The 114652-nt window shown below is 67.6% G+C and carries 113 protein-coding genes (2 of these 113 only partly in view); 61 read left to right on the top strand and 52 right to left on the bottom strand.

What is annotated here, in order from left to right:
- The 5 genes in view from NS1_RS08895 to NS1_RS08875 are tightly spaced (at most 31 nt apart) and all read left to right on the top strand, a layout consistent with a single transcriptional unit that may run on beyond the window.
- On the top strand, positions 1–960 hold the 3' portion of the coding sequence (locus tag NS1_RS08895; RefSeq protein WP_062983223.1) for an ABC transporter ATP-binding protein. The gene continues 162 nt to the left of window position 1, outside the view; 960 of the gene's 1122 nt are visible here — the last part of the coding sequence; the start codon falls outside the window, past its left edge; it ends in the stop codon at positions 958–960.
- Positions 961–991: 31 nt separating this feature from the next.
- Complete coding sequence (locus NS1_RS08890) at positions 992–2362, top strand: ABC transporter substrate-binding protein (RefSeq protein WP_157125135.1); 1371 nt, start codon at positions 992–994, stop codon at positions 2360–2362.
- The gene (locus NS1_RS08885; protein ID WP_062983218.1) at positions 2359–3216 is read left to right on the top strand and encodes a metallophosphoesterase family protein; all 858 of its coding nucleotides are present in this window, start codon (positions 2359–2361) and stop codon (positions 3214–3216) included. The genes NS1_RS08890 and NS1_RS08885 overlap by 4 nt, the downstream gene beginning before the upstream one ends.
- Positions 3217–4164 carry a carbohydrate ABC transporter permease gene (locus NS1_RS08880; protein WP_084503603.1) on the top strand — a complete coding sequence of 316 codons (948 nt, stop codon included), beginning with the start codon at positions 3217–3219 and terminating at the stop codon, positions 4162–4164.
- Complete coding sequence (locus NS1_RS08875) at positions 4154–4966, top strand: carbohydrate ABC transporter permease (RefSeq protein WP_062983216.1); 813 nt, start codon at positions 4154–4156, stop codon at positions 4964–4966. Before NS1_RS08880 ends, NS1_RS08875 begins: the two co-directional genes overlap by 11 nt.
- Positions 4967–4975: 9 nt before the next feature.
- Here the strand turns inward: NS1_RS08875 and NS1_RS08870 are convergent, their stop codons facing one another.
- The 5 genes from NS1_RS08870 to NS1_RS08850 all read right to left on the bottom strand — a co-directional run bounded on the left by NS1_RS08870 (position 4976) and on the right by NS1_RS08850 (position 9146).
- Positions 4976–5905, bottom strand: a complete 930-nt coding sequence (locus tag NS1_RS08870) for a LysR family transcriptional regulator (protein ID WP_062983214.1) — start codon at positions 5903–5905, stop codon at positions 4976–4978.
- Positions 5906–6012: 107 nt separating this feature from the next.
- On the bottom strand, positions 6013–6684 hold the full coding sequence (locus NS1_RS08865) for an O-methyltransferase (protein WP_062983213.1): 672 nt from the start codon (positions 6682–6684) through the stop codon (positions 6013–6015).
- Positions 6685–6771: 87 nt separating this feature from the next.
- Positions 6772–8493 carry an urease subunit alpha gene (locus NS1_RS08860; RefSeq protein WP_056810170.1) on the bottom strand — a complete coding sequence of 574 codons (1722 nt, stop codon included), beginning with the start codon at positions 8491–8493 and terminating at the stop codon, positions 6772–6774.
- The gene (locus NS1_RS08855) at positions 8490–8834 is read right to left on the bottom strand and encodes an urease subunit beta (protein WP_056810174.1); all 345 of its coding nucleotides are present in this window, start codon (positions 8832–8834) and stop codon (positions 8490–8492) included. The genes NS1_RS08860 and NS1_RS08855 overlap by 4 nt, the downstream gene beginning before the upstream one ends.
- Before the next feature lie 9 nt (positions 8835–8843).
- Positions 8844–9146 (bottom strand): urease subunit gamma, encoded by a 303-nt coding sequence (locus tag NS1_RS08850; RefSeq protein WP_056810177.1) that lies wholly within the window; start codon positions 9144–9146, stop codon positions 8844–8846.
- A gap of 250 nt (positions 9147–9396) precedes the next feature.
- Here NS1_RS08850 and NS1_RS08845 point away from each other — a divergent pair, with 250 nt between their 5' ends.
- Complete coding sequence (locus NS1_RS08845) at positions 9397–9969, top strand: 3'-5' exonuclease (RefSeq protein ID WP_062983211.1); 573 nt, start codon at positions 9397–9399, stop codon at positions 9967–9969.
- 298 nt (positions 9970–10267) lie between these two features.
- Here the strand turns inward: NS1_RS08845 and NS1_RS08840 are convergent, their stop codons facing one another.
- Positions 10268–10651: a PaaI family thioesterase gene (locus tag NS1_RS08840; protein WP_056815339.1), complete on the bottom strand. Its 384-nt coding sequence runs from the start codon at positions 10649–10651 to the stop codon at positions 10268–10270.
- 509 nt (positions 10652–11160) lie between these two features.
- Here NS1_RS08840 and NS1_RS08835 point away from each other — a divergent pair.
- On the top strand, positions 11161–11673 hold the full coding sequence (locus NS1_RS08835; RefSeq protein ID WP_235569300.1) for a L,D-transpeptidase: 513 nt from the start codon (positions 11161–11163) through the stop codon (positions 11671–11673).
- Here NS1_RS08835 and NS1_RS08830 read toward each other — a convergent pair.
- Positions 11628–12623, bottom strand: a complete 996-nt coding sequence (locus NS1_RS08830; RefSeq protein WP_063816104.1) for a MerR family transcriptional regulator — start codon at positions 12621–12623, stop codon at positions 11628–11630. The two genes, NS1_RS08835 and NS1_RS08830, sit on opposite strands and share 46 nt — an antisense overlap.
- Positions 12624–12693: 70 nt before the next feature.
- Between NS1_RS08830 and NS1_RS08825 the strand changes: the two genes are divergently transcribed.
- On the top strand, positions 12694–13299 hold the full coding sequence (locus NS1_RS08825) for a maleylpyruvate isomerase family mycothiol-dependent enzyme (RefSeq protein WP_062983209.1): 606 nt from the start codon (positions 12694–12696) through the stop codon (positions 13297–13299).
- 221 nt (positions 13300–13520) lie between these two features.
- Positions 13521–14558, top strand: a complete 1038-nt coding sequence (locus tag NS1_RS08820; protein ID WP_063816103.1) for an alpha/beta hydrolase — start codon at positions 13521–13523, stop codon at positions 14556–14558.
- 35 nt (positions 14559–14593) lie between these two features.
- Here NS1_RS08820 and NS1_RS08815 read toward each other — a convergent pair whose 3' ends face one another.
- Complete coding sequence (locus tag NS1_RS08815) at positions 14594–15292, bottom strand: hypothetical protein (protein WP_062983527.1); 699 nt, start codon at positions 15290–15292, stop codon at positions 14594–14596.
- Between the two features lie 110 nt (positions 15293–15402).
- On the opposite strand from NS1_RS08815, the gene NS1_RS08810 reads away from it, so the two are divergent.
- The 10 genes from NS1_RS08810 (at position 15403) to NS1_RS08765 (ending at position 26764) form a co-directional block, all read left to right on the top strand.
- Positions 15403–16449: a FecCD family ABC transporter permease gene (locus tag NS1_RS08810; RefSeq protein ID WP_062983206.1), complete on the top strand. Its 1047-nt coding sequence runs from the start codon at positions 15403–15405 to the stop codon at positions 16447–16449.
- An 11-nt stretch (positions 16450–16460) separates the two neighbouring features.
- The gene (locus NS1_RS08805; RefSeq protein WP_084503627.1) at positions 16461–17606 is read left to right on the top strand and encodes a FecCD family ABC transporter permease; all 1146 of its coding nucleotides are present in this window, start codon (positions 16461–16463) and stop codon (positions 17604–17606) included.
- Positions 17603–18427 (top strand): ABC transporter ATP-binding protein, encoded by an 825-nt coding sequence (locus tag NS1_RS08800; RefSeq protein WP_062983204.1) that lies wholly within the window; start codon positions 17603–17605, stop codon positions 18425–18427. The genes NS1_RS08805 and NS1_RS08800 overlap by 4 nt, the downstream gene beginning before the upstream one ends.
- A 62-nt stretch (positions 18428–18489) precedes the next feature.
- On the top strand, positions 18490–18879 hold the full coding sequence (locus NS1_RS08795; RefSeq protein WP_281220972.1) for a BlaI/MecI/CopY family transcriptional regulator: 390 nt from the start codon (positions 18490–18492) through the stop codon (positions 18877–18879).
- Between the two features lie 64 nt (positions 18880–18943).
- Entirely contained in the window at positions 18944–19882 is a 939-nt protein-coding gene (locus NS1_RS08790) for a M56 family metallopeptidase (protein WP_062983202.1), read from the top strand.
- Positions 19883–20137: 255 nt separating this feature from the next.
- Entirely contained in the window at positions 20138–21601 is a 1464-nt protein-coding gene (locus tag NS1_RS08785) for a DEAD/DEAH box helicase (protein WP_062983200.1), read from the top strand.
- Between the two features lie 120 nt (positions 21602–21721).
- Positions 21722–22582 carry a DMT family transporter gene (locus NS1_RS08780; RefSeq protein ID WP_169812759.1) on the top strand — a complete coding sequence of 287 codons (861 nt, stop codon included), beginning with the start codon at positions 21722–21724 and terminating at the stop codon, positions 22580–22582.
- A gap of 51 nt (positions 22583–22633) precedes the next feature.
- On the top strand, positions 22634–24070 hold the full coding sequence (locus tag NS1_RS08775) for a GuaB1 family IMP dehydrogenase-related protein (protein ID WP_062983198.1): 1437 nt from the start codon (positions 22634–22636) through the stop codon (positions 24068–24070).
- A 281-nt stretch (positions 24071–24351) separates the two neighbouring features.
- Positions 24352–25707, top strand: coding sequence for a hemolysin family protein (locus NS1_RS08770; RefSeq protein WP_062983521.1), 1356 nt, complete (start codon positions 24352–24354; stop codon positions 25705–25707).
- Positions 25700–26764, top strand: a complete 1065-nt coding sequence (locus tag NS1_RS08765) for a hemolysin family protein (RefSeq protein WP_056810214.1) — start codon at positions 25700–25702, stop codon at positions 26762–26764. The genes NS1_RS08770 and NS1_RS08765 overlap by 8 nt, the downstream gene beginning before the upstream one ends.
- Before the next feature lie 116 nt (positions 26765–26880).
- Here the strand turns inward: NS1_RS08765 and NS1_RS08760 are convergent, their stop codons facing one another.
- From NS1_RS08760 to NS1_RS08750, 3 genes are all read right to left on the bottom strand, one after another.
- The gene (locus tag NS1_RS08760; RefSeq protein WP_062983196.1) at positions 26881–27531 is read right to left on the bottom strand and encodes a TetR/AcrR family transcriptional regulator; all 651 of its coding nucleotides are present in this window, start codon (positions 27529–27531) and stop codon (positions 26881–26883) included.
- A gap of 106 nt (positions 27532–27637) precedes the next feature.
- Entirely contained in the window at positions 27638–28747 is a 1110-nt protein-coding gene (locus NS1_RS08755; protein WP_062983195.1) for an MBL fold metallo-hydrolase, read from the bottom strand.
- The gene (locus NS1_RS08750) at positions 28744–29598 is read right to left on the bottom strand and encodes an SDR family oxidoreductase (protein WP_062983193.1); all 855 of its coding nucleotides are present in this window, start codon (positions 29596–29598) and stop codon (positions 28744–28746) included. The genes NS1_RS08755 and NS1_RS08750 overlap by 4 nt, the downstream gene beginning before the upstream one ends.
- Positions 29599–29718: 120 nt before the next feature.
- Between NS1_RS08750 and NS1_RS08745 the strand changes: the two genes are divergently transcribed.
- Positions 29719–30693: an alpha/beta hydrolase gene (locus NS1_RS08745; protein ID WP_169812758.1), complete on the top strand. Its 975-nt coding sequence runs from the start codon at positions 29719–29721 to the stop codon at positions 30691–30693.
- A gap of 21 nt (positions 30694–30714) precedes the next feature.
- On the opposite strand, the gene NS1_RS08740 is transcribed toward NS1_RS08745, so the two are convergent.
- The 3 genes from NS1_RS08740 to NS1_RS08730 form a co-directional block, all read right to left on the bottom strand.
- Positions 30715–32367: an FAD-binding protein gene (locus NS1_RS08740; protein WP_062983191.1), complete on the bottom strand. Its 1653-nt coding sequence runs from the start codon at positions 32365–32367 to the stop codon at positions 30715–30717.
- A gap of 83 nt (positions 32368–32450) precedes the next feature.
- A complete protein-coding gene (locus tag NS1_RS08735) occupies positions 32451–33512 on the bottom strand; it encodes an NAD(P)H-dependent amine dehydrogenase family protein (protein WP_062983189.1) in 1062 nt (353 codons plus the stop codon).
- A 25-nt stretch (positions 33513–33537) separates the two neighbouring features.
- Positions 33538–34326 carry an SDR family oxidoreductase gene (locus NS1_RS08730; RefSeq protein WP_062983187.1) on the bottom strand — a complete coding sequence of 263 codons (789 nt, stop codon included), beginning with the start codon at positions 34324–34326 and terminating at the stop codon, positions 33538–33540.
- Positions 34327–34447: 121 nt separating this feature from the next.
- Here NS1_RS08730 and NS1_RS08725 point away from each other — a divergent pair, with 121 nt between their 5' ends.
- The 4 genes from NS1_RS08725 (at position 34448) to NS1_RS08710 (ending at position 37030) form a co-directional block, all read left to right on the top strand.
- Positions 34448–35116 carry a TetR/AcrR family transcriptional regulator gene (locus NS1_RS08725; protein ID WP_062983185.1) on the top strand — a complete coding sequence of 223 codons (669 nt, stop codon included), beginning with the start codon at positions 34448–34450 and terminating at the stop codon, positions 35114–35116.
- Complete coding sequence (gene arfB, locus NS1_RS08720) at positions 35101–35529, top strand: alternative ribosome rescue aminoacyl-tRNA hydrolase ArfB (RefSeq protein WP_056810250.1); 429 nt, start codon at positions 35101–35103, stop codon at positions 35527–35529. Before NS1_RS08725 ends, arfB begins: the two co-directional genes overlap by 16 nt.
- A 143-nt stretch (positions 35530–35672) precedes the next feature.
- Positions 35673–36002, top strand: coding sequence for a rhodanese-like domain-containing protein (locus tag NS1_RS08715; RefSeq protein ID WP_062983517.1), 330 nt, complete (start codon positions 35673–35675; stop codon positions 36000–36002).
- Positions 36003–36109: 107 nt separating this feature from the next.
- Entirely contained in the window at positions 36110–37030 is a 921-nt protein-coding gene (locus tag NS1_RS08710; protein WP_255284461.1) for a 3-methyladenine DNA glycosylase, read from the top strand.
- On the opposite strand, the gene NS1_RS08705 is transcribed toward NS1_RS08710, so the two are convergent.
- Positions 37020–38774 (bottom strand): BCCT family transporter, encoded by a 1755-nt coding sequence (locus tag NS1_RS08705; protein ID WP_084503601.1) that lies wholly within the window; start codon positions 38772–38774, stop codon positions 37020–37022. The genes NS1_RS08710 and NS1_RS08705 overlap by 11 nt on opposite strands.
- 338 nt (positions 38775–39112) lie before the next feature.
- On the opposite strand from NS1_RS08705, the gene NS1_RS08700 reads away from it, so the two are divergent.
- Together NS1_RS08700 and NS1_RS08695 are read left to right on the top strand one after the other, a co-directional pair.
- The gene (locus tag NS1_RS08700) at positions 39113–40660 is read left to right on the top strand and encodes an LVIVD repeat-containing protein (RefSeq protein WP_062983183.1); all 1548 of its coding nucleotides are present in this window, start codon (positions 39113–39115) and stop codon (positions 40658–40660) included.
- Positions 40657–41283 (top strand): DUF305 domain-containing protein, encoded by a 627-nt coding sequence (locus NS1_RS08695; protein WP_062983181.1) that lies wholly within the window; start codon positions 40657–40659, stop codon positions 41281–41283. Before NS1_RS08700 ends, NS1_RS08695 begins: the two co-directional genes overlap by 4 nt.
- 32 nt (positions 41284–41315) lie before the next feature.
- Here NS1_RS08695 and NS1_RS08690 read toward each other — a convergent pair whose 3' ends face one another.
- The 4 genes from NS1_RS08690 to NS1_RS08675 form a co-directional block, all read right to left on the bottom strand.
- Entirely contained in the window at positions 41316–42173 is an 858-nt protein-coding gene (locus NS1_RS08690) for an isocitrate lyase/PEP mutase family protein (RefSeq protein ID WP_174562635.1), read from the bottom strand.
- 73 nt (positions 42174–42246) lie between these two features.
- Complete coding sequence (locus NS1_RS08685; protein WP_062983177.1) at positions 42247–42903, bottom strand: GntR family transcriptional regulator; 657 nt, start codon at positions 42901–42903, stop codon at positions 42247–42249.
- Positions 42890–43621 (bottom strand): maleate cis-trans isomerase family protein, encoded by a 732-nt coding sequence (locus tag NS1_RS08680; protein WP_062983175.1) that lies wholly within the window; start codon positions 43619–43621, stop codon positions 42890–42892. The genes NS1_RS08685 and NS1_RS08680 overlap by 14 nt, the downstream gene beginning before the upstream one ends.
- Positions 43622–43649: 28 nt before the next feature.
- Positions 43650–44390: a maleate cis-trans isomerase family protein gene (locus tag NS1_RS08675; protein WP_056810269.1), complete on the bottom strand. Its 741-nt coding sequence runs from the start codon at positions 44388–44390 to the stop codon at positions 43650–43652.
- 86 nt (positions 44391–44476) lie between these two features.
- Here NS1_RS08675 and NS1_RS08670 point away from each other — a divergent pair, with 86 nt between their 5' ends.
- Together NS1_RS08670 and NS1_RS08665 are read left to right on the top strand one after the other, a co-directional pair.
- Positions 44477–45442, top strand: coding sequence for a D-2-hydroxyacid dehydrogenase (locus NS1_RS08670; RefSeq protein WP_062983173.1), 966 nt, complete (start codon positions 44477–44479; stop codon positions 45440–45442).
- Between the two features lie 12 nt (positions 45443–45454).
- The gene (locus NS1_RS08665) at positions 45455–46855 is read left to right on the top strand and encodes an amidase (protein WP_084503600.1); all 1401 of its coding nucleotides are present in this window, start codon (positions 45455–45457) and stop codon (positions 46853–46855) included.
- Between the two features lie 95 nt (positions 46856–46950).
- Here the strand turns inward: NS1_RS08665 and NS1_RS08660 are convergent, their stop codons facing one another.
- Both NS1_RS08660 and NS1_RS08655 read right to left on the bottom strand, forming a co-directional pair.
- Positions 46951–47445 (bottom strand): DUF3830 family protein, encoded by a 495-nt coding sequence (locus NS1_RS08660; RefSeq protein WP_062983171.1) that lies wholly within the window; start codon positions 47443–47445, stop codon positions 46951–46953.
- A gap of 80 nt (positions 47446–47525) precedes the next feature.
- The gene (locus tag NS1_RS08655; protein WP_062983170.1) at positions 47526–48767 is read right to left on the bottom strand and encodes an aspartate aminotransferase family protein; all 1242 of its coding nucleotides are present in this window, start codon (positions 48765–48767) and stop codon (positions 47526–47528) included.
- Between the two features lie 108 nt (positions 48768–48875).
- Between NS1_RS08655 and NS1_RS08650 the strand changes: the two genes are divergently transcribed.
- From NS1_RS08650 to NS1_RS08640, 3 genes are all read left to right on the top strand, one after another.
- Complete coding sequence (locus NS1_RS08650) at positions 48876–50393, top strand: NAD-dependent succinate-semialdehyde dehydrogenase (protein ID WP_174562634.1); 1518 nt, start codon at positions 48876–48878, stop codon at positions 50391–50393.
- 9 nt (positions 50394–50402) lie between these two features.
- A complete protein-coding gene (locus tag NS1_RS08645) occupies positions 50403–51476 on the top strand; it encodes a tartrate dehydrogenase (protein ID WP_062983169.1) in 1074 nt (357 codons plus the stop codon).
- A gap of 266 nt (positions 51477–51742) precedes the next feature.
- Positions 51743–52951, top strand: coding sequence for a molybdopterin-binding protein (locus NS1_RS08640; protein ID WP_255284460.1), 1209 nt, complete (start codon positions 51743–51745; stop codon positions 52949–52951).
- Positions 52952–53032: 81 nt separating this feature from the next.
- Here NS1_RS08640 and NS1_RS08635 read toward each other — a convergent pair whose 3' ends face one another.
- Both NS1_RS08635 and NS1_RS08630 read right to left on the bottom strand, forming a co-directional pair.
- Entirely contained in the window at positions 53033–54274 is a 1242-nt protein-coding gene (locus NS1_RS08635; RefSeq protein WP_062983167.1) for an SPFH domain-containing protein, read from the bottom strand.
- A 3-nt stretch (positions 54275–54277) separates the two neighbouring features.
- The gene (locus NS1_RS08630; protein ID WP_062983166.1) at positions 54278–54709 is read right to left on the bottom strand and encodes an NfeD family protein; all 432 of its coding nucleotides are present in this window, start codon (positions 54707–54709) and stop codon (positions 54278–54280) included.
- Positions 54710–54815: 106 nt separating this feature from the next.
- Between NS1_RS08630 and NS1_RS08625 the strand changes: the two genes are divergently transcribed.
- Together NS1_RS08625 and NS1_RS08620 are read left to right on the top strand one after the other, a co-directional pair.
- Positions 54816–55640 (top strand): DUF3097 domain-containing protein, encoded by an 825-nt coding sequence (locus tag NS1_RS08625; RefSeq protein ID WP_062983165.1) that lies wholly within the window; start codon positions 54816–54818, stop codon positions 55638–55640.
- A gap of 112 nt (positions 55641–55752) precedes the next feature.
- Positions 55753–56565: an Rv1486c family protein gene (locus tag NS1_RS08620; RefSeq protein WP_056810293.1), complete on the top strand. Its 813-nt coding sequence runs from the start codon at positions 55753–55755 to the stop codon at positions 56563–56565.
- A gap of 49 nt (positions 56566–56614) precedes the next feature.
- Here the strand turns inward: NS1_RS08620 and NS1_RS41260 are convergent, their stop codons facing one another.
- The 10 genes from NS1_RS41260 to NS1_RS08570 all read right to left on the bottom strand — a co-directional run bounded on the left by NS1_RS41260 (position 56615) and on the right by NS1_RS08570 (position 66109).
- Positions 56615–57112: a hypothetical protein gene (locus NS1_RS41260; protein ID WP_062983163.1), complete on the bottom strand. Its 498-nt coding sequence runs from the start codon at positions 57110–57112 to the stop codon at positions 56615–56617.
- A 90-nt stretch (positions 57113–57202) separates the two neighbouring features.
- Positions 57203–57598 carry a hypothetical protein gene (locus NS1_RS08610; RefSeq protein ID WP_062983161.1) on the bottom strand — a complete coding sequence of 132 codons (396 nt, stop codon included), beginning with the start codon at positions 57596–57598 and terminating at the stop codon, positions 57203–57205.
- Between the two features lie 86 nt (positions 57599–57684).
- Entirely contained in the window at positions 57685–58734 is a 1050-nt protein-coding gene (locus tag NS1_RS08605; RefSeq protein WP_062983159.1) for a ferrochelatase, read from the bottom strand.
- Positions 58734–59570, bottom strand: coding sequence for an NADH-dependent enoyl-ACP reductase InhA (gene inhA, locus NS1_RS08600; protein ID WP_056810305.1), 837 nt, complete (start codon positions 59568–59570; stop codon positions 58734–58736). The genes NS1_RS08605 and inhA overlap by 1 nt, the downstream gene beginning before the upstream one ends.
- A 180-nt stretch (positions 59571–59750) precedes the next feature.
- Positions 59751–60467, bottom strand: a complete 717-nt coding sequence (gene fabG1 / locus NS1_RS08595; protein ID WP_056810308.1) for a 3-oxoacyl-ACP reductase FabG1 — start codon at positions 60465–60467, stop codon at positions 59751–59753.
- An 85-nt stretch (positions 60468–60552) separates the two neighbouring features.
- Positions 60553–61557 (bottom strand): VWA domain-containing protein, encoded by a 1005-nt coding sequence (locus NS1_RS08590; protein WP_062983157.1) that lies wholly within the window; start codon positions 61555–61557, stop codon positions 60553–60555.
- Positions 61554–62510, bottom strand: coding sequence for a DUF58 domain-containing protein (locus NS1_RS08585; protein WP_062983155.1), 957 nt, complete (start codon positions 62508–62510; stop codon positions 61554–61556). The genes NS1_RS08590 and NS1_RS08585 overlap by 4 nt, the downstream gene beginning before the upstream one ends.
- Before the next feature lie 23 nt (positions 62511–62533).
- On the bottom strand, positions 62534–63694 hold the full coding sequence (locus NS1_RS08580) for an AAA family ATPase (protein ID WP_062983153.1): 1161 nt from the start codon (positions 63692–63694) through the stop codon (positions 62534–62536).
- A 176-nt stretch (positions 63695–63870) separates the two neighbouring features.
- Positions 63871–65310, bottom strand: a complete 1440-nt coding sequence (locus tag NS1_RS08575; RefSeq protein ID WP_062983151.1) for an NlpC/P60 family protein — start codon at positions 65308–65310, stop codon at positions 63871–63873.
- Between the two features lie 250 nt (positions 65311–65560).
- Entirely contained in the window at positions 65561–66109 is a 549-nt protein-coding gene (locus NS1_RS08570; RefSeq protein ID WP_062983149.1) for an Rv1476 family membrane protein, read from the bottom strand.
- 283 nt (positions 66110–66392) lie between these two features.
- On the opposite strand from NS1_RS08570, the gene acnA reads away from it, so the two are divergent.
- Positions 66393–69206 carry an aconitate hydratase AcnA gene (gene acnA / locus NS1_RS08565; RefSeq protein ID WP_062983147.1) on the top strand — a complete coding sequence of 938 codons (2814 nt, stop codon included), beginning with the start codon at positions 66393–66395 and terminating at the stop codon, positions 69204–69206.
- A 132-nt stretch (positions 69207–69338) separates the two neighbouring features.
- Positions 69339–69908 (top strand): TetR/AcrR family transcriptional regulator, encoded by a 570-nt coding sequence (locus tag NS1_RS08560; RefSeq protein WP_056810327.1) that lies wholly within the window; start codon positions 69339–69341, stop codon positions 69906–69908.
- Positions 69909–70014: 106 nt separating this feature from the next.
- Here NS1_RS08560 and NS1_RS08555 read toward each other — a convergent pair whose 3' ends face one another.
- Positions 70015–70515, bottom strand: coding sequence for a MarR family winged helix-turn-helix transcriptional regulator (locus tag NS1_RS08555; RefSeq protein ID WP_174562633.1), 501 nt, complete (start codon positions 70513–70515; stop codon positions 70015–70017).
- 65 nt (positions 70516–70580) lie between these two features.
- Here NS1_RS08555 and NS1_RS08550 point away from each other — a divergent pair, with 65 nt between their 5' ends.
- From NS1_RS08550 to NS1_RS08535, 4 genes are all read left to right on the top strand, one after another.
- On the top strand, positions 70581–71075 hold the full coding sequence (locus tag NS1_RS08550; protein ID WP_084503623.1) for a cupin domain-containing protein: 495 nt from the start codon (positions 70581–70583) through the stop codon (positions 71073–71075).
- An 86-nt stretch (positions 71076–71161) separates the two neighbouring features.
- The gene (locus NS1_RS08545; protein ID WP_062983145.1) at positions 71162–71581 is read left to right on the top strand and encodes an acyl-CoA thioesterase; all 420 of its coding nucleotides are present in this window, start codon (positions 71162–71164) and stop codon (positions 71579–71581) included.
- A gap of 289 nt (positions 71582–71870) precedes the next feature.
- Complete coding sequence (locus tag NS1_RS08540) at positions 71871–72290, top strand: hypothetical protein (RefSeq protein ID WP_062983143.1); 420 nt, start codon at positions 71871–71873, stop codon at positions 72288–72290.
- Positions 72291–72305: 15 nt separating this feature from the next.
- A complete protein-coding gene (locus tag NS1_RS08535; RefSeq protein WP_062983141.1) occupies positions 72306–73265 on the top strand; it encodes an MvdC/MvdD family ATP grasp protein in 960 nt (319 codons plus the stop codon).
- Positions 73266–73288: 23 nt separating this feature from the next.
- Here NS1_RS08535 and NS1_RS08530 read toward each other — a convergent pair whose 3' ends face one another.
- Positions 73289–73561, bottom strand: coding sequence for a helix-turn-helix domain-containing protein (locus NS1_RS08530; RefSeq protein ID WP_062983508.1), 273 nt, complete (start codon positions 73559–73561; stop codon positions 73289–73291).
- Between the two features lie 136 nt (positions 73562–73697).
- Entirely contained in the window at positions 73698–75329 is a 1632-nt protein-coding gene (locus NS1_RS08525; RefSeq protein ID WP_056810334.1) for an ABC-F family ATP-binding cassette domain-containing protein, read from the bottom strand.
- A gap of 123 nt (positions 75330–75452) precedes the next feature.
- Between NS1_RS08525 and NS1_RS08520 the strand changes: the two genes are divergently transcribed.
- Entirely contained in the window at positions 75453–76217 is a 765-nt protein-coding gene (locus NS1_RS08520; RefSeq protein WP_062983139.1) for an SDR family oxidoreductase, read from the top strand.
- A 66-nt stretch (positions 76218–76283) separates the two neighbouring features.
- On the opposite strand, the gene NS1_RS08515 is transcribed toward NS1_RS08520, so the two are convergent.
- Entirely contained in the window at positions 76284–78674 is a 2391-nt protein-coding gene (locus tag NS1_RS08515) for an MMPL family transporter (RefSeq protein ID WP_084503621.1), read from the bottom strand.
- A 329-nt stretch (positions 78675–79003) separates the two neighbouring features.
- Complete coding sequence (locus NS1_RS08510; protein WP_062983137.1) at positions 79004–80071, bottom strand: lycopene cyclase family protein; 1068 nt, start codon at positions 80069–80071, stop codon at positions 79004–79006.
- A gap of 110 nt (positions 80072–80181) precedes the next feature.
- Here NS1_RS08510 and ku point away from each other — a divergent pair, with 110 nt between their 5' ends.
- From ku to NS1_RS08485, 5 genes are all read left to right on the top strand, one after another.
- Positions 80182–81093, top strand: coding sequence for a non-homologous end joining protein Ku (gene ku, locus NS1_RS08505; RefSeq protein WP_062983135.1), 912 nt, complete (start codon positions 80182–80184; stop codon positions 81091–81093).
- A 15-nt stretch (positions 81094–81108) separates the two neighbouring features.
- Positions 81109–81645 carry a GNAT family N-acetyltransferase gene (locus NS1_RS08500; protein WP_062983133.1) on the top strand — a complete coding sequence of 179 codons (537 nt, stop codon included), beginning with the start codon at positions 81109–81111 and terminating at the stop codon, positions 81643–81645.
- A gap of 164 nt (positions 81646–81809) precedes the next feature.
- On the top strand, positions 81810–82679 hold the full coding sequence (locus NS1_RS08495; RefSeq protein WP_062983131.1) for a MetQ/NlpA family ABC transporter substrate-binding protein: 870 nt from the start codon (positions 81810–81812) through the stop codon (positions 82677–82679).
- Positions 82676–83689, top strand: coding sequence for a methionine ABC transporter ATP-binding protein (locus NS1_RS08490; RefSeq protein ID WP_062983129.1), 1014 nt, complete (start codon positions 82676–82678; stop codon positions 83687–83689). The genes NS1_RS08495 and NS1_RS08490 overlap by 4 nt, the downstream gene beginning before the upstream one ends.
- Positions 83689–84351: a methionine ABC transporter permease gene (locus NS1_RS08485; protein WP_062983128.1), complete on the top strand. Its 663-nt coding sequence runs from the start codon at positions 83689–83691 to the stop codon at positions 84349–84351. The genes NS1_RS08490 and NS1_RS08485 overlap by 1 nt, the downstream gene beginning before the upstream one ends.
- A 53-nt stretch (positions 84352–84404) precedes the next feature.
- Here the strand turns inward: NS1_RS08485 and NS1_RS08480 are convergent, their stop codons facing one another.
- From NS1_RS08480 to NS1_RS08470, 3 genes are all read right to left on the bottom strand, one after another.
- Positions 84405–84905 carry a DUF4189 domain-containing protein gene (locus tag NS1_RS08480; protein ID WP_084503599.1) on the bottom strand — a complete coding sequence of 167 codons (501 nt, stop codon included), beginning with the start codon at positions 84903–84905 and terminating at the stop codon, positions 84405–84407.
- A gap of 247 nt (positions 84906–85152) precedes the next feature.
- A complete protein-coding gene (ybiA, locus tag NS1_RS08475; protein ID WP_062983126.1) occupies positions 85153–85707 on the bottom strand; it encodes a riboflavin biosynthesis intermediates N-glycosidase in 555 nt (184 codons plus the stop codon).
- 71 nt (positions 85708–85778) lie between these two features.
- Positions 85779–87065 (bottom strand): PucR family transcriptional regulator, encoded by a 1287-nt coding sequence (locus tag NS1_RS08470; protein WP_084503598.1) that lies wholly within the window; start codon positions 87063–87065, stop codon positions 85779–85781.
- A gap of 156 nt (positions 87066–87221) precedes the next feature.
- Between NS1_RS08470 and NS1_RS08465 the strand changes: the two genes are divergently transcribed.
- A complete protein-coding gene (locus tag NS1_RS08465; RefSeq protein WP_062983124.1) occupies positions 87222–87845 on the top strand; it encodes a TetR/AcrR family transcriptional regulator in 624 nt (207 codons plus the stop codon).
- A 60-nt stretch (positions 87846–87905) separates the two neighbouring features.
- Here NS1_RS08465 and NS1_RS08460 read toward each other — a convergent pair whose 3' ends face one another.
- The 8 genes from NS1_RS08460 to NS1_RS08425 all read right to left on the bottom strand — a co-directional run bounded on the left by NS1_RS08460 (position 87906) and on the right by NS1_RS08425 (position 94880).
- Entirely contained in the window at positions 87906–88334 is a 429-nt protein-coding gene (locus NS1_RS08460; protein WP_062983122.1) for a DUF4189 domain-containing protein, read from the bottom strand.
- A gap of 177 nt (positions 88335–88511) precedes the next feature.
- Positions 88512–88937 (bottom strand): metal-sulfur cluster assembly factor, encoded by a 426-nt coding sequence (locus tag NS1_RS08455; RefSeq protein WP_062983120.1) that lies wholly within the window; start codon positions 88935–88937, stop codon positions 88512–88514.
- Positions 88934–89416: a Fe-S cluster assembly sulfur transfer protein SufU gene (gene sufU / locus NS1_RS08450; RefSeq protein WP_056810385.1), complete on the bottom strand. Its 483-nt coding sequence runs from the start codon at positions 89414–89416 to the stop codon at positions 88934–88936. Before sufU ends, NS1_RS08455 begins: the two co-directional genes overlap by 4 nt.
- A 3-nt stretch (positions 89417–89419) precedes the next feature.
- Positions 89420–90673 carry a cysteine desulfurase gene (locus NS1_RS08445; protein WP_062983118.1) on the bottom strand — a complete coding sequence of 418 codons (1254 nt, stop codon included), beginning with the start codon at positions 90671–90673 and terminating at the stop codon, positions 89420–89422.
- Between the two features lies 1 nt (position 90674).
- A complete protein-coding gene (gene sufC / locus NS1_RS08440; RefSeq protein ID WP_056810390.1) occupies positions 90675–91442 on the bottom strand; it encodes a Fe-S cluster assembly ATPase SufC in 768 nt (255 codons plus the stop codon).
- Positions 91443–91474: 32 nt separating this feature from the next.
- Positions 91475–92653, bottom strand: coding sequence for a Fe-S cluster assembly protein SufD (gene sufD, locus NS1_RS08435; protein ID WP_062983116.1), 1179 nt, complete (start codon positions 92651–92653; stop codon positions 91475–91477).
- Positions 92653–94089 carry a Fe-S cluster assembly protein SufB gene (sufB, locus tag NS1_RS08430; RefSeq protein ID WP_062983114.1) on the bottom strand — a complete coding sequence of 479 codons (1437 nt, stop codon included), beginning with the start codon at positions 94087–94089 and terminating at the stop codon, positions 92653–92655. Before sufB ends, sufD begins: the two co-directional genes overlap by 1 nt.
- Positions 94086–94880 (bottom strand): helix-turn-helix transcriptional regulator, encoded by a 795-nt coding sequence (locus tag NS1_RS08425; RefSeq protein WP_062983112.1) that lies wholly within the window; start codon positions 94878–94880, stop codon positions 94086–94088. The genes sufB and NS1_RS08425 overlap by 4 nt, the downstream gene beginning before the upstream one ends.
- A gap of 314 nt (positions 94881–95194) precedes the next feature.
- On the opposite strand from NS1_RS08425, the gene NS1_RS08420 reads away from it, so the two are divergent.
- The 9 genes from NS1_RS08420 (at position 95195) to NS1_RS08380 (ending at position 104142) form a co-directional block, all read left to right on the top strand.
- The gene (locus NS1_RS08420) at positions 95195–96145 is read left to right on the top strand and encodes a rhomboid family intramembrane serine protease (RefSeq protein ID WP_062983507.1); all 951 of its coding nucleotides are present in this window, start codon (positions 95195–95197) and stop codon (positions 96143–96145) included.
- Positions 96146–96234: 89 nt separating this feature from the next.
- Positions 96235–96921 carry a DUF3558 domain-containing protein gene (locus tag NS1_RS08415; RefSeq protein ID WP_062983111.1) on the top strand — a complete coding sequence of 229 codons (687 nt, stop codon included), beginning with the start codon at positions 96235–96237 and terminating at the stop codon, positions 96919–96921.
- Between the two features lie 129 nt (positions 96922–97050).
- On the top strand, positions 97051–98307 hold the full coding sequence (locus NS1_RS08410) for a hypothetical protein (RefSeq protein ID WP_062983109.1): 1257 nt from the start codon (positions 97051–97053) through the stop codon (positions 98305–98307).
- A complete protein-coding gene (locus NS1_RS08405; RefSeq protein WP_062983106.1) occupies positions 98304–98816 on the top strand; it encodes a hypothetical protein in 513 nt (170 codons plus the stop codon). Before NS1_RS08410 ends, NS1_RS08405 begins: the two co-directional genes overlap by 4 nt.
- Before the next feature lie 81 nt (positions 98817–98897).
- Entirely contained in the window at positions 98898–99428 is a 531-nt protein-coding gene (locus NS1_RS08400) for a hypothetical protein (RefSeq protein ID WP_062983105.1), read from the top strand.
- 170 nt (positions 99429–99598) lie between these two features.
- A complete protein-coding gene (gene mptB, locus NS1_RS08395; RefSeq protein WP_062983104.1) occupies positions 99599–101317 on the top strand; it encodes a polyprenol phosphomannose-dependent alpha 1,6 mannosyltransferase MptB in 1719 nt (572 codons plus the stop codon).
- Positions 101318–101390: 73 nt separating this feature from the next.
- Complete coding sequence (locus NS1_RS08390; RefSeq protein WP_062983103.1) at positions 101391–102323, top strand: ABC transporter ATP-binding protein; 933 nt, start codon at positions 101391–101393, stop codon at positions 102321–102323.
- The gene (locus NS1_RS08385; protein WP_062983102.1) at positions 102320–103102 is read left to right on the top strand and encodes an ABC transporter permease; all 783 of its coding nucleotides are present in this window, start codon (positions 102320–102322) and stop codon (positions 103100–103102) included. Before NS1_RS08390 ends, NS1_RS08385 begins: the two co-directional genes overlap by 4 nt.
- Before the next feature lie 68 nt (positions 103103–103170).
- Positions 103171–104142 (top strand): COX15/CtaA family protein, encoded by a 972-nt coding sequence (locus NS1_RS08380; protein WP_062983101.1) that lies wholly within the window; start codon positions 103171–103173, stop codon positions 104140–104142.
- A gap of 72 nt (positions 104143–104214) precedes the next feature.
- On the opposite strand, the gene NS1_RS08375 is transcribed toward NS1_RS08380, so the two are convergent.
- Complete coding sequence (locus NS1_RS08375) at positions 104215–104580, bottom strand: hypothetical protein (RefSeq protein WP_062983095.1); 366 nt, start codon at positions 104578–104580, stop codon at positions 104215–104217.
- A gap of 76 nt (positions 104581–104656) precedes the next feature.
- On the opposite strand from NS1_RS08375, the gene NS1_RS08370 reads away from it, so the two are divergent.
- Positions 104657–105619, top strand: a complete 963-nt coding sequence (locus NS1_RS08370) for a quinone oxidoreductase family protein (RefSeq protein ID WP_062983093.1) — start codon at positions 104657–104659, stop codon at positions 105617–105619.
- A gap of 42 nt (positions 105620–105661) precedes the next feature.
- Here the strand turns inward: NS1_RS08370 and NS1_RS08365 are convergent, their stop codons facing one another.
- The gene (locus NS1_RS08365; protein WP_062983091.1) at positions 105662–106264 is read right to left on the bottom strand and encodes a TetR/AcrR family transcriptional regulator; all 603 of its coding nucleotides are present in this window, start codon (positions 106262–106264) and stop codon (positions 105662–105664) included.
- A gap of 96 nt (positions 106265–106360) precedes the next feature.
- On the opposite strand from NS1_RS08365, the gene NS1_RS08360 reads away from it, so the two are divergent.
- Complete coding sequence (locus NS1_RS08360; RefSeq protein WP_062983089.1) at positions 106361–107839, top strand: FAD-dependent monooxygenase; 1479 nt, start codon at positions 106361–106363, stop codon at positions 107837–107839.
- Positions 107840–107937: 98 nt separating this feature from the next.
- On the opposite strand, the gene NS1_RS08355 is transcribed toward NS1_RS08360, so the two are convergent.
- Complete coding sequence (locus NS1_RS08355) at positions 107938–108873, bottom strand: heme o synthase (protein WP_235569431.1); 936 nt, start codon at positions 108871–108873, stop codon at positions 107938–107940.
- Positions 108874–109375: 502 nt separating this feature from the next.
- On the opposite strand from NS1_RS08355, the gene tkt reads away from it, so the two are divergent.
- The 4 genes in view from tkt to opcA are tightly spaced (at most 5 nt apart) and all read left to right on the top strand, a layout consistent with a single transcriptional unit that may run on beyond the window.
- Entirely contained in the window at positions 109376–111517 is a 2142-nt protein-coding gene (gene tkt / locus NS1_RS08350; protein ID WP_062983086.1) for a transketolase, read from the top strand.
- 5 nt (positions 111518–111522) lie between these two features.
- On the top strand, positions 111523–112656 hold the full coding sequence (gene tal / locus NS1_RS08345) for a transaldolase (protein ID WP_062983085.1): 1134 nt from the start codon (positions 111523–111525) through the stop codon (positions 112654–112656).
- 4 nt (positions 112657–112660) lie between these two features.
- Positions 112661–114232, top strand: coding sequence for a glucose-6-phosphate dehydrogenase (gene zwf, locus NS1_RS08340; protein WP_056810428.1), 1572 nt, complete (start codon positions 112661–112663; stop codon positions 114230–114232).
- A protein-coding gene (gene opcA, locus NS1_RS08335) for a glucose-6-phosphate dehydrogenase assembly protein OpcA (protein WP_174555374.1) crosses the window boundary here: on the top strand, positions 114229–114652 show its 5' end (the start). Its footprint extends 485 nt past the window's final position; 424 of the gene's 909 nt are visible here — the first part of the coding sequence; it begins with the start codon at positions 114229–114231; the stop codon falls past the right edge of the window. The genes zwf and opcA overlap by 4 nt, the downstream gene beginning before the upstream one ends.

Genomic DNA, 114652 nt, shown 5'->3' with positions numbered 1-114652 from the left:
CCGAGCGCGGGGCGGATTCTCGTGGGTGGCACCGATGTGACGGACGCGGCGCCGCAGCGGCGGGATCTGGCGATGGTGTTCCAGAGCTATGCGCTGTATCCGCATCTTTCGGTGGCCCGCAACATCGGGTTTCCGTTGCGGGCCCGGCGCAGACCACGGGCGGAGATCGCGCAGCGGGTGGCCGAGGTGTCGACGACGCTGGAGATCTCGGCGCTGCTCGAGCGTCGCCCGGTCGCGCTGTCGGGCGGGCAACGGCAGCGAGTCGCGCTGGCGCGCGCCATGGTTCGCGATCCCGGCGCGTTCCTGATGGACGAACCGCTGTCGAACCTCGACGCCAAACTGCGCAGCGCGACCCGCGCCGAACTGATCGCGCTGCACCAGCGCCTCGGTGCGACCTTCCTCTACGTCACCCACGACCAGGTCGAGGCGATGACGATGGCGACGCGCATCGCACTGCTCAACCAGGGCCGCATCGAACAGTGCGGTACCCCGGAGGAGCTCTACGACCGCCCGCGTTCGACCTTCGTCGCCGGCTTCCTCGGCTCGCCCCCGATGAACCTGTTCCCCGCCGTCGTCACCTCGAGCGACGGCCACATGAAGGTGATGGCCGACGGCATCGACGCCGCGCTGGACATCGCCGAGGATTCCGGCGGCGCCACCGCCGTCGTCGCCGGAATCCGTCCGGAACGCCTGCGGATCGACGACACCTCGACCGATGTCCGCGGCCGGGTACGGATGGTGGAGAACCTCGGCAGCGAGGAACTCGTGCACCTCGACTCCGGTCTGTGCGTGCGCGCGGCACGTCCGGCCGGTGTCCGGGTGGGCGAGGACATCGCCTGCCGCGTCGACCCCGCCGACATCCACCTGTTCGACCCCGACACCGGCCTGCGGCTCACGTGGCAAGCACCCCAGCCCCATTCGGACGCGGCCATCGACGCGGCCGCTGTTCCCGTCCCCTGATCTCGGCACCACCCCGATGAGGAGTTCCATCATGAAACGCACACTGCCCGCACTGGGCGTGGCGCTCACCACCGCCCTCGCACTCACCGGCTGCGGCCTCGGCACCACCGGGTCCACCGACACCACCTCCACCGCGCAGATCCCCGAACTGGCTGCCGACCAGCAGGTTTCGATCGTGTTCGAGTCCTACAGCTACGGCGTGGCCGGTGCCTGGACCGACACGTTCAACGCCCTGATCGCCGACTTCAGCGCCAAGCACCCCAATATCAAGGTCACCGCGCAGAAGCCCCAGGGCAACAGCCCCAACCCGGCGACCGACACCGTCTCCAGCATCCAGAACCAGATGGTGGCAGGCACTCCGCCCGATGTCGCCCAGCTCGGCTTCTCCGATCTGGACTTCACCATCAACCAGCTCAAGGCCAAGCCCCTCGACCAGCTGGTCGGCGCGCCGGCGGTGAAGCAGAACTTCGACGGCGCCCGCCACGCGTACGCACCGCGCGCCCGCACGCTCGACGACTGGGACGGCCACACCTATGGCGTTCCGTTCGTCTTCTCCACGCCCGTGCTGTACCTGAACGCCTCGCTGTTCACCGAAGCCGGTCTCGATCCCGCCAAGCCCCCCACCACGTGGGACGAGGTCACCACCGCCGCGAAGGCGATCGCCGACCGCACCGGCAAGGGCGGGGTCTACATCGACTGCCTGACCAAGACCGCCAAGGACTGGTGCTTCCAGTCGCTGGTGCGCTCGAACGGCGGTCGCGTGATCTCCGAGGACCGCAACTCCCTCACCTTCGCCGACGCGCCCGCCGTCGAGGTCGCCAAGATGGCACAGAACCTCGTGAACACCGGCAGTATGCCCAAGCTCAACCAGAAGCAGGGCTACGAGGCATTCGGCCGCGGCGAGATCGGCATGATGCTCGAAACCAGCGCGCTGCAGAGCATTTTCGTCACCGGCGCCAAGGGCAAGTGGGACCTGCGTTCGGCGCCGATGCCCGGCTTCGGCGCCAAGCCGGCCGTTCCGACCAATTCCGGTGCGGGCCTGCACATCCTGTCCAACGATCCCGCCAAGCAGCGGGCCGCGTGGGAACTGATCAAGCACCTCACCAGCGAGGATTCCTACAAGAAGATCGCGCAGAACATCGGCTACCTGCCGCTGCGGACCGGCCTGCTCGAGGAAGCGGGCGGCCTCAAGGAATGGGCCGATCAGAACCCGCTGCTGCGCCCGAACGTGGCGCAGCTGGCCAATATGGAGCCGTGGGTTTCCATGCCGGGCAACAACTATCTGCAGATGCGTGACGGCATGATGGACGCCGTCGAAGCCGTCGTGTTCCAGGGCGCCGACCCGCAGTCGACGCTCACCGCGGCCCGCACCGCGGGCACCGAACTCATGCCGAAGTCATGAGCGAACTCACGATCGTCCAGATCACCGACACCCACTTGCGGCCCGAGGGCGAACTGCTCCACGGCGTCGACACCGCCGCCAACCTGACGGCGGTGCTCGACCGGCTGCGCGAATTCGGGCAGCGCGTCGACGTGCTGATCTTCTCCGGCGATCTCAGCGACAACGGATCACCCGAGGCCTACCGGCGGCTGCGGGCCGCCGTCGAGCCCGTCGCGGCCGACCTCGGCGCCGAGATCGTCTACGCGATGGGCAATCACGACGAACGCACCGCCTTCGGCGTCGAATTGCTCGACCGCGACTCCGTGGACCCTGATCTCCCGCACGATCAGTGCGTCGAGGTCGCGGGAGTGCGGATCATCGTGCTGGACAGCACCACGCCGTTCCAGCACGACGGCAAGCTCGAGCCGGAGCAGCTGACCTGGCTGGCAGGCATTCTGCGCACCCCCGCCCCGCACGGCACCGTGCTGGTGGTGCACCATCCGCCGCTGCGCTCCCCCCTGGCCACCCTCGACTTCCTCCGGCTCAAGGATGCCGAACAGCTGGCTGAGGTCGTCGCGGGCACCGATGTCCGGATGATCCTGTGCGGACACAACCACCTCACCGGCGCGTCGGCGCTGGCCGGGATCCCGGTGTGGATCGGTCCCGCGATGGCCTACCGGGTGGACGCGATGGCACCGGCGGGCAGGCACCGTGGGTTCGTCGGATTCGGGTACAGCCGCATCGACGTCATGGAGTCGACGGTGCTGGCCACCGCGATCGACGCCGCCCCGGCGCCCACGGTCTACGACCGGCCGGAATCGGAGATGCTCGAGCAGATCGCCGCGATCGTCGCCGCCAGGGCGGCGGTGAAGTAGATGTTCGTCATCGATGCGCCGGCCCCGCCGACACCGCCGATCGAGGCGAAACCGGTGCGCCGCCCACTCACCCGACGCCGGGTTGCCCGGTTCGTCGCGCCGTATCTCTACCTGAGTCCGGCACTGTTCCTGCTGGTCGTGTGGACCTATCAACCGCTGGTGCAGGCCCTGCAACTGTCCACGTACTCGTGGAACCTGCTGCCGACGGCTCCGATGACACCGGTCGGTACCGCGAATTACGAACGGCTACTGGATCTTCCGGCGTTCTGGGGCGCTCTCGGGCGCACCGGGACACTGATCCTGGGTCTGCTGCCGTTCACGGTGGTCCTGCCGGTCGTCATCGCGATGGCGAGCAGGCGGGTCACCGGCCGGGCCCGCACGGTCTATCAGGCACTGGTGTTCGCGCCGTTCCTGGTCGCGCCGGTCGCGGCGGCCGCGGTGTGGCGCTGGTTGCTGCATCCGGGGTCCGGTTTCCTCGCCCAGGTCACCGGTTCCGACCGCAACTGGGTGTACGAGACCGCGACCGCGCAGGGCGTGATCATCGCGATCACCGCCTGGCACCTGATCGGCTTCGCGGTGCTCGTGGTGTGGGCGGGGCTGGCCGGAATCAGCGGCGACTACGACGAAGCGGCGAGGGTCGACGGCGCCTCACCCGGTCAGATCCGGCGCTGGATCACGCTGCCGCTGCTCTCGCCCACGGTGCTGTTCCTGGTCCTCACGACCGTATTGCTCAGTCCCACCCTGACTTTCCCGCTCATCGACTCGATGACCCAGGGCGGTCCGGCGCAGGCCACCACCAATATCTACTACCTGCTCTGGGACTACGCCTTCCACAGTTTCGACGCCGGTCTGAGCGCCGCGGCCGGTGTGCTGCTGTTCTTCGGCTTCGGCCTGGTGGCCGCACTGCTGGTCTGGATTTCGGAAAAGGTTGCTGTCCATGACGATTGAACGACTGCGCGGGGTGGGCAGCCATCTGCTTCTCGCCGCGACGGCACTGGTGTGCGTGTTCCCGATCTACTGGCTGTTCGCGACGTCGCTGCGCAGACCGGAAGACGTCACCTCGCTCTCCCCGATCCCGTGGCCGCTGTCGACGGCCAACTACCTCGACGCGGCGCAGAAGGTCGACATCGCCGGTCTGATCGCCAATACGTTCTTCGTCGCGGTGCTCTCGGCGGCAGGCCAGCTCCTCATCGCGCTGCTGGCCTCCTACGCGTTCGCCATCTACACGTTCCCGCTGCAGAACCTGCTGTATCTGGCGTTCGTCGGGGTGTGGCTGGTGCCGTTCCAGGTGACGATGCTGCCCAACTACATCCTGCTCAACCAGCTGGGCCTGATCAACACCCTGATCGGCGTCGTGCTGCCGACGCTGTGTTCGGCGCTGGCGGTCCTGCTGCTGCGCCAGCACATGTCGGCGTTCCCGAAGGAACTCATCGCCGCCGCGAAGATCGACGGGCGCTCGTCGTGGTCGATCCTGTGGACCGTGGTGGTGCCGAATCTGCGGCCCGCACTCGCCGCGCTCGGCATCCTGCTGTTCATCAACGCGTGGAACGAGTACTTCTGGCCCGCGGTCGTCCTGCGTCAGTCCAACAGTGTCCTGCAGCTCGGGCTGCGCAGTTTCATGGGCACCGAAGGCGATCAGTGGGGGCCGATGATGGCGCTGGCCGGCCTCGCCTGCCTGCCGGTGCTGCTGCTGTACCTGGTGCTGCAACGCCACATCGTCAACGCGTTCGTGCGGTCGGGATTGAAGTGAACGACGACCTCAGCCCGTCAAGACCTGGTCGTCGTCCAGGGCAGGTGCCGTGGACGCGAGGCAATCCAGAAACATCGCCACCGCCGGATTCTGCTCGTCGGCCCGCCACACCACGTGCAGATCCAGGGTCGGGACCGGATCGACCAGTTTCAGTGCGACCGCGTCGGTGCTCGCGGTGCCCATACCCGCCGACACCGCCCGTGGCAGCGAGGCGAAACCGACCAGTGGGCGCACCGACACGATGTGGGCGGTGGCGCCCGGATCATCGGCGATATGGGTGATGTTCAACGAGATCCGGGTCTGCGCGGCCGATCGCAGGATCGTGTCGTACATCGCCGGGCACTGCTCACGCGCGAACAGCACGCACTCCTGATCGCGCAGTTCGGCGAACGGCACGTGCGAGCGGTGGGCCCAACGGTGCTGTCGGCCGACCACCGCCACCAGCGGGATCCGGTGCAGCAGACGGCGGTACCGGAAATCGGCGGTGCTCGGGTGGCCGTAGACCATGGCCAGATCGAGGGACCCGTCGGCCAGGGCGGCCAGCTGCGGCCCGGTTCGCTTCTCCCACAACGACACCGAGATGCCGGGGTGGCGGTCGGTCAGCTGGGCCAGCGCCTCGGGCAGCACGTGTTTGCTGGCGGGCAGGTTGTAGCCGATGTTCAGGCTGCCCGCGCGCCCGGCGGCGGTGGCCTTCGCCGCCTTGGCGGCCCGGTCGAGCTGGGCGACGATCTGGCGGGCCTGCAGTTCGAACTCCCGGCCGGCGGGCGTGAGGCGCACCTCGTGCGAGTTGCGCGCGACCAGCTGCACTTCCAGGGATTTCTCCAGCTTCTGTAGCTGGGCGCTCAGGCTCGGCTGGGTCAGATGCAGACGTTGCGCCGCGCGCCCGAAATGCAATTCTTCGGCGAGCGCGATGAACGAGACGAGATGACGGAATTCCATGACGGCGGCTCCTGAAGTCGAACACTCCCACGCTAGCGGCAGCGAACAACACCCCCATGAATCCCGGGCGCCCGGCAATGACCATCCGCATTGCCGGGCGGTGAAGATCAGGAATTCGGACCGGTGACCACGGCGTAGGCGAAACCGTCCCACCCTTTGGCGCCGACGGTCTGGATGACGGTCGCATCGACGCTCGGTTCGGCGGCGAGCAATTCGATCAGGTCGCGGCTGGCCCGCGCGTTCGGGTCCTCGGTCTGCTCGTCGGCCACCGCGCCCGCGCGCACCACATTGTCGACGATGATCACCGAGCCCGGATGGGTCAGGCGCAGCGCCCACTGGACGTAGTTGGAGTTGTTGACCTTGTCGGCGTCGATGAAGACCAGATCGAACGGCTCGGTCAGATCCTCGGCGACGCCGGGCAAGTTGTCCAGAGCCGCGCCGACCAGGATCTCGACACGATCGCCCACCCCCGCCCGGTCCAGGTTCTCGCGGGCGACCTTCGCGTGGCGTGGTTCGAATTCGAGAGTGACGACGAGGCCGCCGTCGCCGACCGCGCGCGCCAGCCACTCGGTGCTGTACCCGCCGAGCGTGCCGATCTCGAGCACCCGGCGCGCTTTCGCGGTGCGGGCCAACAGGTTCAGCAACTTTCCCTGAGGTGGGGAGACATCGATGGCGGGCAGTCCCGCGTCGGCGTTGGCGGTGAGCGCGGGCACACCCTCGTCACCCACGAGGGTGGTGACGATATAGCTGTCGACATCGGTCCAATCGTTGGTCGTCATATCGGCAGTCTGCCACCGAGCGCGGCCCGACACCGGCAACGCCCGGGCGATGAGCGCCGGGGTGGCCTAGCCCACCCCGGCGCCGGTTCAGAAAAGGAAGTAGCGCTGGGCCATCGGGAGTTCGGTGGCGGGTTGCTCGGCCCAGACTTCGCCGTCGATGCGGACAGTGAAGGTGTCAGGGTCTACTTCGATGCGGGGCATGGCGTCGTTGTGGGGCATGTCAGCCTTGGTGACGCGGCGAGCGTTCTTGACCGGCACCAGCTTTCGGCGCACGTTCAAGCGGTTCGCGAGGCCGTCGTCGATGGCCTGCTCGGAGACGAAGTGCAGCGAGGTGGCCGCGGCGGCGGGGGCCGCGGCGCCGAACATGGGGCGCGGAAGTACCGGCTGCGGGGTGGGGATCGAGGCGTTGGCGTCGCCCATCGCGGCCCAGGCGATCATGCCGCCCTTGAGGACGGCGTGCGGGCGGACGCCGAAGAACGCGGGCTCCCACAGCACCAGATCGGCGAGTTTGCCGACTTCGATCGAACCGATCTCGTCGTCGAGCCCGTGCGAAACCGCCGGGCAGATCGTGTATTTGGCGATGTAGCGCTGCACGCGGGCATTGTCGGCCGCGCCGTCGCCGGGCAGGGCGCCGCGGCGGCGCTTCATCACGTGGGCGGTCTGCCAGGTGCGCATCACCACCTCGCCGATGCGGCCCATCGCCTGGGAGTCCGAGCCGATCATGGAGATGGCGCCGAGGTCGTGCAGGAGGTCTTCGGCGGCGATGGTGGACGGGCGGATCCGTGATTCGGCGAAGGCCAGGTCCTCGGGGATCGACGGACTCAGGTGGTGACACACCATCAGCATGTCGAGGTGCTCGTCGAGGGTGTTGACGGTGTGTGGCCTGGTGGGGTTGGTGGAGCTGGGCAGCACGTTCAGATGTGAAGCGACAGTGATGATGTCGGGCGCGTGACCGCCGCCCGCACCCTCGGTGTGGTAGGCGTGGATGCCGCGGCCCGCGATGGCGGCGAGGGTGTCCTCGACGAAGCCCGCCTCGTTCAGCGTGTCCGAGTGCAGCGCCACCTGCACGCCCGCCGCGTCGGCGACAGTCAGGCAGGCATCGATCGCCGCGGGGGTGGAACCCCAGTCCTCGTGCAACTTGAAACCCGATGCGCCGCCGCGCAATTGCTCCCACATCGATTCGTGGCTGACCGTGTTGCCCTTGCCGAGCAGCACGATGTTCATCGGCCAGTGATCCAATGATTCCAGCATCCGCGCCAGATGCCAGGAGCCCGGCGTGACGGTGGTGGCCTTGGAACCCTCGGCGGGGCCGGTGCCGCCGCCGATGAGGGTGGTGATGCCGCCGCCGAGCGCTTCGTCCATCAGCTGCGGGCAGATGAAGTGGACGTGACAGTCGATGGCGCCCGCCGTGAGAATGCGGCCGTTACCCGCGATGATCTCGGTCGACGGACCGACGACCAGGTCCCGGTGCACGCCCGACATCGTGTCGGGATTACCGGCCTTGCCGATGCCGCAGATCCGGCCGTCGCGGATGCCCACGTCGGCCTTGATGATGCCCCAGTGGTCGATGATGACGACACCGGTGATGACAGTGTCGGGGGCGCCGTCGGCACGAGTGGCGCGCGACTGACCCATCGACTCGCGCAGTACCTTGCCACCGCCGAACACCGCTTCCTCGCCGGCGAGACCCGGTCCGCCACTGCGGTCTTCGGTGATCTCGATGAGCAGGTCGGTGTCGGCCAGGCGAATACGGTCACCGGTGGTCGGCCCGAACAGTTCGGCATAGCGGGCGCGGCTCAGTTCGGTCATCGACTCTCTTCCGGACGTCGCGGTGAATTATCTGCATCCAACTGCCCCGGCGGGTTCATGCTGATGCCGTGGACCTCACGGGTTCCGCCGAGCGGAACCAGCGAGATCCGCTGCGGCAGACCGGGTTCGAAACGCACTGCGGTACCGGCCGGAATATCGAGCCGGTGCCCGTAGGCGGCCTCGCGGTCGAACTCCAGCGCGGCGTTGGACTGCGGGAAGTGCACATGACTGCCCACCTGAACGGGACGGTCACCGGTATTGACCACCTCGAGCTCGACGCGCACCGCGCCCGCGTTCAGCTCGATCGTGCCCTCGGCACAGAGATATTCACCGGGAATCATGCGCGTCGCCTATCCGATCGGGTGGTGCACGGTGACGAGCTTGGTCCCATCGGGAAACGTCGCCTCGACCTGCACGTCGTGAATCATCTCGGGCACCCCGTCCATCACGTCCGCACGGGTGAGCACCGACCGCCCCGAGGACATCAGTTCCGCCACGGTCCGCCCGTCCCGCGCCCCCTCGAGCACATGATCGGTGATCAACGCGATCGACTCGGGATGGTTCAGCTTCAGCCCCCGCGCCTGCCTCCGGCGCGCCAGCTCGGCCGCATAACTCAGCAGCAACCGTTCCTGCTCGTGCGGCGACAGGCGCATGCGTTCTCTCCTCGGCGGGTCGTGGTCGGTGAGCGACATTCTGGCACGTCCCGCGTTCACACGGCGACCGCCGCCGAGCACGACCGGGCACGACCCCGAGGTGGTTAACGAGATGTTAACGAAGGGCGCATCACTCGGCCAGAAAGCGCCCGCGTCACCGACGGAGCGCCAGCCACGCCCGCTCCGCTTGGCCAACGCCCCCGCGAATATCCGCTGGAATGCACCATCGCGCGCCCGTACCGTCGCATCTATGAACGAATGGACCGGCCTGCTCAACGTGGTCGATGTGGAAGCCACCTGCTGGGCCGGAGACCCACCGGCCGGGCAGACCAACGAGATCATCGAGATCGGGGTCACCGTGGTCGATCTCGCCACCCGAACCAGGGTGAGCAAACACGGGATCATCGTGCGGCCGACCCGGTCCACGGTGAGCGAATTCTGCACCGAGCTCACCACGCTCACCCAGGAGCAGGTCGATCAGGGTGTCGAGTTCGGTGAGGCGTGCCGCCTACTGGGGAGCGAGTTCGCGGCGGGCACGCGGCCGTGGGCGAGCTGGGGCGATTACGACCGCAAGCAGTTCCGCACCCAGTGCGCGGCGACCGGCGTCGAGTACCCCTTCGGCCCCGAGCACACCAACGCCAAACAGGTGTTCGCCGAGTCCTACGACCTGCGTCGACGACCGGGCATGGACCACGCGCTGCGAATCGCCGACATCCCCCTCGAAGGCACGCACCACCGTGGCGACGACGACGCGTGGAATATCGGCGCGCTGGTCGTGGATGTCCTCGGCCGTGGTGGTTGGCGGGTCACCACCGTCGACTGACGCGCAGTCCCGCCCTGTCGTGGACTGCGGCCCGCCACGAACGCCGAATCTGCATTCGAACCCCTCAGCCGTGACCCGTCGTTCGGACCGGTAATGCCGCGCGCCCAGCACCAGAGCGTCGAGTCGGGTGAAGTCGGCCCGAACGGATTCGATCGCGGTGCGGGTCTCGGCGATCGAGCTCAGATCGGCCCGTACGAAGTGCGCGCACAGTGACAACAACGTGCTTCACGGGAAGTCATCAGCGTCGTTCAGTGAATTGAACCGACAGGTTCACACCAAGGAAGTTCTCACCAGGGCGCTAGGCGGCGAGGTTCTGGAGGCGGACCTGGCCACGGGCGACAGTGCGACCATCGGCGTCGGTGATGACGACGACCCAGAGTTGCTGGCTACGGCCGCGGTGAATCGGGGTGGCCTCGCCGGTGAGGACGCCCTCACGGACGGCGCGCAAGAAATCGGTGTTGTTGTTGACGCCGACGACCGATCCACGCTCGCCGAACCAGACGCCGCCGCCGACGCTGGCGAGGGTTTCGATGATGGTGCAGTAGACGCCGCCGTTCTGGATACCGGCGGGCTGGTGCAGCTCCGGGCGCACCGTCCATTCACCGCGCACCCGGTCGGGGGTGACCTCGGTGTAGCGCAGGCCGATGAGATCGGTGAAGGTGCCTTCGCTGGCCTTGGTCATCAACTCGGGGGTGACATCGGCCAGGGACAGGGGCGTTTCGCTCATATGGTCCGGTTTACACCATCCGAAAACCTGCGCGGCAGCCGGTAAGACGTAGCGGCGAGCTCCGCTCGAAAACGGAGCCCGCCGCGGCAGGATGGCGGAGTCGACCGCAGCCCTCGGGACCACCGGCTCATCCGTACGCCGAGATCAGAGTAGGTCAGGCTTACCTAAGTAGTCAAGTCCCTGCCGTTCCGCGGCCGACGATTCGTCCGCGAACGACACCACCGGGTCACCGAGTACGCCCGGCGCGCACAGTCACTGAAGGGTCGTCAGACCGCGCCGCGCTGGCACGAATCGATCCTCGGCATGTGACGCGCCGGTAGCCGCGCCCAGGGCTTGCTCAACACGATCGCAATACTCCATGATCGCTGTACCTCCTATGTTTCCGAGGCTTGTGTCGATGGTGAAAGCTCATGTTCTGGGCGTACGACGACCAGGGGTGGGCGCGGCGAGAGAGGCAAGATTTCGTGAGTAGTAGTCGTATTCCCCGGTGGGCCGTGCAGGCGGCGATGTGTGTGGCCGTGGTCGGGGCCGCGGTCGCAGCACCCGTACAGGCCGAACCACTGTGGCCCGGCGGGCCCGATGTGCCCGGCGTGCCCGCCATCGTTCCCGCGCCGCCGCCGGAGCCCGTGGTGGCACCGTGCAGCGAGAAAGCGCGTGCGTGCCTGCAACTGTCGACCAATAACGCGTGGTTGATGGACAACGGCAAGGTCACCTTCGGGCCCAGCCCGATGTCGCACGGCCGTCCCGGCTACGAAACGCCCCCCGGGGTGTTCAAGGTGGCGTTCAAGAAGCCGTTCCACTGGAGCACCCTGCACAACGCCCCCATGGAATACGCGGTCTTCTTCAACGGCGACATCGCTTATCACATCGGACCCACCGAGGAGCAGTCCCACGGCTGCATCCGTTTGACCCCGGAAGGCGCGAAGGCGCACTACGAGTGGCTGGAACCGGGCGACATCGTCGAAGTTGTTCCCTGAGTTCTGTTTCGAGGAAGGGGAGGCCGGCTACCGGCCTCCCCTTTTTGCGTCACCGAGGTGGTCAGGGCGTCGAAGAGCCAGAGTTGGGCGGCGCCGGTGGTAACGGCGGCACCGGTGAAAGTTGTTGTCAGGTGCCAATATCGGCGGACTCGGCGATCTGCACCCGCGGCGTCGGTGAGGAGTTGGCGGCGGAAGGTCGGGGTGTCGCGGCGTCCGCGGGCGGTGGCGTGGATGCCGACGTAGTGGTCGAGTTCCGCGCCCGGATAGGGTCGGCGGCCCGCGGCGACGAGGGGCGCGACGGCCACGCAGGCATCGGCTACGTCGAACAGTAGGCGGCGTTCGTCGCGGGTTCCGGGGGTGCCGCGGTGGCGGATGGTGTCGTTCACGGCGGTGGCCATGTCCGGGTTCGATACGGCGGCAATCAGTTCCGCGTAAGCGACGAGGTGTTCGGGGTGTGCGTCGGCGATCAGTTCGGGGACGTTCATGCTGAGGAATCCGTCGATGGCCGAGGTCGGTAGCGGCGCGAGTTGGCGGCGCCAGAACGCGACCAGCACGTCGTGGGCAGCACGCGGATCGACCACGGCGGCAAGCAGATTCAAGTGTTCGCTGTGCCTGTCGGGGGCTGCCGATTCGACGGCGCGCAGTAGCGCCCGGCGACGGTTCAGTGCGTCGAGTTCGTAGTCGACAGCGACCCGTTCGGCGGTGATCACCTCCGCGATCGACCGGGTGCCGTCCAGAACGTCTTCGATCGCCGCGAGTCCGATGCCGAAGGAACGCAACCGGCGCAACAGCACGAGTCGATCGACCGCACCGGGTTCGAACACCCGGTGACCGGTGGGCGAGCGCGCCGCATCCAGCAGGCCCGCATCGCAGTAGTACCGGACCGTTCGCACCGCGACGCCGGTGCGGGCGGCGAGCTCGCCGATCGTCAGATATGTGATGTGGGTCACTTTCCCTGGCACCTCCACCTCGGTGGAACTCCTACGGTACCGAGGACGCCCACGCGAAGGAGACTCGACGATGACCGGACACGACACGATGAACGACACGATCTGGCAGGCGGTGGCCGAGGAGCGCGCCACCCTGGTCGCCTTGCTGCGCGAGCTGCCCGAATCGGCGTGGGACACCGAGACATTGTGCGAGGGGTGGCGCGTTCGCGACGTCGTGGCCCATCTCGTGTTGGCCACCCGGGTCACCATCGTCTCCTTGGTGGTGAACCTGATCCGCGCTCGCGGCAATACCGACCGTCTCATCCACGACACCGCCGTTCGGCTCGCCGATCGAACATCGACCGCCGAGTTGCTCGCCGCACTGCACGCCACGATCGACTCCAGGGCCATCCCGATCGGCACCACACCGATCGACCGCCTGATGGATCTGCTGGTACACGGGCAGGACATCGCCGTCCCGCTCGGAATCGAGCGGGTGATGCCGACGGCGGCGGCGCAGCTGTCGCTGGAGCGGGTCTGGACGAGAGGGGCACCGTTTCACGCGCGGACTCGACTCACCGGATACGCCCTCGCCGCGACCGATACCGGGTGGACGGCCGGTGCGGGTACCACGGTCAGCGGCACGGCCGCAGAACTACTCATGATCGTCACCGGCCGCACCACTCCCGAAAACTAGTGACCACTGAAATACACAGCGGTACTGCCGCATTCGGCAATGCAGTAGGCGACCCGAGGAGGATCGACAGCGTCGCGGACCGAATGGCGCGGAGATACGTCACTCGGATACAGAGCGGAAGAGTGAAACACCAGCTTGCCACACTTCCCCGGCGGGAGATAAGTTACCGGGATCACATTCGAAACCGCCGGTAATGACCACCTGAACAGGCTCGCAACACGATGAAGAACGTAATGCTCCGCGCGATCATCTCGGCCGTCTGTGCCGTGGCAGTCGCCTCGACGCCCGTCTTCGTAGACGCCACGGCATCGGCCGCCCCCGGCGCGCGGCTGGTGAGCCGGACGCAGGCCGACCGGGTCGCCGACATCAGCGTCTACTCCCCCGCGATGGATCGCACGATCGCGTTGCGGGTGCTGCAGCCGAGCGACACCTCGACGCCCGCACCGACGTTGTATCTGCTCAACGGCGCGGGCGGCGGCGAGGATTCGGCCAATTGGCCGGGTCAGACCGATGCCGGCGGGTTCTTCGCCGACAAGCATGTCAATGTCGTCATCCCGATGGAAGGCGCGTTCAGTTATTACACCGACTGGCGGCGACCGGACACGGGCCTGGCGAAGAACCTCGACAACAACGGCAACAACATGTGGACGACGTTCCTCACCGAGGAGCTGCCGCCCGTGATCGACGCGGCCTTCGGCACGAACGGCGTCAATTCCCTGGCCGGTATCTCGATGGCGGGAACCTCGGTCCTCGATCTCGCGATCCAGGCGCCCGAGCTGTACCGCAGCGTCTCCGCCTACAGCGGCTGCGCGATGACCAGCGATCCGATCGGCCGCGCCTTCGTCTCCCTCGTGGTGCGGATGGGCGGCGGGAACACCGAGAACATGTGGGGTCCCGATAACGACGCCGCATGGCGCGAGCACGATCCCTACGTGCAAGCCCATCGGTTGCCGAATATTCCGATCTACATCTCCGCGGGCACCGGATTGCCGGGTCCACACGACACGCTGTCGAATCCGCGCGTGCACATCAGCGGCAAGAACCCGACGTCGATTCTGACGAATCAGATGCTCGTCGGCGGCGGCATCGAAGCCGCGACGGCCTATTGCACGGCGAATCTGGCACAGCGGACGCGAGAACTCGGCCGCACGAACATCACCTACAATATCCGCCCGACCGGCACTCATTCCTGGGGCTATTGGGAGGACGACCTCCACGCCTCATGGCCGATGATGGCGACAGCCCTCGGCCTACCATGAAACCCTGGTGATCGCCTGTCCGAGTAGCGCTCTCGTCAGCGCTGCAGGCAACTGCTGCGGCGAACCGGGAGGCCGCCTTCCTCGAACGCGCCGAGCAGGAGTTGTCCGCGCCGCGCCCCCGCGGACACGTCGGCGCGCGCCAGATCGGGGACGTAAGTCGCTGCGCCGATGATGGATTCACCGACCAGGGTCCAGAAACGGCGAGCGGGCAGACCGGAGCAGCGGGTGAGAACCGACTGCAACGGGATCAGCGAGGAGGCACAGCGGTGGGCGAGCCAGACCGCCATGGCGGCTTCGCAGGGGAAGGCGACCGCGCCGGGTTCGGGGTCGCAGTCGACGACGCGAATCCTGGTGTCGGTCAACCCCGCCCAGTCGATGCCGCCGTCGTTGTCGTGGTGGATCCACAGGTTGTCGCGGCCGGGGTCCCAGGCCTGCGCGTCCATGACGAACAGGGCGGTGACCCGACCCGCGACGGCGTGGATGAGCGCGGTGGCCACCACTTCGGCGGCGATCTCGTCATTGATCATTTCCGCGGCGTGACGTCGGTACATCAGTTCGACGCGGCCCTCCGAGAGCCCGTTGGGCACATGCCACCATCGCCGTTTGCCCTGCCCGCTCATCGCCGCGACGGCATACACGCGCGGATGCTCGGGTTGCAGCGATTGCAACCTGGCACAGGCGCGGTCGAACACGGCGGTGGTGCGGGAAGTGGCGGTGGTGACGGGCTCGGACATCGAACCTCCTCGAACGTTGGTTCCCGTGACGATGATGTCTCGGAACATAGGTTAGGCTTACCAGACTTCACAAGTCATGTCCGGTTTCGAGGCAGGAGAAGTTCGTCGCCGTGATCCACCCTGGCACCGTCAGACGTCGTCGTCTGACCGGGCTTCTGCTGCTCGTTGTCTTGCTCACCGTGGCGGTGGTGGCGAGCATTGCCATCGGCACCCGCTCGCTCGCACCCACCACGGTGTTCGACGCCGTCACACACGCCCTCGGCTGCGTCGGCGGCCCGTTCCACTGCCCGGCCCGCTCCACCGCCGAGGAAATCGTGCGTGAGCTGCGTCTGCCGCGCACCGCATTGGCCCTGTTCGCCGGAGTGGCGTTGGGCGTCGCGGGCGCGCTCATCCAGGGGTATACCCGGAATCCGCTCGCTGATGCCGGATTGTTAGGACTGAATGCGGGCGCCGGTTTTCTCGCGGCGCTGAGCATCTTCCTGTTCGGGTTCACCGCACCCGCGCAATACATCTGGTTCGCCTTCGCCGGGTCGGCGATCGCGGGGGTGATCGTGTTCGGAGTCTCCTCGATCGGCGGGGGCAAGGCGAGTCCGCTGAGCCTGATCCTGGCCGGCGCGGCGGTGACCGCCTTCCTCCAGGCGATGACGAACGCGATCATCGTGCTCGACAACGCGGCGCTCGATACCTATCGGTTCTGGGTGGTCGGCAATGTGGCCGGGCGCGAAGCGGAAGTGTTCTGGGAGGTTCTGCCGTTTCTGGTGGTCGGCGTCGGCATGGCCGTGGCCGCGGCACCCAGCCTGAATCTGCTGAGCCTCGGTGACGATGTCGCCCGCGGACTCGGCGTCGACGTCACCCGGGCGCGGGCCTTCGGCCTGTTCGCGGTGGTGCTGCTCAGCGGCGGGGCGACCGCGGCGATCGGGCCGATCGCGTTTCTGGGGCTGGTGGTTCCGCACATGGCGCGGACCATCACCGGACCGGACAACAAGTGGCTGATCCCCTATTCCGGGCTGCTCGGCGGCCTGCTGCTGCTCGTCGCCGACGTCGTCGGACGGGTGATCGCGCGGCCCGGTGAACTCCAGGTCGGGGTGATGTTGGCCGCGATCGGCGCGCCGTTCTTCATCGCCCTGGTGCGTCGTAAGAAGTTGGTGTCGCTGTGAGTGAGGTCGAGATGGACAAGGCCGCCGACCAGGTGGCCGCCGAACCCGCGCACGCCGACCGAACGGATCGAGCGGTGACCGAGCTGCGCAAGGTGCGCCCCGCGCTGCGGGTCGGGCCGGTGTCGTTGGTGCTGCGGCCGGTCGTGTTCGGCATCGTGCTGGCGCTGGTGGTCACGGTGTTCGCACTGTTCTGCCTGGACATCGCGGTAGGCGATACCCATATCCCCCTGGGTCGCGTACTCGACGTGCTCGGCGGCGGCGGCACCCGATCGCAGCGCTTCATCATCATCGAATCGCGATTGCCGCGTGCGCTGACAGCCGTGGTCGTCGGGGCTGCGCTCGGCTTGTCGGGCGCGCTGATGCAGTCGATCCTGCACAACCCACTGGCCGGGCCGGACGTGCTCGGCATCACCACCGGCGCGAGCGTCGGCGCCGTCGCGGTGCTGGTCGGCAGCGGTGGTGCGACCACCGGACTGCTCGCGACCGTCGGAGCCCCGATCGCCGCGCTGACCGGCGGCCTGCTGACCGCGGTCGTCATCTATCTCCTGGCCTGGGGTCGTGGGGGCAGCGGCGAACACGGCGTCACCGGATTCCGGCTCGTACTCATCGGCATCGGCGTGAACGCGGTCCTGTTGTCGGTGATCAGCTGGCTGCTCACCCGCGCCAGCCTGACCGATGCCGCCCGTGCCCAGCTCTGGCTCACCGGCTCGCTCAACGGCGCCGATATGTCGAGGGTCGTGCCCGCTGTCATCGCCCTGTCGGTGGTGACCGTGGTGTCGCTGGTGTCGGCGCGCACGCTGGCCGCGCTGCGCCTCGGCGAGGACTCGACCCGGGTGCTCGGTGTGCGGATCCAGTCGCAGCAGGCACTGCTCATCGGCGCGTCGGTCGTGGCCGCCTCGGTGGCGACCGCCGCCGTGGGGCCGGTCGGATTCGTCGCCCTCGCCGCACCACAGATCGCGAGAATGGCGCTGCGGACCGCGGGCGAGCCCCTGATCGCCTCGGCGCTGACGGGCGCCGCTCTGGTCGCGGGCGCCGACGTCGTCTCGCGCGCGCTACTGCCCGTCGACCTGCCGGTCGGTATCGTCACAGCCGCGCTGGGTGGACCGTTCCTGCTCTACCTGCTCGTCCGCATGAATCGGAAGGCCACGCTCTCATGACCAGCCCCGCCCATCGCCTCGGCGCCGACGCCGTGTCCCTCGGCTACGGCGAACGGGTGATCGTCGACGAGCTCAGCCTCGACATCGCGCCCGGCGTGGTCACCACCGTCATCGGACCCAACGGCTGCGGCAAGTCGACACTGTTGAAGTCACTGGGCAGGCTGCTTCGCCCGCGCGAGGGCCAGGTGGTGCTCGACGGCAAGGCCATCTCGTCGATGAAGACCAAGGACGTGGCCAGGGTGATCGGCATGCTGCCGCAGACACCGGTCGCGCCCGAAGGACTCACGGTCGCCGACCTGGTCGCGCGTGGGCGTCATCCGCATCAGTCCTGGTTGCGGCAGTGGTCGGCCGACGACGAGACCGAGGTCGCCGCCGCGCTGGCCCAAACCGGCATCGCCGACCTGGCCGACCGCACCCTCGACGAACTCTCCGGCGGCCAACGTCAGCGGGCCTGGATCTCCATGGCGCTGGCCCAGGGCACCGACATCCTGCTGCTCGACGAACCCACCACCTACCTCGATCTCGCGCACTCGCTCGAGGTCCTCGACCTCGTCGACCGGCTGCACGCCGAGTACGGGCGCACGGTGGTGATGGTGCTGCACGATCTCAACCTCGCCATCCGCTACAGCGACGAGCTCGTGGTCATGCGCGCGGGCCGGATCGTCGCGCGCGGTAAACCGGCCGACATCGTCACCACCGACCTGCTGGCCGAGGTGTTCGGGCTCGAGGCCACGGTGCTCACGGATCCGGTCTCGGGGCGGCCGATGGTCGTCCCGATCGGCACCCGACATGTGTACGGCGCGGCCGACTATGACGAATGACACACAGCAAACACTCCGTTACGACAATCTGTAGTACGCATGTTTGTCGTTGAGGCCGTAAAATCGGTGGGATGGCAGGTCTCGGCGAACTCGAAAAAGCGGTCATGGACCAGTTGTGGTCGGCCGATGAGCCACTGACGGTGCGGCAGGTCCACGAAGCGCTGGCCGCGCGGCGCGAGCTCGCGTACACCACGGTGATGACGGTGCTCCAACGACTGGCGAAGAAAGATCTGGTCGTGCAGCGACGCGACGATCGCGCCCATCGATACGCACCGGTTCACACCCGCGACGAACTCGTCGCGAGCCTGATGGTCGACGCCTTGCAACAGGCCGACGCCGCAGGTAGTCGGGCTGCGGCGCTGGTGCATTTCGTGGAGCAGGTCGGCAAAGACGAGGCCGATGCCCTGCGCGAGGCACTCGCCAAGCTCGAATCCGACGAAAACAGCGGCTAGACTCCCTGGCGGCTCTCACAATGGAGTGAGCGCCCCTGGCCCCACAACGCAGTGAGCAGAGTCGATGAACGCAACCGCGGCAGTCTTTGCTGGTCTCGCCTTGCTTCTCGCAGGGCCGGTACCAGCGCTGCTCAGTCGCGCTACCTGGGTGCACCGCAGCCCGCGCGCGGCACTGGTGTTGTGGCAGGCGATCGCCTTGGCCGCCGTGCTCAGCGCCTTCGGATCCGGGCTCGCCATCGCCAGCCTGCTGCTCGTACCCGGCCCCGACGGTAGGCCGACCACCTCGCCCACCCAGGAGATCGACGCGCTCGGTCTGCCCCTGTGGACGCTGTATGTGCTGGTCTTCGCGCTGACTTTGATGGTCGGCGCCCGGCTGATGTTCTCGATCGTGCGAGTCGGTGTGCACACCCGGCGCCGCCGTTCCCGCCATCGCATGTTGGTCGACCTGCTCGATCAGAGCGGCCCGGTGCGCCGCGCCGCCGATATCCGCGTGCTGGCCGCCACCGAACCCATCGCCTACTGCCTGCCTGGCCTACGCCAGCGGGTCGTGATCAGCGAAGGCACGCTCACCAACCTCGACGACTCCGAGGTCACCGCCATCGTGAGCCATGAACGCTCGCATCTACGCGCACGCCACGATCTGGTGCTCGAGGCGTTCACGGCCGTCCACGAGGCGTTTCCCCGGGTGGTCCGCAGCAAGGCCGCGCTCGGCCAGGTGAAACTGCTGATCGAACTGCTCGCCGACGACTCCGCCGTGAAGGTGACCGGCCCCAAGCCCCTCGCCCGCGCTCTGATCGCCTGTGCCAAGTCCACCGCTCCGCAGGGCGCGCTCGCGGCGGGCGGACCGAGCACGCTCATCCGCATCCAACGGCTCGCGAGCACCACCGGAGACGTGAGAGTCGCCACCGCCGCCTACCTCGGCTCGGCCGCGATTCTGGTAGTGCCGACACTGGCCGTCGCGGTGCCGTGGCTGCAGGAACTCAACCGGCTCTTCCACGGCTGACCTGGCGATCAGCCACCACCGCAGCTCCGCGTTCGCGACGCGCCGACCACGCTGTCGGTCGGCGTCTCACAGCGGAACAAAGGTTGCCACAACCGCCGACCTGACCAGCCTGTTTACCCACCCGAGGCCGAACACGCCTATCCTGGGAGACCGGTCCTTCCTGCTGGGCCGCACCCCGCTCACGCCGAAGCGCGTATTCGGGTAATCGGCGCCGACCATCGTTCGGCGCGATTCGCAGCCCAACGAAAGGCCACCTTGACCAACTCTGCCGTGCCCAACGAACCGACCTTCGCCGAACTCGGCCTGCCCGTCGAACTGGTGCAGACCCTGCGCAACGCGGGCATCGACAAGCCCTTCCCCATCCAGGCCGCCACGATCGGCGACGCCCTCGCCGGGCGCGACGTGCTCGGCCGCGGCCCGACCGGCTCGGGCAAGACCCTGGCCTTCGGCCTGCCGATGCTGACCCGCCTGGCCCAGGGTTCGCCCTCCAAGCCGGGCCGCCCGCGCGGTCTCGTGCTGGTGCCGACCCGCGAACTCGCGACCCAGATCGAGAAGGCCCTCGAAGAGGCAGCCCGCGCGCTGGGCCTGCGCGTGGCCTCCGTCGTCGGTGGAGCGCCGATCAAGCGTCAGGCCGATCGCCTGGCGCGCGGTGTCGACCTGCTCATCGCGACCCCCGGCCGCCTCGACGACCTGATCAAGCAGCGCAACGCCGACCTGTCGGACGTGTCGATCACCGCGCTCGACGAGGCCGACCACATGGCCGACATGGGCTTCCTGCCCCAGGTCACCCGCCTGCTGGACCGCACCCCCAAGCAGGGCCAGCGACTGCTGTTCTCGGCCACCCTCGACGGTGACGTGGACAAGCTGGTCAAGCGCTACATGCACAACCCGGTGACCCACTCGACCGCGCCCGCCGAGGCGTCGGTCAGCACCATGACCCACCACCTGCTCTACGTGCGCGACAAGAACATCAAGCGCACCGTGGCCACCGAGATCGCCGCGCGTGAGGGCCTGACCATCATGTTCGTGCGCACCAAGCACGGCGCCGACCGCCTGGCCAAGCAGCTGCGCGGCTCCGGAGTCGACGCGGGCTCGCTGCACGGCGGCAAGGCCCAGAACAACCGTGTGCGTACCCTGGCGGCCTTCGCCGACGGGTCGGTGCCGGTGCTGGTCACCACCGATGTCGCCGCGCGCGGCATCCACATCGACGGCGTCTCGCTGGTCGTGCACTTCGACCCGCCCGCCGAGCACAAGGCCTACCTGCACCGCGCGGGCCGCACCGCGCGCGCCGGTGAAGACGGCGTCGTGGTCACCCTCGTCACCGACGAGGAGCGCAAGGACGTCGCCGCGATGACCCGCAAGGCGGGCGTGCGGACCGACGGTGTCGACGTTCGCCCCGGCGACCGGAACCTGGTGGAGATCACCGGCGCCCGCAAGCCCAGCGGTATCGCACTGGCCGCCCCGGTCGCACCCGCGCAGCCGACTCGGTCGGCGACCGGCGGCGGGCGCACCCGTCGTCCGCGCACCGGTGGCGCACCTGCCGCCGAGGCGGGACGTGGTGGCGCTCCGCGTCGCGAGCGTCCGGCACATGAGTCGCGTACCCGCAAGCCCGCGGGGGCCGGTGGACACGCCCGCAGTGGCGACACGCCGACAAATTCTCGTCGTCGCGCCGCGCGTCCGGCCTCTCCCGCCGTGACCCGCAACCGCACGGCAAACTGAGTTGTCGCGTGGCCGAACCGATTACGGTTCGGCCACGCGTCTGTTTCCGGGTGCGGCGAACACCGCGACTTCCCGTCGTGCATCAGCGCCCAGCAGGGCCGGATCCCGCACACTGACCCCGTGACGAACCATGAGATCGCCACCATCGTGTGCGCGCTGATCGCGGCCATGTTGATCGCGGTGGGCGCCGTAGCCCAGCAGCGGGCGGCCGCGGCGGTGCCCGAAGACGCGTCCCTCGTCGGCGGTCTGCTCCGCAGCCCACGGTGGTGGTCCGGAATCGTCGGCGATGTCGGTGGATACGGGATGCAGGTTCTCGCGCTGACCTTCGGCGCGGTGCTGGTGGTGCAACCGATCCTGGTGAGCGCCTTGGTGTTCGCGCTCCCGCTGTCGGCGCGACTGAACGGGCAGCGGATCACCGCGCGTGCCGCCACGATCGCCCTGATCCTCGTCACGGCGCTCGTGCTGTTCCTGATCGTGGGCGATCCGACCGCGGGCGAGGACACCGCGCCCTTCCGAGAGTGGTTGGTGCCCTTGGTGATTCTGCTCGGCGTCGTCATGGCCGCGACCGTCACCGGGCTGGTGATCAGCAGCCGATCAGGGCAGGCGCTCGCGCTCGGTCTCGCCGGTGGCGCCCTGTTCGGCATGGCCGCCGCACTCACCGACCGCGTAGTCACCCTGTTCGGCGACGGGATCGGCGCGGTGCTCGGCGGGTGGCAGACCTGGACTCTGGTCGCCGCGGGACTGCTCGGCGTATACCTGCAACAGCGCGCGTTCCAAGCCGGACCGCTGTCGGCCTCACTGCCCGCGGCGACCATCGCCGAACCGCTGGCCGCCGCGTTCCTCGGGCTCACCGCCCTCGACGAACACCTGCGCACCAACGGTTTCGGCCTGGTCGTCGTCGGTGTCTGCGTCGTCGTGATGTGCGCGGCGACCGTGGCCCTGTGTCAGACCAGGGCGGTCGCCGCCGAGCCCGCGCGCTGACACATCGCCGAGATTGCCCACCGCGGTGCTCACAGGGCTACTATCAATCAAGTGCGATTTCTTCCGGGACCCCAGCCGCCGTATGACCTGACCTACGACGACCTGTTCCTGGTCCCGAACCGGACCGAGGTCGCGTCCCGGTTCGATGTGGACCTGGCCAGCGTCGACGGGTCCGGTACCACCATCCCCCTCGTGGTCGCGAACATGACCGCGGTCGCGGGCAAGCGGATGGCCGAGACCGTCGCCCGCCGCGGCGGCATCGTGGTGCTCCCCCAGGACCTGCCGATCCCGGCGGCCGCCGACACCATCGCGTTCGTCAAGAGCCGCTCGCTCACCGCCGACACCCCTGTCACCCTCGATCCCGATCGTTCGGTGTCCGACGCGGTGGCGCTGATGCACAAGCGTGCGCACGGCGCCGTCGTGGTCGTCGAGGACGGTAAGCCGGTCGGTGTGGTCACCGAGGCCGCCTGCGCCGATGTCGACCGGTTCGCGCGCCTGCGCGAGGTCGCCTTCACCGATTTCGTCCAGGTGCCCGTCGAGGCGTCCCCGCGCGACATCTTCGACCGTCTCGCCGAAGCCCATGCCCAGCTCGCCGTGCTCACCAACCCCGACGGCACGCTCGCCGGCGTGATGACCCGCACCGGCACCGTCCGCGCGGGTATTTACACCCCCGCCGTCGACGAAGCGGGCAAGCTGCGCGTCGCTGCCGCCGTCGGCATCAACGGTGACGTCGCCGCCAAGGCGAAGGCGCTGGCGGAGGCGGGCGCCGACGTGCTCGTGCTCGATACCGCGCACGGCCACCAGACCAAGATGCTCGAATCGTTGCGCACCGTCGCCGATCTCGGCCTCGGGCTGCCCCTGGTCGCGGGCAACGTGGTCTCGGCCGAAGGCACCCGTGATCTGGCGGAGGCGGGCGCGACCATCATCAAGGTCGGTGTCGGCCCCGGCGCCATGTGCACCACCCGCATGATGACCGGCGTCGGTCGCCCGCAGTTCTCCGCCGTGGCCGAATGTGCCGCCGCCGCAAAGGAACTCGGCGTGCACGTCTGGGCAGACGGTGGCGTTCGGCACCCTCGCGACGTGGCCCTCGCGCTGGCCGCGGGTGCGTCGAACGTGATGATCGGTTCCTGGTTCGCCGGCACCTACGAGTCCCCCGGCGACCTGCGCGTGGACCGTGACGGCAACAAGTACAAGGAGAGCTTCGGCATGGCGTCCAAGCGCGCCGTCGCCGCCCGCACCGCCGCCGACAGCAGCTTCGACCGCGCCCGCAAGGCGCTGTTCGAGGAGGGCATCTCCAGCTCGCGGATGCGCCTGGATCCCGAGCGCCCCGGTGTCGAGGACCTCATCGACCACATCTGCTCGGGTGTGCGCAGTTCCTGCACCTACGCCGGTGCTCGCTCACTGCCGGAATTCCACGACAAGGCCGTGCTCGGCGTGCAGTCCGCGGCAGGCTTCGCCGAAGGTCGGCCGCTGCCCAGCGGCTGGTGAACCCCGCGCACGGCGGCCGATCGAGGGTTCGATCGGCCGCCGTCGCCGTGTCCGAGGCCGCGCCGCTGACACATCATGGGAGGGCACCGATTACTATGGAGTAGCCGATCACGGCACATGCTCGACTCCCGCCCCGAAAGGATCCAGTTGTCACCCGCGTCCAAGGGCGCCACACAGGAGGGCTCCTCTACGGAGCCGGGTGACAAACCCGGCGTCCTCCTTTCCGCAGCGTCCGTTCGATCTCCCGGTTTCCCTGTCGCACCCCTCGGGTGGTGCTGAGGATGTCCATCGTTCTGACCGTGCTCAGCCTGCTCGGCTTCGTCGCCCTCACCCTCGGAACGGCCCTGTTCGTCGCCGCCGAGTTCTCCCTCACCGCCCTCGAACGCAGCACCGTCGAAGCGGCCGCCCGCGAAGGTGACACCCAGTCACGGCTGGTGAAACAGGCTCATCACACCCTGTCCTTCCAGCTCTCCGGCGCCCAGCTCGGCATCACCATCACCACCCTGATCACCGGCTACATCGCCGAACCCGTGCTGGCCCGACTGCTCGACCCGCTGCTCGACGGCATCGGATTGAGCGAAAGCGCTGCGCACGGTGTCTCGTTGGCGCTGGCCTTGATCATCGCGACATCGCTGTCGATGATCTACGGCGAATTGGTGCCGAAGAACATCGCGATCGCCGAGCCGATGATGGTGGCCCGGGTCACCGCGGGTCCGATGATCGGGTTCTCCGCCCTGTTCAAATGGCTCATCCGTTTTCTCAACGGCGCCGCCAACTGGGTGGTTCGCAGGCTGGGCATCGAACCCGCCGAGGAACTGCGCTCGGCCCGCTCACCCCAGGAACTCGGTTCGCTGGTACGCACCTCCGCCATGCGCGGCGCGATGGATCAGCGCACCGCGCAGGTGATGGACCGCTCGCTGGAATTCGGTGAGCGCAGTGCCGAGGATCTGATGACGCCACGGGTGAAGGTCGAATCGCTGGACCGCGACGACACCATCGCCGATCTCATCGCCGCCGCCGCGCGCACCGGTTACTCCCGGTTCCCGGTGGTCGACGGCGACCTCGACAACACCCTCGGCGTGGTGCACGTCAAGCAGGCGTTCACCCATCCGGGCGAACTGCGCAAGCAGATCCCGCTCAGCAAGCTGGCCGTCGCGGTGCCGATCGTGCCCGCCAGCTTGGACGGTGACGAAGTCCTGGAGCGGGTCCGCGCCGACGGCATGCAGGTGGCACTGGTCGTCGACGAATACGGCGGCACCGCGGGCATGGTGACCATGGAGGACCTGATCGAGGAGATCCTCGGCGACGTGCGCGACGAGCACGACGAGGAGGAGCGCGATGTGCGCCGGGTCTCCGACGGCTGGGACTGCTCGGGCCTGATGCGCATCGACGAGGTGTCGCGCGCGACCGGCTACGACGCACCCGAGGGCGAATACGAGACCCTCGGCGGGCTGGTTCTGGCCCAGCTCGGCCGCATCCCGGTGACCGGTGACGAAGTGGTACTGCCCGCATCCCGCGGTTCCGGCGGCGGCTGGATCGCCCGCGTGGAACGAATGGACGGACGGCGCATCGACCGTGTTCGGCTGATCCCCGTCGACGCGGCCAACCTCTCGGCACGGGAGAACACTCATGGGTGACCTGTTCGGAATCTTGCTCACCGTCGTACTCCTGGCAGGCAACGCGTTCTTCGTCGCCGCGGAGTTCGCGCTCATCTCGGCCCGCCGTGACCGCCTCGAAGCCCTTGTCGCACAAGGCAAGAAGAAGGCACAGACGGTGATCGAAGCAGGCGAGAACCTGTCGATCATGCTGGCCGCGGCCCAGCTCGGCATCACCATCTGCTCGATCCTGCTCGGGCGAGTGGGCGAACCCGCGATCGCGCACCTGATCGAGCGGCCGTTCGAATTGCTCGGTCTGCCGGACCAATTGCTGCATCCGGTGGGCTTCACGCTGGCGCTGACCATCGTGGTGATCCTGCACATCCTGCTCGGCGAGATGGTGCCGAAGAACATCGCCCTCGCGGGCCCGGAACGGTCGGCGCTGCTGCTGGTGCCGATCCACCTGATGTGGTTGCGGATCGCCCGACCGCTGATCGCGCTGTACAACCTCGCCGCGAACATGACGCTGCGGATGCTGCGGATCGAGCCCAAGGACGAGCTCGACGCCACGGTCTCGACGCTGGAACTGGCCGAGATGATCGGCGAATCCCGTTCCGAGGGACTGCTCGACGAGGAAGAACACCGCAGGCTCACCCAGGCCCTCGGTACCTCCGAACAGATCGTCGGCGATGTGATGGTCCCGTTGGCCCAAGCCAGATCGGTGCCGCTGATCGGCAACGGAACCACCCTCGGCGAGGTGGAAGCGGCGGTCTCCGAAACCGGCTTCTCCCGCTATCCGGTCGCCGCCTCCGACGGCTCCCTGGTGGGCTACCTGCACATCAAGGACGTCCTCGACGAGGTCGCCGACGACAACGCGGGCCCCGACACCGTCATCCCCCGCACCGACATCCGCCCACTGCCCACCGTGAGCACCGGGACTCCGCTGTACGAAGCGCTGGCCCGGTTGCGCCGCACCAGCAGCCATCTGGGACGGGTGGTCGACAGTCGCGGCAACACCGTCGGCGTGGTCGCGTTGGAGGACCTGATCGAAGAGTTCGTCGGCACCGTGCGCGACGGAACCCACCGCCTCGCCGAATAGGACCTGCGCCAACCGATCTCACGCACGACACCACATGGTGACAGGGCCGCACACAGGCATACCGGGACACGGCTCGACCAACAGGTCGGGCCGTGTCCTGTGCGCAAGGTGCTCGACTACGACTGTTCGACGGGTAGGGGATCGAGGGTTCCGAGGCCGTGGATCAGGATGCTCACGGCGACGTCGATCAGATCGTCGAGCGGCAGCGGTGTGTCGGCCAGCGTCCAGTCCACCATCAGCTCGGTCATGCCGCCGGCGAACAGCATCGCCGCGATCGCCAGCCGCTCGGTGGCGGGAATGCGGAAATAGGCTTCGGCGAAACCGGCTATCAGCTGGGCGAATTCGTGCATGACCGCGCGGCGGTGTACCTCGAGTGCGGAACTGACTCCGACGACCTCGATGAAGATGACACGGGCACGACGAGGGTCCGCGGCCACGGTTCGGACGAAGGCCTCGACACTGGCGTGCGCCTGGGGAGCCAGCTCGGGTTCAGCGCTCGCCAGCGCCGCCAGGGTGGCGGTGCGGACCTGGTCGATCTCACCGTCGTAGACCGCGCTCAGCAATGCCTCGCGATGGGTGAAGGACTCGTAGAAGTACCGTTCGGTCAAACCCGCTCGATCGCAGATCTTCTTCACCGAGGACGCCGGATAGCCGATGGTGCCGAAGAGTTCCAGGCCGGCCGCCAGGAGAGCGGCTCGACGCTCAGCGCTTCGACTCGCCTTGTCCCGCCCGCCGTAACGGCGCGACGCGGTCTCGGTCTCGGTCACAATCCTCCCGCATCCGTCCACCCGACTTCCGGAGTCTCCATCCTATCCAGGCGCCCGATTCCGACATGAACCCTTACCAGAATCGGGCGAGGTAGCGAGCACCGCGTCAGACGGTGGCGCGCGGCGGTATCGTGATCGTCCCGTAGTCGAGTCCGCCGTGGGTGAAGGTCGGCACGACCGGCCACTGACGCTTCCAGTTCGCGCATTCCGACGACGGAACAACCTGCAGCCAGCGCGAATCGCGCGGCGACCGGGACGCCATGGTCTTCTCCTTGACCATGGAATCGTACTGATCCAGCGAGTCCTCGAGGGTATTCGCGTTGAGCACGACTTCGCGGCCGTAGAACGCGGCCTGCTGCCGGACCCCGGGGATCTTGGACAATTCCGGTTGCCAGCTGTCGGCCGCCATCCCGTTCTCCGAGGACACCCAGACGCCGTCGGGCGTGTTCACACACAGCGAGTGATTTCCGTCGGTGTGCCCGGGCGTCCACAGCAGGCTGACCCCGACGCCCAATTCGACGTCACCGTCGAGGATTTGCAGCCGCTCGGCGGGCACGCCGTCCATGCCGCCGTCGACGTACCATGCCCACTGCATCGGGTGCACCGATTCCAGCGTGCCGAGTTCCTTGCGCTGCACGAGCATCCGCGCGTTCGGGAACAGCGAGTCACGCGGGCCCGCCTCACCGTCGATGGTCCGGTCGCTACCCATGATCATGCGGACGTCCTGCACGTGCAGATGGTCGAAGCTGACGTAGTCGACATCCTCGTCGCGGAGACCGAGCCGGGGCAGCACCGCCTCGGGATCGTTGTAGTACTTGACGAACAGCGAGTCCGCGCGCAGCGTGCGCGAGAGTTTCTGCAGCTTCGCGTAGAACGGGGCCTTGCCCGACCCGGCCGCGACGGTGGGCTCCCAGACCAGCGTCCGCAGAGCGCCGTCGAATCCCTCGAATTGGACCACGAACATCCGGTTGATGATCGAGATCATCGGGTTGGGGCCGATCGAATAGCCCTGGAACGCGAACCGCTGCGGATACGGGGCGGCGGCGATGTCGAAGCTCTTGATCGCGCGCACCTGCCCCTGTCGGAGGAACCGCTCGCGGTAGCGGCGTGCGGCCTCGCGCACGGCTTCGAGGCGGTCGCCTCGCGGCCACACATCGTGGACCCCGGCGAACTCCGGAATCGGCCGGACATCGCCGCGAGCATCGGTTGTCGTCATCGCGAATTTCCTGAGGTAGGAGTGGAGGCAGGTTCATAGACCCGGTGTTCATAGTCGGACCGGCTCGACGAATCATGAACGGCAGCAACCTGATCCGGCACCATGGCGAGCAGCACACGATCCCGCAGGAAGGCCGGGAGCACGTTGACCAAGCGCAGTAGCGGTCCGATGTAGCCGGGGACGGTCACCTCGAATCGGGGGCGCTCGATCGCCCGCACGACCGCGCGAGCGACGTCGGCGGGCTGGAGCAATGCCACCCCGCCGTTGTCGGTGCCCGTCGCCAATTCGGTGTCCACCACCGTCGGCATGATCACCGAGAGGTCGACGCCGCTATCGCGCAATTCGGCGCGCACCCCGGTCAGGTAGCCGAGAATCGCGTGCTTGGTCGCGGCATAGGAAGACTCACCGGGCGGGGCGAGCTTCGACGCGGCGGAGGCCACGGTGACGATGTGCCCGGCGCCGCGGGCGCGCATGGCCGGTGCGGCGAGGGTCACCCCGTTGACGACGCCGTGCACATTCACGTCGAACTGTCGCCGCCGCACGGCCTCGGGTTCCCGGTCGAACGGGCCGACCCACATGACCCCGGCATTGTTGACGAGCACATCGAGCGGACCCCACCCCTGCTCGGCCGCGGCCAGAAACGCCGCGAACGACGCCCGGTCGGCGACATCGAGGTCGAATCCCCGCACCTGCGCACCCAGTTCGGCGGCGGTGGCGCGGGCTGCCGATCCGTCGATATCGCCGATCGCGACGCGCGCGCCCGCCCGTGCGAGCTGCGCGGCGATCTCCCTTCCGATCCCACGGGCACCGCCGGTCACCGCGATGACCCGCCCTGTTACTGGCCGTCGCATGTCAGCGATACCTCCGCGTCCTCAGTTTGACATGGTGTCATGTCAGCAACGTACAGGATCTCGACAAATTTTGACATGACTTCTTGTCAGTTGCCCCGTTGTCCGCGCATGATGTGCGCCATGGATCGATATCTCGACGCGACACCGTCGCGCGCCAGCCGGGCCGTGGCCGCGGTCATGCTGCTGACAGTGCGCCGATTGGGCTCGCTGCTTCCCGCGACTCGGGCAGGCACCCACATCGGACGATCGGCGATGCACGGGCTGCGCCTGGTCATGCCGTCGTGGACAGTGGCACGCTTTCCCGTGCACGAACGGGCAGACGCCGATGTCGCGGTGCGCGGCGAGTGGGTGAACGCACTACCCGAACCGAAGGAACCGATCGTCTACTACCTGCACGGCAGTGCGTACTTCTCGTGTTCGCCGGGCACCCACCGCGGCCTGATCTCGCGGGTGGGTCGCGCCTGCGGACGCCCCGTCTTCGCCCTGCGATACCGGCTCGCACCCGAACACCCCTTCCCCGCAGCGCATCAGGACGCGGTGCGCGGCTACCTCTGGCTGCTCGCCCGCGGACATCGACCCGCCGATATCGTCGTCGCGGGAGATTCCGCGGGCGGGCACCTGGCGCTGGCCCTCGTCGGCGAGCTCGCCCGCCGGGGACTTCCACAACCGTCGGGGCTGGTGCTGTTCTCGCCGTTGGCCGACCTCACCATGGGACTGGCCGCCACGAAGGAACCGGCCCTGCGTGACCCGTACGCCTCGGCCACCACCGCCCACCGGCTGATCGGCATGTACCTCGCCGGAGCCGACCTCGCCGATCCCCGCCTGGACGTCGCGGCCGGGATCGTCCCCGGATTTCCGCCGATGCTCATCCAAGTCGGCGGCCTCGAGATCCTGCAGGCCGACGCCGAACACCTCGCGGCGACCGCCCGCCGCGTCGGTGTGCACTGCGACCTGCAGGTCTGGGCCGGCCAAGTGCACGTCTTCCAGGCGGGATACCTGGCCGTCCCGGAAGCTGTCGCCGCCTTGGCGCAGGTGCGCGCGTTCGTCACCGCTCTCGATCGCGCCGACGGCCCGCCGCATCGGACGCTCGCGTGATCTCCGACGCCGGACCCGGCATCACCCGAGAGTGTTCACCTGCGCGGAAGCGGCTGGGGCACTGTGCATGCCCGCCCGCCGCCCGGAGAAGACGCAGTCGGCCAGCGACAGTCCACTGACGTAGGAGTTCGAGCAGATGCCGACCGCCGCGCGCCCCGCCGCGAAGAGTCCCGGAACGACTCCCCCGGTCTCGAGGCGCACTGCGCCGGTGTCCTCGTCCACCAGCAGACCACCGAGGGTGAGCATCGGCATGGGGTAGGTCAGCCGCGCCTTGAACGAGATGTCGAGCATGGTGAACGGTCCGGTACGAATCGGACGACGGATGTCGTCGGGCTTGCCCAACGGATCGGGCCGGTCCTGCTCGATAGCCCGGTTGTGCGCGTCGAGGGTTTCACGCAGCGCGGACTGGTCGATCCCGGCACGTGCGGCCACCTCCTCCACGGTGCTGCCGGTGACGCGCCCGATCCGGAGCAAACGCTCGGTCTGCATGCGCTGGAACCACACCGACTGCATGCCGATCTGCCTGCGCACCTCGGCCTCGAGGTCGGAGTCGATGAGCAACCAGGCGCGGTGACCAGGACTGGCGGCGATGGCCGCACCCAGCGCCGCGCCGTAGCGGGACTCGTCGATCATGCGCCTGCCGAGGGAGTTCACCGCGACAGCGCCGAAGAAGGCGCTGGGCGGGGCGATGAAACGCCACGTCGACAGCACGTCCATCTTGCCGCTCGCCGCGCCGATGTCGAGCGCCATGCTGATGCCGCTGCCGTCGTCGCCCGCGCTACCCAGCGGCAGTCCTTGCGACCACGGATATTCGGGGGCGTGCCGAGCGACCATCTCGCCATTGGCGATGAACCCACCCGTGGTGAGCACGACACCGGATCTCGCCTGGATCCTGACCTGCCGTCCGTACTTGCGCTCGATCCGGGCCAGGAGTACTTCCACCGCCCGGCGCAAACCCTGGTGGTACACACCGGGTTTCGCCGAGATGCGGGCGAGCGCGGCGAATCGGCGTCGCACCGCCGCGGGCGCACCGTCGATGGTGACCGCCTCGACGCCGGTCACCCGCCCCTCCTCTACGACGAGCCGCGCCGCCCTGGTGCCGGTCCGGACACGGACGTCATGCGCGGCCGCCGATTCGGCCAACGGCCCGAACAGCGCTTTGCCCGACACACCGGGACCGTGGACGCGGTGACCGCGCTGGCGCGGCTTCGCGAGATCCCGGTAGCGGCCGGAGTTTTCGCTGCCCGAGTAATACAGGTAGTAGTCATCGGTGGGGTACGACGTCTTGTACGGGCACAGCGACGCCTGGAAGGGCACGCCGTGCTCGGTGAGCCAGTCGATCATCGCCGCGGACTGTTCGCAGAATCGGCGCAGCGTCGAGGCGCTCACCGCGTCGCCGACCTCGGCCTCCAGGTACGCGATCATGTTGTCGACGTCGTCATCGATGCCCGCTTCGCGCTGCACCCATGTACCGCCGCCCGCGTACACGATGCCACCCGACAGTGTCGTGGCGCCGCCGCCCAGGTACCGGTCGAGGGCCAGGACCTCGGCGCCGGATTCCCGCGCGGCCAGCGCCGCGACCACTCCCGCACCGCCGTATCCGACGACCACGACATCGGCTGCATCGTCCCAGGCCCGCACTTGTCTCACCTTCCGAGCAGAGGCCGACCGCATCGCCGCCGCCTATAACGCGTTCTAGAAGACGAACTATAACGTGTTCTAGATTGTGGCGCGGCGAGTCATCGATCCGAGCCCTGCTACATCAGTCCGCGGCCGGTGGTGAGTGGAAGATCGGTGGCGGTCAGCAGGCCGGGGCGGGCTTCGACCACGGCGGCGACGGCGCTGACCAGGCGGGCGGCGGTACCGACCACGCCGGCGAGCGCGTGGTCGCCGTTGCTGGAGAGCTGTAGGTCCAGCTGATAATCCGGTTCGCCCTGGATCTCGACCCGGTAGCAACCCGTTCCAGTGGGCTGTGGCCAATCCGGAGCCAGGTCGGGGTGCAGGCGGGTGACGTGCTCGAGGGTCAGGACCTCGCGATCGGCACGGATGCCGTGCACCTGGAAGCGCAGCGCCGCCGCGGCGCCCGGCGCGATGGTGCGGTTGCCCACGGTGAGTTCTTCGGTGGCCGGTAGCCGTTCGAAATGTTGTGTCACGGCGTCGAGTTCGATATCGAGAGCGGCGGCGAGCTGTCGGACGACACTGCCCCAGGCCAGGGTCAGGACGCCGGGTTGCAGCAGCATGGGCAGGGCGTCGAGCTCGCTGCCGAACCCCATGATGTCGAAGACGACCTTGGGATTGTCATAGGTGGAGTAGTCCATGATCTCCGAGCAGATGATGCGGTCGATCCGCTCGGAGCCGCTGGAGAGCAGCAGCGGGAGCCAGTCGTTGGCCCAGCCGGGATCGATGCCGTTGACCCACAGGGACGCGCCGCCCTCCTCGGCGGCCGCGATGATCGGGGCGATCGCCTCATCAGGGAGAGTTCCGTACGGGTACTGCAGAAAGACTGGGCTACTGGAGACCACGTTGATCCCGGCGCGCAGGAACCGCTTCAGGTCCTCGACCGATTCCATCAGCCGGTCGTCGGCCATGGCGGTGTGCACGATGCAGTCGGGTTTCATGGCCACCAGGGCATCGGCATCAGTGGTGGCGGTAATGCCGGTTTCGACAGACAGACCGGCGAGTTCGCCCGCGTCCTTACCCGCTTTGGCGGAGCTCGACACCCAGACGCCGACGAGTTCCAGCTCGGGCCGGGCGATGATGGAACGCAATGCTCGCGCACCGACATTTCCGGTGCTCCATTGGATGACGCGGTAGGTCATGTCAGATCCTTTGTGTGGGCGTGGATCACAGGTCGGGCAGGCCGAGTTCGAAATTGGGGCTTTCGATGCCGCCGTCGATCTCCAGAATCTTGCCGGTGATGTAGCCGCCGGCGCGTGAACTGAGGTAGACGATGGCAGCCCCGATTTCCCAGGGTTCGCCGAGTCGGCCCAGCGGGGTCGCGCCTTCCATGGCCGCCTTGATTTCCGGTTGCCGCGCAACGACATCCAGCGCGGAGGTGAGTACCGAACCGACCGCGATGGCATTGACGCGGATGCGTGGGGACAGGTCCGTGGCGGCCAGCCGGGTCCAATGCGCGAGGGCGGCTTTGGCGGTGCCGTAGGCGAGGAAGCCACGGCCGGCGGTGCGCCCCATCATCGAGGAGATGTTGACGACCGATGCGCCGTCGGACTCCAGCAGGTACGGCACCGCGGCCTGGGTGAGGGCATGCGCGGTGGACACATTGAAGCGGAAGGCCTCCTCCAGAAACTCCGGGGAGGTGGTCATGAAGGTATTGGGCATGGTGCCGCCGACATTGTTGACCACGATGTCGATGCGGCCGAGTTCGGCAGCGGCGGTATCGGCGAAGGCTTTCACCGCGGCCAGGTCGGACAGGTCCGCCGACACGGTGACGGCACGGCGGCCGAGGGCGCGGATCTTCCCGGCGACCTCGTCGAGTTGCTCGGTGGTGCGGGCGGCGATAGCGACGTCGGCACCGGCTTCGGCCAGCGCGAGCGCGGTGGCCGCGCCGATACCGCGGCCCGCCCCGGTGACGATGGCAACGCGACCGTCGAGCCGGAAGGCATCCAGGATCATGTCGAAAGCTCCTCTCCGATTTGGCCGCGTGTGTCCGCGGTCACAGGAATCTTTAAGAACTAGCGCTTAATTGTCAAGTACAAGTTCTCATACCTGCTGGTGAGCGACTATTGTGCGAACTGTGGCAGGGACAGCAGCGCGGGAACGCATCATCGTCGCGGCGGAGCGTCTGATCGCGGAGCACGGACGGTCGGTGCCGCTGCGCGATATCGCCGCTGCCGCAGGTCAGCGGAACAATTCAGCGATCCAGTATCACTTCGGATCCCGCGACGGGCTGATCGAAGCGGTGGTCGAGTTCCGGCTGGCGACGCTGGAGGTGCGGCGGCTGGAACTACTCGCCGAACAAGCGGGGTCGGGTCGCCCGCCAGGTTTGCACGGGCTGCTCGAAGCCTTGGTGGTGCCGATGTTCGAACTCGGCGAACAGCACGGGATTCGGCATTACGCACGATTCCTCGAGCAGATCCACCCGCATCCGGCGGTCTCCGACGCGACCAATCTCGATAGTGCGGGACGCACCGCGGTGCGCGTCATCATGCAGGGCCTCGACCGAGAACTCAACGCCTTGCCACCGCGGTTGCGGGTGCGGCGGTTGCGGGCGCTGACCACCATGCTTTTCGCGCTCCTGGCCGATCACGAACGCGCGGCGGAGGTCGGAGATGCGCGGGCGGGCGATGCGCGGGCATGGGGCGAGATCATCGACATGCTCGCCGGATCACTCGCCGCTCCCGTCAGCACGCCCGGCGTGGTGTCGCGTGGAGGTAGCGGCGTCGAATCATGGCAGAGGACCTGACCGTAACTCGGGCGCTGGTGATTCCCGCGTCCGAGTTACGGGAGCGGTTCTCACGGTCGTCGGGTCCAGGAGGCCAGCACGTCAACACCACCGACAGCCGGGTAGAGCTGTCGTTCGACCTCGCCAACTCGCCCTCGGTGCCGGAGTGGCTGCGCACCCGGATGCTCGAGCGCCTGGCCACCCGCCTGGTCAACGGGGTACTCACGATCGCCGCGTCGGAGCAACGCGCACAGCTACAGAACCGCGCCGCCGCCCGCGAACGTCTGGCCTCGCTACTGCGTGACGCCGCAGCCGCTCCGCCACCCGTTCGCCGCGCCACCAAGCCCTCGCGCGGCGCGAAGGAGCGTCGCATCTCCGCGAAGAAGCGGCGCGGCGTCACCAAACGCAACCGCCGCGCCTCCCCCGACGACTGACCGACGACCAGGGCGTCGCCGGTCAGACAAGGCCCGCTTCCACAACCTTCAGTTAAGCTGAAGGCTATGGAGCGTCTGCCACTGTCTCGCCTCGGTGTCGCGCCGGGCGCCTTCCCTCTCGTACACGGAGCGAGGTGCTGCGCGTGAGCTTCCGTCATTACCTACGCCGACCCCCGGCGGTCAGCGCCGCCGAGGCGGTGCGCCTTGTCACGGAGGGCGCGGTCATCGTGGACGTCCGCCGTGACTTCGAGTGGAATCGAGTGCACATCCCGGGTGCCGTGCACATGCCGCTCGAGGTGCTCCCCACGCTGTGCAGGGAACTTCCCGAGGACCGGCTGCTCATCACCTTCTGCACCGGCGGCCTTCGCTCCGCGGGCGCGGCGAACCTCTTGGTCGAGAACGGCTTCGAAGCGGTCAACATGAGCCGTGGCCTGATCGACTGGCGCGCCGCCGGTGGACCGCTCACTTCATGAGAGGGCGCCCCGACCAGCTCGGTCGTTATCCCACAGTGCTTCAGACCTGAGCGGAGCCTGATCGAGGGCGAATCCACTGAGCATAAGCGGTGCGCGAGAATAGCTGGATGAGCGCGCGCGACGATCTCGACCACGCTCTCGACCTGCGGGTATCACCGGCGGTCGAGTGGCGGGACGCCGCGCGCGCACACCGTGATCGGCTCGATCGGTTAGTCGGTCCCTATCTCGAACGCCGTGCGGCAGGAACCACCCATCCGGTCGTGGACTTTCTCTTCACGTATTACGGCAACAAGCCTGCGCAGTTGCGGCGGTGGCATCCGGGGTTCGGGATCGCGCTGAGTGATGCGGGCGATTACCGGGGCGCGCGGGGATACCACGAGCTTGCGCACCATCGGGGTGTGTTCACAGCCGATCCGGCCTATCTGGCCAAGCGTCGAGACACGATCGAGTTCGTTTCGAGGCTGCTCACCGCGACCGCGCGACGCCCGGCGCAATTGTCGTGCTTCGGACTGCACGAGTGGGCCATGGTCTATCGCACCGACGAGGTGCGCCACCAGCGGGTTCCGCTGCGTCTGGGCCACGCGGGCACCGACGAAGTGGTGGAGTCGATGTCGTTGCGGTGCACGCATTTCGACGCGTTCCGGTTCTTCACCCCGGAGGCGGTGGGTCGCAATGCCGAACCGCTCACCCGGGCGGACCAGGTGGAACGCGAACAGCCCGGTTGCCTGCACGCCAACATGGATTTGTACAAGTGGGGATTCAAACTCGCCCCACTGATCTCCTCTGATCTGCTCCTCGACTGTTTCGAACTCGCCTGCACCGCACGCGAACTCGACATGCGAGCCAGTCCCTACGACCTGTCCGATTTCGGCTACGAGCCGGTCCGCATCGAAACCCCTACCGGCCGAGCCGAATACGTTCGCGCCCAGGCCGCGATCGCCGAATCCGCCGACGCGCTGCGCGGCCGCATGCGACTGGCCTGCGCCGAGTTGTCCTCGACACAGGCCAGATCAGACGCTACGGCCTAGCCTCGATCGTCGGAGGCGATGCGACGCTCGTTCTTGTCGAGGACGAAGGCTCGTCCACCGCCGGTTCGGTGACCAGCGCGAAATCGCCTTCGTGCAGTTCGGTGCCCTGGTCGACGGCGCCCTCGACCAGTTCGATGCCACGGTCCATCCGCAGAATCAGCGGGTCATCGCTCAGGTCCTTGTACAGCGACACGCACATCGCCACCATCACCACCAGGAACGGTAGTGACACCACCGTGGTCAAGGCTTGCAGGCCCGTGAGCGCTCCGCCGAGATTGTCGGAATCGGCGATGGCCAGCATGATCGCGGCGACAGCGCCGGTAGCCGCACCCCAGAAGATGACGACCCACTTCGACGGTTCGATACTGCCGCGTTCGGACAGGGTGCCCATCACGATGGAGGCCGCGTCGGCGCCGGAGACGAAGAAGATCGCGACGAGGATCATCACGACGACCGTGGTCACCGAGGTGATCGGGTACTGGTCGAGCAGGTGGAACAGGGCGAAGTTGGAGTCGACCGAGCCGTCGGGTTCGGTGAGGTCACCGTTCTCCGTCTGCTCGAAGATGCCCGCTCCGCCGAAGATCGCGAACCACACCAGGCTGACCACGCTCGGCACCAGCAGCACGCCGGTGACGAACTGACGGATGGTGCGGCCGCGGCTGATCCGCGCGATGAACATGCCGACGAACGGCGTCCACGAGATCCACCAGGCCCAGTAGAAGATCGTCCAGCTCGACAGCCACGCCTGCATCGCCTCGTCGCCCGCACCGGTACGCGAAGCCATGGTCGGCAGGGCCTCGATGTAGTCACCGATCGCGGTCGGCAGCATATTGAGGATGAACAGCGTCGGGCCTGCGATGAACACGAACGCCGCGATAGCCAGGGCCAGCACCATATTGATGTTGGACAGCCACTGGATGCCGCGTGCCACCCCGGAGACCGCCGACAGGACGAAGGCGACGGTCAGGGCCGAGATGATCGCCACCAGACCGAGCTTGCCGATCCCGTCGATCCATCCGTTGAACTCCATGCCCGCGCCGATCTGCAGGGCGCCCAGGCCGAGGGAGGCGGCGGAACCGAACAGGGTCGCGAAGATCGCCATCATGTCGATGACGCGACCACCGATTCCGTCGGCATGGTGGCCGAGCAGCGGCCGGAACACCGCGGAGATCAACTGCGAGCGGCCTTTCCGGAACGTGCCGTAGGCGATGGCCAGGCCGGTGACGGCGTAGATCGCCCACGGGTGCAGTGTCCAGTGGAACAGTGTGGTGGCCATGGCGAGCTCGGCGGCCGCCGGTGAGCCGGGCGCCGCAGTGTGCGGCGGCGGATTCACGAAGTGCGACAGCGGTTCCGCCACACCCCAGAACATCAGACCGATACCCATGCCCGCGCTGAACATCATCGCGATCCATGACACGGTGCGGAATTCGGGTTTCTCGTCGTCGGCGCCCAGCGGGATCCGGCCGAAGCGGCTGATTGCCAGCCAGATCACGAAGACGACGAACGCTGTCGCGGTGAGCACGAACAACCAGCCGGTATTGGTGATGACCCACTTCTGCGCGGTGCTCGCCGCGGAGGCGAGGCCCTCGTCGTCGAGGACACCCCAGGCGACGAAGGCGAGTGCGCCGATCGCGGTGGCGCAGAAGATGAGCAGATCCAGCCTGGGCTTGCCCGGCGATCCACCGGCTACCTCTCCGCCGGGCGGCGGTGCGGCGCCGGAACTTCCTACGACATCGTTCGACATGGATCCGAGTCCTCTCCGATCGCGGAAACTCCCCGCCTTTACAGACGCGCTTGTCGTGCAGAGCAACCGTACAGCGTATCGGCGGCGGCCCGAGGGAAGCACGAGCCCCGCCCAAACCCCTGTTCCCCGAAATACCCTTCGGCAACCATTCGTACGGCCTACTATTCGTGATGCGGCACAACTGTCTGAGCCAGTTGCGTTGTCCGCATCATTGATTCGGGAGGGCAACGATGGCACCAGGTCCGCACACCGACCCACGACCACACGCCGAGCCCGCGTCCGGGCAGAGCGATACCGGGACGGGTCCGCCGCACTCGATTCACCGGCGCCATTCGCCGATGCGGTACGTGGCGGCGGCCGCGATCACCGCACTCGTGGCGCTCGGACTGCCGTCGGGTGCGTCAGCGGATTTCGGCGCCGACCTGACCGGCACGGTGCAGGAATTCCTCGATGTGGGTCGAACGGCGGTGCCGCGCGCCGACTGTGGGCCCGGTTCGCTGCCGGAAACCGGATTGCAGGGCGATGTGCCCGCCGGTGACCGAGACAGTGGGCGCAGCACGCAGGGCTATCGCTGCAATATGTCGATGATCGGGGGCTACGCCGGCCGCGGAGCGGGCATCACCTCCACCAGTTTCGAACACTGCGCCTACATGGGCACGTTCTTCCCCGGCAACATGCTGAGCGAACACCCGGGCGTTCAGGTGCTCGATGTCTCCGATCCGGCGAATCCGCGACTCACAGCGACCCTCGCCGAACCCGCGATGCTGGCCGGGACCTGGGAGACGTTGAAGGTCAACACCACTCGCAAACTGCTCGTCGGGACAGGTGTGCCGGTCGGCATCGGGGCCGGATACCTCTCGGTGTACGACATCTCCGATTGCGCGCATCCCCGTCTGCTCAATCCGGGAACCGGCTCGAATCTGCTGATGCCGCTGCCGATCACGACCCACGAGGGCGGCTTCTCCCCCGATGGCCGCACGTACTGGGCCTCGGGCCTGGTGCCCGGTTTCCTCAGTGCGATCGATCTCACCGATCCGGCGAATCCGCGGGTGATCTGGCAGGGGCTGACGGGAATCGAGGCGCACGGACTCGGTGTGAGTCCCGACGGCGACCGGCTCTACATCTCCGCGCTCAGTGGATTCACCGTGCTCGATGTGAGCGCGGTGCAGCGACGCGACCCGAATCCGCAGGTGCCGCATCTCGGCCGGACGTTCTGGACCGACGGCTGGGCCACCCAGCACAGCGTGCCTGTGACCTATGACGGCGTGCCCCATCTGTTCACCGTCGACGAGGGCGGTTCCGGCGGAGTGAAACTCATCGACGTGTCCGACGACAGCGCGCCGCGCATCACCGCGAAGATCAAACTCGAGATCAACCTGCCCGACAATATCGACGCGGGTGTCGGTTCCGCCATGGGTGGTTCGGCGTTCTCCTACGAATCGCACTACTGCGCCGCCGACCGTCCCGACAACCCGACCGCGCTGGCCTGCGGCTGGGTCTCCTCCGGTATCCGGGTGTTCGATGTCCGCGATCCCGGCGAGATCCGCGAGATCGCCTACTTCAATCCGCCTGCCCGCACCGGCCGTAACCTCGAGATCTGGAACTCGCCCCACGCCCTGGCCTCGATCATCGGAATTCCGGTGATGAGTGCTCCGGCTGCGCTGCGGTCGATGGCCGAGGGTCTGTTCGATCCGGCGCAGGTGCTCACCGCTCGGGCCGGCGACATCGCGTTCGGTGACCTGTCCACGGACTGGTGCCTCTCCCCGCCGGAGTGGCGGGGCGATCAGCTCTATGTCACCTGCTCCGACAACGGGTTCATGGTGTTGCAGCTCGACAACGAGGTGTACACGCCGCCCGCGAATCAGCAGTCCACGGTCGGGTCGTGACCGTGGGTCGGGTGATCAGGCTGGCGTTCGCCGGTGCGGCCGCGCTGTTCCTGCTGGCACTGGGCGCGGCACTGCGACCGCTGTTCGTCACCGAGACAGCAACGCCCGCACCAGTTCTCACCGCGACAGAGCTGGGTTTCGTCCAGGACATGACCGCCCACCACCAGCAGGCGCTCATCCTCACCGAACGCCTCGACCCGGCCGCCGATCCCACCGTGCGCAGACTGGCCGACCAGATCGCCGACACCCAGCGCGTGGAAATCGGCACCCTGCTCGGCTGGACCCAACTCGTCGGCGCGGCCCCCACCGCCGACGTCCCGATGAGCTGGATGGCGCGAACCCACCACCACTCGACCACCGGGCCGACCACGATGCCCGGCATGGCCACCACCGCCGACCTCGACACCCTCGCCGCGGCGCGCGCGGCCGACGCCGAAACCCTCTTCCTGCAACTGATGTACCGCCACCACGCGGGCGGAATCACGATGGCCCGCGCCGCCGACACCCTGCTCGCCTCGGGCCCCGTGAAACAGGCCGCTCGCGCGATGGCCCAGTCCCAGAGCCAGGAACTGGGTTACCTCGGCATGCTGCTCGACCTCCGAGGCGCCCGACCCACCTCCTGATCGAGATCACCGAGCGCGAACGAACGGCGCGGTCACCTGGCGCGGTCGGCGAAATGGGCGTTGAGAGCCGATTGGGCAAGTTGGGTGTTGCCGTAGGTGAAAGTGCCGTGTTCGGCGAGCTCGGTCGCCGCGTCGAGGAGGTGGCGGTAGAGCAGGCGGGCGATGCTGCCGCCGACCGTGACCCGGCGGACGCCGAGGTCGGCGAGCTCGGCCATCGACAGCGCACCACCGGTCAGTCCCATCACGACATTGAGTGGGCCGTCGAGCGCTTCGACCAGGGTGGCGATAGTGGCGGCGTCGGCGGCCCCGGGGACGAAGGCGCAGTCCGCACCCGCGGCGAGGTAGGAGTTGGCGCGGCGAATCGCCTCGTCGAGACCCGCGTCCACGAGCAGCGCGTCGGTGCGACCGACGAGTACGAACGGCTCGCCGCTGGCAGCCACCGCCGCGCGCGCCGCGCGGACCCGGTCCACCGCGTGTACCTCGTCGAACAGTGGGGTGGTGCGGTCGCCGGTGAAGTCCTCGATATTCCCGCCCGCCGCACCGGCGTCGATCGCGAGGGAGATCGTGGTCGCCACTTCCTGCGCGTCCGGCCCGTACCCCTCCTCGAGGTCGGCGCTGACAGGCACCCGCACGGCACCGGTGATCTCGTGGATCCGCCGCATCATCGTCGAGCGATCCACGCGCCCGTGCGCACCGTGCTCGGTGAAGAAGTCGTGATCGGGACGACCGAAGGAGAACGCGACGCCCGCGCTGGTGGTGGCGATCGCCGGGAATCCCACCGACTCGAGCATCCGCGCGCTGCCCGCGTCCCAGGCATTCGGCAACAGGAAGCAACCCGCGCGGTGTAGATCGACAAAGGCCTGCGCGCGTGTCCGCTGTTCGCTGTCCACGAGAACTCCTGGTGCGAGTCGGGATGTCCGTACCGGGTCCATTCTGCCCCGAGGCGCAGCCCGTGCACCTCCGCTAGCGGTCGCCCAGGCGGCGGACCGCGTCGTCCATGTGTTCCACGAGAAGGGCGCGCGCACGCTCGGGTGAACCGGTGCCGATCGCCTCGTGGAGTTCGACGTGTTCGCGGGCTTGTTCGCGCAGGTCGGGGTAGGTGGTCTGGAGGGCGCCGAGGCACATGCGAGTTTCGATGAGCAGGGTGCGGGCGGCGCGGACGAGGCGTGGGCTGTTCGCGGCGGTGACGAGGGCTTCGTGGAAGGCCTGGTCGGCGTCGGAGACACCGGGTGCGTCACCCACTTCGGCGGCGATTCGCATGGCGGCGACGCTGGATTGCAGTGCGGCATAGGCGATCTCGCGGCGACCGTCGAGGATGAGGTCGAGCGCGCCGCCTTCCAGCGCGGTGCGGGCGCGGTAGATGTCGACGACGTCGTCGGTGGTGAGTTCGATGACGAAGATGCCGCGGTTGCGGATGCTGAACAGCAGGCCCTCCTGGACGAGGCGTTGCATGGCCTCGCGCACGGGTCCGCGCGAGACGCCGAAACTGGTCGCCAGATCGGCCTCACCGAGTTGGGCGCCGGGGCCGAGCGCACCGCGCATGATCGCCTCGCGCAGCCGGTCGGCGATCATCTCCGCGGTGGACTGCTGGTTGACGGGCTCGAAATCAATGATCGACATGCCGACTCCCCTCCGCGAATAACGCGCCGAGCGCGGGGACGAACGGGGTGACCCCGGCCAGTCGCAACCCTTCCCAGATGGTGACCTGGTTCGCCGTCAGCACCGGCTTGCCGAGCGCGGCTTCGAGTGTAGGAAGCACCTCGAGAGTATGCATGGCCGTATCCGGGATGAGCAGCGCCTGGGCGTCGGGGTGATCGTTGGCGACGGCCAGGGTCAGGACCTGGTCCGGTGTGAGGGTGCCGACCTCCGCGGCGGTGTCGATGCCCGCGCTCGACATCGATACCACCTCGATCCCCGCGTCGGCGAGGAACTCGACGAACAACTTCGCCACGTCCTCGGGGTAACTCGCGACGACGGCCACCCGTCGCACACCGAGCGCCCGCGCCGCTTCGACGAACGCGAAACTCGTACTGGAGGCGGGCACTCCGGCCGCCTCGGCAAGGCGCTCGACCTGACCACGGGCGCCTTCGGGCCCGTAGACGAAACTGCCCGAGGTGCAGGCCCAGACGACGACGGCCGGTGCCTCGGGGGCGAGCAGCGCCGCGCCGTGGCTCAGCTTCTCCGGGCTGCCCAGATCGAGCAGTTCGGGGACGGCGTGCAGATCGGTGCCGTAGATGTGGGCCACCGGCAAGGCGGCGTCGAGCAGGGCCGCCGCGCGGGGGTAGTCGTCTTCGGCGGCGTGGTCGGGGTAGATGAATCCGATTGTCGGCGTGTGCATCTCGCTCCGTTCAGAAGACATTGAGCCGTCAGAAGACATTGACGAGCCACTTCCCCGGGCCCATCATGGGCAGTTTCATCCGGCCGAGGCAGGCCCACATGGTCAGTTGATTGGCGGTGAGGACGGGTTTGCCGAGTGCCTGTTCGAGTGGCTCGATCACGTCGTAGGTCGGCAGGTTGGTGCAGCTGACGAAGATCGCTTCGGAGCGCGGATCGTCGGCGCCGAGAATCCGCTCGGCGATGGTGCGGTAGTTGACCTTCCAGATACCGCCGCCGAGCCCGAGGTGATCGGACTTGATCGTCGTGCAACCCGCTTCGTCGAGGAACTCGTGCAGTTTGCCGGTGAGGATCTCGTCGTAGGGCGTGATCACCGACATGCGGGTGATGTTGAGGTGCTTGATCGCTTCCACCAGGGCGCCCGAGGTGGTCACCGCGTCGGGTGCGCCCGCCAGGCAGATCGCTTCCCGCAGGGACCGTTCGTAGGCCAGGCCGTTGATGAAGCTGCCCGACGTACACAGGTAGGCCACGACTTCCGGCTCCACGTGCAGCACGTCGTGCGTCGCCGCGGTGAGGTGCAGTGGATTGGACACCAGTTCGGCCATGGCCAGCGACACCGGTACCGGTTCATAGGGGGTGCGGGCCAGGTGCAGACTCACCTCCAGGGGAGCCCACCGCCATAATTCCCGTTCGAGGGCAAGGTCGAACGGCGCGATCACGCCGATGCCTCGTTGGGCAACCGGCCCCTCGATGTCCGGGAAGCTGAACTCCACTGCGGCCCCTCTCGCGCTCAGCCGGGCAGACCTCCGAACACGATCGGATTGTTGACAATCATACGATCTGATCGTACGGTGTCAATGTGGAAAACGGGCCGATTGTCACCGTCCTACATCGTGACAGCGTGCCCGAATCGGACCTCATGGCCCCCGTTGCCGAGCGCGCCGACGTGCGCTACACCGAGGCCGACGGGCTCGCCGATGCGCTGCGCGGCGCCGATGTGCTGTTCGTCTACGACTTCCAGACTCGCGCCGTACCCGGTGCGTGGCACAGCGCCGATCGCCTGCGCTGGCTGCACATGGGCGGCGTCGGCGTGGACCCGGTGATGTTCCCGCCACTGCGCGCCTCCGATGTGGTGGTCACCAATACCCGCAATGTCTTCGATACCGCGATCGCCGAATACGTTCTCGGACAGATCATCTCGTTCGCCAAGGACCTCCCCGGATCGATCCGGCTGCAGCAGCGGCACGAGTGGCGCCACCGCGAATCCGAACGCGTGGCCGGGGCGACGGCGCTGATCGTCGGCACCGGTTCGATCGGCCGGACCATCGCGCGATTGTTGCGCGCCACCGGGATGACGGTGCGCGCGGTAGGACGTCGCGCCCGCACCGGCGACCCGGATTTCGGCACCGTCGGCGACGATCTGCATGCCGAACTGCCCGGTGCCGACTACGTGATCGCGATCGCGCCACTCACCGCCGAGACCAGACACATGTTCGACGCCGCCGCGTTCGCGGCGATGAAACCGCATGCGAGGTTTGTCAATGTCGGACGCGGGGAACTAGTGGTTACCGACGATCTCGTCGCCGCGCTCGGCAACGGTTCGATCGCCGCGGCCGCATTGGACGTGGTTGACCCGGAGCCGCTACCTGCCGGTCATCCGCTGTGGGATCTGCCGAACGTGGTGCTCACGCCACACAATTCGGGCGATTTCCACGGCTGGCGCACCGAGATCGTCCGCGCATTCACCGACAATTTCGGCAGGTGGGCAGCCGGTCTGCCGCTGGACAACGTTGTCGACAAGACGCTCGGGTACGTGCCCGGCTGAAGGAGCCCCGCCATGACGCAGCCCGACCCCGATCTGCCCACCGATCCCACCGCGATGACCGCGGTGCAGCTGGTCTCGGCCTACGCGGCCAGGCAGCTCTCCCCCGTCGAGGCCACGCAAGCCTGCTTGGACGCCATCGCCGCCCGCGACGGCGCGCTCAACGCCTTCTGCCTGGTCGATCCGGATCGGGCGTTGGTACAGGCCAAGGACTCCGAGGCGCGCTGGCAGTCCGGCAATCCGCGCGGGTTACTCGACGGCGTGCCGATATCCATCAAGGACATCTTTCTGACCGAGGGGTGGCCGACCCTGCGCGGTTCCACCTGTATCGACGCGGGCGGGCCGTGGTCGGTGGACAGTCCGGTCGCCGCGCGGCTGCGCGAGGACGGGATGGTGTTCGTCGGGAAGACGACCACCCCGGAGATCGCGTGGAAGGGTGTCACCGACAGTCCGCTGACCGGAATCACCCGCAATCCCGCCGATCCCACGACGACGGCGGGCGGGTCGTCCGGGGGCAGCGCGGCAGCGGTCGCGGGCGGGATGACGCCGGTGTCGGTCGGTACCGACGGGGGTGGCAGCATCCGGATTCCGGCGTCGTTCTGCGGGATCGTCGGTTTCAAACCGACGCACGGGCGGATTCCGCTCTACCCGGCCAGCCCGTTCGGCCCCCTCGCGCACGCCGGGCCGATGACGCACACCGTCGAGGACGCGGCGTTGCTGATGGACATCCTCTCGCTGCCCGATCCCCGAGACCCGACGGCGCTGGCGCCCACCCTCACGACCTTCCGCAGTCAGATGCAGCGGGATGTGCGTGGGCTGTCGGTCGGCTACTCCGCCACGCTCGGGTACGCCCAGGTCGACCCCGAGGTCGCCGAGATCGTCGAGCGCGCGGTCGCGCGGCTGGCCGAGGCCGATCTGACCATCGACGCGGTCGATCCCGGATTCGCCGACCCGCGTGCGGCTTTCGAAACGCTGTGGGCCGCGGGTGCGGCGACCATGCTGTCGAAGTTCCCGGCCGGCTCCCGCGAGAAGGTGGATGCCGGTTTGGGTGCGGCGTGGGCTCGTGGTGAATCCGTCAGCGCCGTCGACTATCTCGACGCCCGCCACGTCGCCGCCGAGGTCGGCATCACGATGGGCACCTTCCACATGTCCTACGACGTGCTGATCACCCCGACCATGCCGATCACCGCGTTCGAAGCCGGACACGATGTGCCGCCGGGCAGCGGGCTCGACGGCTGGCCCGACTGGACCCCGTTCACCTACCCGTTCAACATGACGCAGCAGCCCGCCATCAGCATTCCGGTCGGCACGACGCGCGCCGGGATGCCGGTGGGCATGCAGATCGTCGGACCCCGGCACTCCGACGATTTGATCCTCGCGGTCGCCAGGCACGCCGAGTTCGTGCTGAACTCCTGAATTAGGTAGTCGCCGCTGCGACGCCGCCGGATCGTGCCGACGGCGTCGCGGCGACTATGCCGAACGGTCGTGCCGAGCACGACCCCGGTGTCTGTTCATGCGCGGGCGAAAGCCAACGTCTCGCCCTCGACGCCGCGCAACCACAGCCTTTTGCAGGCTGTCGCCAAGTCCGCGAGGCCGTCCTCGATGGAGGCGAAGACGCTACCGGGCACCCAGCCGAGGTCGCCGTTGATCAGCAGGTTGTTGCGGCCGTAGAACAGGGCCAGGTCGGTGGCGCCCTGGGCATGGTGGGCCGCGGAGCCGGGTTCGTAGCCGTAGGCGGGGTTGCCGATTTCCCACGGTTCGAAGTCGAAGAGGCAGACGTCGCCGGGAATCGGAGTGACAGTGGGGTTCTCGCGATGTGGCGCCGCGGTGATGCGCGGCACCAGCGTGTAGACCTCGTTGCGGGCGTACTTGGCGTGGAAGGCGTCGCCCTCCTGGGGCAGCGCATCCCAGACGGCGGCGCACGTGAGCGGGGCTTCGTCGTCGAGGAGGCGAGCGCGGCAGGTGACGCCGGCTTTGGTGAGGGTGATGCTCATGTAGCGGGCCATCGATCCTGCTTCCTGTGCGGTGCGAGCGGAGCTGCGTCGGTGCGTGGTCCCGCTCGATGCCCGAGCGGGACCACGGCGGACTACAGCTCGGCGAGGACCTCCGACCAGATGGCCAGGGCGTCCTCGACTTGGCTGTCGGTGACGATCAGCGGCGGGATCATGCGTACGACATTCATGTGCGCGCCGCAGGTGAGCAGCAGCAGGCCCTTGTCCACGGCCGACTTCTGCGCGGCCGTCGCGGTCGCGGTGTCGGGTTCACCTGTCGCCGTGGTGAATTCGGCGCCTACGAGCAGGCCGAGACCGCGGACATCACCGATCGCCTTGGTGGCGAGCCCCCGGACACCGGCGAGCAACTGCGTGCCGCGCATGGCGGCGTTGTCGACCAGCCCCTCGGTCTGGATGACCTCGAGAGTCGCCACGGCGGCGGCACAGGCCACCGCGTTTCCGCCGTATGTTCCGCCCTGGGACCCCGGCCAGGCCTTCGCCATCAATTCCCCCGACGCCGCGATGCCCGACAGCGGGAAGCCGCTGGCCAGACCCTTGGCGATGGTGATCACGTCGGGGCGCACGTCGAAGTGCTGGTGGCCGAAGAACTTTCCGGTCCGGCCGAACCCGGTTTGGATCTCGTCGAAGACCAGCAGGATCCCGTGCCGGTCGGCGCGCTCGCGCAGGCCCTGGAAGAACCGGGTGTTGCCGGGGATGTAGCCGCCCTCGCCGAGCACCGGTTCGACGATGAACGCGGCGGTTTCCACGGGCGAGGTGAGGGTGGCGAGCAGATAGTCGAGCTCACGCAGGGCGAAGTCGGTGGCCTCCTCCTCGCTCCAGCCGTAGCGGAAAGCGGTCGGGAACGGGGCCACGTGCACACCCGACATCAGCGGGCTGAAGCCCGCCGAGAACCGGGTCCCCGAGGTGGTCATGGTCGCGGCGGCGACGGTACGGCCGTGAAAACCGCCGTGGAAGACGATCACGTTCGGCCGTCCGGTGGCCTGGCGGACCAGGCGCAGCGCCGCCTCGACCGCCTCGCTGCCGGAGTTGGCGAAGAACAGCGTGTCCAGGCCCTCGGGCAGCACGGTGCCGAGGCGCTCGGTGAGTTCGAGCAGCGGCCGGTGCAGCACCGTCGTGTACTGCCCGTGGATCAGCTTGGCGACTTGGGCTTGCGCGGCCGCCACCACGGTGGGATGGCAGTGGCCGGTGCTGGTGACGCCGATCCCGGCGGTGAAGTCCAGGTAGCGGCGACCGTCGGTGTCGTAGAGGTAGCAGCCTGCGCCGTGATCGACGTGAACGGGCGTGGCCTGCTTCAGGACGGGAGACAGCTCGGTCATCAAGGACTCCCCAGATTGTCTATTGTCGGATTGTTGACAATATGCATAACATGGCGGCAGGGGTCACAGCAATGGTTGATCCACCGCGTCGGGAGGCAGGGCAGGCGAATGAGCGAGGAACGAGGGCTCCTTACACACGAGTCCGGGGGCAGCGCACAGCTGCTCGACAACCTGAGCGCCGCCGAACGAGCCGCGATCGACAGCGTCCCGAAAGGGCTGTTCATCGGTGGCGGATGGCGCGACTCCCCCGCCACGCTGCCCGTCCTCGATCCCTCGACCGGCGTGCGGCTGTGCGCGGTGGCCGACGCGACCCCGGCCGACGGACTCGACGCGCTCACCGCCGCGGCCGAGGCGCAGGCGGACTGGGCGAACACCCCGGCACGCACCCGCAGCGACATCCTGATGCGCGCGCACCGCGCACTTCTCGCCGACACCGAACGCCTCGCCCTGATCATGACGCTCGAGATGGGCAAGCCGGTGACAGAGGCGCGCGGCGAAGTCGCCTACGCCGCGGAGTTCTTCCGCTGGTTCGCCGAGGAAGCCGTCCGCCTCGACGGCGGATACATGCCCGCGCCGACGGGGGGCTCACGGTTTCTGGTGACGAAACAGCCGGTGGGGCCGAGCCTGCTCATCACGCCGTGGAACTTCCCGATGGCCATGGGCGCCCGCAAGATCGCGCCCGCCTTGGCCGCCGGATGCACCTGCGTCGTGAAGCCCGCCGAACAGACGCCTCTGTCGATGCTGGCGCTCGCGGCGATTCTGTCCGAGGCGGGCGTGCCCGCCGGTGTGGTGAATGTGGTGACCACCGCCGACCCCGGCGCGGTGATGACACCGATCATCGCCGATCCCCGCTCCCGCAAACTCTCCTTCACCGGGTCGACCGCCATCGGGAAACTCCTGCTGGAACAGTGCGCCCGCACCGTCATGCGCACCTCCATGGAACTCGGCGGCAACGCGCCGCTGCTGGTGTTCGACGATGCCGATCTCGACGAAGCGGTCGAGGGCGCGCTGGCCGCCAAGATGCGCAATATCGGCCAGGCCTGTACGGCCGCGAACCGCATTCTGGTGCAGCGCGGCATCGCTGACGCATTCGCCGAACGACTGGCCGCACGGATGGCGGCGTTGCCGATGGGCCGCGGCACCGAGCCGGGCGTTGTCGTCGGGCCGCTCATCGACGCCGACGCCGTCGCCAAGGTCGAACACCTCGTGGCCGACGCACGCCGACGCGGCGCGAAGGTGCTGCTGGGTGGCACGGCGATCGACGGACCGGGCACGTTCTACCCGGCGACCGTACTCACCGACGTGCCCGACGACGCGGAGCTGTGCCACACCGAGATCTTCGGTCCGGTCGCCGCGATCGGCGTCTTCGACACCGAGGACGAAGCGATCACCCGTGCCAACGACACCCCCTACGGGCTGGTCGCGTACGTGTTCACCGAGAACCTGCGGCGCGGACTGCGCGTCTGCGAAGCTCTCGAGACGGGGATGGTCGGCCTGAATCAGGGCGTGGTCTCCAATCCGGCCGCACCGTTCGGCGGGGTGAAGGAATCGGGGCTCGGACGCGAGGGCGGGTCCACCGGAATCGACGAATTCCTCGAGACCAAATACATCGGCGTCAAGGTTTAGGGAGACAGCGTGAGCACATACCGGATCGCGACCATTCCGGGTGACGGAATCGGCGTCGACGTGACGATCGAGGCGGTGAAGGTACTCGACCGGGTCCTGCCGGGGATCAGCTGGACCGAGTTCGACTGGTCCTGTGAGAACTATCTGCGGACCGGGGCGATGATGCCGACCGATGGGCCCGAGCAGCTCGCGCAGTTCGATGCGATCCTGTTGGGCGCCGTCGGATTCCCCGGGGTGCCCGACCATATCTCGCTGTGGGGCCTGCTGATTCCGCTGCGGCGCGCCTTCGCTCAGTACGTCAACCTGCGGCCGGTGCGGCTGCTGCCCGGCACGGAATCGGCACTGCGCGATCGCACTGCCGAGGACCTCGACATTCTCATCGTGCGCGAGAACTCCGAGGGCGAGTACTCCGAGATCGGCGGCATCCACAACCCGGGCAGGCCGGACGAATTCGTCCTGCAGGAATCGGTGTTCACCCGGACCGGCTGCGAACGGATCATCCGCTACGCCTTCGACCGTGCCGCCGAACGCTCGGGAAAGCTCTGCTCGGCGACGAAGTCGAACGGCCTGATCCACTCGATGCCCTACTGGGACAGCGTTTTCGAGCGCATCGCGGCCGAGTATCCGACGGTGCGTACGCGACAGATGCACGTCGACGCACTCGCCGCCGAAATCGTGCTCCACCCCGACCGCCTCGACGTGATCGTCGGCTCGAACCTGTTCGGCGACATCCTCTCCGACCTCGCCGCGGCCGTCACCGGCGGACTCGGGCTCGCGCCCTCGGGCAATATCAACCCCGCGGCGGACGCACCGTCGATGTTCGAGGCCGTGCACGGCAGCGCGCCCGACATCGCAGGCCTTGGCATTGCCGACCCGGTGGCCCAGATCCTCGCCGGCGCCATGCTGCTGTCGCACCTCGGCGAGCACGCCGCGGCCGCCGCCGTAGACCGGGCGGTCTGCGATGTGCTCGCCGCGGGCACGGTCCGCACACCGGACCTGGGCGGCACCGCGACCACCGCCGAACTGGGTACTGCCATCGCCGACCGTGCCGCCGAACTCGCGAACACCCTCACCGAGGCGTGACCCGGACACCACCGGCGGCGACGCAGCTGTCCGGCACCCGAACACGCGGGTCGCTTCGGCACCCCGGCCTCTGAGCGCCCGGGACCCCTCCCGCAGGCCACTCGAGACCGGCGGACAGGTACGTGACGCCGAACTACGCACCGAGCGGCCTCCGCTCGCGTGAGCACAACGTCATCGCGAGGCAACTGCCCAGAAAATCGCAGGCAATCGCTGGTGCGCACCATGAGGTCGCAGTGTCGGTGTTGGTCCTCGGAAGGCGAGACGTGGTGACGAGCGCACGGGTGGGCGTAGTTCCGGCAGTGCAGTGTGGGCTGGGTCGGGTGCGCGCACAGATAGCCGCGGACCTCGAACCGATCGCGGTGCGAGAGCGCCCCGTGGCCGAGGCGGTCGGGGCGACCCTGGCCATGGCCTTGGCCGCGGGCACTCCCCTGCCACGCGTGGACAGCGCCGCCATGGACGGCTACGCGGTCGCGGGCCCGGGACCGTGGTGGCGGCTGCACCAGCAGGTCAGCTACGCCGGACGTGGCTGCTCGGTGGTGCTGGCGCCCGGCGAGGCGGTGCGGATCGCGACCGGCGCGGCGACCCCGCTGGGCACCACGGCAACCCTGCGCGACGAACACATCGTGACCACGAGCGTGTCCGGCAAACCGGTGGTGATGCGCGCGCCCGGCGCGCCGGTGCGCGACGACACCCGCCGCCAAGGCGAACACTGGAGCAGCGGAACGGAATTGGCTCGCGCCGGAGCCCGCGTCTCACCGGCACTCGCTTCGGCCGCGCTCAGCGCCGAAGCCGAAACCGTCACCGTGCGTGGCCCTTTGCGCGCAGACGTGGTGATGACCGGCGACGAGATCCGCGCTGTCGGCCCACTCGGCCCGGGCGAGACCCGCGACTCGCTCGGCCCGGTAATGCCGGAGTTCTTGCGCTGCTGCGATATCGAGAGCACCGGCCTGTGGCACCTCGCCGACAGCCGCGACCTGCTGCGCTCCTGGCTCACCCTGAAATCGCACGCCGACCTGGTTGTCATGGTCGGTGCCACCGGTCGCGGCGCCGCCGACCACCTGCGCACCCTGCTCGCCGACCTGGGCGCCCGCATCATCGTCGAACGGATAGCGATCCGCCCCGGCGGCTCCACCCTGGTCGCCCAGCTCCCCGACGGCCGAGTCCTCCTGGGCCTGCCCGGCAACCCCTTCGCCGCCGTGGCGGCGCTCTTGGCCGTCGGCCCGGCAATCGTCGACGCCCTCACCCTGCGCACCCCCGGCCCCACCATGTGGGGCCGCCTTTCCGACGCCGGCGTCATGGAAGGCGAGGCCACCCGGATAGTCGGCGTCCAGCAACACCCCGGCGGTGTCTGGCGCAGCACCGGCCCCGCTCACACCCCCCACCTGGCCGGCCTCATCCCCTGCCAAGCCCTGGCCATCCTTCCGCCCGGCACCGGCCGAGGCTCCCTCGTGGAACTCCTTCCCCTCCCTCACTGAACCGATAGCGTTGCCGCACAACAGAAACGGCCCCGGTGTGGAAGTCCACACCGGGGCCGTACTCTGCTGGATTCGACAGGATCAGCCGTGTTGCGGTGGCTGCCAAGGGCGACCGTAGGGGTCGTCCGGGCGCGAGGCGCGGTGTTCCGCCGGGGCGATCGGGGGTGGAGTCGGCAGTTCCGGGTTCCCCTTTTCCACTGAGGTCTTCGGCCGGGGTACGGGGGAATCGAAACCTTCGACGGGGGTGCGGGCGGTGGCTTCCGCGGCGCGCACGGCTTCGGCGATCTTGGGGTCCGAGGCGGTTTCGAACCAGTCGGCCACGTCGGTGTCGTCTTCGATCTTCACCGGGGCTTCGTCGGCGGACGGTTCGTAGCGGAATACACCGTCCTCGCCCTTGGTGGCGAAGTTCTGGGCGAAACCTTCCAGCGCCTTGCCGAAATCGCTGGGGACCAGCCACACCTTGTTCGCATCGCCCTTGGCCACCATCGGCAGGGTCTGCATGTATTGGTAGGCAAGCAGTTCCGGCGTCGGCTTGCCGTTCTTGATCGCGGCGAAGACCTTCTCGATCGCCTTCGCCTGACCCTGGGCCTGCAGGTAGGAGGCGGCGCGTTCACCCTGCGCGCGCAGGATGCGGCTCTGGCGTTCGCCCTCGGCCGACAGGATCGAGGACTGCTTACCGCCCTCGGCGGTCAGGATCGCCGCCTGCTTGGCGCCCTCGGCGGTCTTGATCTGCGCTTCGCGGTTACCTTCGGCGGTGAGGATCGTCGCGCGCTTCTCGCGATCGGCCTTCATCTGCTTCTCCATCGATTCCTGGATCGACGGCGGCGGATCGATGGACTTGAGCTCCACCCGGGCCACCCGAAGGCCCCAGCGGCCGGTGGCCTCGTCGAGCACGCCGCGCAGCTGGTTGTTGATCTGATCGCGCGAGGTCAGCGTCTCTTCGAGGGTCATGCCGCCGACCACATTGCGCAGGGTGGTGACGGTGAGCTGCTCGACCGCGGCGATGTAGTTGCTGATCTCGTAGACAGCGGCCTGCGGGCTGGTGACCTGGAAATACACCACCGAGTCGATCTGCAGGGTGAGGTTGTCCTGGGTGATCACCGGCTGCGGCGGGAACGACACGACCCGCTCGCGCAGGTCGACCTTGGCGCGGACGCGATCGGCGAACGGGACGAGGAACGTGAGCTGACCGGACACGGTGCGCGAATACCGCCCGAGCCGTTCGATCACCGCCGCCTCGGCCTGTGGGACGAGCGCGATCGATTTGAAAACCACCACCACGACCAACAGGACGAGGACGGCGGCCACGATCAAGGCAACCATGTTCTAGGGACCCTTCCAGACGACGGCTGTCGCGCCATCGATCTTCATCACATAGACAGTCACACCGGCTTCGTACACTTCAGTCGGGTCGAGCGGACGCGCGGTCCAGACCTCGCCACCGAGCTTGACCTGCCCCGAATATTCCGCGACCTGCTCGAGCACCAGGGCCGACTTGCCTGGCAGCGCATCGGCGTTCGTCGGAGTGGGTGGCGGGCTACCGAACTTGCGGCGCAGTAGCGGGCGTACCCCGACGAACAGCACACCGGCCATCGCGGCGAACACCAGCGCGTCGCCCCACACGGGGAGATCGGTCGCCGCGCTGACGCCCGCCGTGCCGAGTGCGGCCACGCCCAGCGTGAGCAGCGTGAGATCCCCGGTGAGCATTTCCGCCGCCGCGAGAACGATGCCCGCGATCAGCCAGACTATTGCGGCCACACTGCCAGCCTAGCCCCGATGACCGGTTTGCGGGCGGCCTCGCGCGATCGGTTCGACCGGTGCGGCGGTGCAGCGCACTGCGTTGCGTGCGCGGTAGTTTCGGGGCGTGAGCGCAGGAGACAGTTACGGCGATATCTATTCCGGACACGATCGGACCAAGAAGAAGCCGGTGCCGACAGTGCGGGCCGAGCGCGACTTGGTGGTGGAGGACGCGGCGAGCGGATTCTGCGGTGCCGTAGTCGGTTTCGACCGCAGCTACGACGGCGAGTTCGTGAAGCTGGAGGACGCGCGCGGCGCGGTGCGGTTGTTCGCGATGCGGGAAGCGGCCTTCCTGATCGACGGGAAACCGGTGACGCTGACCAAGCCCACCGCCGCCGCGCCGAAACAGCCCACCCGGTCGTCGTCGGGTTCCACCCGCGTCGACGGCCTGCGCGCGCGGGTCGCGCGGACCAGCCGGATCTGGGTGGAAGGCGTGCACGACGCGGCGCTCGTGGAACGGGTGTGGGGCCACGATCTGCGGGTGGAGGGCGTGGTCGTCGAACATCTGGAGGGTCTCGACAATCTCGGCGCCCGGCTCACCGAATTCGAACCGGGTCCCGGCGCACGGGTGGGGGTGCTGGTCGACCACCTGGTGACCGGCTCCAAGGAGACGCACCTGACCACCGGGCTCGGACCGCATGTACTGGTGACCGGCCATCCGTACATCGATGTCTGGCAGGCGGTCCGTCCCGCCGCACTGGGCATCGACGCCTGGCCGACGGTGCCGCGCGGCGAGGATTGGAAGACCGGAATCTGCGCGCGCCTGGGCTGGGGAACACCGCAGCAGGGGTGGCGCCGTGTCTACGATGCGGTCGACTCGTTCCGGGATCTGGAAGCCCCGCTCATCGGGGCCGTCGAACGGCTCATCGACTTCGTGACCGAGCCCGAGTGAACGCACAGCAGGTCAGGCGGGTCCTCGCGCCGAATACCGCGACCTGCGTAGGCAACATCGACGAGCTCGGTGCGCGCACGCGATTGCCGCCGAACCTTTATGCTCGATGATTATGTGCTCTCCCAGTGCCACGCTGACGCTGTGGGCCGGCTCCTGGCTGGCCGGTACCAGCGCGCCCGACGACGTGCTGGAGGCACTGCACGCCTGGGCGCCGCGCCACACCATCGCGGCGGGCGATCCGGTCACCGGCGGACGCACCGATCTGCCGTGGACCTCACGCGGCGAAGCGGGCACCGGCGCCATGCCGTTGCTCAAGGTGATCCGCGAGGCGATGGCGCCGGCCGGGGCGCACTTGCGCCTTGTCCTGCCCGCGGCGGGTGATGTGCGCGGGCTGCCCGTTGGCACCGCCTTCGCCGCCGACGCGATCGACGCCGAGGAAGGCCTGCTGCTCGGTGTTCCCGGCGAGCCGGGCACCGGCCTGATCCCACAGTGGGACGACGACGAAACCCTACAGTGGACCGTCTACGGCGTCGACCTCCCCCGCATCGTGGGTCACGACATGTCGCTCGGCGAGGCCGAGTACACGATGCGCGAATCGGTCCGCGACGCCGCCGACGCCCTCATGCAACTGCACACCACCTCGGTCGGCAACGGCGACGACGATCCGCGCGAGCAGATCGAAGCTCAGCTCGCGGCCTACTCACGTCACGCCTATCCCGACTCGATCCCGCTGCGCGCCAAGCGGATTCTCGATACCGCCGATCACGTGGCCGCGATTCTCACCGTCGCCCAGCACGAACCGGCGTCCTCGCCCACCTCGGCCACCGCGATCGGCGCGCACGAATCCCTGCTGCGCCCGCTGTGGAACACGATCCGTGAGGCCCGTCTCGTCGCGGTCCACGCCGCCGCCCGCCGCGACGGCTAGACCTACCGCGTTCGCCGACGTCCGGCGGTGCCCGCCGGACCCCGATTCGTCAGCGACGGTACGGCTGCTGGTACTGCGGCTGCTGTGGGTACGGCATCTGCTGGGGGTACGGGTACGCCTGCTGCTGTGGGTACGGCATCGGCTGCTGTTGCGGATACAGCTGGGGGTAGTGACCCTGCGGATAATGCGGCGGGTACTGGGCCTGCGGGTAGCCGGGCCCGGACGGGTGCTGCTGCGGGTAGGGCTGCTGATACTGGGCCGGATGCGGCTGGGGCGCCATCTGCTGCGGTGGCGGCATCTGTTGTGGCGCAGCCTGATTCGAGGAACCACTGAACGCGCGGATCACCACGACCAACACGATGAGCACGATCGCGGCGATGATGAGATACCAGACCCACTCCGGAACCCCACCGCCCCCGACGCTCACGCTGCTACCGCCCCCACGACGGGCCAGCACCGCCTCCGCATCGCCCACGAGGACGCGATCGCCTGCGAGAAGGCCACCTCCCCGAGATAGTGCGGTCACCGTTATCTCGGCATAGTTCATCGGACCCTCCCCGTAGCGTCACGCAGACCTCCGGGCGAAGGTCTGCGGGCGATGCTAACGCAGAGCCGACGCGAAGTGGGAAGTGCCAGTTCAGAATCCGCCGAGGGCGACCTTCAGATCAGGGACATCGAGCGACTTCAGCGTGGCGTCGCGCACCTGCGGACAGGTGCGGATGGTGACGGTGTCGACGATGCGGCGGTTGTAGGCGATGGCGGCATTGGCCACGGTGTCGTTCACTGTCCACAACCTCACCGCGCCGGTGAACGCCACCCGTGCGACCGGCGGGCCCAGCGCCTTCCACGTGCCCTTCTGTCCATCGAGAATGCCGCAGAGATCCTGCACCGAGGCCTGCGAAATCGTGGGTTCGGTGGGCTGTGGGGGCTGGGTCTGATAGCCGGAGTCGTTGCCACACCCGGTCAGGCCGAGCGCGGCGGCGGTCAGCACCAGGGCGAGCCCGGCTGCGCGGCGCGGCGGTATCGAAATCATCGGAAATCCTCCGATCAGTCGAGCGCAACTGTGAAAAGGCTACTCCTCGAACCGGGGGCTACCGGTGAATGGTTATCCGGTTGTGTTCAGCGACGAGCCGGGCGCGCGGGCAGTTCGCAGCAACCGGGCGCGCACAGGGCACCGTCGACGGTGCAGCCGTAACCCGGGACTTCGCCGAGTTCACGCACCGGACCGCCGCTCACCCGTTCGGCGATCAGTTCGACGATCATCCGGGAGAACCGCGGGTCGGTGCCGGGAGTCCCCGCGCGGGCGAAGGCCATCCCGAGTTCGTCGGCCCTGGCCGACGCTTCGTTGTCGAGATCCCAGATCACCTCGAGGTGATCGGAGACGAAACCGACCGGGCACACCACCACCGCGTCGATGCCCTTGCCGTGCAGCGCATCCAGGTGGTCGACGATGTCGGGTTCGAGCCACGGCACCTGCGGTGGGCCCGAACGCGATTGCCATACCACGTCGTACTCGGCGAAACCGGTTGCCGCGGCGCACAATCGGGCGGCTTCGGCGACCTGCCTGCTGTAGAGGCGGCCACCGTCGGCAGGCGGGCCCGCCGTGGCGTCGGCGGAGACGGGAATGGAGTGCGCGGTGAAAACCAGGCGCGCGCCGCTACGGCGATCGGCCGGAATCTGTTGCACCGCAGCGGTGATCGCGTCGGCGAAGGACTCGATCAGCAGCGGGTGGTCGAAGTACTGGCGCAGTTTCACCAGCTCCGGGGCACCGGCACCGACGGCCGCGCGGGCCCGGGTGATGTCCTCGTCGTACTGGCGGCAACCGGAATACCCACCCCACGCGGAGGTGGTGAGAACCAGCGCCGAGCGCACGCCGTCGGCGGTCATCCGCGCGACGGTGTCCTCGACCATGGGATGCCAGTTGCGATTGCCGAAGTAGACCGGCAGATCCAGCCCGGCATCGGCGAGGTCGGCCTCCAGCGCGGTGATGATCTGCCGATTCAACGCGTTGATCGGCGAGATCCCACCGAAATGCAGGTAGTGCTGCGCGACCTCGGCGAGGCGTTCCGGAGGCACCCCGCGGCCCCGAGTGACGTTCTCCAGGAAGGGGATCACGTCCTCGGGACCTTCGGGGCCACCGAAGGACAGCAGCAGCAGGGCGTCCGGCATCAGCTCAGCGACATGTTCTCCGGGAACCACATGTTGTGGCTGGCGCCGCCGTCGACGTAGATGATCGAGCCGGTGGTGGCGGGCAGCCAGTCCGAGAGCAGCGCCACGATCGACTTGCCGACCGCGCGCGGGTCGTTGCCGTCCCAGCCGATCGGCGACGCGCCGTCCCAGTACTCGTCGAGCTGGACGAGCTGCTTGGCATCGTCGGTGGCGGTACCCGCGATGGCCTTGGCGGCGAGGGTCTTGATCGGACCCGCGGCGATCAGGTTCGAACGAATCTTCTTGGCGGCACCCACCTCGCGCGCCACGTAGCGGTTCACCGACTCGAGCGCGGCCTTGGACACGCCCATCCAGTTGTAGTACGGCATGGCCACGCGCGGATCGAAGTCCATACCGACGATCGAGCCACCCTCGTTCATGACGGGGAGCACGGCGCGAGCCAGCGAGGCGTAGCTCCAGGCCGAGATCTCGAACGACTTGGAGACGTCGGGGCCGGGGCCCTCGAGGAACGGCAGCGCGCCGGGGCCCATGATCGAACGGGGCGCGAACGCGATCGAGTGCAGCACGCCGTCGACGCCCTCGGGCGCGATCTCACGCAGCTTCTCGGTGAGGGCGGCCAAATCCTCTTCGTTGGTCACGTCGAGGCCGATGGCAGGCGGCACTTCCTGCGGCAGCCGCTTGGCGATGCGGTCGATGAGCCGCAGGCGGTCGGGAATACCGGTGATGATCACCCTCGCGCCCTGCTCCTGCGCGATCGCGGCCGCGTGGAACGCGATCGACGAGTCGGTGATGATGCCGGTGACCAGGATGGTCTTGCCTTCGAGCAGTCCGCCCATGAGTTTTCGGTTCTCCTGAAATCAGTGTGGTTTGCTGCCACCTTGTCGGTGGCGCGGTGCGGTCTGTTAGCGGATCAGTGACCCATGCAATAGCGACCGTCGACGTGGACAACAGCGCCATGTCGGATCAGTGACCCATGCAATAGTGACCGTCGGCGTGGACAACAGCGCCATGTCGGATCAGTGACCCATGCCCATGCCGCCGTCGACCGGGATGACTGCACCGGAGACATAGCGAGAGTCCTCAGAAGCGAGGAAGCTGACCACAGCGGCGATGTCTTCCGGCTGGCCGAGACGCTGCAGCGGAATGTACTTCTTCGCCATGGTCTTCAGATCTTCGGGCAGGTCCGCGGTCATATCGGTCTCGATGAAGCCCGGGGCGACCACGTTGGAGGTGATCGAACGCGAGCCCAGCTCCCGAGTGAGCGACCGCGCCATGCCGATGACGCCGGCCTTGGACGCAGCGTAATTGAGCTGACCGGCCTGGCCGGCCATGCCGACCACCGAGCCGAGGAAGATCAGCCGGCCCCAGCGACCCTTGAGCATGGCTCGATTGGCCCGCTTGGCACAGCGGAACGCGCCGGTGAGGTTGGCGTCGATGACCCGTTCGAACTGGTCCTCGGTCATGCGCATCAGCAGGGTGTCGTCGGTGATGCCCGCATTGGCGACCAGCACCTCGACCGGACCCTGGTGCTCCTCGACTTCGGTGAACGCACGATCGACCGAATCACTGTCGGTGACATCGCACTTCACACCGAAAAGACCCTCGGGAACCCCCGATCCGCGATGGGTGACGGCGACCTTGTGGCCGTCGGCCTGCAGGCGCTGCGCGACAGCGAGACCGATACCGCGGTTACCGCCGGTGACCAGGACCGACCGGGATGTGACGTTCGACATAGGGTTCAACCTATCTGTTCCGATTCGTGCGCCCCGCGTCAGGGTCGCGCCGTTGCGACAGCTCACAACGCGGGGGCGGTGGGAGCTAGGGCAGACGTTGACGATAGAGCAAACTGACCACGACTCCGGCCGCGATGGCCAGCATGCCGAGCAGCAGCCACGGCCTGCTCGCATCGCCACGCGTGGTCTCGTAGCCGATCTGTTCCTCGAGGGTGTCGTAGACCGCGGTGAGTTCGGCCAGCGACGAGGCGGTGTAGAAGTCACCGCCCGACAGCTCGGCGATCTCGCGCAACGAATCGTTGTCCACGGGGACCTTCACCCGCTGCGAACCCTTGCCGTCGGAGTCCGGGATCTCGACCGTGCCCCACTCGGTGCCGAAGGAGATCGTCGAGACCGGGATGCCCTTGTTCTTGGCCAGGCGCGCGGCGGTGAAACCGTGGCGCGGGTTGTCGACGTCCTTGTCGTCGGGCACGGTCTGCTTACCGTCCGACATCAGCACCACGCGCGCGGGCGGGGGCGTCTCGGCGCCGCCGAGCACGGCGGCCAGCGTGTCGATCGACTGCAGCGCGGTGAGGACGCCCTCGCCGGTGGCGGTGCGCTCGGCCAGCTTGATGTTGTCGATCGAGTGCTTGACCGCCTCGCGGTTGGTCGTCGGCGACACCATCACCGAGGCCGTGCCCGCGAACGTGACGAAACCGAGGTTGATGCCCGGCGTCAGACCGTCGACGAAATCCTTACCGGCCTTCTGCGCGACCTGCAGCCGGTTCGGCGGCACATCGGTGGCCTCCATCGACAGCGAAACATCCATCACCAGAACAACTGTCGCGCGGTTGCGCGGCACCTTCTGCACGGCGGTCGGGCCCGCGGCGGCGATGGTCAGCAGCACCAGGCCGACCAGGATGAGCGCGATCGGCGCATGGCGCATCGGACTCGGGCGCGACGGTGCGACCCGCTCCAGGATGGCCATGTTGCCGAACTGCAGCATCCGCTTGTGCCGGGCGCGCTGCACCAGCACGTAGCCGAGCACGAGCAGGGCGACGACCGCGAGGAAACCGAGCCAGACAACGGCCGTGAAATGCGAAATACTCACTGGCGAGGCACCCGCCCGCTCGGGGCGCCGAGGCTGTGGCGCCGGGTGGACACGAACCGGACCACGTCGGCGATCCAGTCCCGATCGGTCTGCAGGGTGAGCACCGGCGCGCCGCAGCTGCGCAGCGCTTGGGCCACCTGCTCACGCTGGGCCCGAGCCGCGGCCGCGAAATCGGCGCGCAGCGTGGGAGTGACGCTGAACTCGCGGGTGCGGCCCGATTCGGGATCGTGCAGCACCACGTCGCCACCGTCGGGCAGCGCGACATCCAAGGGGTCGAGCACTTCCACGGCGAGCAGGTCGTGGCGGGCGGAGATCGCGCGCAGGGAGCGCTGCCAGTCGACGTCACCGAGGAAATCGCTGATCACCACGGCCAGACCGCGTTTGCGTTGCGGACGGCGCAGCGACTCGATCCCGGTTTTGAGATCACCGCGCACGCCGTCGCGGGCGTGCGGGGTGGTCGCGATGCCGCGCAACAGGGTCTGGGCGTGCATACGTCCGCTGCGTGCGGGGATGCGAACCAGGTCCTGACCGGTCGCCACGACGGCGCCGATCCGGTTGCCGCCGCCCGACGTGAGATGGGTGATCGCCGCGGCCGCCGCGATCGCGAGATCGCGCTTGTGCACCCGCCCGGTACCGAAGTCCAGGCTCGACGACAGGTCGACGACGAGCCAGGTCTCCAGCTCGCGGTCGGCGATCATCTGCCGCACGTGCGGATGGGTGGTGCGGGCGGTGACCGACCAATCCATCTGTCGCACATCGTCACCCGGCTGGTACAGCCGCGCCTCCCCCGGTTCCGAACCCGGACCGGGGATCAGCCCCTGGTGATCACCGTGCAGCACGCCGTCGAGGCGGCGCCGCACGGTCAACTCGAGGGTCTTGAGCGCGGCGGACAGCTTCGGGTCGGTCAGTTCACCGGCACGAAACGACGGCGGAGCGTGAGACGGCACGGGCACGCGGACAACGGGTTCCGGCGCACTCACTGGGGCGCAGCGGAGCCGGCGGGCTGGGACTGCTGCCCGTTCACCGCCTGCGGCACAGGCTGCTGCTGGGGCGGCTGGGGCACCGGCGGCTGCTGCGGTGCGGCCTGACCGTTGGCCTGCGGGGCGACCTGCGGCAGGCCGACGGTCTGCAGCACGCGCTTGATGACGTCCTCGGGCGAAACCTCGTCGGCCAGCGCGTCGTACGACAGCACCAGACGGTGCCGCAGCACGTCCGGGATCACCTCGACGACGTCCTGGGGCACCACGTAGTCACGGCCACGGATCAGTGCGACCGAGCGGGCCGCGGCGATGATGCCGAGGCTCGCGCGCGGGGAAGCGCCGTAGGAGATCCAGCTCGCCACATCGTCCATGCCGAAGTCGGCGGGCGTGCGGGTCGCGGTGATCACGCGGACCACGTAGTCGACGAGCGCGTGGTGGACGAAGACGTTGGCGGCCACCTTCTGCAGGCGGATGATGTCCTCGGGGTCGAGAATCTGGTTCGGCTCTGGCGCGCTCACACCCATCCGGTAGATGATCTCGCGCTCTTCCTCGACCGAGGGGTAGTCCACGACGACCTTGAACAGGAAGCGGTCGCGCTGCGCCTCGGGCAGCGGGTACACGCCTTCGCTCTCGATCGGGTTCTGGGTCGCCATGACCAGGAACGGATCGGGCATCGGGTAGGTCTTGCCGCCGATCGACAGCTTGCGCTCGGCCATCACCTCGAGCAGTGCCGACTGCACCTTGGCCGGTGCGCGGTTGATCTCGTCGGCGAGCACGAAGTTCGCGACGACCGGGCCGAGCTCGGTGTCGAATTCTTCGCGGCCCTGCCGGTAGATGCGGGTGCCGATCAGGTCGGTGGGCACGAGGTCCGGGGTGAACTGCACCCGGGAGAACGAACCGCCGATGACCTTCGCGAAGGTTTCCACCGCAAGAGTTTTCGCGACGCCCGGCACACCTTCGAGAAGCACGTGTCCGCGTGCCAGAACGGCGACTAGCAAACTCTCGACGAGCCGATCCTGCCCGACGATAACCCGCTTGACCTCGTAGATCGCCTTCTCGAGAGTCTGGACGTCACGCTCCAGGGTGCTCGGCGTGGCCGTACCGGCGTCCTTCGCCAGCTTCGGCCCGCTCACACCTTCCGTCGAAGTCACCAACATCCCCGCTTTCGCTTTGGTCCTGTGCGTGCGGCACCAACTATTCCATTGAATCGCCCGGTGCGCCGCAACCGGCCAGTACTAGACGGGGATTCGTCATCCTCGTGACGGCACTCACGCGCGGCGATCGGTGTGGCGCACGCCGCACCGATTTCGCCCCTACCAGCGACGATACGCACTCAGTCGGTGACGATGCGCACCGCGTACGGCATGATGCCGTCTTCACGGACCGGGGAAATCTTCACGACATCCCCGGATTCAGGGGCCTCGATCATCTTGCCGTTGCCCAGATACATCGCCACGTGCACGCTGCCGCCGGGGCCCCAGAACAGCATGTCGCCGCGTTCGCGATCCTCGACGTCTACCCGGGTGCCCGCGTTGTACTGGTAGCCGCTGTAGTGCGGCAGCGAGACGCCGATACCGGCGAAGGCGTAGAGCATCAGGCCCGAGCAATCGAAGCCGACCTTCTCGAAGTCGCCGTGGGCGTCCCCGGTGCCGCCGTCACGGATGCCCAGGGTGGGTCCGTCCTCGTCGCCGCCACCCCAGGCGTAGGTGACCCCGAGCTGCGACATCGCGCGGTCGACCACGATTTCGATCGCCGCCGAACCGGTGACCTGTGGTTGGGACGGGCGCGGCTTGGTTTTGCGTGGCGAGGCCGGGGTCGACTCCAGGTCGGCGTGCGGGCGCTGGCCCTCGTTGAGCTGGGCGGCTCGGTCGCGGGCGGCCTTGTCGGCGGCGGCACGTGAGGCCGCGGCGTTGGCCGCGGCCAGCAGGGCCATCACCTCGGCTTCGCGTTGGTCGTCCCAGGTCAGGAAGATCTCGCGTTGGCTCTGGAGCCCGGCGACGGTCGAGCGGGCTACGTCGAGGGCGGATTGGGCGGCGCTGCGGTCGCGGCTCAGGGTGTCGCGGGCCACGGCCTGGGTGTCGAACTCGGATTTCGCGATGTTCACCGCGTGCTGGGCGGCGTCGCGCTTCTGTTCCGCGCCCGCCGCGGCGGTATCGGCGTCGGCCTTGGCCTGGCGCGCGGCGGAATTCTGATTGGCCTGGGCGACCTGGGCGCGGCGCAGACCGTCGAGCACCTGTCGCTGGTTCTTCGACACCATGCCGAGCACCTGCGCGCGGTCCATCGCGGCATCGGGGGTCGAGGAAGCGAGGTAGGTGACGACCGAACTGTTGGCGGGACGCACGTAGGCCTGGGTGGCGACCTGATCGAAACCCTGGCGTGCCACACCGACTTTCACGCCCGCGTCGGCCAGTTGGGTCTGGCTGTCGGAGACGGCGGCCGCGGCCGCGTCGGCGGCGTCGCGTGCGGTCTGCAGGTCGACGAGCGCCTGGTTGACCGCTTCGCGTTTGCCCGCGAGTTGGTCGTCGAGTTCGCGCAACTGCTGATCGGCCGCGGCGACGCGATTGATCAGCACGCCGATCTCGCTGACCCGCGCGTCGACCTGGGCGCCCGCGCCGGCGATCTCACCGTCGGACGGATTAGGTGGAGGGGGTGGTACAGCAGCGACCGGTCCCGCGGCGAGCAGCACTGCCACCACCGCCAGCAAACCGATCGCTATTCGTAATAGACCTGGTTCGTCCCGCCTGCCCGCACTCCGCACGGTACCTCCGAGCATCTCGACTCGACATACGCCACCGGCGCATCAGCCGAAACACCGACCACAAGAGTCGACCAATGCCCCCTGTACCACTGCATTCACGATCACGTTCATCGCAACCGTACGACACATGGTTCCCAAAGGAAACATCCGTCACAGTGGCGCGCGGCAACAATTCATCGATTGCTCGGAATTTGCGCGACGCGGGACAGTTTTCTACCCCAGAAAACAGACCGCTGGTCTGGAAATGTGGCTGGAGTGAAACCAGTTAGTTGGTGGAACTCGCGTCGACGCGTGGTGACACGACGGCCGTAGCGTCCACATCGGGACCACGGCGGACCTTCACCAGGTACAGCCCGGCGATCACCAGCACCACGAGGCTGATCATCACCGCGGTGATGGCGCCCCAGGAGACGCCCTCTGGCTGCTCGAGCCGGTCGACGAAGGCCTGCACGGCCTCTTCGGGATGGTTGCCCTTGTACTTGGCCGAGTCCTCGGCCCACTCGAGCCGGACCCGGCTGATGGTGTCGCTGTAGGTGCCGAGCCAGTCGTCACTGAATACCGCGACGGTGCCGTGCGTGCTCTCGCCGACCTCGGTGGCCAGATCACGTAGGCTCGAGTCGTGGCCGGGATTACCGGGAACGATGACGACGCTGAGCGGGATCCCCTCGGATCGCGCCTGCGCGACGATCGCCGCCAGTTTCTCCTGATCCTGACCCTTGGGGGCCGCGACGTGATTGTCGGCGAGGTCGGACGCGACGCTGCTCAGCACGGTGTTCGGCGGCAGTTCGGCCGCCATCGGCGCAAAAGTGGTCATCTTCCATCCGGTCTGTCGAGCCACAGTCGCCGGTGTCGCGACGGGCGTCCAACACTGCCAAGGTGAGCGTCACTGCGTCTTCCCCGACTTCGCTCGTCAGGCACAGTACGCGACGCGGCGCTCGACTACGCCTGCACGGCACCACCGACGGCCCCCGCGTATTTCATAGGACAAGCGTACTGTTAGGCTCGTACGGCGAGGAATTCGGCATCTCACGGCGCCGGATACCCCCTCCGAAGACGCGAGCCGCCGGCACAGCCCCGCCGGCGGCACACCCTCACACATGAGTGGAGCTGACGTGACGAAGATTGATACCTTCGGCGCCAAAGGCACGCTCGAGGTCGGAAGCAACTCCTACGAGATCTTCCGTCTCTCGGCTGTTCCCGGCACCGAGAAGCTGCCCTACGCCCTGAAGGTGCTGGCAGAGAACCTGCTGCGCACCGAGGACGGCGCGAACATCACCGCCGACCACATCCGCGAGATCGCGAACTGGGACCCCTCGGCGCAGCCGAGCGTCGAGATCCAGTTCACCCCCGCGCGCGTGATCATGCAGGACTTCACCGGCGTGCCCTGCATCGTCGACCTCGCCACCATGCGTGAGGCCGTCACCGTCCTCGGTGGCGATCCGAGCAAGGTCAACCCGCTCTCGCCCGCCGACATGGTCATCGACCACTCGGTGATCCTCGACGTCTTCGGCCGCGCCGACGCGCTCGAGCGCAACGTCGACCTCGAGTACGAGCGCAACGGCGAGCGTTACCAGTTCCTGCGCTGGGGCCAGGGCGCCTTCGACGACTTCAAGGTCGTCCCCCCGGGCATGGGCATCGTCCACCAGGTCAACATCGAGTACCTGGCCCCCACGGTCATGGTCCGCAACGGCCAGGCCTACCCCGACACCTGTGTCGGCACCGACTCGCACACCACCATGGTCAACGGCCTCGGCGTGCTGGGCTGGGGCGTCGGCGGCATCGAGGCCGAGGCCGCGATGCTCGGCCAGCCTGTCTCCATGCTGATCCCGCGCGTGGTCGGCTTCAAGCTGACCGGTGAGATCAAGCCGGGCGTCACCGCCACCGACGTGGTGCTCACCGTCACCGAGCAGCTGCGTAAGCACGGCGTCGTCGGCAAGTTCGTCGAGTTCTACGGCAAGGGCGTCTCCGAGGTCCCCCTCGCGAACCGCGCCACCCTGGGCAACATGAGCCCCGAGTTCGGTTCCACCGCCGCGATCTTCCCGATCGACGAGGAGACCATCAACTACCTGCGCCTGACCGGCCGCAGCGACGAGCAGCTCGCGCTCGTCGAGGCGTACGCCAAGGAACAGGGCATGTGGCACGACGCCGACCGCGAGCCGGTGTACTCGGAGTACCTCGAGCTCGATCTGGGCAGCGTCGTGCCCTCGATCGCGGGCCCGAAGCGTCCCCAGGACCGCATCCTGCTCAGCGACTCCAAGAACGCGTTCCGCTCCGACATCGTCAACTACGTCGGCGAAGGTGAGCTCACCGCGCTGGACGAGGGCGTCGACGAGTCCTTCCCGGCCTCGGACTCGACCGCGGTGTCCGCCGCCGCCGCCGACGACACCTACACCCCCGCGCACTCCGCGGCCAACGGTGCCAAGGGTCGTCCGTCCAAGCCGATCGAGGTCGTCGGCGAGGACGGCAACAAGTTCGTCCTCGATCACGGCGCGGTGGTCGTCGCGGGTATCACCTCCTGCACCAACACCTCCAACCCGTCGGTCATGCTCGGCGCCGCCCTGCTCGCCCGCAACGCGGTGGAGAAGGGTCTCGCGACCAAGCCGTGGGTGAAGACCAACATGGCCCCGGGTTCGCAGGTCGTCACCGACTACTACGAGAAGGCCGGTCTGTGGCCCTACCTGGAGAAGCTGGGCTTCTTCGTCGGTGGCTACGGCTGCACCACCTGCATCGGTAACACCGGTCCGCTGCCCGAGGCGATCTCGGCCGCGATCAACGACAACGACCTCTCGGTCACCGCGGTGCTCTCGGGTAACCGCAACTTCGAGGGTCGCATCTCCCCCGACGTGAAGATGAACTACCTGGCCTCCCCGCCGCTGGTCATCGCCTACGCGCTCGCGGGCACGATGGACTTCGACTTCGAGACCGACGCGCTCGGCCAGGACACCGACGGCAACGATGTCTTCCTGAAGGACATCTGGCCCTCGGCCCAGGAGATCGACGACACCATCAAGTCCTCGATCAGCCAGGACATGTTCCGCAACTCCTACGCCACCATCTTCGACGGTGACAAGCGTTGGCAGAGTCTGGCGACCCCGGAGGGCGACACCTTCGCGTGGGACGAGAAGTCGACCTACGTGCGCAAGGCACCGTACTTCGACGGCATGTCGATGGATCCCTCCCCCGTCACCGACATCTCCGGCGCTCGCGTGCTGGCGCTGCTGGGCGACTCGGTCACCACCGACCACATCTCCCCGGCGGGCCCGATCAAGCCCGGCACCCCCGCCGCGCAGTACCTCGACGCCAACGGTGTGGCCCGCAAGGACTACAACTCGCTGGGGTCGCGTCGCGGTAACCACGAGGTCATGATCCGTGGCACCTTCGCCAACATCCGGCTGCGCAACCAGCTGCTCGACGACGTCTCGGGTGGTTACACCCGCGACTTCACCCAGGACGGTGGCCCGCAGGCGTTCATCTACGACGCCTCGCAGAACTACCAGGCCGCGGGCATCCCGCTGGTCGTGCTCGGTGGCAAGGAATACGGTTCGGGCTCCTCGCGTGACTGGGCCGCCAAGGGCACCAGCCTGCTGGGTGTGAAGGCCGTCATCACCGAGTCGTTCGAGCGCATCCACCGCTCCAACCTGATCGGCATGGGCGTTGTGCCGCTGCAGTTCCCGGCCGGGCAGTCCGCTGCCTCGCTGGGTCTGACCGGCACCGAGACCTTCGACATCGCGGGAATCACCGCCCTCAACGAGGGTGTCACCCCCGAGACCGTCAAGGTCACCGCCACCGCGGAAGACGGCAAGGTCACCGAGTTCGACGCGGTCGTCCGCATCGACACCCCCGGTGAGGCCGACTACTACCGCAACGGCGGCATCCTGCAGTACGTGCTGCGCAACATGATCCGCGGCTGATTGTTCGACCCGGTGGCGCAACACCGTAAGGTGTTGCGCCACAAGGGCATTCGCTTGCCCCATGAATAATGCGACAGCCCCCGTCTCGGTTCGCCGGGGCGGGGGTCCGTGTATCCGCTAGCTGGAGGAATCATGCCCAAGGTCAGCGACGACCACCTCGCCGCCCGCCGCAGCCAGATCCTCGACGGTGCACGACGCTGCTTCGCCGAATACGGCTACGACGGCGCCACCGTGCGCCGCCTGGAAGAGGCCATCGGCCTGTCCCGCGGCGCGATCTTCCACCATTTCCGCGACAAGGACGCCCTGTTCTTCGCCCTGGCCAAAGACGACGCCGAACGCATGGCCGAAGTCGCCGCCAATCAGGGCCTGGTCCAGGTGATGCGCGATATGCTCGCCCGCCCGGAGGAATTCAACTGGCTGGGCACCCGCCTGGAAATCGCGCGCAGAGTCCGCACCGACCCCGAGTTCCGCGCGGGCTGGACCCAGCGCTCGGCCGAACTGACCGCCGCGACCCTGGCCCGCCTCGAGCGCCGCAAAGCAGCAGGCGCCCTCCGAGACGATGTCCCCACCGATGTCCTACTCGGCTACCTCGACTTGGTCCTCGACGGGTTGATCGCCCGCATCGCCTCGGGTCACACCAACGAAAACCTCTCCGCCGTACTGGATCTCGTCGAAGCCTCGGTGCGACGCAAGGAATCCTGAGTCGGGCTCGACGCGGCCATGGAGTAGCCCATGGCCGCCGAGCCCTAGCCGATTGCGCGCGGCGGGAAATTCCCCGGAGGTCGTTTCCCCGACCGGGATCGGCGGGTCAGCTCGCCCAACCACTGAGCAAGGTTCGCGAGATACGGTCCAGGGCGACACGATCGGCCGGCTTCAGTACCGCCAGCATCGCCGTCTCGTTCTCGGTGTGCGCCACGACCACCGTGTCGACGAGCGCCCTGCCCTGATCGGTGAGCGCCACCCGCACGGCGCGTCGATCCTCGCGATCGGCGACGCGGCGAACCAGGCCCGCCGTTTCGAGTCGGTCGATACGCCCGGTCATCCCCGCCCGCGACAGCATCAAGGTATCGGCGAGCACCGACGGGTTGAGTTCGAAGGGTGCGCCCGAACGACGCAGTGCCGCAAGCACATCGAACTCGCCGCGCTGCAAACCGTGTGCGGTGAAAACACTTTCGATCCGCGCCATGGCCACGTTCATGAGCCTGCCGAGTCTGCCGAAGACCGCCATCGCCTCGAGTTCCAGATCGGGTCGCTCCCGCTGCCACTGCGCCGTGATCGCGTCGACCACATCCGGCTCACGTTCATCCATGGACAGCATTCTATTCGCTGGGATATAGTTCGGTACCTAACTATCAACCGACGAACGGAATGGTCATGACGAACACCCGCGAGATCGCCCTCTGCCTGCCCGAGGACGCCGAGACCCTGGGTACCGAGAACGTGCGCATGCGCCTGCTCACCGACGCGAACGCCAGCGACGGCGCGGTCAGCACGCTCGAAGTCACCATGACCCAGGGCGCCGACGGCGCCGCCCCGCACTTCCACACCCGCTCCGACGAGCTGTTCTACGTCGCCGACGGCGAGCTCCAGGTCATGGCGGGCGACCGCATCCTCACCGTCGGCACGGGCGGCTCGCTGGTCGTCCCGCGGCAGATGCCGCACGCCTTCGGCGCCACCCCGGACAGCGGCGCGCGCATCCTGATCGCACTGATGCCCGGCGTGCAACGCTTCGAGTACTTCCGCCTGCTCGACCGGCTCCTCCGCGGCGACGCCACCCATGACGAATTCGTCGCCGCCCAAGAGGAATTCGACAACCACTTCGTCGACGCGCCCGCCTGGTGGGCCGAGCGCAACGCCCACCGCGGCTGATCCGTCATGCGGTCCCCGGTCGCACTGTGGCCGAGATTGCACGCCGATCGGGAACAACGAGTCGGAAGCGGCCGGTTATACGCCGTATGACGTTCTCCGTACCGGTCCTCGTCCGCGGCTACGAGCTCGACACCCAGGGCCACCTCAATCACGCCGTCTACCACCAGTACGGCGAGCACGCCCGGTGGGAGCTGATGCGCGCGGCGGGGATCGCGCAGGACAAGTTCATCGCCAGCGGCGTCGGCGCGGTGGTGCTCGAGTCCACCATCAAGTACAAGCGCGAGCTGCGCGGTGGCGACGAGGTCACGGTGACCTGCGTGCTCGATTGGAAGGAAGGCGAGAAGGTCTTCCGCTTCCACCACCAGATCATCAAGCTCGACGGTACGGTCGCCGCAGAGATCACCGTTGTGGCGGGCGCGATGGATCTGACGACCCGTCGGCTCGTCGCGAAACCGGCCGAACACTTCCGCGAGCTCGCCGAGAATCCCGAACTGCTCGGACTCTAGAGACCGCACGCGGCGCGGCGGGCGCCCTCCGACACAGACTCGGGGGCGCCCGCTGCGCCGTTGTCAGATATGTTTGCTGCTGGATTGCCCGTGAGAACACAGTTGCAACATCCGAGTTGTCCGAAATTCTTTCCCGGCAAGGCGATCACGCGCCGCTCGGCGGTTTGCCCGGCACTCCGCAAATCTCGCGAACCCGCTCGGCGGGCCACCTGTTCACGTTATGATCCGAAGCACCTTTTGGGGTTCTGGCAAATCGCGAGCAGACGAGAAAAGATCGGAGTGAGCGCCCATGACCGACGCCATCCACCTCCCCGCTACCGCGTCGTCCCGAGATCGGGGCCCCGCCTTGCGCGGATTGCTGGTGGCCGAGTCCGATCACGACATCTCGGTGCGCGTAGACGGTGGAACCTGGACTTTCGACCGCAACGACGTCGTACGACTCACCGAAGACCGCGTGGGCGCGGGTGAACGTCAGGTGCGGGTCGATATCCGCCCCGGCGCCACCGCCGATTTCACCCGACGGATGCGCGTCGATCTGGTCGACCGACCGATCACCCTCGCACCGGAACCGTCGGAGGCGCTGGACGACGAGCAGCTGGCCCGCGCCACCCGCAGCTGGGCGACGAAACTGCGCATCACCGAACGAGGTGGCGCCACCGGAGCGACGTTCACCTTCCGCGACGGCATCAACTGCGACAGCCTCGACTGAAACGGCGCGGAAGTCATGGAAGGCGCGACCGACGCCGTGCTCATCGTCTCCGAAACCGACGACCTGCACGCCGATGCGCTGGCGTCGACCTTGCGAGAACACCACGGCCTCGACCCGATCCGACTCGACTTGCGTGACTTTCCCTCCGAGACAGGGAGTTTCCGGCTCGACAAAGCGGGCACCAACCGCGCGATGTCACACATCCACGGTCTCGACGACGTGCGCGCGGTGTGGTGGCGCAGGCCGCACCCGTGCAAAGTCCCCACCGGCGTGCGCGCCGCCGACGACGAGTTCCGCCAGGCCGAGTGCGACGGATTCCTGCAGGGCATGCTGTGGTCGATCCCGGCGTACTGGGTCAACGATCCGGCCGCCGAACGCACCGCCTCGCGCAAGATCGTGCAGCTCGAAACCGCGCAGCGGGCGGGTTTCACCATCCCGGAAACGCTGATCACCAACGACCCGGACGAGGCGCGCAGTTTCGTCGAATCCCGGTGTGGTCCAGTGGTGTACAAACGCACCGGTACCGGGCGTGGCGAGTTCTCCGAGACGAGGATCATCACCAGACCCGAGTTGAACCGGCTCGACTCGATCCGTTCGACGCCGACCACGTTCCAGGATTACGTGGAGGCCAGCTGCGATCTGCGGGTGGTGTGGGTCGACGGTGTCGAGTGGAGTGTGCGCATCGACTCTCAGTCGGGGGTAGGCCGCATCGATTCCCGTCTCGACACCTCCGTCGCCTTCGCGCCGGATCGGCTACCGGCCTCGGTGAGCAAGTCCCTCGCGACCCTGATGGGCGCGCTCGGACTCAGCTTCGGCGTGGTCGATCTACGCCTCGGCAGCGATGGCGAGTACTACTTCCTCGAGGTGAACCCACAGGGGCAGTTCGCGTACCTCGAGATCAAGACGGGGCTGCCGCTGTTCGCCAGCCTGGCCAATCTGCTGGTCCGCGGCGACGGAGCCGTCGCAGGCTGGTAGCGGCTCCGTCGACGACGCCCCGCTCAGTCGGCCGGATTCTTGCGCCGATTGGCGCCGCCGCGCCCACGCAGTTCGACGTGTGACTCGACCAGCACATTGTGGATGAAGCCGTACGAGCGGCCGGTGGACCTGGCCAGGGAGCGAATGGACGCGCCCGCCTCGTACTGCTTCTTCAACTGGGACTGCAACCGGTCGCGGGACTTGCCCGTTACCCGGGTTCCCTTGCCCAGCGAGGCCTTGCCGATCGTCGATTTACCCTTGGCCGACCTAGCGGCCTGTCTGGAACTGTCGCTCATGGCTTCCTCCGAGTCGCCGAGCACTTCCTCCAGGCTAGACACTCCGCACTCGGTGATCAACGGAAACAGTGATCGAACTCACGCGATCCCCGCGAGTTCCTCCCGGCCACCGCGATTCATGCGCGACACACCGGCTCTATGCGAGATCAATGAGCTCCGCGTACTCCGCCGACCAGTGGTCCTCGGTGCCGTCAGGAAGCAGAATGACCCGCTCCGGGTTGAGCGCCTCGGCAGCGCCGGGATCGTGCGTCACCAGCACCACGGCGCCCGCGTAGGTGCGCAGCGCCTCGAGGACCTGCTCACGCGAGACCGGGTCGAGGTTGTTGGTCGGCTCGTCGAGCAGCAGCACGTTCGCCGCCGAGGACACCAGTCCGGCCAGCGCCAGCCGGGTCTTCTCACCGCCGGACAGCGTGCCGGCCGGCTGGTCGAGCTGCGGACCGGTGAACATGAACGCACCGAGCAAACTGCGCAGCTCCTGCTCCCCCGCGTCCGGGGAGGCATGGCGGATGTTCTCCCACACCGAGGCCTGGTCGTCGAGAGTGTCGTGCTCCTGGGCGAAGTAGCCGACCTTGAGCCCGCGCCCCTGCTCGACGCCACCCGCGGTCGGCGTCTCGACACCGGCGAGCAGTTTCAGCATGGTCGTCTTACCGGCGCCGTTGAGCCCGAGTACTACCACGCGACTGCCCTTGTCGACGGCGAAGTTCACGCCGGTGAAGATCTCGAGCGAACCGTAGAGCTTGGTCAGGTCCTTCACCATCAGCGGAGTCTTGCTGCAGGCCGCGGGCTCGGGGAACCGGATGCGGGCGACCTTGTCGCTCACGCGCACGTCGTCGAGGTCGTTGATCAACCGTTCGGCGCGACGCACCATCTGGTGTGCCGCAGCGGCTTTGGTGGCCTTCGCGCCGAGCTTGGCGGCCTGCTGACGCAGCGCGCCCGCCTTCTTCTCGGCATTGGCGCGCTCGCGGACGCGGCGCTGCTCGTCGGTGGCGCGCGCGTCGAGGTACTTCTTCCAGCCCATGTTGTACACGTCGGGCTCACCGCGCACGGCGTCGAGGAACCACACCTTGTTGACCACGTCGCCGAGCAGTTCCACGTCGTGGCTGATCACGATCAGGCCGCCGTCGTGGCTCTGCAGGAACCCGCGCAGCCAGGTGATGGAGTCGGCGTCGAGGTGGTTGGTCGGCTCGTCGAGCAGCAGGATGCGGTCGGAGCGCCCGCCCGAGCCGTCGGAGGCGGAGAACAGGATGCGAGCCAGCTCGATGCGGCGACGCTGACCACCGGAGAGGGTGCGCAGCTGCTGATCGAGGACGCGGTCGGGCAGGCCGAGGCTGTTGCAGATGCGGGCCGCCTCGCTTTCGGCGACGTAGCCACCGAGCGAGGAGAACTGGTCCTCGAGGCGTCCGTACCGGCGAATCGCCTTGTCGCGGGCGGCATCGTCGGCGACCTCAGCCATCTCGACCTGGGCCTTCTCCATATCGCGCAGCAGGATGTCGAGCCCGCGCGCCGAGAGCACCCGGTCTTTGGCGATCACATCGAGATCGCCTTCCTTCGGGTCCTGCGGCAGGTAGCCGATATCGGTGGAACGCGTGATCTTGCCGGCGTACGGCTCACCCTCACCCGCGAGGATGCGCAGGGTGGTGGTCTTCCCGGCACCGTTACGACCGACCAGTCCGATCCGGTCGCCGGACTGCACCCGCAGCGCCGGCCCAGGAGCGGAGAGCAGGGTGCGGACTCCGGCCCGGACCTCCAGGTCGGTCGCCGTGATCACAGAGTTCTCCTCAGAGTAAGACAAACGGGAAAGGCATATCGGCAAGAACCACTTATTTTACCGTCGACACCTCAGGAAGCCGCACCCGGCGCTGCCCGATGTGAGCGTGGTTACTCTCATGCCATGACTACCGATCTCCTTGGCCGTACCGCTCTCGTCACCGGAGCCAGTCGCGGCATCGGCCTCGCGACCGCGGCCGAACTGATGCGCCGGGGCGCGAACGTGCTGATCACCGCGCGTAAACCCGAACCACTGGAGGCCGCGGCCACCGAGCTGCGCGCGCTGGGCCACCAGGGCCAGGTGAGCTTTCTCGCCGGCAACGCGGGCGATGCCGACGCGCGCGCGGAGGCCGTGGCCAGGGCCGTCACCGAGTACGGCTCGCTCGACATCCTGATCAACAACACCGGCATCAACCCCGTCTACGGTGCGCTGATGGACGCCGATCTGGGTGGCGTCAGCAAGATCTTCGATGTGAACGTGGTGGCCTCGCTCGGCTATGTGCAGCAGGCCTACCGCGCGTGGATGGCCGAGCACGGCGGCGCCGTGGTGAACGTGGCCAGCGTCGCGGGTATCCGGTCGTCCGGGGTCATCTCGGCCTACGGCGCGTCGAAGGCGGCGCTGATCCGGCTCACCGAGGAGCTGGCCTGGCAGCTGGGCCCCAAGATCCGTGTCAACGCGGTGGCGCCGGGCGTGGTCAAGACCAAGTTCGCCGACGCGCTGTACTCCGACGACGAGGAGCGGGCCGCGAGCGTGTACCCGATGAAGCGACTCGGCGTGCCCGAAGACGTGGCCCGGCTGATCGCCTTCCTGGTGTCCGACGAGGCCGCGTGGATCACCGGTGATTGCGTGCGGGTCGACGGCGGGTTCCTGTCCACCGGCGGCATCTGAAACCCACAGCATCGAAACTCGCAGGGGCGGGCAACGGTTCCCCGTTGCCCGCCCTGCGATGTCTTGTCAGACCGAGGTCTCGCGGCTTCCCGTCGAGACCGAAATACTCTCCTGCGCCCGCGAGTTCTCCCGCACACCGTCCTCTGCCCGCGCCGCGTCGGAACGCTCGGCCTCGGCTCGGGCCGCTTCCGCCCGCGCCGCCTCCGCCCGCGCGAGTGGATCCACGACGACGATCTCCTCCGGCCTGGCGGCGAGCGGATCACGCACCACCACTTCACGTTTCGGCGAGCGCGCCGCACCGCCCTCGTCCAGGCCCCACCGGTCGTGCAGGCGACGCAGGAATTCCGGTGCGTACCAGTTCGCGTCGCCGAGCACCTTCATCGTGGCGGGCAGCAGGAACCCGCGCACGAGGGTGGCGTCGACGATCACGGCCAACGGCAGGCCGATGCCGAACGCCTTCATGAAGGTGATGTCGGAGGCCAGGAAGCCGAGGAACACCAGCGAGATGAGGATCGCGGCGGCGGTGACGATGCGCCCGACCCTTTCCAGGCCGAGCGCGACCGCTGTCTCGTTCTTGCCGGTGCGGTCGTATTCCTCCCGAATCCGCGACAGCAGGAACACCTGGTAGTCCATCGCGAGCCCGAAGGCGGCGGCGAACAACATCACCGGGACCGTGGCGGACAGATCCCCGGTGACGGTGAAGCCGAGCACCCCGGACAGGTGCCCGTCCTGGAAGATCCACACCAGCGCACCGAACGTCGCGGTCAGGCTCAGCGCGCTGAGGATCACCGCCAGCACCGGCAGCACCACGCTGCCGGTGAGCGCGAACAGCACGATCAGCATCATGATCACCACGAAGCCGAGCGCCCACGGCAGTTCGTTCTCGATGGCCGCGACCGAGTCGGCATTGGCCGCGGCCACGCCGCCGACCAGCAGTTCGCTCGGCGTCCGCACCGCGCGCACCTGCTCGACCAGATCGGCGAGGGCATCACTGTCGCCGGTGCTCGACACGATCGACAGGTAGACCGCCTTCTCGACCCGGAATCGCGAGTTCGCCGCGGTGGGCTCGAGCAGCAGCCCGCCCTGGGCGTAGCTGCCGGTGGCGGTGTCGACGCGACGGACATTGTCCAGGTCGGACATATCGCGGGCGATGGTGTCGAGTCCCGCGGCGCTGTACGCGCTGTCGGGAAGCACGGCGACGATCGTGTGCTGGTCGCTCTCGCCGAAGTCGCGCGCCACGATCTCGGTGACCTGACGGGAGTTCATCGATTCCGGCAGCGTGCGTTCGTCCGGGAAACCGAGGTTCACGCCGAGGAACGGCGCGCCGAGCAGGAGCAGCAGCGCGGTGACAGCGAGTCCGATCGAGATCGGCTTACGCATCACGGCGGTGGCGAGCTTGTGCCAGGCGCCCTCCCCCGGCGCGGGGCGCGGGGCGCGCAGGAACCACCAGCCGAGCTGCCCCTTGTCGATGCGTGTGCCGATCAGCAACAGCGCGGCGGGCAGCACGGTGAGCGAGACCAGCGCCGCCAGCGCCGCCACGACGATGCCCGCGTACCCCATCGACCGGATCGCCAGCAGCGGGAAGAACAGCAACCCGGCCAGCGCCACCGCGACGGTGAGCGCGGAGAACGCGACGGTGCGACCCGCCGTGCGCAGAGTAGTGGCCACCGCACCGGCCGGGGTGCGGCCTTCGGAGAGTTCGTCGCGGTAGCGGTTGACGATCAACAGGCTGTAATCGATGGCCAGACCGAGGCCGAGCAGCGTCGCCACATTGGTGGCGGTCACCGACAGCGGGGTGAACAGGGTGAGCAACCACAGCGCGCCCATGGTGGTGAGCACGGTGCCGATCGCGACGAGCAGCGGCAGGCTCGCGGCGACCAGACCGCCGAAGACGAACATCAGCGCGATCAGCGTGAGCGGGAAGGCGATGGCCTCGCCCTTGGCGATATCGGTCTTGCTCTGCTGCACCGTCTCGTGCATGAGCATGGCGAAGCCGCCCGCCCTGACCTGCAACGATCCCTGTTCGCCTGTCAGCTCTTCGGAGATGGCGGTGACGCGTTCGTCGATCTCGCGTTCGCTGCCGAGCACGCTCGCGACGATCAGACCCTGTTTGCCGTCGACACTGCGCAGCGCGGGCTGGTGGGAGGTCCAGTACGACATCACCTCGGTGACGCCGGCGCGTTCCTGCAGGTTGGCGACCAGTGCCGTTGCCGCCGCGGTGGATTCGGGGTCCTCGACCGAGGACTCGGTCTCCACCAGCAGCAGCAGGTTCGGCGGCGCCTGCCCGAACTCCTCGCGCAACACCTCGAGCGCGCGGCTGGATTCACTGCCGGAGTCGGTGTATCCGCCGCCCTCCACCCGCTCGAACAGCGTGGCTCCCAGCGCGCCGAGCACCACCGCGAGCACCGCGAAAACGCCGAGCACCCAGCAGCTGCGCCGCCTGGTGAATTCGAACACCGGATTGTCCCCTAACTCGTCACGCCAATTGCGCGGCACGCACATCGACGTGTGGGAGCTGGAAATACTTCCGGCCGGTCCGCCTCGTCGGCCCGATCCTGTTGGCGGGTCGGCGCGTTCGCTGAGCGATCGTAGCAACTTCGTGGCGGTACCGCCGGGCCTCCGTCACACCCCTGTTCGTCCCGGTCAGCTACCGGTCTCGGCCACCACGCCACGGCGACGATCCCGATCGCTCCACCGGTGGCCGCAGAGGCTGTCCGGGCCGAGTGCGGTGAACGCCGAGGAGCCTGCGCCGCATCGTTTCGCGCCGGGGCACCAGCACGCTTCGACTATCGACCGACCGCACCGACGATCGAGGTCATGACAGTGCGGCGCAGAGTCGGTGGCAGGTCGGCGAACAGCGCGCGCATCGCGGCGAGGGTGCCGCGAAGGTCGCCGTGGCCGGACAGATAGCAACGCTGGAGAGGAGCGGGCAATCCGAAGAAGACCTCGAAGAACACCGGGACCTCGTGGGGTGGGAGAGCCAGCAGCGCACGCAATCCGGCGCGACGCAGCGCAGTTACGGCCCGCGCTTGCGGCGTCCACACCGTGCCACCCGTGGCCACGGTGTCCGCCGCGGCGAGTGCGGCGGCGACGCTGTACCCGGTCGCGGGATGGGTCAGGCCACCGGCGGCACCGAATCGACCACCTCCCGGCTTGCCTCCCTGCACCGGAAAGCGCACTCGCTCAACAGGTTCTGCTCCCGTGAGCGCGATCCCCCGCGCGTGTAACCGATGTTCGAGTCTGCGCCGCAACACCTCCGGCGCGAGCGCTGGTCGGCCCGCGAGGCAGGTCTCCTCGAGGAGCACGGTGTCGGCACCGAGCGGGATGTCGTACAGGAACGACGGTGGGTCGACGGGGTCGGCGCCGTTGTCGAGACGCCAGTCCATGAACAGCGTCGGCTCGAGTCCCGTCCGGGCCACGACTACGCCGTAGGCGGTCTGCTCCGCCCGGCGCGACGACCGAGGCAATCCTCGCGCATCGACCACCTGACCCGTACGGGTCAGCCCACCCGCCGTCCGCACCGATCGCGCCTCCACCTCGACGACCCGGTCCGCGATCACAGTCGCCCCGTCGAGCGTCAACGACGACTGCAGTGCCGCCGTATCGAACACCTGATAGACGCGGTCGATCCGATGCTCGCCCACCGCCCACGCCGTCGGCGCGTCCACCGTCGCCGCCACTACGCCGGGATCGAGCCACCCGGGCAATTCATCGGCCCATGCCGCATAGGTCGGCGTCCACACCCGATCCGGATGCGGATCGATCACCGTGACATCGCGGCCCGCCGCCAGCGCACGATGAGCAACAGCTCGTCCCGCCGGACCGAGCCCGCAAACAATCACTTCCACACGCACCCGTTGATTGGATCAGACGTGATGATCTCGAGCACTGCCGGATCACGGGCCCGCACCTATTCGGGAGCGCTTTCTCACCTGCGCGCTACCTATCGACAATGATGGGTTGCATGAGGTCGATCTGGAAAGGCTCGATCGCTTTCGGGCTGGTGAATGTCCCGGTCAAGGTTTATACCGCGACCGAGGACCACGACATTCGGTTCCATCAGGTCCACGCCAAGGACGGGGGCCGGATCAAATATGACCGGGTCTGTCAGGTGTGCGGCAATTCCGTGCAGTTCGCCGATATCGACAAGGCCTATACCTCGCCGGATGGTGAGCAGGTGGTGCTCACCGACGCCGATTTCTCGAAACTCCCCGCCGCGGAGAAGCACGAGATTCCGGTGCTGGAATTCGTGCCGTCCGATCAGATCGACCCGGTGCTGTTCGAGAAGAGCTACTACCTCGAACCGGATTCCACGACGCCGAAGGCCTATCAGTTGCTGGCAGCGACGCTCGAACGCATCGACAAGACCGCGCTCGTGCATTTCACGCTGCGCCAGAAGACTCGCCTGGCCGCATTGCGCGTGCGTGACGGCGTGCTCGTCCTGCAGACGCTGCTGTGGCCCGACGAGGTGCGCGCCGTAGAATTCCCCTCGCTCGACGAAGCGCCTGCCCCGCGCCCGCAGGAACTGAAGATGGCCGAAACTCTCGTGGAGTCGATGTCGGGCGATTTCGACCCTTCCGAATTCACCGACGAATACCAGATCGAACTACAGAAGCTTCTCGACGAGGCCATTGCCAGCGGCACCGGCAAGGTCGAGCCCGCCGCCGAAACCGAGCCCGCCGAGCAGGCCGACGCCGAAGTCGTGGATCTGGTCGCCGCGCTGCAACGCAGTCTCGAGGCCAGCGGTCGCCGGGAAGCCGCCCCGGCCGCGCCCGCGAAAAAAGCCGCGAAGAAGGCGGCCAAGAAAGCCGCGCCGCGCAAGGCCGCCACGAGCAAATCCACTGCGTCCAAGACCGCGACCCGCAAGGGCGCGTAGGGCACACTGGCGACCATGGACACCGCCATCGCTGTCGTGCCGATGGGATTGGGACACCTGCGTCAAGTCCTCGACCTCGGCCATCAGGTCTTCGACACCACCATCAAGCCGTACACATCGTGGTCGCTCACGGCCGTCGCCGAGCACCTCGACAGCCCCGACAACGCCTGCTGGGTGGCCCTGGATTCCGACCGGGTGGTCGGTTTCGTCCTCGGGTCGATGGAGTTCGAGCATCGCGACGACTGGGCGTATCTGGAGTGGATCGCCGTCGCCCCCGATATGCAGGGCCACGGGATCGCGCGGCGGCTGGTGAACGTGTGTTCGGAGGCGCTGTTCGCGCGCGGCGCCCGCCATATCGTCACCGATGTCGAGGACCGCAACAGCGCCTCGGCCGCACTGATGACCAGCAGCGGGTTCGTGCCCGCCGCGACCGTCACCCTGCTGGTGCGGCCCAACCCCGCCGCCCCGGACGACGACGCCACGCTGCCGCCGATCACCAAACGCGACCTCGTCCGCCGCGGGCGACTCTCGATAGAACACCCGCTGCGCTGATCCCCGGGGCCGGACACGGCGCAGGATTCGCATTGTCCGCAAGTTAGACGGGCGTCCCACTATTTGCGAGGATTTCGCTCATGGCAAGTCGAACCGTTGTCGACGGGTAGTGCCGACAGCTTGGATGACCGAGTTCATCTTCTGCGAGCGATTCGGGAGTACAAGTGAAATTCCGTCGGACACTGGCGATCCCAGTGCTGATAGCAACCGCGGCCCTCACCCTGACCGCGTGCGGTTCCGATGACGAGTCGGGCACGGTCGTGCGGATCGGCACCACCGACAAGGACAAGGCTTTCGAGGTCTTCGAGCAGAAGGCGAAAGAGCAGGGCATCACGCTGAAGGTCACCAACTTCTCCGATTACAAGCAGCCGAATACGGCGCTGTCGCAGAAACAGATCGACCTCAACCTGTTCCAGCATCTGCAGTTCCTCGGCCAGTACAACGTCGCGAGCTCGGATACGCTCACCCCGATCGGGTCGACCTACATCGTTCCGCTGGGTCTGTACTCGAAGAAGCACAAGGCCCTCGCCGACATCCCGGCCGGCGGCGAGATCGCGATCCCCAACGATCCGACCAACCAGGCGCGCGCGCTGTTCGTGCTGCAGGCCGCCGGCTTGCTGAAGATCACCGGCGCCTCGGTCCAGCCGACCCCGGCCGATATCGACAAGGCAGCCTCCAAGGTGCGCGTCACCCCGGTCGACGCCGCCCAGACCGCGCTGTCGCTGCCCTCCGTAGACGGCTCGGTGATCAACAACACCTTCCTCGATCGGTCGGGCGTCGACCCGAAATCGGCGCTGTACAAAGATGATCCGAACAATCCGGCGGCGGAGCCGTATATCAATGTGATCGTCAGCCGCGCCGAGGACAAGACGAATCCGACGTATCTGAAGCTGGTCGAGATCTGGAAGGACCCGGCCGTGGCCACCGCCCACGCCGAGGTCACCAAGGGCACCGCGGTCGCGGTGAACCGTCCCGGCGCCGAGCTCGAACAGATCCTGGACCGGGTGCAGCAGGGCATCCGCACGACCAAGTGAGTGGGCAACCCGCCGCCGTCGAATTTCGTTCCGTCACCAAGGTTTTCGGCAGCGGCGGCGATCGGCACACCGCACTCGAGAATATCGACCTGCGGATCGAACCGGGTGAGATCTTCGGCGTCATCGGCTATTCCGGGGCGGGCAAGTCCACGCTGGTACGGCTGATCAACGCGCTGGACAAGCCGACTTCGGGCACCGTCACGATTTCCGGCACCCCCATCACCGGGGTGCCGGAGTCGGCGGTGCGCAAGCTGCGCCGCGATATCGGCATGGTGTTCCAGCAGTTCAACCTGTTCCGATCACGCACTGCCGCGGGCAATATCGAATATCCGCTGAAGGTGGCGGGCTGGAAGCGAGCCGAGCGCAAGGCGCGGGTGGCCGAGCTGCTCGACTTCGTCGGACTCACCGACAAGGCGCGCGCCTACCCCGATCAGCTTTCCGGCGGGCAGAAGCAGCGTGTCGGTATCGCCAGGGCGCTGGCCACCTCACCCTCGCTGTTGCTGGCCGACGAGGCCACCTCCGCGCTGGACCCGGAAACCACCGGTGAGGTGCTGCGACTGCTGAAGAAGATCAACGCCGAACTCGGGGTGACCATCGCGGTGATCACCCACGAGATGGATGTGATCCGCGCGGTCGCCGACCGGGTGGCGGTGCTCGCCGAAGGCCGGATCGTCGAATTGGCCGCCACCTTCGATGTCTTCGCCGCACCCCAGGCCGCGCCGACGCGCTCGTTCGTGGCGACGGTGCTGCACAACCGGCCCGACGCGACGGAACTGGATCGCCTGCGGGAGCTGCACGGCGGCCGATTGGTGACTGTCGACATCGACGATCACAGCGGAATCGGGGCGGCATTGGCCGCCGCTACCGCCGCCGACGTGCGTTTCGAGATCGTCTACGGCGGGGTGAGCACGTTGCAGGACAAGACCTTCGGCAGCGTCACCCTGGCGCTGCGCGGGCCCGATGCCGCGCTGGATCGCGTGGTCGCCGACCTGGAACGGAAGGCGGGCTGATGGAGACCGACTGGGAGAAGTTGCGGCCCACGCTGTTCGAGGCGATCGGGACCACGATCTACCTGGTCGGCGTGACGTTCGTTGTCGCGGGCGTGATCGGACTGGTGCTCGGGACCGCGCTCTACACCACCCGCAAGGGTGGGCTGCTGGCGAACGCACCGATCTATTTCGTGCTCAATGTGTTCGTCAATCTGGTGCGCCCGATTCCGTTCATCATCCTGCTGGCCGCACTCGGCCCGGTCACCCTGGAGGTGGTCGGCACCACGATCGGCTCCGAGGCGGCGCTGTTCGTGATGATCGTCGCGGCCTCGTTCGGGATCGCCCGGATCGTGGAGCAGAACCTGGTGACGGTCGATCCCGGCGTGATCGAGGCCGCGCGTGCGGTCGGTGCGGGACCGCTGCGGATCATTCTCACGCTGCTCATCCCGGAAGCGTTGGGGCCGTTGATCCTCGGCTATACCTTCGTGGTGATCTCGATCGTCGACATCTCGGCGATGGCGGGCACGGTGGGTGGCGGCGGACTCGGTGACTTCGCCATCGTCTACGGGTATCAGCAGTTCCAGTGGCAGGTCACGATCGTGGCGGTGCTGATCATCATCGTCGGCGTGCAGGGTGTGCAGTTCTTCGGCAACTGGCTCGCCAGGAAGGTGCTGCGCCGCTGAAATCAGTAGTGGCACGGACCCCATCGGTCCGTGCCACTACTTTCGGAGATTTCCTAGATGTTGGCCGTACAGGCCGACAGGATGACGCTCGCGGCACGCGGTGAGGCCGAGCCCGGATCCGGGAACGGCGCCGCGCTGATGCCGAGTACATCCACCGCCGAGCGCTCGGCCGCGGCCAGGGAGTGATCCCACGACCAGCCGAAGCGGTAGTCCGCGCCCTGCGCCACCGCACCGCAGGCATTGCGGAACTCGACGACGACCTGGCAGTCGCGCACACCGCACTCATCGAGCGCGGCCTGGCTCGCCGCCGCCCAGCTGCCGTAATTCACCGCCGAGGCCACCACTGCCTGGCCCGCCGACAAGGCCAGCGCGCCGTAGAGGTCGCCCGCCGCGGCCTGGAAACCACCATCGCGCGACACCGCCGTGTACCCCGGCACCTCGGCGATCGCCACACCGCTGGCCCCCGCGGAAGCAGCCCCCGCGTTCACCACGGTGAACGCGGCCACCGCGGACATGGCAGCCACACCGAGGGCATATTTGCCCACAACAGACATCAGAGATTCTCCCCGTCGAAATTTCGACTCCGCGCCTCGAAGCCGACCCATCATGAACGGCCCGCCCACTCCCCCGGAAATAGCTTTCCGGCATCGCGACGACAACCATTCGGCGAAACCGGTCATAGCGCCGAAACATATTCGGCGACAACAGTTCTCGCGTGTCGTAACGCCCGATTCCTCCCGAACCGCTCGTCCGCCACAGCGTAACAACGCCCTCCGACAAGTAGCGGCGGACCGAATCCCCCTACTGGCGAGCCAGCTCCTCCCTCGCCCGCATCAACGCGAATCCGAGCAGGTTGAGTCCCCGCCACCGCAGCGGATCTGTCGCACCCGGATCGTCGGCGGCCAACCCGGTCCCCCAGATCCGGTCCACCGGACTGGCTTCGACGAGCACTCGCGAGCCGGTACCGACCAGATATCGCCGCAGCGCGTCATCCTGGCCGAATTTGGCCACGCTCCCCGCGGCGACGATGTCGAACCGCGCGCGCTCCCACACGTTGTCGTCGAAGTTCCGAATCTGCCTGCCCAGCTTCTTCGCCTGGCTCGGATGACCGGCCCCGAGGACCTTCGCCGCGGTCGCCGGATCATCGAACAGCATCGCCTTGCGCCACATCATGTAGTGCTCGGCGCTGGCGAATTCCACACCGTCGACGGTGAACGTCGCAGGCCACCACTGGCTCAGACTGCTCGACCCGATCGTTCCGTCACGACGTGGGCTGTGCCCCCAGAACGCCAGGTACTTCGGCGAAATACCCTGCGCGATTGCCTGACACAACTGCTCCACAGATTCGACAGCCATCACCCCTCCTGGTTTTGGTCTATGCAACCATATATCGCAATCAGGCGCTATCCGCTTGGGTGGTTGTCGGGTCAGGCCGTCCTGATGCCGTCCAGGTCGGGGTAAGTGTGGGGGGCGGGGCGGCGGGGGATTCTGGTTTCGGCGACGGTGGATCGGTCGCCGGTGCCGGTGTGGAAGCTGCGGGCGATCATCGAGGAGCGCAGCTGCCACAGGCCCGAGGACTGGGCCGGGTCGAGGCCGGTGAGTTGGGCTACTCGGCGCAGGCGGTAATCGACGGTGTTGGTGTGGATGTGCAGCAGGCGAGCGGTGCGCTGGCGGTTCATGTTGTTGGCGATGTGCACGCGCAGGGTTTCGTAGAGCTCGGGGTGGTTGTCGAGGGGAGCGAGCAGCTCGCCGAGACGGGCGCGGCCGGGGCCGGGGCGAGTGAGCTGGTATTCCAAGGCCAGGTCGCCGAAGCGGTAGAGGCCGGGGGCGCTGTCGAGCCGCTCCACCATGTCCAGCAGTTCGTGGGCACGCTGGGCCGCGTCGGGGATCTCCTCGGTGGTGGCGGGCACCAGCGCCGCCGTGACGTCGACGTGCGCGGCCCGCGACAGCACCTCGACCAGTGCGTCGAGCTGCTCGTCGACCAACAGATCGGCCGGGATCAGCAGGGTGCCGCCGTCGACCGACAGCAGTGACAACACCTGCTCACCACACCGGTGCGCCAGCGCCGTTTGCACCCGCCGCAGCTTGCGCCGCGCCACCACCGCGCCGTTCACGCGCGGATCGCGCTCGTCGGGATGCTGCCCGATCGACAGGGCGAGTACCGAATACGCGTCGGCGACGGTGATGCCGACCTCGCGCGCCATGGTGACGGTCGACTGACCGGCCAGCAGCGCCGAGGTGAGAGTGTGCACGGCCGTGTGATGTTCACCGACCGCCTCGCGATGCTCGCGGATATAGGAACGGGTCACGGTGGTACACAACAGGTCCGAGATCTCGACCACCCGCCGGAAGCCGTGGATCAGGCTCGCCCGGTCGGCGTCGGCTACCTCGTCGTAGACCGCGTCGAAGGAGAGCCGGAAACCCTCGTGGAAGGCGTGCAGGATCGTGTCGATCGGCACGCCTTCGCGCGCCCACCCCGCCGCCGCCACCGCGAGCCGGTTCAGTTTCACTTCCTCGTCGCGGCCGTCCAGCATTCCGCCGACGATTTCCAGACACATCCGGGTGACCGAGGTGACATCGCCGGAGATCACATCGCCGGGTAGCGTCCGGCAGGTCGCGACATTGTCGACGAAGTGGCCCACCAATCGGCTGGTCATCGTCCGCACATCACGCAAAGGCTGCCACAGGGCCGTCTCGTCCAGTGAGATCGTCATCGTCGACTCCTCCTTCTACACCCCGGCGCCGCCGGTAGTGGTTGTGCCTCCGTCGTGTTGGCCCATGTGATGACCCGCACTTCGGTTTCTCTGTGATCATGACTGTAGGGTGAGCGACAGCTCACCTTCTACTCTTCTTTCCGTCGAGGTCCGAAAATGCCCCCGCAAGCCGATAAGCAGCGCAAACGACCCAAGCAAGACCGGGCGAAGGAAACCAGAACCCGCATTCTCACGGTGTCCGCTCATCTTTTCGGCACCCGCGGGATCGGCAACACCTCGACCAATCGGATCGCGACCGAAGCGGGCATGAGCATCGGCACGCTCTACCGGTATTTCAACGATCGCGACGAGATCGTCAAAGAGCTCAACGACAGCCTGTTTCTGCAGGTAGAGGAGCGCTACAGCCAGCTGCTGACCTCGAGCGCGAACCAATCCCCCCGCGATGCCGTGGTCGACCTGATCCGCTCGGCCGTGGACATCCTCGTCGCGAACGGGCCGCTCGTGCGGGCCCTGGTCGCCGATCTGCAGTTCCACGGCAGCGGCATCCCTGAATTCGAACCCCGACTGCGGATGCTCATCAAGCTCTACATCCTCCAGATCATCGGCCCGATCAAGCACGTCGACATCGACGTGATGGCCTTCGTCGTGCTCAACGCCGGTTTCGCCACCGCTTTGCGTTCGGTCGAGTTGGACGACGTCGAACTCGAGGCCATCATCGCCGGCACGGCCGACATGATCAGCGCGTGGATCGACGCGGTCTCCGCCACCGAAAACGCCTAGTACACAACGAAACGGGCCCGAATCCTTTCGAGGGATTCGGGCCCGTTCGCTACGCGATGATCAGCGCGCGTTCACCGTGCAGATCGCGTCGACAACGTGGGCACCGCTCAGGTTCGCCGAGCCGGTGTTGGCCAGCACCGCGGTCGGCGTCCACGTCGACAGCTGGTCGAAGGCCTTGCGCTCGGCCTCTGCCCGAGTCGCACCCGACGCCCACGCGAGGGCCTTGTTGCTCTCGACCAGGACGCCACAGCCGTTGGCCCAGGTCAGCACAGCTTGGCAATCCGCCAAGTAGCAGTCGGCGACGGCGGCGGACTCGGCGGACGCGACGTCGGCCTGGTTGACGCTGGTGCCATAGATCGCCTGGCCGTCGCTCACAGCGATCGATGCCCACTGGTCGCCCGCCGCGCTCGCCGAACCGGCGCCGAACACCGACCCGGCCGCAAGACCCAGCGCCGCAACGGCGAAGCCGGCCTTACCCATGAAACTCATTCGAAAGATCTCCTCTGAAAACAGTTCCGAAAGTCCGGAACCTTCAAGATCATCACTGATCGCCCGGTCATGGCCAACCGAACCGAGAAAGATCACACTGCGACCTGTCGGCGCATGATCACACCGAAACGCCGAGGGCCCGGATCCATCAAGGATCCGGGCCCGAAAAGCGCAGTGCTACACCGTGAAGCCGAGGGCGCGCAGCTGTTCGCGGCCGTCATCGGTGATCTTGTCCGGGCCCCACGGGGGCATCCAGACCCAGTTGATCTTCAGGTCCTCGACCAGACCGCTGCGCACCAGCGCGTTGCGGGACTGGTCCTCGATGACGTCGGTCAGCGGACAGGCCGCCGAGGTGAGCGTCATGTCGAGGGTGCAGATGTTCTCCGCGTCGACCGAAAGGCCGTAGACCAGGCCGAGATCGACGACATTGATGCCGAGTTCGGGGTCGACGACGTCGCGCATCGCCTCTTCGAGGTCTTCGACGTGCTGGATCTGTTCGGCCGTCAACTCGACCTCGACGGTCTCGACGGCCTCGACAGCTTTGTCGACCTCGGCGGCCTCGGCGGCTTCCGGGATCTGTGCGGTATCGGTGCTCTCACTCATGTGGCAGACTCCCCATTTCCCATCGGTGCCTTGGTTTCCTCGGCCGAACTGATCTGCACGACAGCGTCTTTGAACGCCATCCACCCCAGCAGCGCGCACTTGACCCGCGCCGGGTATTTGCTGACACCGGCGAGGGCGATGCCGTCACCGATCATGTCCTCGTCGCCTTCGACGGTGCCGCGGCTGGAGATCATCTCGCTGAACGAGTCGACGACCTTCAGCGCCTGCTGCACCGGCAGCCCGATCACCTGATCGGTGAGGATCGAGGTGGCGGCCTGGCTGATCGAACAGCCCTGGCCGTCGTAGGAGACGTCGGCGACCTCGCCGGCGTCGTCGATCTGCACCCGCATCGTCACTTCGTCACCACAGGTCGGGTTCACGTGGTGCACCTGCGCACCGAACGGTTCCCGCAGCCCGCGGTGGTGCGGGTGCTTGTAGTGATCCAGGATCACTTCCTGGTACATCTGCTCCATACGCATGAGCTAGGCAACTCCGAAGAAGGTCTTGGCCTTCCGCACGGCCGTGACCAGTGCGTCGACCTCATCGAGGGTGTTGTACACGGCGAACGAGGCACGTGCGGTGGCGGCGACACCGAACCTGCGGTGCAGCGGCCAGGCGCAGTGGTGTCCGACCCGGATGGCGACACCCTGGTCGTCGAGGATCTGGCCCACGTCGTGGGCGTGGATCCCATCGACCACGAACGACACCGCGCCACCGCGATCGACGTTCTCGACCGGCCCGACGATCCGCACACCGTCGATACCGGACAGACCCTCGAGCGCGGCACCGGTGAGCGCGTGCTCGTGGGCCGCGATCGCGTCCATGCCGAGTTCCTCGAGATAGCGCACCGCGGCGGCCAGCCCGACGACCTGCGAGGTCATCGGCGTGCCAGCCTCGAAGCGCTGCGGCGGCGGCGCGTAGGTGGTCTTCTCCATGGTGACAGTCTCGATCATCGACCCACCGGTGATGAACGGCGGCGTCTCCGCGAGCAGCGCGCGCCGACCGTACAGTCCGCCCACGCCCATCGGGCCGAGCATCTTGTGACCGGAGAACGCGGCGAAGTCGACACCGAGCTCGTGGAAGTCCACCGCCATGTGCGGCACCGACTGGCAGGCGTCGAGCACGACGAGCGCACCGACAGCCTTCGCCCGGCGGATCAATTCCTCCACCGGAGCGACCGCGCCGGTCACGTTCGACTGATGACTGAACGCGAGAACCTTTGTCGCGGACGACAGTTCGAGCGAGTCCAGATCGATGCGGCCGTCGTCGGTGATGCCGTACCACGTGAGGGTGGCACCGGTGCGACGCGCGAGCTCCTGCCACGGAACGAGATTCGCGTGGTGCTCGAGTTCGGTGATGACGATCTCGTCGCCGGGGCCGACCCTGTAGGGGAACCGGTCGTCACCGAAGGCGTTGGCCACCAGGTTCAGCGACTCGGTCGCGTTCTTGGTGAACACGATCTCGCCGGGATCCGCGCCGACGAAGCGGGCGATATCGGCGCGCGCCTGCTCGTAGGAGTCGGTCGCCTCCTCCGCCAGCTGATGCGCACCGCGGTGCACCGCGGAGTTCCGGGTGAGCAAGAACTCGCGCTCGGCGTCCAGCACCTGCAGCGGACGCTGCGAGGTGGCACCGGAATCCAGGTACACCAACGGTTTCCCGTCCCGCACCGTGCGGTGCAGGATCGGGAAGTCGGCCCTGATCCGGGCCACGTCGAGGGCGGGCACCGTAGCGGTCATATCAGGCTCCAGCGGTCGCGGACGTGAAGCGCTCGTACCCGTTCGCGTCGAGTTCGTCGGCCAGCTCGGAGCCACCCTCGGCCACGATCTTGCCGTTGACGAACACATGCACGAAGTCGGGCTTGATGTAGCGCAGGATGCGGGTGTAGTGGGTGATCAGCAGCACGCCGCCGTCCGTACGCTCCTTGTAGCGGTTGACGCCCTCGGAGACGATGCGCAGCGCGTCGACGTCCAGACCGGAGTCGGTCTCGTCGAGGATCGCGATCTTCGGCTTGAGCAGACCCAGCTGCAGGACCTCGTGACGCTTCTTCTCGCCACCGGAGAAGCCCTCGTTCACCGAGCGGTCGGCGAAGGCCGAATCGATATCGAGCTCCTTCATCGACTCCTTCACCTCCTTGACCCAGGTGCGCAGCTTGGGGGCCTCGCCGCGGACGGCGGTGGCGGCGGTGCGCAGGAAGTTCGACATCGAGACGCCGGGGACCTCGACCGGGTACTGCATGGCCAGGAACAGGCCGGCGCGGGCGCGCTCGTCGACCGACATGTCAAGGACGTTCTCACCGTCGAGGGTGATGGTGCCCTGGGTGACGGTGTACTTCGGGTGGCCCGCGATCACGTAGGACAGCGTGGACTTGCCCGAGCCGTTGGGGCCCATGATGGCGTGCGTCTCGCCCGACTTCACAGTCAGGTCGACGCCGTTGAGGATCTGCTTCGACTCACCCTCGGGGGTGGTGATCTCGGCGTGCAGGTCCTTGATTTCCAAGGTGGTCATCGAATTCGAATCCTTCGTTGCAGTAAGTGGTGTCAGATACCGACAGTGGCGAGCTCGGCCTCGATGGCCGCCTCGAGCCGCTCCCGGACCTCGGGGACTGTGACCTTCTGGATGATCTCGAAGAAGAAGCCACGCACGACCAAGCGGCGGGCGACGTCTTCGGGAATGCCGCGAGCGCGCAGGTAGAACAGCTGCTCGTCGTCGAAACGGCCGGTGGCACTCGCGTGTCCGGCACCGGCGATCTCGCCGGTCTCGATCTCCAGGTTCGGCACCGAGTCGGCGCGCGCGCCGTCGGTGAGCACCAGGTTGCGGTTGGCCTCGTAGGTGTCGGTGCCCTCGGCGGCCGCGCGGATCAGCACATCGCCGATCCAGACCGTGCGAGCATCGCCCTTGGCCGAGGCCGGATCGCCCTGCAGCGCACCCTTGTACAGCACATTGGACTTGCAATTGGGCTCGGCGTGATCGACCAGCAGGCGCTGCTCGAAATGCTGGCCGGCGTCGGCGAAGTACAGACCGAACAGCTCCGCCTCACCACCGGGACCGGCGTAGCGCACGGTGCCCGACAGACGAACCAGGTCGCCGCCCAGCGTGGCCGACACGTGGCGCAGGTTCGCGTCACGGCCGAGCTTCAGGTGATGCGCGGTGACGTGCACGGCGTCTTCGTTCCATTCCTGGACCGCGACGACGGTGAGCTTGGCGCTGTCACCGAGCACGAATTCGACGTTCTCGGCGTAGGTTCCGCTGCCGCGCTGGTCGATGACCACGGTGGCGACGGCGAAGTTGTCCAGGCGTACCTGCAGGTGACCGTAGGCGGTCTTGCCCTCACCGGGACCGGTGATGGTGACCGTCACCGGGTCCGACACCTCGGTTTCCGGGCCGACGGTGATCACGGTCGCCTCGGAGAAACCCGAATAGGCCTGAGCGGCGACACGATCGGCGGGGGTACCGGCCTGGCCGAGACGAGAGTCGGTGCGGCCCACCGTTTCCACGGTGACTCCGGCGACCTCGCTCACCTCGACCACTGCCTGACCATCGGCGACGGCGGTGCCGTCGTGCAGGCCGCGCAGCCGACGCAGCGGGGTGAACCGCCACGCCTCGTCGCGACCCGACGGAATCTCGAACTGGTCGACGTCGAACGAGGTGAAGACCTCGCCCTTGTTGACCGCGGCGCCCGCGCCAGGATTCTGGATCGGCGTCTCGAGCGTCGACATCAGCCCACGGCCCCTTCCATCTGCAGCTCGATGAGCCGGTTCAGTTCCAATGCGTATTCCATCGGCAGTTCCTTGGCGATCGGCTCCACGAAGCCACGCACGATCATCGCCATCGCCTCGTCCTCGGTGAGGCCACGGCTCATCAGGTAGAACAGCTGCTCCTCGGAGACCTTGGAGACGGTCGCCTCGTGACCCATCGTCACGTCGTCCTCGCGGATGTCGACGTAGGGGTAGGTGTCGGAGCGGCTGATGGTGTCGACCAGCAGCGCGTCACACTTCACGGTCGACTTGGAACCGTGGGCGCCCTTGTTGATCTGGACCAGACCGCGGTACGACGCGCGACCGCCGCCACGCGCCACCGACTTCGACACGATGGTCGAGGAGGTGTGCGGGGCCAGGTGCAGCATCTTGGCGCCGGTGTCCTGGTGCTGGCCGGGGCCGGCGAACGCGACGGAGAGGACCTCGCCGTGCGCGTGCTCGCCGGTCATCCAGACCGCCGGGTACTTCATGGTGACCTTGGAGCCGATGTTGCCGTCGACCCACTCCATGGTGGCGCCCGCTTCGGCCTTGGCACGCTTGGTGACCAGGTTGAACACGTTGTTCGACCAGTTCTGGATGGTCGTGTAGCGGCAGCGGCCGCCCTTCTTCACGATGATCTCGACGACCGCGGAGTGCAGCGAGTCGGACTTGTAGATCGGGGCTGTACAACCCTCGACGTAGTGGACGTAGGCGTCCTCGTCGACGATGATCAGCGTCCGCTCGAACTGGCCCATGTTCTCGGTGTTGATCCGGAAGTAGGCCTGCAGCGGAATGTCGACGTGCACGCCCGGCGGCACGTAGATGAACGAGCCACCCGACCAGACGGCGGTGTTGAGCGCGGAGAACTTGTTGTCACCGGCGGGGATGACCGAACCGAAGTACTTGTGGAAGATCTCCGGGTGCTCCTTCAACGCCGTATCGGTGTCGAGGAAGATGACGCCCTGCTTCTCCAGGTCCTCGCGGATGGAGTGGTAGACGACCTCGGACTCGTACTGCGCCGCGACACCGGAGACCAGACGCTGCTTCTCCGCTTCCGGGATGCCAAGCTTGTCGTAGGTGTTCTTGATGTCCTCGGGCAGGTCTTCCCAGCTCTCGGCCTGCTTCTCGGACGAGCGCACGAAGTACTTGATGTTGTCGAAGTCGATGCCCTCGAGGTTGGAACCCCAGTTCGGCATGGGCTTGCGGTCGAAGATGCGCAGCGCCTTGAGGCGCAGGTCGAGCATCCACTCCTCTTCGCTCTTCTTGGCCGAGATGTCGCGAACGACAGCCTCCGACAGGCCACGTTGGGCGCTGGCGCCTGCCACATCGGAGTCGGACCAGCCGTAACCGTAGGTGCCCAGCGAGGCGATGGTTTCGTCCTGGGTAAGCGGTTGTACCTGGTCGGTCGAGGTCGTCATTCGGCACTCCTTCCGGAGTCGTTCGTTCGTCCCGCCGCGGGCTGTGCGGCGGTTGGGATCTTCGGCACCGCGACCAGCGGTACGTGGGTGGTGCAGGCGCAATCACCGTTGGCGATCGTCGCAAGGCGCTGCACGTGGGTACCGAGCAGGTCGCGGAAAGCGTCCAATTCGGCGGCGCACAACTGCGGGAACTCCTCGGCGACATGGGCCACCGGGCAGTGGTGCTGACAGATCTGCACACCGGCGCCGACCTGACGGGTGGTGGCGGCGAAACCGGCCTCGGCGAACGCTTCCGCGATCTCCTCCACCTTCGCTTCGATCACCGGTGCGGTGTGGTCGGCGACGGGCTCGATGCCGTCGACGATCACGCGAACCCGCTTGCGGGCGAATTCGGCGATCGCGGCGTCGCCACCGATCTCACCGAGCTGACGAATCGCCGCCCCGGCCAGATCGTCGTAGGCGTGACCGAGATTGCCCCGGCCTGCCGCGGTGAGCTGGTACTGCTTGGCCGGCCTGCCGCGCCCCTTCTGCTGCCACGGCGCCGAGCGGCTCGCCCGAGCCTGACCCGCGTCGATGAGCGCGTCGAGGTGCCTGCGGACCCCGGCGGGCGCGAGACCGAGTTCGGTGCCGATCGCCGTCGCGGTGATGGGCCCCTGCTCGAGCAGCAACTGGACGATGGCCGCCCTGGTCTGCCCTTCGTGCGCGGTCGCCGCGGGGACAGCGGACGACCGAGCGCCGGTCGTCTTACGACCGTCACTTTCCACGCCTGTCCGCAAACCCACGGTTTTCACAACACCAGTGTGGCGGAATTACTTCCTTAAATCTAATAAGGGTAACCTGACAAAGGGTGCCCTGACCTGCGATGAAGATCATCGGGGCACTCTCCCGCCCGACAAAACCCCAGGTGCGGCCCCTGCGGACCGATCACCGACGCGTGGCCGGGTGACCCATCGCACAGGTCTTCGACCGCGATCACCCGCTACGCACCTGGTGCCGGAGAGTGCTTCACCGCGCTCTCACGGCGTTGCTCGACGACGATATTCGCACCACAACCGAAGTGATCGACAGTCCAGGTGCGCTGTGGCGAACAAGGCGGGCAGCGGGCGTGGTCTGGCACGATGACAGGGTGTCGAACCCGCTCACACCCACGTGTGTCCGTCATCCCGATCGGCCTACCGGACTCGCGTGTACGCGATGCGGGCGGCCCGCCTGTCCTGAATGCCTGCGCCCGGCCGCGGTCGGGCAGCACTGCGTCGACTGCGTGCGGCAGGGGCAGCAGGATGTGCGCCCGGTGCGGACCGTCGGCGGGGCGCGTGCGAGCGCGGCGGTTCCGTATGTGACCTACGGGTTGATCGCGGTCAATGTGTTGCTCTATCTCGTCACCGCGGCCCAGGCCGGTAGTCCGATGGACAACTATCGCGGTTCGTCGGTGTTCCGCGAGTTCGTCCTGGTGCCGCTGCTGGTCGCCGACGGCGAGTGGTGGCGACTGCTCGGGTCGGGGTTCCTGCACTACGGCGCGATCCATCTGCTGGTCAATATGTTCGCGCTCTATGTCGTGGGGCGCGACCTCGAACAGGTCCTCGGCCGGGTCAGGTACGGGTGCGTCTATCTGGTCTCGCTGCTGGGCGGATCGGCCGCGGTGATGGCGCTGTCGGACTCGGTGACGGCGACCGCAGGCGCCTCCGGTGCGGTGTACGGCCTGTTCGGCGCCGTCACCGTGACGCTGATCCGGTTGCGGCAGAGCCCGACGCCGATGTTGGTGGTCATCGGCGTGAACGTGCTGATCAGCTTCTCGATCCCGGGGATCTCGCTATGGGGTCACCTGGGCGGTCTGGCCGCGGGCACATTGAGCGCGCTCGGCATCCTGTTCGTACCCGGCTGGCTGTCGGCCCGTGATCAGCGGTCCGCGCAGCGCATCGGCTGGGCGGCGCTCGGCGCGGTCGTAGTGGTCTGCGTGGCCGTGATCATCGCCTCGGTGCTCTCGTTGCGCCAGCAGCCGATGTTCGTCGGACCACCGGCCGTCACCGCACCGACCCCCGCCGAAGCGCCCAGGTAGTCCACTCCGACATTGCACAACCGGCCGAGGGCCGTTGTAAGCGTTCGGACCGAGTCGTTCGGTGCGGCGGCCTTCTGTAATGATCACGAATGACCAGTGACCGCCTGGTGCTGCCGATATCGCGCGGTGACCTCAACGATCGGGCTCCGATGATGAAAAGAAGCTTCGCCGCAGGTTGCCTAGCGGTCAGTGCGACGGCGTTGGTTGCGTGTACGGGAAACTCCACCGAGGACCGCGCGAACACGGTCGTTTCGGCGACGACCGCACCCACGACCTCCACTTCGGTGCAGGTGCAGGTCCCGCCTGCACCGGTACAGACAGGCGCCATCCAGGTTCGGTTCGACCCCTGTGTCGGCGTGGGCGACGATCTGGTGACCCGGGCGGGATTCGACCCGGCCACTCGCGAAAGAGCTGCGGACGAAACCACATCCAGCCTCTTGACGACAATCGGTTGCCAATTCTGGCGTGAGGAATTCGTCGATGGTGAGAAGTATCCGACCGGCGGGTTAGGGGTGACGTCGAGCGACATGACGCTGGACGAAATCAGGCGCAACCCGGGCCACAGCATTTTCCACTCCGACCTGATCGGCGGGCGCGAGGCCGTGCTGTACCGGACTCCACAGGTCCCCAGCTCATGCACGGCGTCCCTCGAAGCCCCCGATGGCACCTTCACTGTGCGCCTTACCGTGCCTCCCGGTCCGGTTGCCGTGCCAGAGCCGTGTGACCAGATCCGCCAGCTTGCCGAAATCTTCAGCGGAGCCCTCGGCGGCAACTGATTCGGCGGTGTTGACACCCAATAGTCGTGCCCCTACAGTCCGACCACGACCGGAGCGGGAGTCCGGCGGTGGGGGAAACGGCATTCGGCTCCGCCTAGTTGAGCAGCGCAGAGTGAGGGCGTAACACGGATGGCTGAAACATTCGCGGCGAATCCCAGCGAGATTGCTGGTCTCGGCAACCTCATCACCTCGATAGCTGAGGATGCCCAGGCGGTCTCAGCCTTCGTAGCGAAGGAGGGCAAGGCTGCTGATTGGCTCCACGGACCGATCATCGACACGCTGGTAAACCCCATCAATGACGCCGCCGATTGGATGTCCAAGCGCCACGGCGTGCTGGCGACTACCACCGCGAGCACCGGTACCGAACTCAACAAGGCCGCCTGGATGTATCACAGCCAGGATCAGAAAACCTACGCAGCGCTGAACGCACACACTGAATCCGTTGTCGCAGTGGGCGACAACGTCGAAGAGACCGGCGCCACGGCCGCCTACGAGGGTGCCGCTACGTACCCGAAGCCGAAGGAAGTCAAACTCGAACCACCATCGGCGAATAAAGATGACGTCATCGGTCTCATCGCAGATATCTTCCCCACGCTCGGCAGCGTGAACGAATCGATCAAGAGCATGACTCGGGCCGCAGGTAACGAACAAGATCCACTGGGCAAATGTTTGTCGCCGATTCCCGGCAACTGGTCCGAGATCCGCAGGCTCGGTGACGTCTACAAATCGGCCGGCAACGGACTCGAAGCATGCGGTGAGAACCTCGAATCCGGAGTCAAGCGAATCGACGGGAACACTGGCAACAGCCCGAACTGGGACGGTCAAGCCTCGGCAACGTTCACGGACTGGGTAACAAAGCAGATCGCCGCGATGAAGTGGGAAGGCCCTGTCGGTCGTGTTGTGAGCGACTGTGCGGGCGTGGTCGCCGATTTGATCAGGGACGGGATCAAAGCGATCATCGAAGGCCTGTGGGGGATGCTCAACAAGTATGTCGATTTCGACGACATCAAAGGTGCTCTAAAATCGGTCGCCAACATCTTGTCCGCGGCCGTCCCGGGGATGGGAGCTGCCCGGATCGCCAAACTCGTCGTTGACATCGCGACCATAGTCACCAACGCCATCAACACGGTTCTCAAGATCAAAGAGCTCGTCGAGGCTTTTCAGAAACTACTCGACTACATCAAGGATCCGGTAGGCAAGTTGACGGACAACGCGAAACAAAAGCTGGAGGATGCGGTCGCACCCGTCACCAAGCGGGTCGACCAGGCGACCCGAGCAACCGCTATCGGACAGGATCTCACGCGCATCGCCAACTACGGCGACACCACAAACCGGCCGACCGAGGGCTATGACACCGGTGCCGCACCGTGGGAGAACGCGAAATGACCCGGCCGCAGTGGGGCAGCATGCGGGAGCCGAACCTCGACGCCGAGGTGGAGGCTTTCGCGCGGAAGGTCATGGACGCGGCAGACGATCTACGCACGGCCACTATCCGCCTGACCAGCATAGATGTCGAAGAACTCTTCGACAGTGCCACCGAGGTGACCGAGGAGTTCATCTCGATGGTCGCCGGGATGGACACAGCGTCACCGGCACTGAAGGCCTACGCCGACAGAGTCGCCGCCGGCGAATGCCGATGGTGTGACATCGAAACACTCGCGCGTCCGGTTCCACCGGAGGTCGCCGAGATGAAAAGCTTGCCGCAGGAGTTCACCTGGAAATGGACACCGGAACCCCCGCAAGCGCCGCCACCGCCACCGCCACCGCCGCCGCCGCCTGCGTGGCCGCCCACCCCGCCGCCCACCGGCCGATTCCGACCAGGGGAGACCGTGGTCGGACCCAGCGACTGGTCGGATGAATTCGAGGATTACCCCGACGATCGGCGTTGGCGCTGAAACGCACCATGCCATGAATTCGTGTTCCGAGGCGCCGCTACCGTTGGCTCTTCAAATTTTCCGCTTGCTCGAGGAGTTCATATGGCGCGGTCGGGGAGACTGGTCAACCCGATGACGCTGGTGTGGATATCGGGTGTGGTGGTGGGTTCGGTGACCTTCCTCGGAGGCGCACTGAATCTCGGTATCGCACTGGCCCGATGGACCGGTTCCGACGTCGCCATGGCGCTGTTCTTTCCAGCGAGCCTGATACTGGGCGTCTGGGGATGGATGGGCGTCCTGGCCGGTGTTTGGCGGGTGCGGCGGGCTTATCTCCGGCGGGTCGGCAGCGAGGTGTCCGCAGTCGTGGTCGAGTCGGATCTGGAATGTGAACGCGGTAGAAGGCTGTTCAACTTCGATTCGTGGCGGCTCCAGATCGAAGCTCAGTTCCCGCACCCGGATTCCGGCGCGGAGGTCCAGGTACAGAAGCAGTTCCTGTACCACCAGTTCCGCGTATCCAAGGCACGAGCAATGAGTGAACGGCTGAGCATAGGGGCCCCGGTTCCCCTCGTCGTTCATAAGAAGTCGGCCTTGATCGACGTTCCGAAGCGGCCCCTGTGGATCGATATCTGGTGATGGGCGGATCGGTGGGGACTGCTCGATGAAACTGTGGTCCACGAGGCGGAGAACGTCCGGTCCGGTTCGCGGATGCCCCGGTCGCTGCCGCGTCGACTCGGTGGCGGCCGCAACGGTCCCGTTCGACCGCCCGAGGGTAATCGTGTCCGCGCACACTAGGCTCTGACTTCGTGGCAGTACTGGAGGGCGCGGCGCGCAAGACACTGGCCTTCGGGCGTAGAGCTCTCGGGCTCGACGTGTCGGCGCCCGATCACACCGTCGCGGTGCTGCATCGCGATGAGACCGAGGTCCCCGGGCTCGACAAGCGCGAACGCGCGCAACTGGACCGGATCCGGCTGATGGGCGCGACCGGTGCGGTGCTCATGGCGATCGCGGCGCTCGGCATCGGCGCCCAACCGGTGCACCAGAATCCCGTTTCGGGCGTTCGCGTGCTCGGCATCTTCGCGCGGGCGCACACCGGTTCACTGGCGATGTGCATGTTCGGCACCGCGCTGGTGATCGGAGCGTGGCTGCTGCTGGGGCGCTTCGCCATCGGCGGGCTCGCCGGTTCGCCACTGCACCGCCTGAGCCGCTCGCAGCTGGATCGCACGCTGCTGCTGTGGATCATTCCGCTGTCCGTGGCGCCGCCCATGTTCAGCAACGACGTCTATTCCTATCTGGCACAGAGCGAGATCGCCGCGCGCGGCATCGACCCCTATTCCGAGGGTCCGGTCGCCGGGCTCGGGATCGACAATGTACTGACCAACAACGTGCCGACGATCTGGCGTGATACACCCGCGCCGTACGGTCCGCTGTTCCTGTGGATCGGGCGCGGTATCGCGGAGCTGACCGGGGACAACATCATCGCCGGGGTGTGGGTGCACCGGCTGCTGGCGCTGGCCGGTGTGGCGCTGATCGTGTGGGCGCTGCCGCGGTTGTCGGTGCGCTGTGGGGTCGCGCCGGTGAGTGCGCTGTGGCTCGGCGCGGCCAATCCGCTGGTGCTGTTCCACCTGGTCGGCGGCGTGCACAACGACGCGCTCATGCTCGGTCTGATGCTGGCGGGTGTGGAGCTCATGCTCCGCGCGGTGTACGGCGAGGGCGGCAGACCCGACCGGCTGACGGCCACGAATCTGCCTCCGTTCGATGCCCGCGCCTACGGGCTGCTGATCGGTGGCGCGGTGGTGATCACGCTGTCGTCATCGATCAAACTCACCTCCATCATCGCGCTCGGGTTCGTCGGCATGGCACTGGCCAGACGCTGGGGCGGCTCGTTGGTCGCCATCGTGAAGGCCGCCGCGCTGCTGGGCGTCATCGCCGTGGCGACAACGCTTTTCATCGGATTCGCCAGTGGTCTCGGCTTCGGCTGGGTCCACACCCTCAGCGTCGCCAACGCCGTCCGGAGTTGGATGTCGCTGCCGACCATCATCGGGATCGTCACCGGATTCGGCGGCGTACTGCTCGGCCTCGGCGATCACACCACCGCGCTGCTCTCGATCACCCGCCCGATCGCGGGCTTGGTCGCGGTCTTCGTGACCGTCCGCATGCTCGTCGCCACCAGCATGGGCAGGCTGCATCCGGTCGGTGCGATGGGCGTCTCGCTCGCGGCGATCGTGCTGCTGTTCCCGGTGGTCCAGCCCTGGTACCTGCTCTGGGCCATCGTGCCGCTGGCCGCGTGGGCCACCCAGCCGGTGTTCCGCGTGCCCGCTGTCGCGTTCTCGGCGGTGGTCTCGATGTTGGTGATGCCGCGTGGCGCGGAATTCCAGGTCTTCCAGATCATCGGCGCCGCGCTCGCCGCCGTGGTGTGCTTCGCGCTGTTCTTCGCGCTCACCCGGCACACGCTGCCGTGGCGGGCGCAGGCGGGGGTGTCGGCTCCGTCACAGGAGGGCACGGCTTACCGTGTGACAACGTGAGGGAGCGCAGCGAGCGAACCAAGGGCACAGCACCTTTTGGCGCGACGGAGCCGAGCGTCAGCGAGGCGCAGTCGTGACAAGTCGCCCTGGACCCGCCGTTAGCGTCGACGGTGTGGTCAAGCGCTATGGCGAGACCACCGCAGTAGACGGTCTCCGGTTCGACGTGGAGCCCGCCCAGGTGTTCGCTCTGCTCGGCCCCAACGGCGCGGGCAAGACCACCACCGTCGAGATGTGCGAAGGCTTCGTGCGCCCGGACGCGGGCACCGTGCGCGTCCTCGGCCTCGACCCGATCGCCGACTCCGAACAGTTGCGTCCGCGCATCGGCGTGATGCTCCAGGGCGGCGGCGCCTATCCCGGCGCCCGCGCCGGCGAGATGCTCGATCTGGTCGCGGCCTACTCGGCCGATCCCCTCGATCCCGATTGGCTGCTGTCGACACTGGGACTGCAGGACAATCGCCGCACCCCCTATCGACGTCTGTCCGGTGGTCAGCAACAGCGGCTCGCACTCGCCTGCGCGCTGGTCGGCAGGCCCGAGATCGTCTTCCTCGACGAACCCACCGCCGGTCTGGACGCCCAGGCCAGGCTGATCGTCTGGGAACTGATCGACGCCCTGCGCCGCGACGGCGTGAGCGTCGTGCTCACCACGCACATGATGGACGAGGCCGAACAACTCGCCGATCAGCTCGTCATCATCGATCACGGGCAGATCGTCGCCCAGGGCACTCCCGCCGAGGTCACCGCTCATGGCGCGGCAGGCCAGCTGAGATTCTGCGCCCCACCGAAACTCGACCTGAACCTGCTGACATCGGCGCTCCCCGAAGGCTTTTCGCCGCGAGAGACGACGCCGGGCACCTATCTCGTCGAGGGCGAGATCAACCCGCAGGTGCTGGCCACGGTCACCGCGTGGTGCGCCAGGATGGACGTGCTGGCCACCGACATCCGCATCGACCAGCGTCGCCTCGAAGACGTCTTCCTCGAACTGACCGGACGGGACCTGCGCGGATGAGCGAGACCACCAGCCGTTTCCGGCCCGGCACCTTCACGCCCGACCCGCGTCCCGCCACGCGGGCGGCGATGCTCACCGCACAGACCGGGCTCGAGCTGAAACTGTTGTTGCGCAACGGCGAACAGCTGCTGCTCACCATGTTCATCCCGATCACCCTGCTCATCGGGCTCACCCTGTTGCCGTTCGGCGACCTCGGCGAGCACCGGGTCGACCGGATCGTGCCGATGGTGATGATGACCGCGGTGATGTCGACCGCGTTCACCGGCCAGGCCATCGCCGTCGGCTTCGACCGCCGCTACGGCGCCCTCAAACGGCTCGGCGCGACACCACTGCCCCGCTGGGGCGTGATCGCGGGCAAGTGCGCGGCCGTGCTGATCGTGGTGGTGCTGCAGGCGATCCTGCTCGGCGCGATCGGCGTGGCGCTGGGATGGCGGCCCGGCATCGGCGGACTCGCCCTCGGCGCGCTGGTGATCGCCCTCGGCACGGCCACCTTCGCGGCGATGGGGCTGCTGCTCGGCGGGACGCTCAAGGCCGAGGTCGTGCTCGCGCTGGCCAATATCCTGTGGTTCATCATGCTCGGCATCGCCAGCCTGGTCCTCGTGGGCGACACCCTGCCCACCGCGCTGACCGTGATCGCGCGGCTCATCCCGTCCGGTGCGCTGGCTTTCGCGCTGGACACGGCCTTGACGGGGTCGATCGACTGGTTCGGGGTGGCGGTGCTCGCGGTGTGGGGCGTGGTGTGCGGGTGGCTCGCGACCCGGCTCTTCCGGTTCCACTGACGTGACCAACGACGCACTGTAGTAGCCCTGGTATCAGCGCCGAATTCCCGGCCGGTACCATTCCTGACGTGCTGTATCGCGCCTTCGTTGGCCTCGTCGACCGGCTACCGCTCCCCTCGCTGCGGGTGCAGCGGCTCATCGCCGTCGCGGTGATCCTGAGCCAGGCGGGCATCTCGGTGACCGGCGCCATCGTGCGCGTCACCGCCTCCGGCCTCGGCTGCCCGACCTGGCCGCAGTGCTTCCCCGGCAGCTTCACCCCCATCGGGGTGTCGGAAGTGCCGGTCCTGCACCAGACCGTGGAGTTCGGCAACCGGCTGCTCACCTTCGCGGTGACGCTGTGCGCCGCGTTGATCGTGCTGGCCGTCGTCCGGGCGCGCAGGCGCAAGGAAGTTCTGGTCTACGCCTGGTTGATGCCCGGCGGCACCGTCGTGCAGGCCGTGATCGGCGGAATCACCGTGCGCACCGGCCTGCTCTGGTGGACGGTGGCGGTGCACCTGCTCGCCTCGATGGCGATGGTGTGGCTCGCGGTGGTGCTGTACGCCAAGATCAGCGAACCCGACGACGGCATCGAGACCGTCCAGGTACCCGCTCCCCTGCGTTGGCTCACCGCGCTGTCCGGCGTGGCGCTCGCGGGTGTGCTCATCGCGGGCACGCTGGTCACCGCGGCCGGACCGCATGCCGGCGACAAGAGCATCGACCGACAGGTCGAGCGACTCGAAGTCGAGATCGTCACGCTGGTGCACCTGCACTCGCAGCTGCTGATCGGCTACCTCGCGCTGCTGATCGGGCTCGCCTTCGGCCTGTACGCCGTCGGGATGTCGGCGGCCATCCGCAAGCGGTTGTTCGTGCTGCTCGGGCTGGTGCTGGCGCAGGCGCTCGTCGGCATCGTCCAGTACTTCACCGATGTGCCCGCCGCGCTCGTCGCCATCCACGTCGGTGGAGCTGCGGCCTGCACCGCGGCGACCGCCGCACTGTGGGCGTCGCTGCGTACGCGCGAGAAGATCGAAGCGCCTGCCTTGTCGCAGACTTCCCCGCGCTGACATCCGACCACCTCGAACCACGAAAAAGCCCGCGTCGCAATGCGATTCGCGGGCTTTTCTCGTCAGTGGCCGTCAGGCGCCGGCGAGCAACTTCCAGTTACGCGCCTTCGGGAACTTGGTCTGATGGGCGACCCAGCCGGCCATCTTGGCCCAGTGCGTCGGGGCGGGAGTGACGATCGAGCCGAGCTCACGGCTCCACTCGTCGGTCTCGGCGAGGCCGTCGACCCGCTCGACGAGCGCCTTCGCGATCGCCATATCGCCGACCACCCGGTCGCCGAGGATGCCGTCGGCGCCGACCAGGGTGATCCGCACACCCTGCTTTCCGAGGTACTGCAGCACGGCCGTTCCCGAACCACCGTGCTGGGCGAGGAACTTCACGATGGACTTCTCGACCTCGGCCGGCACCTTCACGGCCTCGGGGGCGGCGGTTGTACTCATGGCGGTGAGTTTACCGGCAGGTAGTTTCCAGTCCAGCCCCGAGTGGTCCGGAACACTGGGTGTAGAAAGGGGACTCATGCGCGCGATTCAGGTTTCCGAGCACGGTGGTCCCGAGGTCCTGCGGTACGTCGAGGTGCCGGACCCGCAGCCCGGGCCGGGTCAGCTACTGGTCGAGACCCAGGGCGTCGGCATCAACTACATCGACATCTACTTCCGCACCGGCCAGTACCCGCAGGCGACGCCCTACCTTCCCGGCTCCGAGGGCACGGGCATCGTGGTGGCGATCGGCTCGGACGTCACCGAGTTCGCCGTCGGCGACCGAGTCGCCTGGGCGTCGGCGCCCGGCAGCTACGCGGACCTGGTCACCGTCGACGAGGCCGTCGCGGTGAAGGTGCCCGACGACGTCGAACCCGCCGTCGCGGCCGCTGCCCTCCTGCAGGGCATGACTGCCCACTACCTGACCGAATCGGTGTTCTCCCCCGAACCCGGCGACCCGGTACTCGTCCACGCGGGCGCGGGCGGCGTCGGCCTGCTGCTCACCCAGATGGCCGTCGCGAAGGGCGCCAGGGTCATCACCACGGTCTCCACCGACGCCAAGGAAAAGCTCTCGCGCGAAGCGGGCGCCACCGAGGTCCTGCGCTACGACGACCTCGCCGCCCGCGTGCGCGACCTCACCGACGGCATCGGCGTCGCCGTGGTCTACGACGGCGTCGGCGCCAGCACGTTCGAAGCCAGCCTCGCCTCGCTCCGCGTCCGCGGCACTCTCGCCCTGTTCGGCGCGGCCAGTGGCGCGGTCCCGCCCTTCGACCCCCAGCGCCTCAACGCCGCCGGTTCCCTCTGGCTCACCCGCCCGTCGCTGGGCGCCTACACCCGTGATCGCACCGAATTCCTCTGGCGCGCGACCGATGTCTTCGACCGGATCGCCGCGGGAACCCTGAACCTCCGCATCGGCGCCACCTATCCGTTGGCCGATGCCGCCCAGGCGCACCGCGACCTGGCCGACCGCAAGACCACCGGCTCGATCGTCCTGCTGCCCTAGCCGCCAGGGCCGGGCACTCCAGTGCCCGGCCCCGCACTCGAGTCAGTATTCGCGGCCCGTGAGGCCGCGGTAGACGAAGCGGGTGATCGACTCGATCGCCTCCTCGTCGTCGAGGGTCACCGAACCGTCCTCGACCATGCGCAACATCCCGTCGACGGCCGCGAACATCATGGCCAGGCTGGCGTCGACCGTTCCCGGCAGGCGTAGTCCGCGTTCCGGGAAGTCCGCCACGTGATCGGCGATGTCGGCGCGCTGCTCCGCGCCGAACCCGGCGATGATCCGGGCGAAGTCCGGGCTGACCAGGGCCGCCTGCCCTATCGCGCGCAGGACAGAGGCGTGTTCGCGGGCGAAGGTCCAGTAGCCGCGCACGTGGTATCGCACTGCCGCCGGATCGGTGAAGTCGCCGTTGTGCTCGGGATCGGCCGCGCGCTCGTCGCTCGCGACGGCCATATCGCGCAGAAGCGCTTGCAGCAGTTCCTCTTTGCTCGCGAAATGGTTGTAGAACGAGCCCGCGGCGCGGCCCGCGGCGGTGGTGATGTCGGTGATCTTCGCGTTCAGGTAGCCGTGTTCGGCGAAGACCTGCCGGGCGGCGTCCTTGAGCGCCTGCTCGGTTTCCGCGGATTTCTCGCGCCTGCTGCCCGCCACCGGACATCACCTCCTTGACAAGCACGGTACCAACACTGAAACTGAATTCATATTCACTGAATATCAGTTCAGTTGTTGTGCCAGGAGGTACTTCCCATGTCAGAACAGGTACTCGTCGCCGGTGCGGGCCCGACTGGTCTCACCCTCGCCATCGACCTCGCTCGGCGCGGCGTGGACGTCCGGATCGTCGACCGGGCCGATTCGCCGTTCCAGGGATCACGCGGGGACGGCCTGCAACCGCGCACCCTGGAGGTGTTCGACGACCTCGGCGTCATCGACGCGGTACTGGCGGCAGGCCGCGAACTCCCGGTGATGCGCGCCTACTTCGCGGGGACCTTCGTCGGCGAGCGTCACATGGCCGAACCGGTCGAGCCGACGCCGGATGTGCCGTATCCGAATGCCTGGGTGCTCGGCCAGTCCGACACCGAGGCAATCCTGCGGGCACGGCTCGCCGAGCTCGGGGTGAGAGTCGAATTCGGCACGGCGCTGGCCGATTTCACTCAGGACGACACCGGTGTCACGGCGACACTGCACCGCGACGGCACACCGGAGACGGTGCGCGCGAGCTACCTGGTCGGTGCCGACGGCGGCGCGAGCGCGGTGCGCAAGCGCCTCGGGATCGCATTCGAAGGCAGCACCGACGACTCGATCAAGATGCTGCTCGGCGATGTCCGCGCCGACGCCCTCGACCACGAGTACGGCTACTGGTTCGCCGCCGCGGCCGACCAGCCGATGACCGGCTTCGCCCTGTCTCCGCTACCGGGCGCGCGGCGCTTCCAGTTCGCCGCCCCACTGGCCGAGGACCGCTCCCCCGATCTGGCCACACTGCAAGAACTCGCCGACCGCCACGGCCCCGAGGCAGGTCTTGTGCTGAGCGACCTGTCCTGGATCACGGTGTGGCGCCCCAACATTCGACTCGCGCAACGATTTCGCGACGGCCGGGTGCTCCTCGCGGGCGACGCCGCCCACGTCCACCCGCCCACCGGCGGCCAGGGCTTGAACACCGGCGTCCAGGACGCCTACAACCTGGGCTGGAAACTGGCCGCCGCGCTCGGCGACGACCCCGCCCCGCTCGACACCTACGAATCCGAACGCCGCACGGTCGCGGCCCGAATCCTCGGCCTGAGCACCGAACTCCTCGACAAACTCGTCGACGGCGACGAGGACGCGATGCGGCGCGGCCCCGAAACCCGCCAGCTCGGCATCACCTATCGCTCCCCCACCGAGCACGGCCCTCTCGTCGCGGGCGACCGAGCACCGGACGCCCCGCTACACGACGAATCCGGCCGACCGATCCGCCTGTTCGACCTCTTCCGTGGCCCGCATGCCACCCTGTTGCGTTTCGCCCCGACGCCCGGGTCCGCTGCGACAGGCGCCGCAGCCCTCGATGATCCCGACGTCCACACCGTCGAGATCCACCGGTTCGACGCCCCCGGCGACCGATCCGCCGACACCGACCGCCCCCCGTTCACAACACTCGTCGACACCGACGGCCACGCCTTCACCGCCTACGCGGCCACCTCCGGCACCGCCGTCCTGATCCGACCCGACGGCCACCTCGCACATCGCTGGTGACGTTCGCCCGACACTGCCCTTGACCCGACGAGCGTGACCGGGTCCGGAAACGACAGTGGCCGGGCATCGCTGCCCGGCCACTGTCGCGAAAGAATGTCTTACAGCCCGACGAGGCTGCCCACCGTGTCCCACCCGAGCACCGAGTCGACGGCCAGGCCACAGAACACCACCGCCAGGTAGTTGTTCGACTGCAGGAACAACTTCAGCGGCTTCACCGACTCGCCACGGCGCACCCCCGAGTAGAGCTGGTGCGCCATCAGCAGGAACCAGGCACCGGCCACCAGCGCGACCGCCGCGTAGATGACACCCGTCGCGGGCACCAAGGCCATCGTCGCCAGCACCGTCAACCATGTGTAGATGACGATCTGCTTGGTCACCACCTGCTCGGTGGCGACCACCGGCAGCATCGGCACACCGGCCGCGCGGTAGTCCTCCTTGTAGCGCATGGCCAGCGCCCAGGTGTGCGGCGGCGTCCAGAAGAAGATCACCGCGAACAGCACCAGTGCGGGCCAGCCGATATCGCCGGTCACCGCGGACCAGCCGACCAGAGCGGGCATGCACCCGGCCGCGCCGCCCCACACCACATTCTGCGAGGTCCGGCGCTTGAGGCCCTTGGTGTAGACGAAGACGTAGAACAGGATCGTCGCGACGACGAGCGCGCCGCTGAGCAGGTTGGCCTGCCACCACAGCCAGGCGAAGGAGATCGCGCCGAGCGCGACGCCGAACACGAGCGCGTGCGAGGTGGGCACCGCATCGCGGGCCAGTGGCCGTCGCGCGGTCCGCTTCATCACCTTGTCGATGTCGGCGTCGGCGACACAGTTGAGGGTGTTGGCACTGGCCGCGCCCATCCAGCCACCGAACAGGGTGACCAGGATGAGCCGGATGTCGACGGTGCCGCGGTCGGCCAACAGCATCGTCGGAATGGTCGCGACGAGCAGCAGCTCGATGACGCGTGGCTTGGTGAGCGCGATATAGGCAAGGGGCTTGCGCACGATTCGCGCGGCCAGACTGTCGCCCGCGAGGCGGTCGGCCAGGGCCGTCGACGAAGTTCCGTGCGCACCGCTACTACCCGGCTCGTGACCGATCCGCACTGTTTCTCCTCGCACGCTGTGCTTCGCTTCGCATCCGGTAATGGAACGAGCAGCGCGCGGCTGCGGCGCGGCCACTACTACAGAGGATGGTAGACCCACTCACCTGCCGCTCCGCGCCAGACCCCCGCCACCGTGGGCGCGGTCACTACTCCTCGCGACCGCGTATCCCGGGCCCACGCGGCGGTGAACCCGTATCGACGCGCAGGTGAACGGCACCGCGACGAGCCTCGCGTGCGTCGCGGCGACGGTCGACACCGCACACCGCCGGTACGCGGCGATCCGCACTAGACTCACTGCCAGGGTTCGCGCCGATCCGGTGTCACAGCACCACTAGGGTATTCCTGTACATCGGTACGCACCCCGGCCGCGTGCGACCCGCTTCGATCATCATCGCCGCAGCCAAGCTATCGCCGTCGACGAAACCTAGGTCAGGAGAACCACGGTCGTGCCAGTCACAGACGACATTCGCGCCCTCACTCAGCGGAACTACCCCAGCGACTGGACGGACCTCGACACCTTGGCTGTCGACACCGCCCGGGTACTCGCTGCCGACGCCGTGCAGAAGGCGGGCAACGGGCACCCCGGCACCGCGATGAGCCTCGCGCCGGTCGCCTACACCCTCTTCCAGCGCACGATGCGCCACAACCCCGCGGACCCGAGCTGGGTCGGTCGCGACCGGTTCGTGCTGTCCTGTGGGCATTCCAGCCTCACCCTCTACATCGAGCTCTACCTGGCCGGTTTCGGCCTGGAGCTGACCGACCTCGAGCAGCTGCGCCAGTGGGGCTCGCTCACCCCGGGTCACCCCGAGTTCCGCCACACCGACGGCGTCGAGATCACCACCGGCCCGCTGGGTCAGGGTCTGGCCTCCGCGGTCGGCATGGCGATGGCCGCGCGACGTGAGCGCGGGCTGTTCGATCCGAACGCCGCCGAGGGCACCAGCCCGTTCGATCACTTCATCTACACGATCGCCTCCGACGGCGACCTGCAGGAGGGCGTCACCGCCGAGGCCTCCTCGATCGCGGGCACCCAGCAGCTGGGCAACCTCGTGGTGATCTACGACGACAACGAGATCTCCATCGAGGACGACACCGACATCGCCTTCACCGAAGACGTGGCCAAGCGCTACGAGGCCTACGGCTGGCAGGTGCAGATCGTCGAAGGCGGCGAAGACGTGGTGGCCATCGAGAAGGCCCTGGACGCGGCCAGGGCCGAGACGTCCAAGCCCTCGATCATCATCCTGCGCACCATCATCGGCTTCCCGGCCCCGAACAAGATGAACACCGGCGGCGCGCACGGCGCCGCGCTCGGCCCCGACGAGGTCGCCGCGGTGAAGAAGGCGCTCGGCTTCGACCCGGAGAAGTCCTTCCAGGTCGACCCGGCCGTCATCGAGCACACCCGCAAGGCACAGGCCCGCGGCGCGCAGGCACAGGCACAGTGGCAGCAGGGCTTCGACGAGTGGGCCGAGGCCAACCCGTCGAACAAGGCGCTGTTCGATCGCCTGCAGACCCGCACCCTGCCCAAGGGCTGGACCGAGGCGCTGCCGAGCTTCGAGGTCGACCCCAAGGGCATGGCCACCCGCAAGGCGTCGGGCAAGTTCCTCGCCGCGGTCGCCGACGAGCTGCCCGAGCTGTGGGGCGGTTCGGCCGACCTGGCCGAGTCCAACAACACCACGATGCCCGGCCAGCCGAGCTTCGGCCCCGAGTCGATCTCCACCGGTGCGTGGAAGGCCAACCCGTACGGGCGCACCCTGCACTTCGGTATCCGTGAGCACGCGATGGGCTCGATCCTCAACGGCATCGCGCTGCACGGCCCCACCCGCCCCTACGGCGGCACCTTCCTGGTGTTCAGCGACTACATGCGCCCGGCCGTCCGCCTGGCCGCCCTGATGCGGGTGCCCGCGATCTACGTGTGGACCCACGACTCCATCGGCCTCGGCGAGGACGGCCCGACCCATCAGCCGGTCGAGCACCTGGCCGCGCTGCGCGCGATCCCCGGCCTCAATGTCGTGCGCCCGGGCGATGCCAACGAGACCGTCCACGCCTGGCGCACGATCCTCGAGCGGGACTCCGACGAGCACACCTCGCACTTCCCGGTGTACGAGTCGCCGCAGCAGGATGGCCCGTCCGCACTGGCGCTGACCCGCCAGGACGTTCCCACCCTGGAGGGCACCAGCTACGAGGGTGTCAAGAAGGGCGGCTACGTGCTGGCCGAGGCATCCACCGGCACCCCGGAAGTGATCCTCATCAGCACCGGCTCCGAGGTCCACCTCGCGGTCGCCGCGCGCACTACCCTGGAGGAGCAGGGCATCCCGACCCGTGTGGTCTCGATGCCGTGTGTGGAGTGGTTCGACGTGCAGGATCAAGATTACCGCGACGAAGTGCTGCCCCCGTCGGTGCGGGCAAGGGTCGCGGTCGAAGCCGGTATCGCGATGCCGTGGTACCGATTCGTCGGTGACGCGGGCGAAATCGTGTCCATCGATCACTTCGGCGCGTCGGCCGACTACAAGACTCTGTACCGCGAATTCGGTATCACCCCCGATGCCGTCGTCCGCGCGGCACTGCGTTCCACCGACAAGGTGAAGGGGTAAGAACCATGGCACAGAACGAGAATCTCGCCGCGCTCTCGGCCGCGGGCGTCTCGGTGTGGCTCGACGATCTCTCGCGTGATCGCATCCAGTCCGGCAACCTCGCCGAACTGATCGCGACCCGCGGCGTCGTCGGCGTCACCACCAACCCGAGCATCTTCCAGGCCGCGCTGAGTGTCGGCCACGCCTACGAGGCACAGCTCAAAGACCTTGCGTCCCAAGGTGCCGACGCCGACGCGGCGATCCGCACGATGACCACCGACGACGTGCGCGCCGCCTGCGACGTGCTCGCGCCGGTGTTCGAAACGACCGGTGGCGTGGACGGGCGCGTGTCGATCGAGGTCGACCCGCGCTTCGCCTTCGACGCCGACAAGACCGTCGCCCAGGCGATCGAACTGTGGAAGATCGTCGACCGCAAGAACCTGTTCATCAAGATCCCGGCCACCGAGGCGGGCCTGCCCGCGATCACCTCGGTGATCGGTGAGGGCATCAGCGTGAACGTGACGCTGATCTTCTCGGTGCCGCGCTACCGCGCGGTGATGGGCGCCTACCTCGACGGTCTGCGCAACGCCAAGATCGTCGGCCACGACCTGGCCAAGATCCACTCGGTCGCTTCGTTCTTCGTCTCCCGCGTGGACACCGAGATCGACAAGCGCCTCGAGGCGATCGGCACCCCGGAGGCCCTCGCGCTGCGCGGCAAGGCCGGTGTGGCCAACGCTCGGCTGGCGTACGCCGAGTACCAGGATGTGTTCGACGGTGGCGCGCATACCTCCACCTACAACCACCTGGCCGCACAGGGCGGCAACCGGCAGCGGCCGCTGTGGGCGTCGACCGGGGTGAAGAACCCGGATTACCCCGACACCCTCTACGTCACCGAACTCATCGGCCCGAACACGGTCAACACCCTGCCGGAGAAGACCCTGCAGGCGTTCGCCGATCACGGCGAGGTGCTGGGCGACACGCTCAGCGGCCGTGGCGCCGAGGGCGCCCAGGTCTTCGCCGACCTGGCAGCGGTCGGTATCGATCTCGACGATGTGTTCGCGCTGCTCGAGCGCGAAGGCGTCGACAAGTTCGAGAGCGCGTGGGGTGAACTGATCGAGGCGACCACCGGCGCGCTCGGCGTCGCTGCGGAGGGCAACTAACACGATGGCCGGCACAGCATCGACGGATCAGGCGGCGGGGCTGTGGCACAACCCGCTGCGCGACGAACGCGACAAACGGGTCCCCTTCATCGCGGGCCCGTGCTGCATGGTGATCTTCGGCGTCACCGGAGATCTGTCCCGTAAGAAGCTGATGCCGGCCATCTATGACCTGGCGAACCAGGGGTTGCTTCCCCCTGGTTTCGCTCTGGTCGGCTTCGCTCGGCGCAACTACGCCGACGAAGACTTCGCCTCGGTGGTACTCGAGGCGGTGAAGAAGCACGCGCGCACCCCTTTCCGCCAGGAGGTCTGGGACCACCTGGCCGAGGGAGTGCGGTTCGTGCAGGGCAGTTTCGACGACGACGCGGCCTTCGCGACGCTCGCCGACACTTTGAACACTCTCGACCAGACCCGTGGCACCGGCGGCAATTACGCCTTCTACCTGTCGATTCCGCCGAATATGTTCCCCGTGGTGCTCGATCAGCTCTCCGAGCACAATCTGGCTCAGGCCACCCCGGACCCCGACGGGTACACCCCGTGGCGGCGCGTGGTGATCGAGAAGCCGTTCGGCCACGATCTGACCAGCGCCAAGGAACTCAATGCCCTGGTCAACCGGGTCTTTCCCGAAGAGCAGGTCTTTCGCATCGACCACTACCTCGGCAAGGAAACGGTCCAGAACATTCTGGCGCTGCGCTTCGCCAACGAGTTGTTCGAGCCGATCTGGAACGCCAACTATGTCGACAGCGTGCAGATCACCATGGCCGAGGACATCGGATTGGGCGGTCGCGCAGGCTATTACGACGGGATCGGCGCCGCGCGTGACGTCATCCAGAACCACCTGTTGCAGTTGCTCGCGCTGACCGCGATGGAGGAGCCGACCTCCTTCGAGCCGATGCAGCTCACCACCGAGAAGATCAAGGCCCTCTCGGCCACCAAACTCGTCGCGCCGCTGGACGAGACCACCGCGCGCGGACAGTACACCGAGGGCTGGCAGGGCAGCGAGCACGTGGTCGGCCTGCATCAAGAAGAGGGCTTCGATCCACAGTCGCGGACCGAGACCTACGCCGCGCTCACCCTGCATGTGGAGAACCGACGCTGGGCGGGTGTGCCGTTCTATCTGCGCACCGGAAAACGCCTCGGCCGCAGGGTGACCGAGATCGCGGTGGTGTTCAAGCGCGCGCCGCACCTGCCCTTCGACCAGACCATGACCGAGGAACTCGGCCAGAACGCGCTGGTCATCCGGGTGCAGCCGGACGAGGGCATCACCTTGCGCTTCGGTTCCAAAGTCCCCGGCTCCGGCATGGAAGTGCGCGACGTGAACATGGACTTCAGCTACGGCGAGGCGTTCACCGAGTCCTCTCCCGAGGCCTACGAACGGCTGATCCTCGACGTGCTGCTCGGCGTGCCGTCGCTGTTCCCGGTCAACGCGGAGGTCGAATTGTCCTGGCGCATCCTCGATCCCGTGCTCGCGCACTGGGCCGCGGGCGGCAAACCCGAACCCTACGAGGCCGGTACCTGGGGTCCCACCTCGGCCGATGAGATGCTCGCGCGCAGCGGGCGGGAATGGCGGCGTCCGTGATCGTCGACATGCCCGATACCAACACCGTCGATGTCGGCAAGCGGATGGTGCAGTTGCGCGAGACCAACGGCGTGATCACCCAGGGCCGGGTGCTCACGCTGGTGGTGTGCACGCTGGACTCCTCCGAGGCCGAGGACGCGATCGACGCCGCCAACGATGCCAGCCGCGAACATCCCTGCCGCGTCATCGTTCTGGCCCGCGGTGACCGCGATGCCGAGACCCGCCTCGACGCTCAGATCCGCGTCGGCGGTGACGCCGGTGCGGCCGAGGTGATCGTGCTGCGCCTGCAGGGCGCGCTGGTGAACCACGAGAGCAGCGTCGTGACCCCGTTCCTGCTGCCCGACACCCCGGTGGTGGCGTGGTGGCCGCGTGGCGCGCCGGACTTCCCGTCGATGGACTCGGTGGGCAAGCTGGCCAAGC

Origin of the sequence: Nocardia salmonicida NBRC 13393 (genome assembly GCF_001613085.1) — a bacterium.
Classification (GTDB): Bacteria; Actinomycetota; Actinomycetes; order Mycobacteriales; family Mycobacteriaceae; genus Nocardia; species Nocardia salmonicida.
This window is presented reverse-complemented; position numbering and strand designations above follow the sequence as displayed.

What these genes read in the sequence shown, in the direction of transcription:
- NS1_RS08890 (WP_157125135.1), top strand. Translation starts at nt 992, where the DNA reads ATGAAACGCACACTGCCCGCACTGGGCGTGGCGCTCACCACCGCCCTC.
- NS1_RS08885 (WP_062983218.1), top strand. Translation starts at nt 2,359, where the DNA reads ATGAGCGAACTCACGATCGTCCAGATCACCGACACCCACTTGCGGCCC.
- NS1_RS08880 (WP_084503603.1), top strand. Translation starts at nt 3,217, where the DNA reads ATGTTCGTCATCGATGCGCCGGCCCCGCCGACACCGCCGATCGAGGCG.
- NS1_RS08875 (WP_062983216.1), top strand. Translation starts at nt 4,154, where the DNA reads ATGACGATTGAACGACTGCGCGGGGTGGGCAGCCATCTGCTTCTCGCC.
- NS1_RS08870 (WP_062983214.1), bottom strand. Translation starts at nt 5,905, where the DNA reads ATGGAATTCCGTCATCTCGTCTCGTTCATCGCGCTCGCCGAAGAATTG.
- NS1_RS08865 (WP_062983213.1), bottom strand. Translation starts at nt 6,684, where the DNA reads ATGACGACCAACGATTGGACCGATGTCGACAGCTATATCGTCACCACC.
- NS1_RS08860 (WP_056810170.1), bottom strand. Translation starts at nt 8,493, where the DNA reads ATGACCGAACTGAGCCGCGCCCGCTATGCCGAACTGTTCGGGCCGACC.
- NS1_RS08855 (WP_056810174.1), bottom strand. Translation starts at nt 8,834, where the DNA reads ATGATTCCCGGTGAATATCTCTGTGCCGAGGGCACGATCGAGCTGAAC.
- NS1_RS08850 (WP_056810177.1), bottom strand. Translation starts at nt 9,146, where the DNA reads ATGCGCCTGTCGCCGCACGAGCAGGAACGGTTGCTGCTGAGTTATGCG.
- NS1_RS08845 (WP_062983211.1), top strand. Translation starts at nt 9,397, where the DNA reads ATGAACGAATGGACCGGCCTGCTCAACGTGGTCGATGTGGAAGCCACC.
- NS1_RS08840 (WP_056815339.1), bottom strand. Translation starts at nt 10,651, where the DNA reads ATGACCAAGGCCAGCGAAGGCACCTTCACCGATCTCATCGGCCTGCGC.
- NS1_RS08825 (WP_062983209.1), top strand. Translation starts at nt 12,694, where the DNA reads ATGACCGGACACGACACGATGAACGACACGATCTGGCAGGCGGTGGCC.
- NS1_RS08820 (WP_063816103.1), top strand. Translation starts at nt 13,521, where the DNA reads ATGAAGAACGTAATGCTCCGCGCGATCATCTCGGCCGTCTGTGCCGTG.
- NS1_RS08815 (WP_062983527.1), bottom strand. Translation starts at nt 15,292, where the DNA reads ATGTCCGAGCCCGTCACCACCGCCACTTCCCGCACCACCGCCGTGTTC.
- NS1_RS08805 (WP_084503627.1), top strand. Translation starts at nt 16,461, where the DNA reads ATGGACAAGGCCGCCGACCAGGTGGCCGCCGAACCCGCGCACGCCGAC.
- NS1_RS08800 (WP_062983204.1), top strand. Translation starts at nt 17,603, where the DNA reads ATGACCAGCCCCGCCCATCGCCTCGGCGCCGACGCCGTGTCCCTCGGC.
- NS1_RS08790 (WP_062983202.1), top strand. Translation starts at nt 18,944, where the DNA reads ATGAACGCAACCGCGGCAGTCTTTGCTGGTCTCGCCTTGCTTCTCGCA.
- NS1_RS08770 (WP_062983521.1), top strand. Translation starts at nt 24,352, where the DNA reads ATGTCCATCGTTCTGACCGTGCTCAGCCTGCTCGGCTTCGTCGCCCTC.
- NS1_RS08765 (WP_056810214.1), top strand. Translation starts at nt 25,700, where the DNA reads ATGGGTGACCTGTTCGGAATCTTGCTCACCGTCGTACTCCTGGCAGGC.
- NS1_RS08755 (WP_062983195.1), bottom strand. Translation starts at nt 28,747, where the DNA reads ATGACGACAACCGATGCTCGCGGCGATGTCCGGCCGATTCCGGAGTTC.
- NS1_RS08750 (WP_062983193.1), bottom strand. Translation starts at nt 29,598, where the DNA reads ATGCGACGGCCAGTAACAGGGCGGGTCATCGCGGTGACCGGCGGTGCC.
- NS1_RS08745 (WP_169812758.1), top strand. Translation starts at nt 29,719, where the DNA reads ATGGATCGATATCTCGACGCGACACCGTCGCGCGCCAGCCGGGCCGTG.
- NS1_RS08740 (WP_062983191.1), bottom strand. Translation starts at nt 32,367, where the DNA reads ATGCGGTCGGCCTCTGCTCGGAAGGTGAGACAAGTGCGGGCCTGGGAC.
- NS1_RS08735 (WP_062983189.1), bottom strand. Translation starts at nt 33,512, where the DNA reads ATGACCTACCGCGTCATCCAATGGAGCACCGGAAATGTCGGTGCGCGA.
- NS1_RS08730 (WP_062983187.1), bottom strand. Translation starts at nt 34,326, where the DNA reads ATGATCCTGGATGCCTTCCGGCTCGACGGTCGCGTTGCCATCGTCACC.
- arfB (WP_056810250.1), top strand. Translation starts at nt 35,101, where the DNA reads ATGGCAGAGGACCTGACCGTAACTCGGGCGCTGGTGATTCCCGCGTCC.
- NS1_RS08710 (WP_255284461.1), top strand. Translation starts at nt 36,110, where the DNA reads ATGAGCGCGCGCGACGATCTCGACCACGCTCTCGACCTGCGGGTATCA.
- NS1_RS08705 (WP_084503601.1), bottom strand. Translation starts at nt 38,774, where the DNA reads ATGTCGAACGATGTCGTAGGAAGTTCCGGCGCCGCACCGCCGCCCGGC.
- NS1_RS08700 (WP_062983183.1), top strand. Translation starts at nt 39,113, where the DNA reads ATGCGGTACGTGGCGGCGGCCGCGATCACCGCACTCGTGGCGCTCGGA.
- NS1_RS08685 (WP_062983177.1), bottom strand. Translation starts at nt 42,903, where the DNA reads ATGTCGATCATTGATTTCGAGCCCGTCAACCAGCAGTCCACCGCGGAG.
- NS1_RS08680 (WP_062983175.1), bottom strand. Translation starts at nt 43,621, where the DNA reads ATGCACACGCCGACAATCGGATTCATCTACCCCGACCACGCCGCCGAA.
- NS1_RS08665 (WP_084503600.1), top strand. Translation starts at nt 45,455, where the DNA reads ATGACGCAGCCCGACCCCGATCTGCCCACCGATCCCACCGCGATGACC.
- NS1_RS08660 (WP_062983171.1), bottom strand. Translation starts at nt 47,445, where the DNA reads ATGGCCCGCTACATGAGCATCACCCTCACCAAAGCCGGCGTCACCTGC.
- NS1_RS08655 (WP_062983170.1), bottom strand. Translation starts at nt 48,767, where the DNA reads ATGACCGAGCTGTCTCCCGTCCTGAAGCAGGCCACGCCCGTTCACGTC.
- NS1_RS08650 (WP_174562634.1), top strand. Translation starts at nt 48,876, where the DNA reads ATGAGCGAGGAACGAGGGCTCCTTACACACGAGTCCGGGGGCAGCGCA.
- NS1_RS08635 (WP_062983167.1), bottom strand. Translation starts at nt 54,274, where the DNA reads ATGGTTGCCTTGATCGTGGCCGCCGTCCTCGTCCTGTTGGTCGTGGTG.
- NS1_RS08620 (WP_056810293.1), top strand. Translation starts at nt 55,753, where the DNA reads ATGTGCTCTCCCAGTGCCACGCTGACGCTGTGGGCCGGCTCCTGGCTG.
- NS1_RS41260 (WP_062983163.1), bottom strand. Translation starts at nt 57,112, where the DNA reads ATGAACTATGCCGAGATAACGGTGACCGCACTATCTCGGGGAGGTGGC.
- NS1_RS08610 (WP_062983161.1), bottom strand. Translation starts at nt 57,598, where the DNA reads ATGATTTCGATACCGCCGCGCCGCGCAGCCGGGCTCGCCCTGGTGCTG.
- NS1_RS08605 (WP_062983159.1), bottom strand. Translation starts at nt 58,734, where the DNA reads ATGCCGGACGCCCTGCTGCTGCTGTCCTTCGGTGGCCCCGAAGGTCCC.
- inhA (WP_056810305.1), bottom strand. Translation starts at nt 59,570, where the DNA reads ATGGGCGGACTGCTCGAAGGCAAGACCATCCTGGTCACCGGCATCATC.
- fabG1 (WP_056810308.1), bottom strand. Translation starts at nt 60,467, where the DNA reads ATGTCGAACGTCACATCCCGGTCGGTCCTGGTCACCGGCGGTAACCGC.
- NS1_RS08580 (WP_062983153.1), bottom strand. Translation starts at nt 63,694, where the DNA reads ATGTTGGTGACTTCGACGGAAGGTGTGAGCGGGCCGAAGCTGGCGAAG.
- NS1_RS08575 (WP_062983151.1), bottom strand. Translation starts at nt 65,310, where the DNA reads ATGCTCGGAGGTACCGTGCGGAGTGCGGGCAGGCGGGACGAACCAGGT.
- NS1_RS08570 (WP_062983149.1), bottom strand. Translation starts at nt 66,109, where the DNA reads ATGACCACTTTTGCGCCGATGGCGGCCGAACTGCCGCCGAACACCGTG.
- acnA (WP_062983147.1), top strand. Translation starts at nt 66,393, where the DNA reads ATGAGTGGAGCTGACGTGACGAAGATTGATACCTTCGGCGCCAAAGGC.
- NS1_RS08560 (WP_056810327.1), top strand. Translation starts at nt 69,339, where the DNA reads ATGCCCAAGGTCAGCGACGACCACCTCGCCGCCCGCCGCAGCCAGATC.
- NS1_RS08555 (WP_174562633.1), bottom strand. Translation starts at nt 70,515, where the DNA reads ATGGATGAACGTGAGCCGGATGTGGTCGACGCGATCACGGCGCAGTGG.
- NS1_RS08550 (WP_084503623.1), top strand. Translation starts at nt 70,581, where the DNA reads ATGACGAACACCCGCGAGATCGCCCTCTGCCTGCCCGAGGACGCCGAG.
- NS1_RS08545 (WP_062983145.1), top strand. Translation starts at nt 71,162, where the DNA reads ATGACGTTCTCCGTACCGGTCCTCGTCCGCGGCTACGAGCTCGACACC.
- NS1_RS08540 (WP_062983143.1), top strand. Translation starts at nt 71,871, where the DNA reads ATGACCGACGCCATCCACCTCCCCGCTACCGCGTCGTCCCGAGATCGG.
- NS1_RS08535 (WP_062983141.1), top strand. Translation starts at nt 72,306, where the DNA reads ATGGAAGGCGCGACCGACGCCGTGCTCATCGTCTCCGAAACCGACGAC.
- NS1_RS08530 (WP_062983508.1), bottom strand. Translation starts at nt 73,561, where the DNA reads ATGAGCGACAGTTCCAGACAGGCCGCTAGGTCGGCCAAGGGTAAATCG.
- NS1_RS08520 (WP_062983139.1), top strand. Translation starts at nt 75,453, where the DNA reads ATGACTACCGATCTCCTTGGCCGTACCGCTCTCGTCACCGGAGCCAGT.
- ku (WP_062983135.1), top strand. Translation starts at nt 80,182, where the DNA reads ATGAGGTCGATCTGGAAAGGCTCGATCGCTTTCGGGCTGGTGAATGTC.
- NS1_RS08500 (WP_062983133.1), top strand. Translation starts at nt 81,109, where the DNA reads ATGGACACCGCCATCGCTGTCGTGCCGATGGGATTGGGACACCTGCGT.
- NS1_RS08485 (WP_062983128.1), top strand. Translation starts at nt 83,689, where the DNA reads ATGGAGACCGACTGGGAGAAGTTGCGGCCCACGCTGTTCGAGGCGATC.
- NS1_RS08480 (WP_084503599.1), bottom strand. Translation starts at nt 84,905, where the DNA reads ATGTCTGTTGTGGGCAAATATGCCCTCGGTGTGGCTGCCATGTCCGCG.
- ybiA (WP_062983126.1), bottom strand. Translation starts at nt 85,707, where the DNA reads ATGGCTGTCGAATCTGTGGAGCAGTTGTGTCAGGCAATCGCGCAGGGT.
- NS1_RS08470 (WP_084503598.1), bottom strand. Translation starts at nt 87,065, where the DNA reads ATGACGATCTCACTGGACGAGACGGCCCTGTGGCAGCCTTTGCGTGAT.
- NS1_RS08465 (WP_062983124.1), top strand. Translation starts at nt 87,222, where the DNA reads ATGCCCCCGCAAGCCGATAAGCAGCGCAAACGACCCAAGCAAGACCGG.
- NS1_RS08460 (WP_062983122.1), bottom strand. Translation starts at nt 88,334, where the DNA reads ATGAGTTTCATGGGTAAGGCCGGCTTCGCCGTTGCGGCGCTGGGTCTT.
- NS1_RS08455 (WP_062983120.1), bottom strand. Translation starts at nt 88,937, where the DNA reads ATGAGTGAGAGCACCGATACCGCACAGATCCCGGAAGCCGCCGAGGCC.
- sufU (WP_056810385.1), bottom strand. Translation starts at nt 89,416, where the DNA reads ATGCGTATGGAGCAGATGTACCAGGAAGTGATCCTGGATCACTACAAG.
- NS1_RS08445 (WP_062983118.1), bottom strand. Translation starts at nt 90,673, where the DNA reads ATGACCGCTACGGTGCCCGCCCTCGACGTGGCCCGGATCAGGGCCGAC.
- sufC (WP_056810390.1), bottom strand. Translation starts at nt 91,442, where the DNA reads ATGACCACCTTGGAAATCAAGGACCTGCACGCCGAGATCACCACCCCC.
- sufD (WP_062983116.1), bottom strand. Translation starts at nt 92,653, where the DNA reads ATGTCGACGCTCGAGACGCCGATCCAGAATCCTGGCGCGGGCGCCGCG.
- sufB (WP_062983114.1), bottom strand. Translation starts at nt 94,089, where the DNA reads ATGACGACCTCGACCGACCAGGTACAACCGCTTACCCAGGACGAAACC.
- NS1_RS08415 (WP_062983111.1), top strand. Translation starts at nt 96,235, where the DNA reads ATGACCAGTGACCGCCTGGTGCTGCCGATATCGCGCGGTGACCTCAAC.
- NS1_RS08410 (WP_062983109.1), top strand. Translation starts at nt 97,051, where the DNA reads ATGGCTGAAACATTCGCGGCGAATCCCAGCGAGATTGCTGGTCTCGGC.
- NS1_RS08405 (WP_062983106.1), top strand. Translation starts at nt 98,304, where the DNA reads ATGACCCGGCCGCAGTGGGGCAGCATGCGGGAGCCGAACCTCGACGCC.
- NS1_RS08400 (WP_062983105.1), top strand. Translation starts at nt 98,898, where the DNA reads ATGGCGCGGTCGGGGAGACTGGTCAACCCGATGACGCTGGTGTGGATA.
- NS1_RS08385 (WP_062983102.1), top strand. Translation starts at nt 102,320, where the DNA reads ATGAGCGAGACCACCAGCCGTTTCCGGCCCGGCACCTTCACGCCCGAC.
- NS1_RS08375 (WP_062983095.1), bottom strand. Translation starts at nt 104,580, where the DNA reads ATGAGTACAACCGCCGCCCCCGAGGCCGTGAAGGTGCCGGCCGAGGTC.
- NS1_RS08370 (WP_062983093.1), top strand. Translation starts at nt 104,657, where the DNA reads ATGCGCGCGATTCAGGTTTCCGAGCACGGTGGTCCCGAGGTCCTGCGG.
- NS1_RS08360 (WP_062983089.1), top strand. Translation starts at nt 106,361, where the DNA reads ATGTCAGAACAGGTACTCGTCGCCGGTGCGGGCCCGACTGGTCTCACC.
- tal (WP_062983085.1), top strand. Translation starts at nt 111,523, where the DNA reads ATGGCACAGAACGAGAATCTCGCCGCGCTCTCGGCCGCGGGCGTCTCG.
- zwf (WP_056810428.1), top strand. Translation starts at nt 112,661, where the DNA reads ATGGCCGGCACAGCATCGACGGATCAGGCGGCGGGGCTGTGGCACAAC.